The following is a 105,792-nucleotide window of genomic DNA, read 5'->3' as shown; positions in this document are numbered from 1 at the left end:
AGTCTTTTTTCTTTTTATCCCGTCCGAAACAAGATGTTTCTTCCGGGCTTAAAAGAAAAAAGCCTTCAAAGAAAACTTTGAAGGCTTTATCGGGTGGAAGACCGGGTTCGAACCGGCGACCTCTGGAACCACAATCCAGCGCTCTAACCAGCTGAGCTACAACCACCGTCTTTATTGCGGATGCAAATGTATAATATTATCCGATTTTACAAAAGGTTTTTTTATAAAAATTTACACTAAATCACTTAAACTATTGACTGCCAAATATCTCTCAACAGTAAAACCTTCGGCATGTTCAACGCCAATGAGCCTTCCCAGGTCTCTTGCGCGGTAATTAACGCTATCAAAAAAGTTTGAACTACTTATTGGCGTTTGCGGCTCATCACTCTCCGGGTCGAAAAATTGAGAGGCATAAGCTTCTATAGCGGCTATTTTTGTACCGATAAAACCTGAAACATCAACCACAAAATCGGGCTTTAAATTTTTCCATTGGATATAGTGATAAACATGTTTTGGTCGCCATGCGTCCTGCCATTCATCATCACCATCAAATTTAGTATCAATTTTTCTTAGACCACTTAAAAAGCAAGCGTCACTTACAAGCTTACTCCCTTTACCATGATCAATATGCCTGTCATCCACAGCATTACACAAAACGATTTCCGGACGGTATTTTCGAATCATTTTAATGATTTCTAATTGATGATCTTTGTCGTTTACAAAGAATCCATCAGCAAATTCCATATTCTCTCTAACTACAGCTCCTAATATTCTGGCGGAAGCAGCAGCTTCTTTATCCCTGATCTCGGCGGTACCCCGTGTTCCTAATTCTCCTCTGGTTAAATCAACGATACCCACTTTTTTCCCTGAGGCTATTTCTTTTGCAATGGTTGCTCCACACCCTAATTCAACATCATCAGGATGGCTACCGAATGCCAGTATGTCTAATTTCATTATTGTTTATAATTAAGTAGTAACTGTTTGTTTTTTCACCTTAGCAATGGCGTTTTCTATATCTGCTATAATATCATCCCGATGCTCTATCCCTACGGAAAATCGCAACAGGCGATCAGAAACACCTTGAGCCATGCGCTCTTCAGCACTTAATAACGCATGAGACGTTTTTGTAGGCGACACAATAGTACTTTCAACACCCGCAAGGCTCATGGAAGGCTTAATCAGCTTTAACTTTTTAACAAAAGCAACCGGATCTATATCTTGAGACAATTCAAAAGACATCATTCCACCGAAACCTTTCATCTGTTCTTTAGCTAATTCATACCCCGGATGTGACTTGAGCCCCGGGTAATATACCTTCGTAATATCAGGTAACTTTTTAAGATGTTTTGCAATCTGCTTGGCATTTCTGTTTTGAGCTTTTACACGAATCCCTAAGGTTTTGATACTTCGTTCCAAAAGCCAAACAGTAAAATCGCTAAGTGTTCCTCCGAAATTAATAGCAACCCCATGAATCTGTGCTATATGTTCCGAAGAGGCACAAACTGCTCCTGCAAGAATATCACTATGCCCCCCTAAATACTTCGTGGCACTATGTATAACAATATCAATACCAAAGTCAATTGGATTTTGATTCACCGGACTCGCAAATGTATTATCGATCATAGAAATCAAATTGTATTTTTTAGCCAATGAGGCGACCATTTTGATATCTACTACAGAAAGTAACGGGTTGGAAGGCGTTTCTATATAAATCACCTTAGTATTGGGCTGAATGGCATTCTTAAAATCCTGCTCCTCCGAGCCTGAAGTAAAAGAATACTCAATACCAAACTTATCAAATTCCTTAACAATAAGATTATGGGTACCTCCATATAATTGCTTTTGCATTACAATGTGATCTCCTTTTTTAAGGAATGCAAACAGCGAGGTGCTGATAGCTGCCATTCCACTACTAAAAATTATAGCATCCTCAGCATGTTCTAAAGCCGCTATTTTCTTTGACAGTGCCCTTTGGTTAGGAGTATTAAAATTACGAGGGTATTGCTTTATATCCATATTCTCATATGCATATGACGTACTCATATATAAAGGGGAAATAGCTCCTTTGAACTGTTCATCCTTTATTTCTCCTGTATGGACACATATCGTGTTTAGCTTTAAGTTTTTTGATTTCATGTAGTTTATATTATCCTGTGATCAAGTAATCTTGTTGTACAGTAGAGGGCTTCAATGATTTTATTCTGTTATTAACCTATTACCCTTTGATCCAATCTGTGATCTTTTCATCGATAGGGAGTGTTTTCGGTTCAATCACCTCTACCAGATGTCCTTCTTCATCAATCAGATATTTTTGGAAGTTCCACTGCACTTCTGAATCTTTTAAACCATTTTTAGATTTCTGGGTTAAGAACTGATATATAGGATGCATATCTTCACCTTTAACCGATATTTTAGTCATCATTGGAAAGGTTACACCATAATTCTCCTTACAAAAGGATGCAATTTCTTCGTTAGATCCTGGTTCTTGTCCTCCGAAGTTATTTGCCGGAAAACCTACGATAACAAAATTGTTGTTTTTATAGGTGTCATACAACTCCTGAAGGTTTTCATATTGTGGGGTCAGACCACATTCACTAGCAGTGTTCACTACCATTATTTTTTTTCCTTTTAGAGAAGCAAAATCAAAGGGCTCCCCATATAAATCTTCTACTTTAAACTGATAAATATCTTGTTTTTGCATCGTTTGTTCTTTAGTATCTGTTGCCTCCGCAACGTTTTCTTTTTGTTTATCATTTGATTTACAACTTACTATAGCTATCATAGCTATGATCAAAACTAATCTTTTCATACCTTTTATATTTTTCCTTAAAGTTAAGAAATATGGCAGAAGGTTCAAGTAGTTTAAAAAAAGTTTGTGATTTACTTTTTCACCCCTAAAGAATCCATAATTTATTAAAACAATCTTTTATGTTTTGTTTAAATATTTCAGCATTTTTGTGCCAATTAAAGGTTATTTATTAATCCATCGGATTTATCTACGACCTCACAAATTAAAAGTTCGTATATGCAGTTATTATCATATGTTTTAAAACACTCACAATTACCGGAAAGAGGGGTTGCCAACACACTAAAACTTCTTGACGAAGACAGCACCATTCCGTTTATTTCTCGCTACAGAAAAGAAATGACGGGAAATCTCGACGAGGTACAGATTACTACCATTGCGAAGCTAAGGCAAGGTTTTGAAGAGCTTGAAAAACGCAAACTTACTATTTTAAAAGCCATTGAGGAGCAGGAAGCTTTGACTCCTGCCCTTAAAGAAAAAATAGAACAAGCTGAAAACATTACTTTATTAGAGGATCTTTACCTGCCTTATAAAAAGAAACGGAAGACGAAGGCATCTATTGCCAAGGAAAAAGGACTGGAGCCTTTGGCTAAGATCATCATGAAACAACACGATGACGATGTTCCCGGAACTGCTGAACGCTTTATCAATGATCAAGTAAAAAACAGCAATGAAGCCTTACAAGGTGCCAGAGATATTATTGCGGAATGGATTAATGAGAATGAATGGGTGCGCAACAAGCTACGTCGCCTTTATTCCAGAAAAGCTATTATAGAGACCAAAGTAGTAAAGGATAAAAAAGAAGATGAAGATGCTCAAAAGTACCAACAATACTTTGAATGGAGCGAACCGCTAAACAGAGCTCCCTCACATCGAATACTGGCTATGCTTCGTGCAGAAAACGAAGGTATTGTACGGGTTAAAATTCAGGTAGATAAGGAAGAGGCCTTAGACCTCATCGATGGTGTTATTATTAAAACCGATGTTGATAGTTGTACTGATCAGGTTTTCATTGCCATTGAAGATGCCTATAAACGTTTACTCGATCCTGCGATTTCCAATGAAGTTCTTAAAGAAGCTAAGCTCAAAGCTGATGAAGCAGCAATTAAAGTCTTTTCAAGTAACTTACGTCAATTGTTACTCGGTGCCCCATTGGGTGAAAAACGTATTCTGGCCATTGACCCCGGTTTTAAAAGTGGTTGTAAAGTGGTTTGCCTGGATGAAAATGGCGATTTAAAACATAATGAAAATATCTATCCACATCCACCTCAGCGGGAAACTACCCAAGCCATGAAAAAAATAAGATCGCTGGTGAATGCATATAACATTGAAGCCATCGCTATAGGTAATGGTACAGCTTCAAGAGAAACTGAGGCCTTTGTAAAAAAAATCGGCTTTGACAGAGATTTACAGGTATTTGTAGTTAACGAAGCGGGAGCTTCGGTATATTCGGCTTCAAAAATCGCTCGTCAGGAATTCCCGTCATACGACGTTACCGTAAGAGGTGCGGTATCCATAGGTCGGAGATTGGCTGACCCCCTTGCTGAACTGGTTAAAATTGATCCAAAATCAATTGGAGTTGGGCAATACCAACACGATGTAGATCAAACCAAACTCAAAGAAGAGCTTGACCTGGTAGTAATGAGCTGTGTAAACAGTGTAGGGGTTAATGTAAATACAGCTTCTGCTCCTCTCCTAAGTTATGTTTCCGGTATTGGCATTGGTTTAGCGGAAAATATTGTTAAGTATCGCTCCGAAACAGGTGGTATAAGCACGCGTAGAGAACTTTTAAAAGTTCCAAGACTTGGAAATAAAGCTTTTGAGCAAAGTGCTGCTTTCTTGAGAATTTCAAACGCTCAATATCCGTTAGATAATTCAGCTGTCCACCCTGAAAGCTATAATATTGTCGAGCAGATGGCCAAAGATCAAAAAGTTTCTTTGGACGATCTTATTGGGAATAAAGAGCTTATTCAAAAAATAGAACTTGAAAATTACACCAGTGATACGGTTGGACTACCTACACTTACTGACATCATTAAGGAATTGGAAAAACCGGGACGTGATCCGCGTAAAAAAGCCAAAGTCTTTGAATTTGACCCAGGATTAAAAACTATTGATGATGTTAAGGTTGGCATGAAGGTACCGGGTATTGTCAACAATATAACCAACTTCGGATGTTTTGTAGATATTGGTATAAAGGAAAGCGGACTAGTTCATATCTCTAAGCTTGCCAACGAATTTATCAGTGATGTAAACAGTGTTGTACAACTTCATCAGCATGTAGAGGTTAAAGTAATTGAAGTTGATGCGAACCGTAAACGTATACAACTATCTATGATAGATTAACAATGAGATCTTTTTATAAACAGTTATAGTCGATTCCAGCGCAGTTGAAATTAAATAAATTCTAACTGCGCTTAACCGACTCATTTATCAGTATTATACTTTCACTAATTTCCACTTACCCTTCTTAAACCAATAGATCGCTACCAGCGCGATCAGTGATTCTGCAAGCATTATTCCCCAAAATACTCCTTTTGGACCCCACTCCATGGTAAGCGCAGCAAAATACGCAAAAGGCAACTGGAACATCCAAAAGCAAAAGAAATTTATAATCGTTGGTGTTTTGGTATCTCCTGCTCCATTAAAAGCATTTGTTAAGGTCATCCCATAGGCATATAACACATAACCTGCTGCTACGATCTGTAAACTCATGGCTCCATACTTAACTACCTCGGGCACCTCACTAAACCAGCCTATAATCGATCGGGCAAAAAAGAGATATAATACAGAAACAATAATCATGAAGTAGGCATTATACTTACTGGTTTTCCATACTGAAATTTCTGCCCTTTCGGGTTGATTTGCTCCCAGGTTCTGACCAACCAGGGTTGCAGCAGCATTACTCATTCCCCATGAAGGCATTAGGGTAAACATCATGATTCGAATAGAAATGGTATATCCGGCCAGGACCTCACTACCAAATTCACTCATGATTCGCATTAAAAATATCCAACTCGAGGTACCGATCAGGAACTGCCCTATTCCTCCGAGAGAGACTTTTATTAAACGGAGCATAATCTGCGTACGTATAACCAGATCTTTAAATGCCAGCTTTATACGTGTAGCTCCATAAAATAATACGAAGAGCTGAAAAACTACAGCTGTTCCACGTCCTATAGTAGTTGCTATGGCAGCGCCTGCCACTCCATATTCGGGTATTGGACCAAGCCCGAAAATGAAAATAGGATCGAGAATAATATTTAATCCATTAGACAATACCAGAGCCCACATGGCCATGGAGGCATTTCCAGCACCCCGGAAAATAGCATTGATAAGAAATAATAAGACTATTGTTATATTACCTCCAAATAGAATTTGAGTATACCTATACCCCTCCTCTACAAGATCGGATTCTCCACCCATGAGTGATAAGATCTCTTTAGGAAATACAATTCCGATGGTACTAACTACGATAGCTACGAGAACACCGAGAATGATAACCTGCACAGCAGCCTGATTCGCTCCAACATGGTCTTTCTCACCTATCCTTCGGGCTACTATAGCCGTAGCAGCCATACTGAGTCCGACTGCAACTGCATAGACCAGGGTGATTACCGATTCTGTAAGTCCGACCGTTGCCACAGCATTGGTACTTACCTGGGAGACATATGCTATATCGACCAAAGCGAAAACAGATTCCATACACATTTCAAGTATCATGGGTATGGACAGCATAAATATAGCTTTTCGGATACTTCCTTTAGTGAAATCCATTTCCTTACCGGAGATGGCATCTTTTAATAGCTTTAAAAAAGAAACTAAATTAAACTTGTTTGATGTCATTAGAATGAGCGATTGATAAATTAAAAATAATAAATTCTTTAACGTTGGTCTGGGAGTTATTGTGCCAATAAAAGGGTATAAAAAGAAAATCTTAACCCATTTCTGGCAACCTTTAGCATTGAAAATCCATCAACACTATTAACCTATTATTTTCGCTCTGGAAATCATAATGAAACAAAGGTGCTGCTTTTTTTAAAAAAAACAACACCTTTGACAAAAAAAATTAAATGAGCCTTTTAAAAGGTTCGTGTTAAATTAAATCCGAAGAAAAAATCACCATCCCCCCAATCTCCTGAGGCATGGGATAAAAATCCACGTTCCATCATTCCTTCAGCATTGGTAAAGTGCATTTGAAAAACATGCCCTCCAGTTTCAAGATCAACTCCTATTGACAAAGGATTATGAAAAGGAGAAGAAGGGGTTCTGTTCGTATGGATTCCGTAATCCATATTAATACTCCAACGATTGGCTATTTTATATCTTCCGCCCATACCCATAACAAATTGGTTTTCATGTTGTACCAAGGGCGACGGGTATGCCTCATACAGGTATGAAGGTGCTAACTCTAAAGACAAGCGATCGTTGAATTTTCGGGAAATCAAAATTTGCTGAACGTAAGACAACTTATCCCCAAATGAAATAGCAGGGTCTAAATCTTCGTCATAAGACGTATTAATTCCTCCAACTGAGTATCCGCTAACAGTAACAGGGAAACCACCTTCCCTCTGAGTTAACAACCTGTACTTAAACTGAATATCATAAACTTTTTGAAATGAACTTCTCGAAATTCCGATGTTAAATTTATCCGATATACCATAAATAAACTGTATTCTGGTTACCGCATTATCAAGTCCGAAAAAATCATCTATGCCATTCTTAACACTGCCGAATCTATGAGAGACTACAAAACGAAACTCTTTGGCTGCTGCCAACTTGGTTGATTCAAAATTTACGATCTTGAGCGATTTAAATGCCGCCTCAGCATCATTTAAAGTGTCAGTTTTATCTATTTCTTTCCAAATATCATCTTGTGCACTAAGTGATTGAAAGGTTAATACCAGAACACAAAAAATTGAAAGTGTCGAATGAAGTTGTTTTGTTCCTCTTTTTAACAAAAAAGTTAACTGGTTCTTCGGTTGGGGTCTACTCATATTTATTCAATTTTAAAAACCAAATCTAATAAACTTCCGTATATGAATACAAACACTGTTTAACATTTTTTTAATATTTTTATACAACAAATTAATTAATTAACCCCTGAACTATGAAAAAATTAACTTTTTTATCAAAAACTACCACTTTATTACTTCTTAGTATTTGCCTATCAAGTTGTTCCAGTACAGATGATTCTGCTATGGAAAACACCCCTGATGAAATTGATGGTAGCAGCATTACCTATGAAAATACCATTAAAGGTATTATGACCAGCGAATGCACATCGTGTCATGGCAGCACAACGAGTCAAGGGGCTCCTATGTCATTGGTTACTTATGCGCAGGTAGTTGATGCGGTAGATAACAGAAATCTTGTTGGCCGTATTGAAAGTAATACCAACCCAATGCCACAGGGTGGAAAAATGTCCCAAACTAAAATTGATCAGATCAAGGCTTGGGTCGCTAACGGAACCCCAGAAAAGTAATGAAGTCAACTAAACTAACATACAGGCTTTTAATAACGGTCCTATTTGTGTCTATGACTACTATAGCTCAAAGCACCTACAAAACCACTAAAGGTATTATCACCTTTAATGCTTCAACTCCTTTGGAAAACATTAATCCGACCAATTCAAAAGTAAATGGAATTTTAAAAGATGATGGTGCCTTTGGAGTTGTAATGCTCATTAAAGAATTTGAGTTTTCAAATAAGCTAATGCAAGAGCATTTTAATGAAAACTATATGGAATCTGAAAAATATCCAAAGGCGTATTTTAGTGGTAAAATTAAAAACCTAAACTTAGAGGAACTGGATAAAAGTACAAAGGAATATCAGGTTGAAGGAAAAATAACGATTCACAACGTTACAAGACCACTTTCGGCTGTTATAAAATTAAGTCGGGAGCAAGGAGGTATTAAAGCCTCTTCAGCCTTTACCCTCCTTACCAAAGATTTCGACATCAAAATCCCTAAGATCGTATTTACAAAAATTGCAGAAGAAGTAGCGGTTCAAATAAACTTGATACTGGAAGAATAATTGTCGAAGAAGATATTTCAAATTCACAATATTCCTGTGGTATATTTTGAAATTATAAAAAAAGGAAAGCATTTTTTAGGCTTTCCTTTTTTATTTTAAAGGATATTGATTCACCCGATCTTTTTATTAACCTTTGTGTTTAATACTGAAAAAAAAGAGCATGAACTCGAATTTAAAGAAAAGGGTTGCCGTTAGCGCTGTATTTTTTTTAAGCGGACTTTGTTTTGCCAGCTGGGCAAGTAGGATTCCGGATATTAAAAATACCCTTGGACTCAATGAAGGGCAATTGGGAGGTGTATTATTAGGGCTTCCTGCCGGATCTTTGGTTGCTCTTCCTTTGGCTGGCTGGATGGTACATCGTTACGGAAGCAAAAAGGTCGTAATTCTTTCTGCAATATTATATGCCCTTTTCCTTCCGTTACTTGGTCTTGCCGATGCAGTAATTGAATTGATCGGGGCTGTAATTCTCTTCGGTCTAGTTGGGAACTTAACAAATATAGCGGTTAACACTCAGGCCGTAGGTGTAGAATTTCACTATGGAAAAACAATCATGGCTTCCTTTCATGGCTTATGGAGCCTGGCCGGATTTGTAGGAGGTGCAGTTGGAGCAGCAATGATCGATCTTAAAGTCACGCCATTTTATCATTTTTCTATCGTTGGGGCGTTATGTTTACTTATTATCTTTATGGCATACCGGAATATGTTATCAGAAGATATTAATAAATCGTCTGAGCAAGGATTGGTTTTTAAAAAACCTGATAAACTATTATTAAGAATAGGTATTATAGCTTTTTGTGGAATGATGTGTGAAGGATGTATGTTTGACTGGAGTGGTGTTTATTTTGATAAAATTGTTAATGTGGATGCAAGTCTTACCACCCTGGGGTATATTGCTTTTATGAGTACTATGGCTTCCGGAAGATTTGTAGCCGATTATTTCACTCAACGTTTTGGAGCTGTTGCTTTATTACAATTTAGTGGGATTTTAATATTCTCTGGTTTATTAATATCGGTATTGTTTCCATCTTTAATATATGCCACAATTGGATTTTTATTAGTAGGTGCCGGCACCTCTTCCGTAATTCCTTTATCTTTTTCGATCGCTGGGAGATCCAAAACCTATAGTCCGGGAATTGCTTTAGCCATGGTATCTACTATTGCCTATTTTGGATTTTTATTTGGGCCTCCTATTATTGGATTTATTGCCGAAGAATTTAATTTGAGATTCTCTTTCTCACTCATCGCTGTAGTAGGTGCGTTAATTGCTGTTTTAAGCTGGACAGGAAAGCCTATTTTAAAACCAGCTTCAAATACTACTAAAATGTAGGTTGTGAAAGATTTTTATCATTTTTTAAAACAAAACACTCGTAATGTAAGCTTTGGATGGGTAATGACTTTTTTATCCAGTTTTGGGCAAACATTTCTAATTTCGCTGTATGTACCGGAAATCATTAGGTCCTTTTCACTATCTGAAGGGTCCTTTGGAGGTATTTATGCCCTGTGCACCATGACCTCCTCTGTTATAATGCTTACGGTAGGGCATACCATTGATCATAAGCCTGTAAAAAAGGTAACTGCGCTTACCATCACCGGTGCAGCTGTTTCTTGTTTTATTCTTGGCGTTTCACAAAACCATATCGCCCTTCTTTTTCTGGCTTTAATAGGATTGCGACTTACAGGTCAAGGATTAATGACACATATAAGCATGACCGTAATGTCTCGATACTATACTGCCGACCGAGGTAAGGCCTTAAGTGTCTCGGCATTAGGTTTTTCTGTGGGAGAAGCTATTTTCCCCATCATAATCTCCACGCTCATCTTATGGTATGATTACCAAATAGCAGCCCTTGTATCCGGTGGTATCCTATTGTTGTACCTAATAAGACTGAAATTTATAAAACTCTCACATTTTGATGTGACCTTAGATGACCACAAGCCTTCAACCCTGTCATTGATCAAAGATTATAAGAATCTTATTGGAGAAAAGAAGTTCTTGATTATGATGCCGGCAAGCATATCTGTTGCCTTTGTTTCAACCTCCATTTTTTTCTATCAATATGTCTTTGTTGAACACAAAGGCTGGTCAGTATCATTATATGCTTCATTTTTCACCGCTTATGCCATTACCCGTTTTGCCATGTCAATACTTGGTGGTTATTGGGTAGATAAATTTACGGCCCGTAAAATGTTCCGTATCTACTTATTGCCTATGACCCTCGGTATGCTTCCTTTAGCCTTTATGAATAGTATTTTAGGAGCACTTATATTTTTAATTTTAGCCGGATGCTCGGTGGGTATGTCTGGTGCTGTTACCACTGCCGTTATTGCTGAGATTTATGGTGTTAGAAAAATTGGCGCCATTAGAAGTTTATTTACCATGTTTATGGTATTAAGTACTGCTCTGGGACCATTTTTAGTGGGACTTATGATTGATGCTAAGGTCGAATTTTCCCGGATTATACTAAGCATGTTCGCCATCATGTTATTTTCACTTATCAATGTACAACGTATCAAAAAGGTTCCTTAACACCTTAAAATCATAGGATTTTCCCCCTTTTTAACGATCTTTGCTTGTCTTTTTAAAAATATATTATGATTTTTAGATAATCAAACAGACAAAGTGCTTTTAATCAACATTGTAACTTATTCCAGATTGCAAACAAAACAGCTATCATCTAAAAGAATTCTTATTGCATTTATTGCAATCATTTATTCTTTTTCTTTAACTGCACAGGAAAGAACTTTTGAAGAGGATCTTAATTATGTTTTGAATAAAAAGTTTACTTCGGCGGATTCCCTTGCTAAATATGTAATGAAGTATAGAAGGGACACTTTAAAAATGCAAACCTTATTAAAGGAATCGAATCAAAAAAAATATTTTGAGGGAGCATCATTCGCCAATAATGTCTTAGGAATTTACTTTAGAGATAAATCGAAATATGAAAAAGCAATTGACTATCACAAGACAAGTCTGAACATTGCAAAAAATATTGGTAATGATGAGCTTACAACCTCTGCATTGAATATGCTTGGGGTTGTTTACAGAAGAATGGATCAGGTTCGTATGGCATTAGATCGACATCAAATGGCCTTGAGCATAGCGGAAAATAGTGATGTTAAAAGTGAACACATAACCAAGTCAATTACCATCTCCTACAACAGCATCGGTAATATCTACCTAACATTAAAACAATATGAAAGTGCTGAAGAATATTTCAGGAAAGCTTTATCCCTGGAAGAATTTATTCATAGCAAGTTAGGCTTAGCTATTAATTACCATAATATTGGGTACACCTATGAAGCACGAGAAGTTTTTGACCAGGCTCTAACCTACTACAAAAAATCACTAGCCTATAACAACGAGATCGATTCAGATTTAGGAAGGGTTATTTGCAACAACAGTATTGCACAGGTCTATCTCAAACAAGGGAGTTTTCAAAAAGCGCTGGAACTTATAAGGACTACCCTAACAACATCTGTGGAAATCGGAGATCCCTATTATATAGCTATGGCCAATATAAGTACTGGTTGGGCGAATCAGGAGCTGGGTTATTATAGCAGGGCCTTGCACCACCTAAATAAGGGATTGAAAATTGCCAAAGAAAATAAATTACAATCTTTTGAAGCAGAGGCCTATAAACATCTTTCCAATTTGTATGCTTCCCGAAACAACTATAAAGAAGCACTTGGGTACAATCGATTATATCAGGAAAAAGAGGAACAATTTCTCAATGAAAGCAATCAACGCTATATGTTCGATTTGCTTACCAAATATGATGTAGAGAAAAAGAAAGCGCAAATTGAACTTCTTGAAAAAGAAAACGAAATTGTAAATATTCAACTAGAGCAACGGAACAAGATTTTTATGTTTATTTTCATGTTCTCGTTGTTGACCATTGCATTTTTGGTTATTCTATTCCGCCAAAAAAAGCTGGCTGGTGAAAAACGTTTTTTAAGTTTGGAACAGAAGCTTTTACGACTTCAGATGAATCCACATTTTATTTTTAACTCCCTGCTCTCTATAAAGCTTTATATGCTTAATAATGATAAAAAAAGTGCAGTTGCCTATCTCGATCAGTTTTCTAAATTGATCCGCACCATTTTATCAACATCAATGGAAAAGGAAATTTCCCTGGCTGATGAGTTAAAAACAATGCAATTATATGTAAATATCGAGAATATTCGCTTGTGTAATGAAATTGACTATAAGGTATCCATAGATGAGAGTCTGGATCTCGATAGTATCAAAATTCCTTCATTAACTCTCCAACCTTTTATCGAAAATGCTTTATGGCATGGATTGTCTGCCAAAGATGGCTATAAGTCTTTAAACCTTACGGTTCGAAAGGATTCTAATGATTATGTAGAAATTAGCATCCTCGATAATGGAATCGGGCGCGAACGTACCATGAAGATTGAAACTGAGAAAAAGAAGAACAATACAAAGTCTATTGGCATTGCCCTAACAAGGGAACGACTGGCTAACTTTTCTAAAAATTTTGCCAATATGCACAGCCTGAATATCATTGATTTATATAACAATAATAACCCTTCAGGTACACAGGTTATTTTAAAGATACCGGTGCGTTAGGAAAATCCATTCTATATTCTTCCATACTGCCATAAACCTTAACTTCTATTAATCGATTAATTAGGTAATAGTTTTTTTCCCTATAAACATTTCTGATTAAATAAGTGCCCCGCTAATTGTAAAACTTACACTTTATTACTTAAGTCAGCCCTCCAATATTTCTCTAAATTCTTTTCATGTTCAAAAGTAAATCCAAGCTTTCTTTTTTGTGACTTTTAAGTTAACACATAACCACAAAGTCAAGAAAAGGTTAAAAGCTAATTAAACAGTCTAATTGAACTAGGTAGTTTATGCGTTTGATGTGACTTATTGCATGAAACACCGAAATATATGTCATTAAAAAAAGAATACTTTTTACACCTGCTTAAAAAATATAATGATGGGTCCTGTTCATACGATGAAAAAGTAATCATTGAATCATATTTTGATAAATGTCAAGATCATAACATTCTTCTTAATGATTCAGAAGTCTTTATTAAGAAAAAAATCTACAAAGGCATCAAAAAGGAAATTTCCAGGAAGAGACTTCGTACATCTCTTTTACTCCCCAGGAATATTTTAAAATATACAGCAAGTCTTTTATTCCTTCTAAGTTTAGGGTATTTCATAAACGAAAACCAAGAGCTCAAAACTCATATAGTATACACGAAGTTAGGTGAGAAAAAAGAGGTCTCATTACCTGACGGCACATTGGTATTTCTAAACTCAGGGAGCCAACTTTCTTATCGAAATAATTATAATCAAACAGAAAGGAATGTTAAACTACAAGGGGAAGCCTATTTTGATGTTCATAGAGATATAAACAAACCTTTCACGGTAGAGACGAATGAATTTACAACCAAGGTTCTTGGTACTTCTTTTAACATAAAAACTCCAGATAAAAATAACAAAGCTACAATTGTAAGTGTCACCTCGGGAAAGGTTAATGTGTACAACCTTAAGCACAGAATTGATGAAAAACTAATTAAAAATGATCAATTATTATATGATCATTCGAGGCAACAATTAGAAGTAAATCATCAACATGACTCAAAATTAGATGCGGCTTGGAAAGAAAATATAATTGCTTTAAACGGAAACAATCTGGAAGCTACAGCTCATGTATTAGAGAAATGGTTTGACATCAATATCATCATATCCGATCCGGCTCTAAAGGAAATAAAAGTAAATGGTAAATACATTAACCCAAGTTTGGAAGAGGTTTTAGAGAGTTTAAAATTTTCAACTGGAATCACTTATTCCTTTTCAGACGAAAAAACAATTTATTTAAAAAAAGACACCATGAACAAAATTAGAAGTGAATAATAAAAAGAAAGCCTTTCCTGCTCCAACAAGAAAGGCTCATGAACATCTAAAAAGTCAGTGAAAAACTTAATAGAATACATTTTTAAAAATAATGAAAACAAAAATACAAAAAATACAAATCAGGAATTTAAACCCTATATTCTTGATCATATTTCTTTTTCTGATACCAATCTCAATTCCTGCTTACGCATATCCCAGTGCTGAGAATGGGATTTCCATCTCCATAGAAGAAAAACATTTATGCGACATTTTAAGTACTATTGAGAGTCAATCAGAAGTAACTTTCATTTACAATGAAAAAATAAAAAAACTAGCTAAACGTAAAACCCTCAATTATCAAAATGAAAAACTCGATGTAATTCTCGAAGATCTTAGTAAAATTTTTCAAATAGAATTCAAGCGAATTAATAATACAATTGCCGTAAACATCAAAAAAGTATCTGAAAATGAAGTAGTCGTTAACGGAACCATTACCGATAAAGATGGTATTCCTCTGATGGGAGTTAATGTAATGATAAAGGGAACTTCTAATGGGGTTACAACAGATTTTGATGGTAATTTTAAATTAGCAGCGCCTGCAGGAAGCGTCCTTGAAATTACGTATATCGGGATGAAAACGATATCAGTTAATGTTTCAGCCAGCGATAACACATTTAATTTAATTATGGAAGCTGAACAAGAAATGTTGGATGAAGTTGTAGTAATAGGTTACGGTGAAAAAAGTAAAGAAACACTGATCGACGCGGTTAATAAAATAGATCCCAAATCGATTGAAGAAAGGCCATTATCAAATGCTGCAAATGCACTTCAAGGAGTTAGCCCCGGTTTAAACATAACACAATCAAGCGGAAAACCGGGAACCTCTCCACGAATAAACATTAGAGGATTTACATCTATAAATGGTGGATCGCCACTCATAATCGTAGATGGTGTTGAAGGGGATATTAATAAACTAAACCCTAACGATATTGCTTCCATAAGTGTCTTGAAAGATGCCGGAGCCTCTGCAATCTATGGTGCACGTGGAGCTTTTGGAGTTGTATTAGTAACGACCAAAAAAGCTAAAAAGGGTAATCTTACAGTCAATATAGGAAATACGACAGCGTTTAGCTCCCCAACCATTAACACTAATTTCGTGACGGACCCATACAGGGCCGTAACACTTGTTGATGAAGCATTTAGAACTGCAGTTGGGAGGTCGTATACTGGATATTCTGAGCAAGATTATCAAGCTTTACTCGAGGTCTCTAAAGACCCTTCAAAGGCCAGGGTTATACAAGACATTCGTAATGGTAAAGAACAGTATATTCATTATGGAGCTACTGATTGGTGGGATTCTTTCTTCAGAAAATCTTATCCCTCTTATATTACCGATGTATCTGTTTCTGGAGGGTCTGAAAAGGTAAAAGGTTATTTTTCTTACCGAAACTATCAAGCTACTGGAATATTAAAAGTTCAGGACGATATATTCAAACAATACAACCTCAGAGGTAAAATTGATATGGAAGTTAATGATTGGCTTAGCTTTACTAATAACATGCAGTTTAACAACACTGATGATGTAGAGCATGGTGGTAGTCAATATGGATATCGGAGTATTTGGGGAAGTCTAATTTGGGTACATGCTTTGCCTTCTTATGTCCCAGTAAATCCAGATGGTTCATCTCTATGGAGAACAGAATTGAATAACTATACTGTAGGTGATGGTGTTTACGCTTCTCTATTACACGGTAAATCTAAACAAGTTACTGATCAATCAGAATTTTCAAATATTGTTTCTGCTCATATTAAACCTATGAACGGCTTGGAAATTACGACCAGCTATGCTATTAGAAAAGTTAACTTTAATCGTTTTCAAAGGTCAACACGAATTCCATATTCCATTTTTGTGAACAACCTGGCTACATTTGGTAATGACAAGATTACCGAGTACAACAATCAATCGAGTTATAATGCTTTTAATATATACGGAGAATACAAAAAGCAATTGGGAAATCATTCATTGAGTGGTATGGCCGGATTTAACCAAGAATCTTATTTTATAAAAAGTATTCAAGCCAGTAAACAAAATAGTATCTCAGATGATCTTAATTCACTTGGATTAGCAACTTCGAACCCGGAAACCATGGGAAGTGCTTCTGAATGGGCACTCCAAGGGGTCTTTTATCGATTATCATACGACTACAAGAAAAAATATTTAGTTGAAGTGAATGGTAGATATGATGGATCTTCCAGATTTCCGGAAGCTCATAGATGGGGATTCTTTCCTTCTGTTTCAACGGGATGGATTGTAAATAGAGAAAACTTCTTTAAAAATATAAATACCCTAAGCTTATTGAAATTGAGAGCATCTTATGGATCACTCGGAAATCAAAACGTCGGAAACTATGCATATATACCTACCCTGAACAAAGGTATAAACTCAAGCTATGCCCTGGATGGTACATCCTTAGGTTACATAGAATCTCCAAGCCTTAACCCTAACCAAATTACCTGGGAGAAGGTAAAAACAAAAAATCTTGGTATTGACCTGGGCTTTTTTAACAATGCTCTGACCACAAGTCTGGATCTGTTTCAAAGGGATACAGAAGGCATGTTAACTGCGGGAGCTACTCTGCCAAGTGTTTTAGGGACTCCTTCTCCTCAAGAAAATGCAGCTGATCTCCGCACTAAAGGCTTTGAACTTTCTTTAGGATATACGAACAATTTCATGTTAGGAAATGCACCATTCGAATTTTCAGTAACCGGTTCATTATCCGACTCCAAAACAGAAATAACCAGGTTCGACAATCCAAAAAACAGCCTGCTAGATTTTTATGAAGGCATGACGATTGGTGAATTATGGGGGTATCACATTGACGGTTTATTTCAGTCAGAAGATGAAATTCAAGGGCATGCAGATCAAACGCGTGTTTCGAACCGTATTATGGCCGCTGGAGGATTACAGCCAGGAGATGTGAAATATATTGACCTTAATGGCGATGGCGTAATTAATGAGGGGGAAAATACTCTAGACAACCCAGGTGATCGTAGTATAATTGGAAATACGGCTCCTCATTATTTATACAGCTTTAAAGTAAGTGGTTCCTGGAAAGGATTCGATCTTTCAGCTTTCTTCCAAGGGGTGGGCAAACAAGATTGGTACCCACATAGAGACTCCAGGGCATTTTGGGCTATGTATAACAGACCTTATGATTCTTTTATAAGAAAAGATTTAGCAAACAATATTTGGACACCAGAAAATACAGATGCGTATTTCCCACGTCTTTTCGGATATATTGCATTATCAGATAACGATGCCCTTGGAGCTGTTAACAATAGATACCTTCAAGATATATCCTATTTAAGGTTAAAAAACTTAAGTCTGGGATATACCCTTTCGGATCAAGTAATGGAAAAACTACCGATATCAAAATTAAGGATCTACTTTAGCGGTGAAAACCTATTTACTTTTACAAAATTAACGGATTATATAGACCCGGAAGCTGCGAGTAATTCCGTTAATCTTAATAGCCCATCAACTTCGACGAACAGAAGTACCGCGCAAACAGTTCCTTTCTCTAAGATATATTCAATAGGGATGTCACTTCAATTCTAATCATAATACCATGAAATACAAAACAGATAATATGAATTATATGAAAATTAATAATTGTTGGTCAATACTTATGGTCTTTTTTGGGCTTATTAGTATTGGATGTAGCGATGAGTATTTGAATAAAGAACCACTATCTGATGTTACTGCTGAAAACTTTTTTCTAAAGGCTAGTGATCTAGAATTATATACTAATGGATTTTACAGAATGTTTCCGGAAAGTTCCATTTACAGTGGTGATGCTAAGGCGGACAATATAATAACCACAACCTTAAGTGATGAAATGAGAGGTACACGACTTATTCCAACCACAGGTGGAGGATGGAATTGGGAATACCTGAGAGACATTAATTTTTTTCTGGAAAACTACCAAAAATGCGATGATGAAAATGCTAAAAAGCATTATGGAGGTATAGCCCGTTTCTTTAGAGCTTACTTCTATTTCGATAAAATAAAACGCTTTGGAGATGTTCCTTGGTACGATTATACAATCGATCCGTCAGACGTTGAGAGTTTACAAAAACCCAGAGATAATAGACAATTTGTGATGGATCGAATTTTAGAAGATCTTGATTATGCAATAGAAAATCTAAATGAGGAGGTTCAGGCTTATCGAATTACCAAATACAGTGCTTTAGCCCTTAAGTCGAGAATAAGTCTATACGAGGGTACATTTGAAAAGTATAGGGGAATTACTGGTTATGAAAAATATTTACAATCATGCATAGATGCTTCTGAAGAATTAATGAATAATGCTCCCTATGGCGTTTATACTACAGGTAATCATTCAAGTGACTATATGGACTTATTCAATTCCCTTGAAACAGAAACTAGTGAAGTTATCTTAAGCAGACAGTTTACACAGAGTTTAGCCATTGACCACAATGTAAATTATTACACCACAACCTCATCGTACGGAAGACCTGGCATGCCTAAAGACATGGTTAATAGTTACTTAATGAAAGATGGTTCAAGGTTCACTGATAAAGCTAACTTCAACCAACTTTCCTTTATCGAAGAGGTTTCTGACAGAGATCCTCGCTTATCACAGACAATAAGAACACCGGGGTATCGTAGAAAGGGCGAATCCTTAAACATTGCACCTAATTTAGGTGCAACAATGACAGGTTATCAATTAACCAAATTTGTTACTGAACCTATGTATGATACCTACGATGAATCCGTAAACGATTTACCAATCTTACGGTTCGGTGAAGTTGTTTTAAATTTTGCTGAAGCCAAGGCTGAGCTTGGGACTATTACTCAAAGTGACCTTGATAATTCAATACAGATGCTTAGAAACAGGGTTGGAATGCCACCCTTAATATTAGCTGAGGCAAATTCAATTCCTGATCCATATCTTGAAAATCAATACCCTAATGTTAATGGAACCAACAAAGGATTAATCCTAGAAATAAGGAGAGAACGACGCATTGAACTTTATATGGAAAATCATAGATGGGATGATATCGTAAGGTGGAAGTCCGGTCAGACTATAACCCAACCATTACGTGGATTGTACTTTCCGGGGACAGGGTCATACGATCTCGATAATGATGGTCAGATAGATGTTGTTTTATTTGAAGGAGATACTCCTGGAAACCAAACTGCAGGTATACAATATATTAAATTGGGAGCAGATATATTTCTGGACGAAAACAATTTAGTAGACCCTCAACCTGACTTCAATAATCGAACCTTTGATGAAAAAAGAGATTACCTATATCCTATTCCAAGGGTTGAACTTCAATTAAATCCAAGTCTAACACAAAATCCTGGATGGGAATAAAAACTAAAACGATCATGACAAAATTCGTCACAAAATCAGTCATACTGCTAACGTTTGTAGGTAGTATACTTGCTACAAAAACACAAGCACAAGAGAAAAATTTATTAAAAATTATGTCCACAAATATACGATATGCCAGTCCGAATGACGGTATCAATATTTGGGATCATCGTAAAGACTGGCTCTGTAACAGTATTAATTTTATGGACATTGACGTATTGGGAGCTCAAGAAGTTATTGATCGACAGTTGAACGATATTAGTAATCGTTTACCCAAATATAAATTTGTTGGAATTGGAAGGAATGGAGGTAAAGAAGGTGAATACTGCCCAATTTTTTATAAGAAAGAAAAATATATACTTTTAGAAAGCAATACATTCTGGTTATCAAAAACACCAGAAAAAGTTAATTCCAAAGGATGGGATGCCGCCTTACCCCGAATTGTTACGTATGTTAAACTAAGGGACAAACAGTCCGGAAGCGTCTTTTATTTTTTTAATACGCATTTTGATCATAAAGGTAAAATGGCCAGATTAAAAAGTGCTGAGCTATTAACTAAAAAAGCTAAACAAATAGCGGGCAAGCATCCTTACTTCATTACTGGGGACTTTAACCTTACTCCTTCCTCTCAACCTTATAAAATACTTACAACATCAAACACTGATGGATATTTCTATGACACTTATATGAATACCGATCAGCTATATGGACCTGATTATACATTTAACGGATTCAAAATTGAGCCTGATAGTAACAAAGAGCGCATAGATTATATTTTTTATCGAGGTAATATTACGATTTTAAAACATCATGTACTTGATGGTCAAAGAGGTTCGAAATTTATCTCAGACCACTTCCCTATTATCGTTAATGCGGTCATTAACTAATAACTTCACTCCCCTGCATTTAAATGCAGGGGAGTATTAACATTAAACTAATCATTTTCATAACGCAAGGATAAAGCATAGATAGCTTTTCATTAAAAGCATGAGTATAAATTTATACTCTAGATAATTATTAAGTCCATGGGTCAGTCTTACGAGGATACACTTTTAATTAATTTACTACAACAACAAAGTCCCAAAGCTCTGAAGTATTTTTATGAGAAATATTGGAAAAGAATGTTTGTTTATGCCCATAAAATAATTGATAATCAACAGACATGTGAAGATATTGTGCAAGAAATTTTTATCAGTCTTTGGAAAAAAGCCCCTGAAACAGACATCAGAAACATTGAGGCTTATTTATTTCAAGCCTTACGTTATAAAATTTCGAATGCAATTAGAAATTCAAAATATATTGAACTTCGAGATGACATCCTGGAAGATTTACCTACGTCCAACAATATTAAAGATCATGTGTATTATTTAGATCTTGAAAACCAAGTCTTAAAAACAATGGAATCCTTACCCCAAAAATGTCGAAATGTGTTCTATTTAAGCAGAATTAAAAATTATAATAACCAAGAAATAGCACAACAACTAAATATATCAGTTAGAACGGTAGAAAACCATATTAATAAAGCACTTAAACATTTTAAATTCCATCTTCAGGAATATTCAATCTACGGCGGGATTATCCTATTAGTTTACTATATACTTCAACCCTCATTTTTATAAATAAAGATAAAACACCTTTAGCAACAGGTATTTCCTTATTACATCTACCATAAAAAAAGCCGCTAAAAAGCGGCTTTTATATCTTTATAATCTATTTATTTCTTCACCTTAACGCCATTCCCATTTTTATAGTACTTCTTACCTTTCCAGTAGCTAATAGCACCTATCACAGCTACCACAGCCACACTATAGTAAACAAAGTTAGGTGTAATCACTTTATCTCCACTTGCATAACTATGGAGTCCTGATAAATAGAAGTTCACTCCAAAGTATGTCATCATGATACTTGCATAAGCTAAAACACTTGCAAAATTAAAGGCCCAACGTCCTCTTAATCCAGGTACTAATCGCATATGAATCACGAATGCATAGACCATAATACTTATAAGTGCCCAGGTTTCTTTAGGATCCCATCCCCAGTATCTACCCCAGCTTTCGTTAGCCCACTGACCACCCAGGAAGTTTCCGATGGTGAGCATCACTAAACCTACCGTAAGCGCAAGTTCATTGATAATTGTTATTTCTTGTAAGGCCAACTGCATCTTTTTCTTGTTCTTTTTACTGGTAAAAATTATAAGTAACAAAGCAACCAACCCTAATATCATTCCTAAAGTAAAAGGACCATAACTACCTACTATAACAGCAACATGAATCATTAACCAATAACTATTCAGTACAGGTTGAAGATTTGCAATAGAAGGATCAAGCCAATTCATGTGAGCCCCCCACAGAATTATTGCGGTAACAAAAGCAGTGGCAGCAACTGTCATATCACTTTTTCGTGCAAATAACAGTCCCATACCCATGGTTGCCCATCCTACATAAATAACACTTTCATAGGCATCACTCCAGGGAGCATGACCACTTATATACCATCTAAAAGCCAGGCCTGCTGTTTGCAATACAAACAGGGCAAACAACACATACTTTCCTCCGGTAATGAACTTTTGAGTCCATTTGGCATCTTTAAAAATCTGTGTGATAATCAAAACAAACATCAACAATCCTACTAATAAATAGTACATCATCAATTTCTGAAAGATGTTGATCTTGTTATAGAGAATTTCCGCTTTGATTTTATTTTCAGATGGTAAAACCTCTCCTCCGTAATTTTTTTGATTTTGCTTAAAAGCCTCGAGCATTTTATCTGCTTCAGCATAATCGCCAGTTGTTTGAGCCTGACGTAACATCATCAAGTAATATGGTATCGAGTTATTAATGAAATTAGCATAAAGGGAATCCTGTACCTTGAATTGACCTGTATTGAATTCAGTTCTCGAGATCCATTTATTATTTTCATTATCAGTCAATGGGAATATTTTTAAAATCTCCCCACTTAAGGCCCTGTTTAATAACCCAAGTTTCAAATCAAATTCTTTAAAAGCTTTTTGAAACTGGTTTGGTGTATTTGTAGCATAGGCCTCCTGTAAATAAGGAGCTAACTTATAAGTCCCTTTCTGATCAAAAAAATCTGTGGCTCTCACAAATTCCTGTTCAGAAGGCACCCCAATGATCTGACGTATACTATCATTCTTTTTGGTTACGTAAATAAAATCTACATGATACCACAGCGACGGGTTCTTCATCATGGATAGCATCACTTGATCCTGATCCATACCTTTAAAAGTATTACTCTTGTGCAACTTTCTGAACATCTCAGCAGCAAAAGTATTGATAGGCTTCATCCGGCCTCCATCATCCTGAATCACCAAACGACCAAACTTATCAGCATGTTCTTTGGATACAATACTTGAATTCAGCACCGAGTCTACCTGTGTACTTGATGGTGTTAAATTATGTGCATGCTGGTCTTCGGCGGTCGTATGCACATGTTCTTCTGTATGTTGATGAGATTCCTGAGCAAACCCATTAAGCATGAACATAAATGCTAACATTCCCGTTAGTGCTGCTTTTTTGCTTTTGACCTTCTCCAGTTTTTTTCCGAGTTCTCTGAAGCGGGTTTTACCGAAAAACATGATTCCCATTAATCCTGCATATAACAAGAAATAGCCAATATAGGTTATCCAGGTTCCCCAATAGTCATGATTCACAGAGAAAACCGAACCTTTTTCATCAGGATCAAAATTTGCCTGGAAAAATCTATAACCTTTGTGATCCAATACATGGTTCATATATATATGGTAATCGAATGGACGTTCATCCTGAACCGTTACCTTACTTTCAAATGATGCATATCCTTTTTCGGTACCTGGGTATTTTTGAGCAATAAAATCGTTTAATTTAATACTGAACGGTAATTGATGACGTATTGAGCCATATGACAAATGAAAATCGAGTCCACCCAATTGTATCGTTTTAGGATCATTAATAAACCCTCTCCCTCCTAACAATTTCACTTGTTTGGTTTCATTACCAACGGTTACATCTACAATGACTGCATCTTGCATATTTTCATGCTTCTCTTTGGCCTCTACAACGCCATAATGCCCTTTAACCGGAGGTTCTGGAAAAACGAACTGCATACCTGCAGTAGAATAGAGCGATCTCATTTGAAGTGTTTGTAAGCTATCTTTTACCAGTTTTCCCTGGGCCTGATCTGCCATACGCATATACTCTCCTTCAAAAGGCGATTTAATAGTACTTAAGGTATCAGTAATATTTATGTTAATAGCACCATCTGTAGGTTTGTTGAATGCAAAAAGAACATTATGTATACTTGAAATCTCTCCCTCTTTCAAATAGTGATCATGACGCTCACCTCCACCTGCTTCAACAATCTTTAAATAAGTATCGCCATTTTCATCTTCGATCAAACCTTCTTCAGCTCCTTTAATAAAACCTGCATAAGATATTTTAAAAGGCTGCCCGTTGAAATCCGATCTCCAAGGTAAACTTGATTTTTCCGCTTCTGGAGTTAGTAACACCTCTTCTTGCAGCATTTTTCTTCGCATTTCTCCATTCATTTCACCATCTACCATGGCTGACAAATAGGTTTTGTGCGTTAAAATATAATCAACCGACTGACCTTCTCTTACCGGCATCATCCCCTCAAAACTAATATAGCGGGTAACAAATGCTCCTGAAATGATTAATATAAAAGACAAATGAAGTAATAAAACCGGCCATTGTTCCCATTTAAGAAGTTTGTACTTCTTAATATTTCCGATAAAATTTATTACAAAAAGTACCATAATGACTTCAAACCACCAAGCATTATAAATCCAGATGCGGGCAGTATCTGTACTATACCAACTCTCGATAAATGTTCCGAATGCCATGGCTACGGCAAAAACAAAAAATAAAACAGCCATTAATCGTGTAGAGAAGAGTGTTTTTTTAAGAAGGTCTACCATTGAAGTAAAAATAAGTTTCTGATTCGAATTTCAGTGTGCAAAAATAGGGTATATATATGGATTCTCATAGATATTAACAATACTTAAAGAATCATTTCTTCCTAAGTGACAAAAGATTAAAATGTAAAGTTCTGTAAGGTTTTTTGTATCTTTAATACTAAAGCTGTAACTACTTCCTTTTCTTTAGAACCTATAATCAACATTTATAAACTTTAAAAATGGACAGGAAGTCTTTTATTCAAAAATCATTGGCGGCAATGTTTATTGCATTACCGGCCTATGCCTATCTGAGCTGTTCATCCGGCTCTGATGATAGTGGAAGCCCTTCCCCAAATCCTGATCCTACGCCTGACCCAACAGCCAATTGTCTTCAAAATGGCACCAATTCGTCCATCGGTGGAAATCATGGACATACTTTAACCGTGTCTAAAGAAGATGTTGAAGCTGGTACAGAAAAAACCTATAACATTGAAGGTAGTGCCGATCATAATCACACGGTAATCATCACGGCATCAAACTTTAGTTCGTTAAAAGGTAATGATTCTATAACAGTTACATCTTCTAGCGATGATGCCCACACACACTCTATTACTGTATCTTGTGCGTAAAATTTAAATTGGCTCCCTATCGCTATGGAAGCTGTTAGTGCGAGCGCAGTCGAGAATTATTTTTAATATCGTATGAATACGTTTCGACCGCGCTCGTATTAATAATTAATTTTCTTAAACTCATGCGTGAAGTTCCTTTCAGATTCTTTATTATTTATACCTATACATAAAATAAATTAGTATGCTTAATTTAGCAGCATGACAACAGTTGCACTCATTGGGGCTGGCAATTTAGCCACGCACCTGTATAAAGCATTTCGCAATACGGAAGACATCGAGGTTGTTCAGGTTTACAGCCGGAGTGAATTAGGGTCGGTTTCAGATGAAATGAACAACCGATGTATCCACGATTTACAAAGTTTGACTACAGCCGATATTTACATTATAGCTGTTTCAGATGATGCTATTGCCGAGGTTTCTAAGCAATTACCCTTTACAGACCGTCTGGTTGTACACACTTCAGGCAGCATGCCCATAGAGGTTATTGAAAGAACAAACAAAGCAGGAGTTTTTTACCCTCTTCAGAGTTTTTCAAAAGAAAAGGAAGTAGACTTTCAACAAATTCCATTGTGTATAGAAGCTGAAAATGAAGAAGATTTGAAGGTTTTAGAAAAACTTGGACGTGCTATATCACCCAAAGTGTTTCATATCAACTCTGCACAACGAAAGGCAATTCACCTGTCTGCCGTATTTGTCAATAATTTCACCAATCACCTGTATCATATTGGAAGTGAGATTTGTAAAGAAAATAATATCCCATTTGAAATTTTACATCCGCTTATTGAAGAAACGGCAAAAAAGATTCAGACAATGAATCCAAAAGAAGCGCAAACTGGTCCTGCAAGAAGATCTGATCAAAAAACCATAAATTCGCAACTTCAACAATTATCAAATAAATCTCAAAAAGAAATATACGAGTTAATGACTCGTTCTATAATAGCATTGTATGGAAGAGAAAAGTTATAAAGAGTATCTGGAGCATATTACTACTTTTATTTTTGATGTAGACGGTGTTTTAACAGATGGCACCGTATTAATTATGACCGATGGACAAATGTTACGAAAAATGACTACCCGTGATGGGTATGCATTGAAAACAGCTGTTCAAAAAGGTTATAATGTTTGTATCATTTCAGGAGGTAGCAACGAAGGAGTTCGTAAACGTCTGCAAGGTCTTGGAGTAACAGACATTTATCTGGGAACTCACCATAAAACTGAACAAATGGATGAATACATGGACATTTATGGAATCAAAGCTGAAAATGTCATGTATATGGGAGATGATATTCCTGATTTGGAGGTGATGAAATTGGTTGGGCTTCCTTGTTGTCCTAATGATGCAGCTTCTGAAATTAAAGAAATTTCAAAATACATCTCTCACAAAAAAGGAGGTAAAGGCTGTGTAAGAGATATTATTGAACAAGTTTTAAAAGTTCAGGGCAAATGGAATGGTGAGGATGAAAAAGATGCTCAATATGATTAATTAATAAATTTTTTATGCTAAACGACCTCTTAAAAAACCATCACCTGATTCTAGCTTCCGGCTCACCAAGGCGTCATAAATTTTTTAAAGATTTAGGACTTGATTTTGAAATTCGATTAAAACCTGTCGAAGAGATTTGCCCGGAGAGGCTTCGTTATAGCGATATTCCTGATTTTTTAGCGCAACTTAAAGCCCTGCCTTTAAAAGACACTCTTAAAGAACGGGATATATTAATCACCTCAGATACTATCGTCTGGCATCAAGGTAAGGCTTTAGGAAAGCCCGGGACTGAAAAAGAAGCCTTCGAAATGCTCCGTTCACTATCGGGTGAAGTTCACGAGGTGATAACCTCTATCTGTTTTACAACGCAACAATTGCAAAAAACGGTTAACGCCATAACGAAGGTTTATTTTAATGCACTTACTGACGAAGAAATATACTATTATATAAAAAACTATCAGCCTTTTGATAAAGCAGGAGCTTATGGAATACAAGAGTGGATCGGTCTCGTAGGAATAAAAAAAATCGAGGGTTCTTATTTTAATGTCGTAGGTTTACCTGTACATTTGTTGTATAAAACTTTAAAAACCATCGTCGAATAACTCATATGGACGTATTCTTAACCACCTATCGTGAAGAAATTTTACAAACACTGATTACCATCGTAATTTTAGTGATTGTGCGTTTTATATTTCATAAAGCAGCGAAAAAGGTTGGTGAGCTTAGTGACTTTAACACCGCACGAACTACTCTGATAATTAAATACATCAATGTTTCCCTGTCTATAATGCTCGCGGCCATCTTGAGTTTGATATGGGGGGTTAACTTTAATGACCTTGGTCTTATTCTATCTTCCGTTTTTGCGGTAATCGGTGTTGCTCTTTTTGCACAATGGTCGATTCTTAGTAATATAACTGCGGGGGTCATTCTGTTTTTTTCATTTCCGTATAAAATAGGAGATCGTATTAAAATACTTAATAAAGATTTTCCAACAGAGGGAATTATAGAAGACATCAAAGCATTCCATATGCACTTGCGTACTGATGAAGGGGAACTTATTACCTATCCCAACAACCTTTTTCTTCAAATTGGCGTTACGAAAATTGAAAAAGACAGCCAGGATGATGCTATTGACAGCATTTAGTTAAAGAATTTCTAAAACAATAGGTTTAGGTATCATAATTCCTATATTTGGAAGAGTTACACAAACCAACTTTTATGCGAAAAACTATACTTTTTCTTTTTGCTGGTCTATTATTTGCATCCAATTTAATTGCTCAACAACCAAAAAAATATAACGCCACAGAAATTTTTGAAGCCATTCAAAAACTTAACTTTTTAGGTTCCGCCCTGTATATTGCAGCTCATCCTGATGACGAAAACACACGACTGATATCTTATTTATCAAACGATTTAAAAGCTCGTACCGCTTACCTTTCCTTAACTCGTGGAGATGGTGGGCAAAATCTCATTGGCCCTGAGTTAAGAGAACTCCTTGGCGTACTTCGGTCTGAAGAGTTATTGGCCGCAAGAAGAATTGATGGTGGTGAACAGTTTTTTTCGCGTGCGAATGATTTTGGCTACTCAAAACATCCGGATGAAACACTGGCCATTTGGAATAAAGAGGCGGTTTTATCAGATGTGGTGTGGACGATACGTAATTTCAGACCCGATATTATTATCAACCGATTTGATCATCGATCACCCGGTACCACCCATGGCCATCATACCTCCTCAGCAATGTTAAGTTTTGAAGCTTATGACTTAGCAGCGAACCCGGATAAATTTTCAGATCAACTTAACTATACCGCTCCCTGGCAACCCAAGCGTTTGTTTTTTAACACCTCATGGTGGTTTTATGGAAGTCAGGAGAACTTTGAAAAGGCAGATAAAACCAATTTATTAGAATTTGAAATTGGTAATTATTACCCACTACGCGGAGTTTCCAATAATGAAATAGCCGCCTTAAGTAGAAGTCAACACCGCTCTCAAGGTTTTGGCAGTATGGGTTCAAGAGGAAGTCAAACTGAATACCTGGAATTCCTCAAAGGCGATATGCCTAAAGACAAAACCAATTTATTTGAGGGTATTAATACCACTTGGAGCAGGGTTAAAAATGGTGAAGCTATTGGGAAAATATTAGGTAAGATTGAGGAGAACTTTAATTTTAAAGATCCATCCTCTCATCTACCCCATCTTTTAAATGCCTATGGACATATCAATAAAATTGAAGATGACTACTGGAGAGCTCTCAAATTAAAAGAGATCAAACAAATCATTACCGCTTGTGCAGGACTATACCTGGAAGCGGTTGCAAATGATGTTTCTGCCAACCCGGGAGATCAAATCACCCTTTCAATCGAAGCCATAAACAGAAGTGATTCCGCTATAATTTTAAAAAGTATCAGCACCAATCTGAACAATTCTCAACAAGGGCTTAACACCCCGCTCAACAACAATGAGAAACAAGACATCGAATTGGAAGTTGTCTTACCTGATACCTTATCGTATACAGCTCCTTATTGGCTTACAAAAAAAGCTGAGTTAGGCATGTATATGGTAAAAGACCAAAACTTAATAGGGAAGCCTGAAACACCAAGAGCCCTATCCGTAACCTTTAATTTAGTATTTGATAATTCTATTACCCTCCCAATTGTAAAAGATGTTATTTATAAATATTCTGATCCGGCCAAGGGAGAAGTTTATCAACCATTTGAAATTTTACCCCCTGTAGCCGCAGCATTTGAAAACAAAGTCAATATCTTTTCAGATGCACAACCGAAAGACATTTCCTTAAAGGTGAGAGCAGTTAAGGATAATATTACAGGTATAATTTCTCTAGACCTGCCGGAAGGATGGGAAGTACATCCGGCAGTTATTAATTTCAATATCAAGAATAAAGGTGAAGAAAAAGCAGTAACCTTTAATGTTACTCCGCCTTCAAATGAAAATGTCGCAACCATTAAACCTCTCGTGCGGATTAATGGAGATGCTTATTCAGGAGCTTTAACCGAGATTGCTTATGATCATATCCCTACGCAAACCGTCCTCATGCCATCGGAGGCGAAGGTAGTTCGTATAAACATTGAAAAAGCCGGGGAAAATATTGGATACATTGTTGGTGCAGGTGATGCTGTGCCTGAAAGCTTACAGCAAATTGGTTATAATGTAATGACTATTGCACCAGAAGACATAAATGCTGAAAATTTAAAACGATTTGATGCTGTAGTGGTTGGAATCAGAGCCTATAATATCGTGGATGAATTAAAATTCAAACAGTCATTTTTATTGGAGTATGTTAAGCAAGGAGGTACTGTTATTGTTCAATACAATACCACCTGGAGGGGCGGTGACTTTCCTGTTAAAAACCTAGCTCCTTACGAACTAAAACTTTCGCGAGACAGGGTAACTGACGAAAATTCAGAGGTAAACATTATAGCAAAAAACCATTCTTTAATAAATTTCCCTAATAAAATTACCCAAAATGACTTCAATGGATGGGTACAGGAAAGAGGATTGTATTTCCCTAATCAATGGGGAGCAGAATTTTCTCCAATTTTATCCATGAACGACAAAGGTGAATCTGCTAAAAAAGGAAGTTTGTTAGTCGCTCCTTACGGAAAAGGTTATTATATTTATACGGGACTTAGCTTCTTTAGAGAGCTGCCGGCAGGTGTTCCTGGTGCATACAAATTATTCACCAATATGTTATCAATTGGTAAGGAACAGGTTAAAACAGACGATAAAAAAATTAAAGGTTAATAGATGCTAGATAAATTTGAATGGAAAAAATGGTACACCTTAGTATTGGTTGCCAACGCTATTTATATTATTGTTTTTTACCTAATAATGACCGGGAATCGCTAGTTTATGGAAGAAATAGATTGGATTGTATTATCGGGGACATTATTATTTATTGTTGGGTATGGTTATTGGAAAACCCGCGGGAGTAAGAATGTAAATGATTATATTCTTGGTGGTAATGAAGCCAAATGGTGGACTGTAGGACTATCCGTAATGGCGACTCAGGCTAGTGCTATCACCTTCCTCTCTACTCCGGGTCAGGCATTTCATGATGGTATGGGGTTTGTTCAGTTTTATTTTGGACTTCCTCTGGCCATGATCATCATATGCATGGTGTTCGTTCCTATTTACCACAAACTAAAAGTATATACAGCCTACGAATTTCTGGAAAACCGATTCGATTTAAAAACCCGATCCCTGGCCGCAATTCTCTTCTTGATTCAACGCGGACTGGCTGCCGGTATTACCATTTTTGCTCCATCTATAATTCTTTCTGCTGTTTTGGGCTGGGACTTGAAAACACTCAACCTGATTATTGGGGTATTGGTTATTATTTATACTGTTTCAGGAGGAACAAAGGCTGTTAGTGTTACCCAGAAACAACAAATGTTTGTAATCATGACCGGAATGTTCGTGGCTTTCTTTTTGATTTTAAGCTACCTTCCAAATGATATTACTTTCTATAAAGCCTTAAAAATTGCAGGAGCCAACGATAAACTTAATATTGTCGACTTTTCATTCGACACCTCGAGCAGGTACACCTTCTGGAGTGGAATTACAGGAGGATTGTTTCTTGCTTTAGCATATTTTGGAACAGATCAAAGTCAGGTTCAACGATATCTTTCGGGAAAATCAGTTCGGGAAAGTCAACTTGGACTTATATTCAATGGACTTTTCAAAGTTCCTATGCAGTTTTTTATACTGTTGGTAGGGGCTATGGTATTTGTTTTCTATCAATTTAATCATGCGCCTTTAAATTTCAACCCTGCTGCCACGGAAGCCGTATTGAAATCAGAAAAAGCTGAGGAATACAGATTGCTGGAAAAAGATTATCAAAAGCTTGAACGAGAAAAAAAGATCGCTCAAGATCATTTCGCATCCGTTTTGGATGTAAAAGATTTTGATATGACCATGAAGGCCAAAGAACATATTCAAGAAATTAATAAAAAAGAAAAAGACTATCGCAATTCAGCAAAAGAAATTATAAATACCGTAGATAAAGATCTTGAAACCAATGACAAGGATTATGTATTTATCCATTTCATTCTGAATAATATCCCTAAAGGACTGATTGGTTTATTACTTGCCGTAATTTTATCTGCTGCCATGTCCTCAACTGCATCTGAATTAAATGCATTAGGAACCATAACTACTATTGATTTATACCAACGGTACCAGAAAAAGGAACAGACTGAGAAACACTACCTGAATGCTTCGAAGTGGTTTACTTTGTTATGGGGTTTTATAGCTATTATGTTTGCTAACTTCGGATCGCTATTTGAAAACCTGATTCAATTGGTCAATATTATAGGGTCTATATTTTATGGAAATATATTGGGCATATTTTTAATTGCCTTCTTTATTAAGTTTATTCGGGGAAACGCTACTTTTATTTCAGCCATTATCACTCAAATAGTAGTTATTGTTACGTATTATTTCGCCATTGGCATTCAGCCTGAAGGTGAAGAAATGCTAAGCTATTTATGGTTGAACTTCATAGGTTGCATCCTGGTTATTCTTATGGCTCTTATTTTTCAGCTCATATCACCAAAGCGTCGTAATGCCTGATACAGATCATAAAATACGATGGGGTATCATCGGGTTGGGGAATATAGCCCAATCCTTTGCAACGGATTTACTTACCGTTAGCAATGGATGTCTTCATGGTGTAGCCTCCCGGGATCTAAATAAGGCCCAGGAATTTGCTAAAATGCATCATGCTCAACACGCATATGGCTCTTATGAATCATTAATTGCCGATGAGCAAATTGATGCGGTATACATCGCTACCCCGCATACGCATCATAAAGAATATACCATTGCCTGTCTAAAACATAAAAAAGCCGTGTTATGTGAAAAACCCTTCGCGATGAACAAAGATCAGGTACTGGAAATGATCGCAACTGCCAGGGAGCACGATGTTCTTTTAATGGAAGCACTATGGACCTATTTCCTACCTCATTATCGCTATGTTTTAGATCTTATTAACCGCAAAGAGTTTGGAACGGTTCAAAAACTGGAAGCCGATTTTGGATTTAGTAGTGAATTTGATGCTGACTCCAGATTGTATAATAAAGATCTCGGAGGTGGAAGCTTGTTAGATATTGGTATTTATCCTGTATTCATAGCCTTATCTGCCTTAGGAATTCCTAAAGAAGTAAATGCATCGGCTAAATTTTATAAAAATGGAATTGACACTGAATGCAGTGTTAAGTTTACTTATAATAATCGGTCTGAAGCATATTTACATAGCACCATTATTAAAGATACACCTACAACCGCAACATTCTATTGTGAACATGGTATAATCAAAATAAATGAAGGCTTTTATGGCCCTACCACCGTAACAATCGAGGCAAACAACGAACAAAAGACGCTCGATTTTGGATACACCACCAAAGGCTTCAGTTATGAGATAGCTCATTTCAACCAACTCCTTTTAAAAAATAAAAAGGAAAGTCCAATTATGACCTACGATTTTAGCATACAATTAATTAGTCTTTTGGACGAGATCAGAAAGCTCATAGGACTTGAGTACCCTGTATAAAATTATACTATAAAAAAAAGCATCCGTGGAATCCACTGATGCTTTTTTTTATTTACAGAACATTTTATTTAAGCATCCTCTAAAATTTGGGCTGCATGATCCTTTGTTTTTACTTTGTCGATCACCCTTTCCACTACCCCATTTTCATCTAAAATAAAGGTCTTTCTGTGGATTCCATCGTATTCTTTCCCCATGAACTTCTTAAGCCCCCAAACTCCAAAAATATTAATGACTTCCTTTTCTTCATCTGCGAGTAAAGGGAAAGGAAATTCATATTTGTTTTTAAAATTAGATTGACGCTTTTCAGAATCGGCACTTACTCCTAACAATTCGTATCCCTTATCTTGTAATTCTTTATAATGATCTCTTAGATTACAAGCTTCTGCCGTACAGCCTGGTGTACTTGCTTTTGGATAAAAGAAAACAATCAGTTTTTTACCTTTAAAATCAGATAAAGACACCTTATTTCCATCTTGATCGTTTACGGTAAAGTCTGCAACTTTATCTCCTGGCTTTAATGTGTTCATAAGCTATTTTTTTTAAGTTTTTTCAAAATTAAAGAGAACTAATTTCTATAAAAATTGCAAATTTGTTCTTCAGCATTTCCAGCAAATTTATATAAAACATGACGAAAGCAGAAAAAGTTGACTTTGTAATTGAAAAACTGGAGGAATTATATCCGAAAATTCCAATTCCTTTAGATCATAAAGATCCCTATACCCTCTTAATTGCTGTATTGTTATCAGCTCAGAGCACCGATGTAAGAGTCAATCAAATTACTCCTATCCTTTTTGACCGAGCCGACAATCCTTATCAAATGGCTAAGGTTCCTGTAGAAGAAATCAGGGATATCATTAAACCTGTCGGACTTTCACCTAAAAAATCTAAAGCCATTTCTGAATTATCACAAATACTCATAGATAAGTATAATGGTGAGGTACCACAAGATATAGATACTTTGGAAACCCTTCCTGGAGTCGGACACAAAACAGCGAGTGTAGTGGTAAGTCAGGCTTTTGGTATACCTGCGTTTCCTGTAGATACCCATATACATAGATTAATGTACCGCTGGGGGCTAACCAATGGTAAAAATGTCGTACAGACCGAAAAAGATGCCAAAAGGCTTTTTCCTGAAGAAAAATGGAATTCTTTACATCTGCAGATAATATGGTACGGCCGACAATATTCGCCAGCAAGAGGATGGGATTTGGATAAGGATATTATCACGAATACAATTGGCAGAAAGACCGTTATACAAGACTATTATAAAACAAAAAAGGCCCGCTAATAATAACGGGCCTTTTTTGCTACACAGTCATTTAGTTTAAAATATTTTCAAACTGAATATCTTTGTAGTTAATAACACTTAAAGCTCTAGAGTAATTCAACAGAAAATCTATTGTCTCTCTATTAGGTTTTAATTCTGTGGTGTTTGAAAATTCTTTTGAGTAAAAATTTGCCATATTGATCTTTTAAATATTATACCTTATCAACGTGGCTACTAATGCTTTATTGTTTTAATTCGTTAAAATAATTTTATTTTTCTCAATTATCTTTCGCATATTGATTATTGCATAACGCATTCTTCCAAGTGCCGTATTAATACTCACTCCTGTGGTTTCTGCAATTTCTTTAAAACTCATATCCTTGTACATACGCATAATAAGCACCTGCCTTTGATCGTCGGGTAGTTCTTCGATTAATGCACGAACATCCTGCTCAACCTGATCTTTTATAATTTGCCTTTCTGCATTCAAGGAAGAATCTCCCAAAACGGAAAAAATATTAAAATCGTCTGTTCCCTCAAACTTAGGCATACGTCCATTCTTTCTAAAATGGTCAATTACCAAATTCTGAGCAATACGCATTACCCAGGGGACAAACTTACCTTCTTCGTTATATTTTCCTTTTCTTAAAGTTCGAATAACCTTTATAAAAGTTTCCTGAAAAATATCTTCAGTGATGTCTCGATCGCATACCTTTGAAAAAATGAAGCTATAAATTCGTTGAGAATGTCTGTTAATTAGAAGTTCTAATGCTTGTTCTTCTCCTTGTAGGTATCGTCTAATAAGGGTAGAGTCTTTGGGTAATTGTTCCATACAAAATTACTTTTTTTTAAGATTAGGGCTTATACTACGTACTTTAACGTATATGTAATAAAAAAGTAATTTTGTTAAATAGGCGTGTTTGTTTAGACGGTTAACTACTCAAATATAAAAACATATTCTTAAAAAACACAAATTTCACAGCTACTTTTTAACATTTTTTTGTTTAGCCCAGCTGCTTTTAAAGCAGGAAATAGATCATTATCTTTGTGGTTTTCATCTATTTTCAATTTTAAATCCATGAAAATGGTATTTACTTTTTTTTGAAAACTATTATGACCGATATACTTACGTTAGACCCGAAGCAGAATATAATTATTAAAGGTGCCAAACTACACAACCTTAAAAATATAAATGTTGCTATTCCCCGTAATAAACTTGTGGTTATCACAGGCCTGTCGGGATCGGGTAAATCGAGCTTGGCATTTGACACACTTTATGCCGAAGGACAAAGAAGATATGTAGAGAGTCTTTCGTCATATGCAAGACAATTTTTGGGTCGTCTGGATAAACCAAAAGTTGATTATATAAAAGGGATCGCTCCGGCTATTGCCATTGAACAAAAAGTAAATTCAACAAACCCAAGATCGACTGTAGGGACTACTACAGAGATCTACGACTACCTGAAACTCTTATACGCACGTATTGGAAGAACCCATTCCCCTGTATCAGGCAAAGAAGTAAAAAAGCATACTGTAACTGATGTCGTAGATTATGTAAAACGCTATAATGATGGTAGTAAGTTACTTTTAATGGCTCCGGTACATATACCTGAGGATAGAAGTATGCTTCAGATGCTCAAGATATTATCCCAGCAGGGTTATGCAAGAATAAAGTATAAAGGTGAAGTCGTACGGATCGATACTATTGAAGAAGAAATTGACCATGACTTTCTTTTGGTGGTGGATCGTGTAGTGGTTCGAAAAGATGAAGATTTCTTCAACCGACTTGCAGATGCTGCCAGTACCGCATTTTTTGAAGGGAAAGGCGAATGTATCATTGAAGAACTACCATCTGGAAAGCAAACTCATTTTACAAATAAGTTTGAACTGGATGGTATGCAGTTTCTGGAACCAAATATTCATTTGTTTAGCTTTAACAACCCATATGGTGCCTGTCCAACCTGTGAAGGTTATGGTGATATCATAGGGATTGATCAGGATTTGGTTATTCCAAACTCAGGACTTTCCGTATATGAAAATTGTGTATTCCCCTGGCGAGGAGAAAGCATGAGCTGGTATAGAGATCAATTGGTTAATAATGCTTATAAATTTGATTTCCCTATTCATAAACCATGGTTTGAACTTTCTGAAGAACAAAAAGAACTGGTTTGGAAAGGAAATAAATACTTTGTTGGACTCAATGAGTTTTTCTCTGAGCTGGAAGAAAAGAGTTATAAGATCCAGAATCGGGTAATGCTTTCACGATATCGTGGTAAAACCAAATGTACGACGTGTCAGGGTAAAAGACTCAGACCAGAAGCAAATTATGTAAAGATTGGCAATAAAACCATTACCGACCTAGTAGAAATGCCTCTACATACCTTAGCTGCCTTCTTTTCGAATTTAAAATTAAATAAATACGACTTACAAGTGGCGTCACGCCTATTAAAAGAAATCAACAATCGCCTGCTGTTTTTATCGAATGTTGGTTTGGATTACTTAACGCTTAACCGTAAATCTAACACGCTTTCAGGAGGTGAATCACAGCGAATTAATTTAGCTACATCCCTAGGAAGCAGCCTGGTAGGATCGATGTATATCCTTGACGAACCTAGTATAGGATTACATCCAAAGGATACTGAAAAACTCATTAAAGTTTTAAAATCTCTTCGAGATCTGGGGAACACCGTTATTGTAGTCGAGCATGATGAAGACATCATGAAGGCCGCTGATGAAATTATTGATATTGGTCCTGAGGCAGGGACGCACGGAGGTAATGTAGTTGCTTCAGGGGTATACAATGAAATTTTAAAAAGCGACTCATTAACCGCCCAATATCTCAATGGACAATTAGAGATAAAAGTTCCTCAAAAAAGACGTTCTTCTAAAGAATATATTGAGATTATAGGAGCAAGAGAGAACAACTTAAAGAATATAGATGTTACATTTCCATTACAAATGTTAACCATGGTGACAGGCGTTTCGGGTAGTGGAAAAAGTACTTTAGTCAAAAAGATTTTATACCCGACAATTCTAAAAGAAACAGGTGGCTATGGTGAAAAGGCAGGACACTTCTCTAAAATTGGCGGAAAATACAGTTCAATTTCTTCAGTAGAGTTTGTGGATCAAAATCCAATCGGAAGATCCTCGCGAAGTAATCCGGTTACCTACATAAAAGCATACGATGATATTCGCGGTCTTTTTACAGATCAGAAGTTGGCTCAATTAAGAGGTTATAAACCCAAACATTTTTCATTTAATGTTGATGGTGGTCGCTGTGAAACCTGTAAAGGTGAAGGTGAGGTAACCATCGAAATGCAATTTATGGCAGATGTACACCTGGAGTGTGAAACTTGTAAGGGCAAGCGATTCAAAAAGGAAATTCTCGAAGTTAAATTTGAGGATAAAAACATCGATGATGTATTAAACATGACTATAGATGATGCCATTACCTTCTTCCATAAGTTTGATCAATCGAAGATTGTTAATAAACTTCAACCACTTCAGGATGTTGGATTAGGCTATGTAACACTTGGACAAAGTTCATCAACGCTTTCAGGAGGAGAAGCTCAAAGAATTAAGTTAGCCTCATTTTTGGTGAAAGGAAATTCGAAGGAAAAAACATTATTTATTTTTGACGAGCCAACTACGGGATTACATTTTCATGATATACAAAAGCTTTTAACATCCTTTGAAGCCTTAATTGAAAAGGGGCACTCTATCATAGTTATTGAACATAATCTCGAACTCATAAAATGTGCAGATCACATTATCGATCTTGGTCCTGAGGGAGGTGAAAAAGGAGGCGAATTAGTTGCCTGTGGCACCCCTGAGGAGGTTAGTTTAAATAAAAACAGCTATACAGCAACCTACTTAAAAGAAAAATTAAATTCATAATTCATACATGATTTAAATGAAACCGATTCCATTTAAAATACCCAAATCTGAGAATTCTTCCTTAAGAGTTCAAATCGATGAAGGATTACACTTTTATGATCGGCTTCATTATCATTCGGAGTTTCAAATTACCACTATTGAAAAAGGTGAGGGTATTTTGTACAGTGGTAATAATATGACCCAGTTTAAACCTGGTGATACTTTTATATTAGGCAGCAATATTCCGCATTTAATGAAAAGCGCAAAGCCCTATTTTTCTGAAGCTTCAACAGGTGTTTATTCAGTATCTCTCTTTTTTAACCTTAACTCTTTTGGTCAAAATTTTTTTAATATTCCTGAATTAAAAAACATCCACACGCTGCTACAAGAAAGCAAAAGAGGTATTTTAATTGAAGGCCCATTAAAAAAAGCTATTCATCAGCAGATTTTAAAAATGCCTTTACAAAAAGAAGAAGAATTAATAATTCAATTACTCCAAATATTATCAGTACTTAACAAAGCTTCCAAAAGCTTCATTAACTCTGATGTTTATCGCTTTTCAATTCAGGAAAAAGACGGGCTTCGATTAAATGACATCATAAACTACACCTTTAATCATCTGGAAGATGATATTAAAATAGATGATATTGCCGAAGTAGCCAATTTAAGTCGATCCCAATTCAGCCGATATTTTAAACTTCACACCAGAAAAACTTATGTGGAATTTTTAAATGAGTTGCGAATAGAATCTGCGTGTAATCTACTCCTAAATGAGAATAACACTATTGAAAATATTTGCTATGATGTAGGTTTTAAAAATCTTTCAAATTTCAATCGTCAATTCAAAAAGGTAAAAAGCGTAACGCCTTCTCAATATCGCTCTATTCAACTCAAATAAGAAGAAGCCAGTGCCAGTTTAAAAACTAACAAAGGCTTCTTATCTAACCAACCTAAAATTCAATTAAAATCTGTTAAGACGAAACATACTGGTATCCATAGATTGCTTGGTATCAGAGATAATTTCTGCTATTAGCTTACCAGTTGCCGGTCCCATACTAACTCCCATCATGGCGTGGCCTGTAGCCACATAGAGATTATTACAAGTATCTGCTTTTCCAATATAGGGCATACCATCAGGAGTACAAGGTCTGTAACCATACCACACCTTCTTCTTCTGTTCAGTATCGATATCAATTTCCTGATAATACTTTGGCAGGCATTCAAATATTCCGTCAAGTCTATTTTGATTAATATTTGTAGACATTCCTCCAAGTTCTAGAGTTCCTCCTATTCTTAGTTCATCCCCTATGGGAGATACAGCTACTTTACCCTCGGTCAAAATCGCCGGAATTTTCGGTTTATTAGCCAAGGAGTTAAAAGTTACGCTATATCCTTTTCCGTCCTGTAAATATATCTTTAGGCCTGATTTTTTTAGAATCTGAGCAGACCAGGCTCCTCCGGCTACAAGCAGGTTCTCTACCGCAACTTTTTGTCCTCCTTCAAGTACAATGGAATGTACCTTACCTCTATGCTCCTCCAGGCCTACCACTTCTGTATTAGTTTGAATTACGACCCCATTTTTCTTTAAAACAGTGGTTAACTGCTTTACAAATTTGTTAGGATGCAAATTGGCATCTCCAGGAAAATAGACCCCACCTTTTACTTCTGAATTAATATGAGGATCTAATTCTTTTAACTGGGAATTATTCAATACCTGAGTATCTAAACCAATATGATGTGCCTTCTCAGCCAATTCTTTCTCTTCTTCTTCCTGATGCGCCGTTCTATAAAGCATGAGCAGACCATCTTTCTGAAAATTGAAATTAAATTCAGGATGTGCTACAAATTCCTGATATAGCTCTTTACTCCATTCATTCAGGTGAAATAAAAAAGGCATGGCCTTTTTTACATGACCTTCATTACAAGACTTATAAAACTTATAGGTCCATTGCAGCAGAGATAAATCTAAGCGAGGTTTAACATAAAAAGGACTCTTACTGTTAAACATCCACTTGATACCCTGTGAGATCATACCCGGTGATGCCAGGGGAATCACATGACTAGGTACAACCATGCCCGCATTTCCATGGGAAGCTCCATCGGTAAGGTCACCTTTATCAATAATAGTTACCTCAAAACCCTGTTGATTAAGATACCATGCAGAACATAAACCAATAATTCCGCCACCTACAATATGTACTGATTTTCTCCCCATATTAAATTACTTGAAATCCGTGAGCATAAGGATCATCTTCCTCATCTATAACTATGGTATTGTAACCAAATACTTTAGCCCATCCTGAAATACTCGGAATAATGGCCTGGTATTCACCACACGAGGTTACCTCTTCAACACATCCAATAAATTTAGAACCTATGTAGCTCTCATGGATAAATTTATTTCCTGCTTTTAATTTTCCTTTCGCAAACCACTGTGCCATTCTTGCCGATGTTCCTGTACCACATGGCGATCGGTCTATGGCGCGGTCTCCGTAAAAAACTGCATTCCGTGCATCTGCATCATCAGATAACGTATCACCCGTCCAAAGTACATGACTAAGACCATTGATGTTTTTATCTACAGGGTGTTGAAATTCATATTTTTCATTCAACAGGTGCCTGATTACAGGACTCCAGGTTACGAGTTGTGAAACATTGTAATGTTGTATCCCTTTAAAGTTCTTTTGAGGATCGACAATAGCGTAGAAATTCCCTCCGTAAGCCACATCGACAACCAACTCCCCTAAATCAGGACATTCCACTGTTAATTCTTCTTTATAAAGAAATGATGGTACGTTAGTAAGTTTAACGGACTTCACCTTTCCGTTTTCCTCTAGGTATTCCACATTAACAAGCCCTGCAGGAGTTTCCAATCTTAATTTCCCAGGCACCAATGGATCCACCAACCCCTCTTCGATCATTATTGTAACCGTTCCAATGGTACCATGTCCGCACATGGGTAAACATCCACTGGTTTCAATAAATAATACTCCAACATCATTGGTTGGATCGGCAGGTGGATATAAAATACTACCGGACATCATATCGTGTCCCCGGGGTTCAAACATAAGTCCTTTGCGTATCCAGTCGAATGAATTTAAAAAGTGTAACCTTTTCTCCATCATATTCGCTCCTTCTAGCTTCGGTCCCCCACCAGCAACAAGACGTACCGGATTCCCACAAGTATGGGCATCGATACAAAAAAAACGTTTTTTCACTTATATTACATTATTCTTTAGTTGTTAAACCATTTACCTTACGCCATATGTTTAATGGATTCCCATCTTTCAAGGCATCAGGTAATATACTTTGCGGTGCATTTTGAAAAGAAAGGGGACGTACAAATCGTTTAATTGCATCTGTTCCTACTGAGGTATACATACCATTGGAAGTAGATGGAAATGGTCCGCCATGATGCATGGCATGGCATACCTCAACACCTGTCGGAACCCCATTAAATATTAAACGGCCAACACGTTGAGATAAATTTTCAATTAGCGTAGGATTGTTGTTAAGATCATCTTCGGTGCCTAATATTGATCCTGTTAACTGACCTTCCAGAGCCCGGGTTACCTCGTTTAACTCTTCTTTATTTTCACAAACCACCAGCAGGGTGAATGGACCAAAAACCTCTTGATGTAATGTATTGTTCTTGATAAAATCTTTTGCCGAAACTTGCGCTATACCTGGTCGGCCTTTCCAAGAATCATCATTACTTTCTGCATCAAACAGCAAGGACACTTCCGCTTGATCAACACATTCCTTTTTCCCATTTACATAAGCTGAATGAATGGTTTCGTTTAGCATCGTTGCTGCATCGAGTTTGGCGAATTCTTCTGTAAGAGCCTCCATAAATTCCTTTAGTCCTTCTCCTTTTTCAACAATGGTTAAACCTGGATTTGTACAAAATTGTCCTGCCCCAAGATTAACAGACCCTGCTATTTGAGCGGCTATAGCTTTTCCTTCGGTTTTAATCTTTTGGTTTAAAACAAATACCGGATTAATACTCCCCATTTCGGCATAAACCGGAATTGGTTCTTTTCTTTCATTAGCTGCTTTTACCAATGCCATCCCACCAGTATATGAACCTGTAAAGCCTACTGCTTTTATCAATGGATGCTGTACAAGCTTTTTACCTACCGTTCTTCCAGAGCCTTGTACCGAAGAAAAAACACCTCCTGGCAATCCACATTTTTTAACCGCTTTGGTAATGGCTTCTGCCACCAGGGCATTCGTTCCCAGATGAGAAGAATGTGCCTTAACGATCACAGGAGAACCAGCAGCTAAAGCTGAGGCCGTATCCCCCCCTGCCGTTGAAAAAGCTAAAGGAAAATTACTAGCTGCAAAAACTGCTACAGGTCCTGTTGACTGTAGCATTTTTCGTATATCGACACGTGGTAATGGAGTTCTATCAGGCATTGCCTCATCTATCCTGGCCTCTACCCAACTTCCTTCTTCCAAAAGTTCAGCAAAGAGTCTCAATTGTCCACAAGTTCGTCCGCGTTCGCCGACAACTCTTCCCTCTGGTAAACCAGATTCTATCATTACACGCTGAACAAGTGTATCACCCAAAGCTTCTATTTCGTCTGCAATAGTCCTTAAAAACTGAGCTTTTTTACTCCCACTTAGGTTTTTATACGTCAGCCAGGCATTATATGCTTCCTGAACCGCCGTGTTTAACTCATCCTCTGTTGCACATTTAAACAATTCTGAGGTTTGAGTTCTTTTAGCCGGGTCGACAGCTTTAATCGTTTCTGCACCTATTCCGCTAGGATTTCCGGCAATTAAATTATCGGTAATCATAGTATATTTTTTTATAAGTTTTTATAATCAGGTAATATAGGTCTAGAAGCAATACCATCTTCTAAAATCTTGATTACCCTTTTTCTTTCATCTCCAACCAAGATATGACGTGGAGCTCTAACCGGTTCTGTACCAATTCCCGTCATTACTTCCGCAAGTTTGATATTCTGAACCAGTTGAGGATTGATATCCAACTCTAAGATAGGCAAAAACCATCGGTAAATTTCCAATGCCTCGTCTATCTTACCTGCTTTTACTAATTCATAAATAGCTACCGTCTCCTTTGGGAAGGCACATACCAATCCTGCAACCCATCCGTCAGCTCCCATCAGAAGTTCTTCCATTGCCAGGGTATCCACTCCACAAAGAATTTTAAAACGATCACCAAACTTGTTTTTCATTCGCGTCACATTTGAAATATCACGTGTACTTTCTTTTACCGCCTGAATATTGGCTTCAGATGCCAATTGCTCAAATATAGGTAGTGTGATCTCTATCTTATAATCAACAGGATTATTATAAAGTAAAATTGGTAATTTGGTACTTCTGGCAACGGTCTTAAAATAGTCTGCTACCTCCTGATCGGTTGGTTTATACATCATTGGAGGCAATAACATAAACCCATGGGCTCCCGCTTTTTCAGCTCTTTGCACTAACTCTATAGCAGCTGTAGTAGCTCCTTCTGCAACATTTAATAACACATCCGTTTGATCCCCGAAAGCCGCTACGGTTGCCTCTAATAAAGCTAACCTATCATCGTGAGTTAAGGTACTGCTCTCCCCTAAAGAGCCCCCGATAATAATACCATTTACTCCAGCATCAATTTGATGCTCAATATTCTTTAAAAAAGCTGGAATATCTAAATCTCCATTCTCTTTGAACTTTGTTGTAACTGCTGGGTAAACCCCATTCCACTTTACTGTCCTCATAATATTTATGTTATTTGAATATTGCAAATGTATAGAGTGAAATGGAGAGTTATTTATCATATAAATGCATTAACTAATACTATTGTGCTGTTTTAAGTTATTGCCGGGATCAGCTTTATTCTGATTATATCACTTTGGCATAACCTTTGAACTAAAGATGGTGGAACTAATCCGTAATAACAGATTAGTTTTTTGGTTGGTTAGTTGGAAACCTCTCATTTATTAGTATTTGAGAGGTTTCTTTATCTAAAAAAATAAACACCTGGATAACAGCAGGTTAAATACTTAAAAACATTTTAATAATATTTTGGCACGGTGCTTGTAACGTTTGACAATGACTAGCCAGTCGAAAAATAAATGTTTAACAAAAAATCTTTAGTCATGAAAAAATTAGCAATATTACTAGTTATGGTTTTAGCCAGTCCCCTTGCTATAAACGCAAAAACTAATTCGACGGCTATTAACGGATATGGATACGGTGATCAATTTATATTTGTAGAAGATGGAATTACCTTCTCTGTGTATCCGAATGGTGAATTTGATTTCTTTATTGACAACCCTAATTATATTGGAGTGAATGTTAATACACGAAATGTAAACATCAGTTTTAATTCTGGATATGGATATGATCGTTATGTACAATACGATGATTATGGCGCTGTAATACAAGTACTTAACACACCCGTTTACTATGATTTCTATGGGCGTGTATCAAGAATAGGAAATATCGATGTGTTTTATCGAAATAATCGTATCTACAGAATTGGTGGACTATACGCATACTATAATCCTCATGGTGTTTTTATCAGATATAGTGGTTATATCAATGTTTATAACAGAAGATATATTTACAGACCGTATCACCGATATTTTGTGAGACCAAGACCTTCATATTGCTATGTAAGCTATAAGCCTTACAGAAGATACTATGAACCTGTAAGATATACGTATTACAGACCTTATAGAAACAATTACAGAAGATCTTATGCTACAGTAGGAAGAACCTATCACTATAAGAATAACAATGGTAGAAACAAAGTTTACAGGAATGACAGACGTGTAAAGACAAGAAGAGATGATGCAACGGTTAGAAATGTTAGAAATCGTAGTTTAAATACAGAAACCCGAAGAAGCAATACGCGTTCGGTTAACCGAAATGCTCCTGATAGAAATAGAGACTACAGCAGGGCTTCTAACAACCGTAGCAAATCTGATGTTGCTACCAACAGAAGATATAACAACACGAGAAAAGTGAGTCCTAACAAAACCTCAAATACCCGTGTATATAATTCAAATAGAAATAGTACCCCAAAGAAAAAGTCTTATTCAAGATCATCAGATAAAAAGCGAAGTAGCAATGTCGCAAAAAGGCCATATGAACAAAGAAAATCAAATACGGCTTCAAGATCAGTAAAACGTTCTAAACCGACTCAAAAGTATAGCACAAACAGGTCTTCCAGAACTTATAACAAAAAAGCTTCCGGTAGTACCAGAAAAGCCAGCTCTTCAAGAAATACACGAGGAAATTCAAGAGGGAGAGGAAATAATATTTAAGGATTAAGTATAATAATGGTTTGGTTAGATTACGAGAGGGCTCGCAGTTATTCATTTAGCTGCGGGCCTTTGATTTTAGCACCCTCTCAACCATAGCAATAATATCATCAGATAACTTTAATTTTAAAACTACCAATAGATAACCAACCGTAACGATTGCCCCTTTTAAAACAATATTAATGATGGGGTGAAACGAAAAATCCCAAAAATAAAATACTAATATAAATACTAGCAGCACGATCGCTGTCTCTGCAGTTTTTAGCGTAAATGGATGTATATGAAGTTTCGCATACACAAACCAAAATTTTACGATACTATATAGCAAAAAGGCCAACAATGTAGCCAATGCCGCTCCGTTAATTCCTAGCATCGGAATAAATATTATATTTAGAATAACGGTAAGAATCGCCAAAAACACCCCAAAAAACAACACCATTCTGTAATAATCACTATTGAACAGAATAGAATTATTATTTCCTAATAAACACTCAAACAACTTGGCCGCGGCTATAAAAAAGACCACCGATATACCCCCACTGTACTGATCCGGAATAATTTGATATAATTGATTTACATTTAAAACAATTAACAATAAGATTAATCCACCGATAATAAAGAGGTTCAACGAACTTCTTTTATACAAATCTTTTAAAGCAGTCATGTCCCTTTCATTTAACAAACGTGCTGTGAGTGGATAGGTGATTTGATGCATGGCACGAGCAGGAACTACGATAACCGCTGCTATATAAACAGCTACGTTATAGAAAGCAATATTCTCAATAGCTTCATATTGTCCGATCATGAATTTATCTACATCCAGCAAAACCATCGCTATGGATCCGGCTAGAATAATTAAAGACGTATACCTGATTACCTTATTAGAGTTTTGAGGTAATGCCAGGACAAATTTGGGTTTACTTACCTTAAATGCACTCAGCATCATCAATAACATTCTTAGGATATAGGCAAGCATCACACCTATGATGAATTCATCTGGTGTTAACCAACTCATAAAAACCGCCATTAGCAATGCCATTACAACCACTCTTAAAAATACTTCTTTTAAAAAGTTTCCATATACAGATTTCATATGAACTTTAGTCCAGGCAAAGAAGACTTCAAAATAAGCCATGGCAATAGCCGTAATATAGATTACCCATACATAACCACCAACAATGGCATTTTTCCTCGCTAAAAACGAAACTATAGATTCGTAAGCAATCGTTCCTAGTATACCAACTGGAACGATCAAGAGTAAAGGAAGGATAAACATCATAAAAGTAAACTTGCCTTGCTCGGTGTCTTCCTTATAGGAGCTGTAAAATTTCACCAAGGTATTTTGAACACCAAAAGTTAGCAGTGGCATCAGTATGTTTGAAGCAGAAAGAATGTAACCTACCAATCCATAATACTCATCAGACAAAAAATTAGTATAAAGAAAAAGGGTATTCACAGCACCTATACCAAATCCCATATAGGTATAAATGGTATTTTTAACTGACTGTTTAACTACAACTCCCATTGTTATATTTTCTTTACAACTGTTTAATTACATTACTTAAATGTTCCGTTAAAGCCTTCCTGCTATACTTTTGAAGGCCAATAGGGTGAACTTTAAGAGATGCTTTTTTATAGGCCTGATAATATTCCAGAATTGCCGTTTTCAATCTTGTTTTATCATCATACACAAAGGTTTTTCCTGTATTAGTTTCACGAACAATTTTAGCAGCGTCCCATTGATCCGGGCCAATGGCCAATATCGGACGTTCTGCAGCCATATATTCAAATAACTTACCCGGTATTATACACTGAGTTTCCTTTGCATCTATTTCAATTAACAATAACAGCTGTGAAGCTCTTTGCATCTTCAAAGCCTCATCATGAGTCACATACGCCTGTAAGCTTAATGAAGCCTCCAAACCATAATCTTTTAAACTTTGAACAACAACATCACTCACCACCCCTACTAAATTAATTTTTAAATCTTTAGCAAACGACTCACTTTCTTTTTTTAATTCCGATAGTACTTCCCATAGAACTAAGGGGTTTCTTCCGGACAACAAGGATCCGATGTGTGCTAAGGTAAACCCCTCATCTGGTGTAACACTTTCAAAATAACTAACATCATATCCGTTGGTTATAACTTCTATAGGTTGTGCTGTGAGTTCCTCAAACTCCTTTTTGGTTGTATAACTCGTAACCGTTATTTGATCGGCAGTATTAAGCACTTGATGCTCCAGCTCTTTATGCCTCTCCGCAGCATTTTTTGTTAATTTTAGTTCTTTGTGATACCCAATGGTAGTCCATGGATCCCGAAAGTCAGCGATCCACTTAATACCTGATTGCCGCTTTAACTTCAAACCTATAAGGTGCAAGCTATGCGGCGGACCCGTGGTAATAATAGTATCGATATTATTCTCTTCAAGGTATCGAGACAAATAGGTAACCGAAGGATTAATCCAGAATTTGCGAGCATCCGGTATAAAGAGGTTACCCCTTATCCACAACATCATTTTCTCAATAAATGATTGACTTCCCGAAGAGATTACGCCTTTACTGATTTGATTGGTTTTCTTTTTAGAGAATACCGAAGCCACCCCATAAGGCTCAAAAATCGGTTGCTTGATGATCGTAATATCTTCAGGCACTTCTTTTAAAAAAGCAGGGTCTTTCACAGGATAGTTTGGATTCTCTGGAATGTATACTATCGGATCAATATCAAAACTCCTTAAATACTTAACAAACTTCAGCCATCGCTGAACTCCGGGTCCACCTGCAGGTGGCCAGTAATATGTTATGATAAGGACTTTTTTCATTCGGGTTTCATACTTCGTTTCTCTTTGATCGTATAGCCAATACCCCCGAACAGGATTAAAACCAGAATCAAAGAACCCGTTAATGCAATAGCACTACCTGTTTGTATTACTTCTGGCTGAAACTTAAACTCAATTGTATGTTTTCCAGCTGGAATATTTAATGCTCTCAGCACATAATTGACTCTAAAACTTTCCGCTTTTTTTCCATCGATACTAACTTGCCATCCGTGTGGATAGTACATTTCTGAGAAAACGGCCAGGCCGTCATTATTATTATTTGAGCGATACACCAAATGATTTGGCTCGTACTTTTTCAAGGATATGTTTGCCAAAGAATCAACTTCGAAGGTTTTTCCACTAATTAAATTTCCAAACTTTGAAACGTCTACTACTGCCTCCGATTTGAAATTCAGACTATCAAGAGCTTGCATTTCCTGGTCTGCATTTTGAACCGTTTTAAGTGTTTCTACAAACCATGCATTACCATTTGCATATGGATTACGTGCCGGATATAAACCTTTATCATTTTGTTGAATAATATACTTGACATTCAACATATTCAAAGCCCCTATATTATTCTTGGAAATCTGATATTCAAAAAGCTCCTGAAGACGGCCGGGTTTAGCTGCATGATAGCCCCCAACAGAATTATGAAAATAAGATGTTCTAGCCCCATTTAATCCTTCACTTGGATCAAACACCCTAAAATGAGTCGTATCTTTTAATATCTCTACATCCGCTCCATTTGGCTGAAATGGCTTTTCTAATTTTCTTGCTGAAACAAAATCATCCTTATTTACATAGCGCTTATCAACCCCTACCAAATCGAAAATCAACAACAATCCAATTGCGACATAAGCATAGGTTACCTTAAGCTTATTCTTTAAATAAGCATACAATACAATTGCTATGACTAGTACAAATCCGAAACTACGCAATAAATCGCTCGAATACATTGCTTTTCTGTCCTCCTTTAGAAAGTCCATTAATTCCGGAAGACCCATTTGTGAAAACTGTTGCGAATAATATGCATCGTTCAACGCATCAAAACTAAAGAACCCTTTACCAATAAACAGTACGACAATCAAACCTCCGATAATTGCTCCCGCCTTTTTTAAGGCATCTAACTTTTGTTTATGGTCTACCTCCGGTGAGAACATACGACTCAATCCGACGATCCCCAATACAGGAATACATAGTTCGAGAATTACCTGAATGGAAGATACAGCTCTAAACTTATCATACATTGGCATATAATCAATCATCAAATCGGTAAGAATGCTAAAGTTCTTACCCCAGGAAAGTAATAAGGAAAGTATGGTTCCTCCAACCAGCCACCATTTAAGACGACCTTGTACCAAAAACAGTGCTAAAACAAATAAGAATACCACCACGGCCCCAATGTAAGCGGGTGCTGCTACTATGGGTTGATCTCCCCAATAGGTAGGAAGGCCGGAAGTAAAACTTTTAGCCTGATCTCGCGGCACTCCCTTGTTTACAAGGTATTGGTACGTATTGGAATCCTCACCAAGCGCTTCACTGTTACCGCCACCAAAAAGCCTGGAAGCGAACAAATTTAAGGATTCCGCTTTTCCATAACTGTATTCGGTTATATAATCGTAACTTAAACCATCTGAATTTTCTTTTGGACTACCGTCTGGATTTATTGTCAATTCACTTGTCCCACGGGTACTCCAATCTGCATATTGTTTGGTGGCCATTATATTGGTGGCATTGGTTACTACCCCAAGAATAACAGCACAGAACAACAATCCTACAGTTTTAAAAAAATGTGGTAACTCCTTCTTTTTATAAGCATCTAATAAATATACGACTCCTAGAACCACAACCAGCAACATCAAATAATAGGTCATCTGAAAGTGGTTGGCATTAATTTCCAGCGCCATTGCTATGGCAGTTAATAAGAAACCCCAAATATATTGCCGCCTGAAACTTAATACGATTCCGGCAAGAACCAAAGGAAAATATCCAATGGCATGAGCCTTAGCATTATGTCCTACCCCCAGAATAATTATAAGATATGTTGAAAAGCCAAAAGCCAAGGAACCTATAAATGCTAATTTCCAATCAATCCTGAGCACCAAAAGCAGTATATAAAACCCAATAAAATACAGAAATAAATAATCTGCCGGTCGTGGTAAAAAGCGAATGGTTTTATCTAATTTTTTCACATAGTTATGCGGATAATTAGCTCCTAATTGATACGTAGGCATTCCTCCGAATGCACTGTTGGTCCAATAAGGTTCTTCGCCCTTTACTTTTCGGAAGTCATTTTGCTCTTTGGCCATTCCAGTATACTGGACAATATCACTTTGAAAAATCTTTTTCCCTTGAAGTACCGGGGAGAAGTATGCCAAAGAAGCTGCAATAAATAAAACAAATACTACAATGTGAGGTACTAACTTTTTAAAGCTAAAGTTCATATAATTGATTTGGTTAGTCTAATTCTTCGAAATCTATATATTCTCCAACTTTTTTAGAAGATTTCGAGGTATTTTTTTTATTTCTGGTTGGCTTTTTATCGATTACAGTCTCACCTTCTTTCGTCTGATACTGTTCATTTTTATATGTTGCCTGCTGTTGATATTGACCAAATCCCTCCCTAAACTTCTTCTCCATCTTTTTTGATATGTATTTCAGCAAGAATGGGGCTAATACTCTGCCCAATACTTTTAAACCGAAGTATATCAATAGTATAGTTAATAAAACAATTAAAACATCCATTTATTATTTCTTTTTAACCATCAAAAATACAATCTAATAACCGTAAAAACAGAAATAGTAACTTAAAAAAATAATAAAATCGTATATATTTGGGTTAACAGAATAGGAAATTCTAAAGATCAAAAACCCAAAAAATGAAAAATTTAACCTACCTGACATGTTTTTTTCTGTTATTCACTATAAGTGCTAAAGCCCAATATACCGAAGTAATAAATTCCAACAGACCGGGTAATTCCGTAAGTGCATTTTCGGTTGGTAAAAATGTAATTCAGGGAGAAGCCGGATTTTTATTTGAAAAAAGAGAACACGACCTGTTGAGAACCAGTTCAAATTTAAAAAGTGGCGAATTTGCTGTTCGCTATGGATTTCTTTTCGAACAACTCGAAATAATTTGGAATGGTACTTTCACCAATCAAAATATCACTGACAACTCTACGAGTCCTGCGTATAAATACAGTAGGACGGATTTTACACAAAACACAGTCGGCCTTAAATTCCTGGTTTTTGACCCCTTTAAAAATCCGGAAACAAACAAACCTAACTTATACAGTTGGCGAGCTAATAACAGACCTCAGTGGAGTGACTTAATTCCTGCAGTGGCCTTATATGCCGGTATGAACATGAATTTTGGGGATAACCCATATTACCCTGCTGAATCTACGGTAAGCCCTAAGGTAATGCTCGCTACCCAAAATCATATAAGCTGGAACTGGGTATTGGTTTCAAACCTAATCTACGACAAGTTCACCGAAGATGATCCGATGTTTAGTTACATTATTACCTTAACTCATACCTTAAAAAACCCTAAATATTCTATTTTTGCAGAACATCAAGGCTTTAAAAGTGATGCTTATGGAGATGGCCTTTTCAGGTTGGGGGGAGCCACGCTAATTAACAAGGATCTTCAACTTGATTTTTCTATAGGGCTGAACACGAAAGACACACCTTCCAGATTTTTGGCAGGAATGGGAATTTCTTATCGTCTGGACTATCATGAAGATGAATTTAAAAAAGTCGATAACGTTTCCAAACAAGAAAAAAAGGCTTTGAGAAAACAAAAAAAACGACAAAGAAAGAATAATTCTTTCAAAGGTTTAGACAATTAAACTACGCAATGATTGAAGTAAGAGAAGCTATTACAAAAAAGGAACTCACCGAGTTCGTAAAATTTCCTTTTCAACTATATAAAGACTCTAAAAACTGGGTCCCACCTATTATCACCGACGAGGTGGAAAGCTTTAATAAAAAAACAAATCCCGTTTTTGAAACGGCAGATGCCCACTTCTATATAGCTTATAAAAACAATAAAGCTGTTGGCCGGATGGCTGCAATTATAAACTGGACCGAAGTTGAAAAGCAACGAATTAAAAAGGTCCGTTTTGGATGGTGGGATGTAATTGATGATGTAGAAGTAACCAAAGCACTTCTTAAAAAGGTGGAGGCATTCGGAGAAAAAAACCACCTGGATTATATCGAAGGTCCTATGGGCTTTTCCAATATGGACAAAGTAGGTGTCATGACCGAAGGTTTTGACCATTTAGGAACCATGGTAACCTGGTACAATTTCCCGTATTATAAAGATCATCTCGAGCAATTAGGATATGTTATAGAAAAAGAATATAACGAGAGTGAATTTTATCTTGATGATGTGAACCCGAAGTACTTCACCAAAGGCAGTGAGTTAGTTAAAAAACGTTATGGTGTAAAAGGTTTGAACTTTACCAAAACCAAGGATTTAATGCCTTATGTAGATCAAATGTTCGCCCTTTTCAATGAGGCCTATGCTAATTTATCTTCCTTTGTATCCATTACAGATGCACAAATAGCCTTTTACAAAAAGAAGTACATTAGTTTTATCAACCCTGAATACATAAAGTTTGTTGTTGACAAAGACGACAACGTAATAGCCTTTGGAATTGTAATGCCTGGTTTTGCTGAAGCTTTACAAAAAACTAAAGGTAAATTGTTCCCTTTTGGGTTCATTCACTTGCTAAAAGCGAAAAAGCAAAGTAAAAGCGCTGTCTTTTATCTGGTTGGTATTCACCCTGAATATCAAAACAAAGGCATTACTGCTGTATTATTTAATGAATTCTATAAAGTATTCTCAGAAAAAGGAGTTAATCATTTTATACGAACTCCGGAATTAAGTGATAATGCGGCAGCCAGAAACATGTGGAAACATTTCAATCCTCAAGTTTTTGTCATGCGGAGAACGTATCGAAAAAATCTATAAAAAAAAGGTTGCCTCTAAAGCAACCTTTTTTAGTTTTCGAACGCTTTGCCCCCCATAGTTTTAATTCTCCATACTATCATCCTTAGCAACAGCCATATTTACAAGGGTTAAATTCTCGTTTCCCAATACACTTTATAACGGTCTTTTAATTTGTAATTTCTTAAGATCACAATCCTTCAATATGCTTATTTTCTTCAGGTAGCATAGGTACTAATCTTTATGTTATCCCCATGTTATCCCCAAATTATCCCTATAATATCCTAAAACAATCCCCTTAATACAGTAAAATATGTTCTGCCTGAAGCAGCATTATATGCTATAAAAGAACAACCTTAAGATTCCGAAGATTGACCGTTCTCTGGAAGATTACCTACCAAGTATACCCTGTAACTGCTGGTAAATTCACGTAAAAAGAGATCAAAAAAAAAGAGATCAACTGTATTTAACCCAGTTGATCTCTAAATAAAATATTATAAGAAAGCTCTTATTACATAGCTCCCCATTCTTTCAGAGAATCTTTATTCAATTTAACATAATCAGCATTACCTGCTTTTTCCGCGGCTGCCAAAGAAGCCTTAGCTGCACTAATTGCTCCCTTCTTATCTCCTTTTTTAGCTAAAATAAGAGACTTCTGTCTTAACATCCAGAATGGTGGCTCATCACCCGACATTGAAATTGCCTTATCAATCCACATACTTGCCTGATCAAGATCTTTTCCTTCTTGAAGGTAATATACCGCAGCTTGAAAATAATCTCCCGCAACCGGACCTGCCATGGTTTTTTCTATACTGGCTATCGCTTTCTTGGTTGTTGGTACTTCGAAAGGCACACCCACATAGGTATTTTCCCAATAAATACCCATTGAGGCGCCATTATTAGAGAGGTTATTTAAATCGATAGTAAATGATTCCACCTCAAACGGTAGTGAAATTACTTCTACAGTTGCTTTAGCCGCCACTTTACTTTCATCCCAGTTCTCCGGAGTACCCCAATTATTGGTGTCAGCATAAAAAATAACATCCCATGAAGACTTACCCGGCTTGGTAAAAATGGCATAAGAACCTGCTTTAAGTGTCTGGCCATTAACAGTAACATCATCAGAGAAAGTTATGACAGAGTTTGCATTGGCTCCAGTTCTCCACAATTTATCGTAAGGCACCAAATTACCAAATATGGTACGGCCTCGCATTGAAGGACGTGAATAGGTTAAAGAAACATCGGTAAGACCTACCTTTTGCTCAAAATTAGCAGTAGGGCTTGGTGCCGGCGTTTGTACTTGCGCTTCTAATAAAGAGGTTGACATAAAAGCACATAATAAAATTAAAGCTAGTTTTTTCATTTTTAATAATAGTTGATTTATACAATAGCAATTTACATATTTAACATGTTTTGCCTTATTAAATTATATTAAAATTACGATAATTTAAGCTATAGAAACTATATTTGTTTAACTTTGTTTAAAATTGCTTAAACAAAGTATGATTCATCGCATCCATAAACAACAAGGATTACCTATAAGTATTGACGAAGGTTGGGCATTTTTATCAGACCCGAACAATCTGAGTGTCATCACTCCAGACCATATGCAGTTTAAAATTTTAAGCGGAGCGGAAAGCAATATGTATCCTGGTCAAATCATTGAATATACCGTTTGTCCATTCCCAAAAGTTAAAATGAAGTGGGTAACAGAAATAACACATGTTAAAGATCGGGAGTATTTTGTAGACGAACAACGATTTGGACCTTATGCTTTATGGCACCATAAACACTTTTTGAAACCCACTCGTGGAGGCATTATTATGGAGGACCTGATCCATTACAAACTTCCTTATGGATTTCTTGGAAACATCATCCAACCCATGGTAGCGAGACAACTTAAGGATATCTTCAACTACAGGGAAAATAAATTAAAATCTCTGTTTGGAGAATTAAAATATTAGTACACATATATGAAGTCGGAAAAAGTAACCCTTTTTTGGTTTAGAAGAGATTTAAGAATTGAAGATAACCGTGGTCTTTATGAAGCACTGTCTAATAATGAGCGTGTACTTCCTATATTTATTTTTGATGAAGAAATTTTAGTTAAACTACCTGATCAAGACGCTCGCGTTAGTTTCATTCATGAAAAACTTCTGGTACTGAACGATGAGTTATCAAAAAAATATAATACGGGTATAGCTCTTTATCATGGTAATCCTCAAGAAATATTTCAATCACTTCTAATGAGCCAGGATATTAAAAATGTATACACGAATCACGACTACGAACCCTACGCCATTAAAAGAGACCAGGAAATTTCTAATATACTCTCTAAAAGTGGTGTCGAATTTTTAACCTTTAAGGATCAGGTGATCTTCGAAAAAAATGAGGTTTTAAAAAACGACGGCGATCCTTATGTAGTGTATACCCCTTACATGAGGAAATGGAAAGAAACTTTTAATTCAAATACCGATATCCCTAATTACCAGATTGGAAACGTAACAAAGCATTTTTATAAAGGAGACTTTAATAAATTAAGTTTATCTGATATTGGCTTCAAAAAAAGCAACATTGAAGTACATCCATACAATATTAGCTCCTCACTGATAGGCAACTATCATCAAACGAGAGACTTTCCTGCCCAGGACGGTACATCTCTTCTAGGTCCACATTTACGTTTTGGAACTGTTAGTATTCGCAGATTAGTAGAAAAGGCCTTAAATGAAAAGGACACTACTTTTCTAAATGAATTGATTTGGCGTGAATTTTTCATGCAGATCCTTTATCATTTCCCACATACAACCACAAAGAGCTTTAAACCTAAATATGATCGAATCAATTGGCGAAATGATGAAAATGAATTTATGGCCTGGTGCGAAGGGAAAACTGGTTATCCGATTGTTGATGCAGGTATGCGTCAGCTGAACAACACCGGATATATGCACAATAGAATCCGAATGATCACAGCGAGTTTTCTTTGTAAACATTTATTGATTGACTGGCGCTGGGGTGAGGCATACTTCGCACAAAAGTTACTGGATTATGAAATGTCCAGCAATGTTGGGAATTGGCAATGGGTTGCCGGTACAGGGGTGGATGCCGCGCCATATTTCAGAATATTCAACCCCATTACACAAATTAAAAAATTTGATAAAGATCTCAAATATATAAATACCTGGGTAAAAGACCTCAATGAGTTTAGCTATCCTCAGCCTATTGTTGAACATAAGGCTGCCAGAGAACGATGCCTGGAGGTTTATAAGAATGCCCTTAATTAAAAAAGCCTGATGAATTTGAAATCATCAGGCCTAAAAGTTTTTATTAATCTACTCTTAATATCTTAGCTCCTATAGCTCGTAGACGATCATCGATATATTCATAACCACGATCGATCTGTTCTATATTATGGATGGTTGAAGTTCCTTTAGCAGAAAGCGCTGCTATTAATAAGGAAATTCCAGCCCTAATATCGGGAGATGTCATTGTCGTTGCTTTCAATTGAGATTTAAAGTCATGACCAATTACTGTAGCTCTGTGCGGATCGCATAATATAATTTTTGCTCCCATATCGATTAATTTATCGACAAAGAATAAACGGCTTTCAAACATTTTCTGATGAATCAATACCTCTCCCCTTGCCTGGGTAGCGATCGTAAGTACTATACTCAACAAATCGGGTGTAAATCCAGGCCACGGAGCATCTGCTATGGTTAAAATTGAACCATCGATATAATTTTGGATTTCATATCCTTTTTTATGTTCTGGAATAAAAATATCATCACCTTTTTTCTCAACTGTAATACCGAGTTTAGCAAAAACGCCAGGAATAACTCCTAAACTATCCCAATTTACATTCTTAATAGTGATCTCACTTTTGGTCATTGCCGCCAATCCGATCCAACTACCAATTTCAATCATATCCGGTAACATAGTATGATCGGTACCTCCCAAACTATCAACTCCTTCAATGGTTAATAGATTTGAGGCAATACCAGATATTTTCGCTCCCATGCGATTGAGCATTTTGCAAAGTTGTTGCAAATATGGTTCACAAGCAGCGTTATAGATGGTAGTGGTCCCTTTGGCCAATACAGCTGCCATTACGATATTTGCAGTACCGGTTACCGAGGCTTCGTCTAGCAACATATCAGTTCCGGATAAGGTCTCAGCTTCTACACCATAAAAATACTCTTCCCGGTTATATCTAAAATTAGCGCCAAGTTTGATAAAACCCTGAAAGTGAGTATCCAGGCGTCTTCTTCCTATCTTATCTCCACCGGGCTTAGGTATATACCCCTTACCGAAACGAGCCAATAAAGGTCCGACAATCATAATAGATCCTCGCAATCCTCTTCCGTCTTTTTTAAATTGCTCAGACTCCAGATATTCAAGATTAATATCATCAGCCTGGAAGGAATATGAACCCTTTCCAAGTTTTTGAATTTTAACCCCTAAATTCTCAAGTAAATCGATTAATTTATTTACATCAACTATATTGGGTATGTTGTGAATCGTAACTCGTTCTGGCGTTAGTAGTACGGCACATAAGATTTGTAAGGCTTCATTTTTGGCACCTTGAGGAGTTATTTCCCCTTTTAACTGATGCCCGCCTTCAATTTTAAATGTTCCCATAGAAAGTCGGTAAAGATTTTTTAATAACGTTTTTTATTGCGGCCTCCTTTATGATGCTTTTTACCGTTAGACCGGTGCTGTTTGTTAGGTTTGGAACGGATAAGATTTGAGCTGTCTGAAAGATCCTCATCCCATTTGGCCAAGTTAATCTTCCCTCCACTCAACTCATATAAATGTTCAAAGATTACATCATCCTCAACGGTGTCCTTATTCCAGTTTAAGAAACATTTCTTCATATGGTTTGCAATAGTATACTTCAAGGCCTGCTTTAACTCGCCTTCTTCCCAACCGTTACAAACATCAATCATACGTTTTATATTGTTCCCGTAAAACCTGTATTTAGGATGGTTTTGAGGGTATTCCAGCCCTTCCGGACGCTCTGCCAGCATCTCCTTGGTAGGTATTGGAAAAGGTGAATCGACATCTAATTTGAAGTCCGACATGATGAAAAGCTGATCCCATAACTTATGCTGAAAGTCGGCCACATCTCTTAAATGAGGGTTTAGGTTCCCCATAACTCCAATAATAGCCTTGGCTACTTTATTCCTCTCTTCCTTATCTTCGATAGAAATGGCGAAATCCACCAGTTTCTGAATATGACGTCCGTACTCTGGAATAATTAACCTTGGTCGTTCACTATTATATTCTAAATTTTCAATCAAAACTATTGTTGGTTTTTAATGCATTAAATGTAATGAAGTTACGCAGTATTTCACTTGCAGGAAAGTAACATACGTTGCACTGCAAAATACTAATTTTTATACAATCAACAAATCAATTTATTAAAGAGAGATAATTCCTTCTACTTTTTCTGCTTCCTGATATTTTTCAATTACAGCTTCAGGGGATTCCATTTTTAAAGAAATTGAAATACTAGTATAAGTTCCTTTGGTAGATTTTTTAGTATTTATTACCGCTCCCATATTATCAAACATGGTTTCTACTTCCTTGATTTTATCTTCATCAGTAGGCACTATGAACTTATATAAATACAGGGACGGCCATTTAGTAGTCTCTTCTAAACGACTTTTTAATTTATCGTAAAAAGCTTTTCGATTCTCTTGATTTTCCATTACGCTTAACTAATCGATATTATTTCTTGCAAAGATAGTCTTTAGAATTCAATTTTTAGGTTATCCTCAGATTTCACTATTTTTGAGCCCTGAATAAATGAAACGTGAGTCATAAAAAAATTGTCATTACCGGAGGACCTGGAACAGGCAAAACATCTGTGGTAGATATCTTGAAAGATCGAGGTTATATTTGCTTACCTGAAATATCCAGACAGGTTACGATAGAGGCACAAAAACAAGGAATCGATCAACTTTTTCTAAAGGACCCCCTTCTATTTAGTAAAAAGCTGCTTGAAGGGAGGATATCGCAATTTAATCAAGCTACTAATCATCCTGAAAACCGAGTTTTTTTAGATAGAGGTATTCCCGATGTGGTTGCCTATTTGGATTATGCCAATCAGGATTACCCTGCTTACTTCTCCGATGCATGTACTGAACACTGCTATGACCAGGTGTTTCTATTACCTCCTTGGGAAGAGATTTACATTTCTGACAATGAACGTTATGAAAACTTTGAACAGGCTATACTAATTCATGATTACCTGGAAGCTGCGTATAAAAAATTTGGCTATCAACTTTTAGAAGTGCCAACGGGCACCGTTACAGCAAGGGCTGATTTTATTGAGAAATTTATTTAAGCTCTGGAAATTATTACATTAAATTTCGATGAAAAATATGGGAGGCTTGCCCCCTAATTAGTAACTTTCCCTCATAAACAACAACTTGTATTAATGCTAGACCCTTTAACGGTTTTAAAACAATACTGGGGCTTTGATTCATTTAGAGCCGCACAGGAACAGGTCATCAAAAACCTTTTAGATAAACACGACACGCTTGCCCTATTGCCTACCGGTGGTGGAAAGTCTGTTTGTTTTCAGGTTCCTGCTTTAGTACAGGAAGGGATTTGCATTGTAGTATCTCCTTTGGTCGCCTTGATACAAGATCAGGTCAATCAATTAAAAAACAAAAACATAAAATCCATCGGCTTAACCGGTGGATTATCATATAAGGAGGTTGATGCTCTACTGGATAATTGCATCTATGGCAATTACAAATTCCTTTATCTCTCGCCTGAACGTTTACAGCAGGAGTTAGTTCAGGAACGTATAAGACAAATGCCTGTGAATCTTATCGCAATTGATGAGGCTCATTGTATATCAGAATGGGGACATGATTTCAGACCTGCATATAGAAACTGTGTGTGGCTTCGAGAAACGTTCCCTCATATTCCAATCGCCGCTTTAACTGCATCGGCTACCGCAGAGGTACAAGAAGACATTGTCCAGAACCTGAACCTGAGAGCGGTTCAAAGAGTAAAGAGTTCTTTTTCTCGTCAGAATATTGCTTATATGGTTTTTGAGGAAGAAGATAAAAGACATAAACTCAGCCTTATCCTTAAGAAGAACAAAGGATCATCAATTGTATATGTAACCAGTAGAAAAGCAACTATCAATTTTGCTGATTATTTAAACAATCAAGGTATCAAAGCTACTTATTATCATGGTGGTATTTCTTCGGACGAAAAACAAAACAAACTGAAGTTATGGCTCGACAATCAAATTCAGGTAATGGTAGCCACCAATGCTTTTGGCATGGGGATAGATAAACCGGATGTCCGTACAGTAATTCACTTAAACCTACCTGACAGCATTGAAAATTATTATCAGGAATCCGGGCGAGCAGGAAGGGATGGCAACAAATCATTTGCAGTAATTCTAAAAAATAAGGCTGACGAACTTCAGGCTGAAGAGCAATTCGTTAAAGTATTTCCGGACAGCAATTTTTTAAAGCTATTATATAAGAAACTGAATAATTATTTTCAAATAGGATACGGGGAAGACAGAGAGGAAAGTTTCGCATTTAATTTTAATGAGTTTTGTCATATCTATCAATTGAATGGTTTATTGACCTATAACGGCCTAAAAACGCTCGACAGACAATCTATTATCAACTTCACAGAATCGTACAGGAATAAAGTTATTTTACAGTTCGAGGTAAGCTCTAACAGGTTATTTTCATATTTAGATAAGTATCCTAAAATTGAAACTATTGTTCAGGCCATATTAAGAACATATGGAGGAATTTTTGATCTGCCAACAAAAATCAACACAATTCTCATTGCTCAAAAAACAGCTTCTTCTGAAGCAGATTTGATGCAAGTATTACAGCAGTTACATAAAGATGAAATTATCAACCTTGAAGCTAAAAATACTGATGCTGAAATAACCTTCTTAGTTCCCCGTGAAGACGACCGGGTCATTAATGTCATTGCCAAGGATGTTAAAAGTCAGAACAAGTTAAAAGCAACGAAACTAAAAGCTGTATTTGATTATTGTAACACTAGTGATCAATGTAAAAGTATTCAGTTACTAACTTATTTTGGAGAAACTAATTTACAACCTTGTGGTATATGTTCCTATTGCATTACTAAAAAACACAAGAGAGCCTCGAATGAAGTTTTGGATATTGTGGCAGAACAAATCATTAAATTACTAAAAGAAAAGCCGTTATCCTCCAGAGCTATTAATAGCCAATTAACCTTTCGGGAAGAATATATCCTTAGTGCCATACAGCTACTTTTAGAAGATGAAAAAATAATTGTAAACGAAAGGAATGAATATCAGTTCAAATAAATAATTTTGAACAAGAAACTATTTAAAATGGAAAGAGATTTAAAAATCGTTTTTATGGGGACTCCCGATTTTGCGGTAGAAACCCTGAAAACTTTAGTAGAAAATAATTATAATATCGTTGGGGTAATTACGGCCCCTGACAAGCCTGCTGGAAGGGGAAGAAAGTTACATCAATCTGCGGTTAAAGAGTATGCCGTTGAGCAGGGTCTTCACGTAATGCAACCAACAAACCTGAAGAGCGAAGAGTTTCTGAACGAGTTAAGGTCTCTAGAGGCCAATTTACAAGTGGTGGTAGCTTTTAGAATGTTACCAAAAGCTGTTTGGCAAATGCCAGCTTACGGTACTTTCAACTTACATGCTTCTTTATTACCTCAATACCGGGGGGCGGCCCCAATTAACTGGGCTATTATAAATGGTGAAACTAAAACCGGGGTGACCACCTTTTTTATAGATGAGAAGATAGATACAGGTGCCATGATTTTTCAGGAAGAGGTAGCCATTGGTTCTGAGGAAACTGCAGGTATGCTTCATGATAAACTTATGCTTACAGGTGCACAATTGGTTTTAAAAACCGTTAACTGTATTAAAGAAGACAAAATAACCACCAGGATCCAAAATGAAGATGAGCCTTTGAAGGTGGCTTATAAAATTCATAAAGAGACCTGTAAAATAGACTGGGAAGCTTCTATTGACTCCATCTATAATCTTATCAGAGGCTTAAGTCCATATCCGGCTGCATGGACAACGCTTTACAATGGTGAAGAAGAAGTATTCATTAAAATTTATAATGCTACTAAAGAAATCATAGATCACGAAGATAAAACAGGAACGCTATCTCTTACAAAGAATAGTATTAAAGTTGCAGTCCGTAATGGATATATTATTTTAAATGAGGTTCAACTACCCGGGAAACGGAAAATGAATGTGAGAGATGTTTTAAATGGTTATGAAATAAAAAGCGATGCTTACGTTCGCTAAAGCCTTATACAGTGCGAGATAAGCAAAATTTGTCGAAAAAAGCTTACTTTATTAACAATAGAGCCGAAGTTATTAACAAAATACCCGATTTCCCTTGATATTACTTGCATGATTGCATAATCCGTATAAATTTGTATAGGCTAATTAAAATTAATGTTTAACCAACAAGTAAGTTTTAAATTCGTTGAATTATGAACAAAACAGAATTAATCGATGCTATGGCAGCTGATGCCGGTATCACGAAAGCAGCAGCTAAAAAAGCATTAGAATCATTTTTAGGTAATGTAGAAGGTACTTTAAAAAAAGGAGGTAGAGTTTCATTAGTAGGCTTTGGTTCTTGGTCAGTATCTAAAAGATCAGCAAGAGAAGGTAGAAATCCACAAACTGGTAAAACAATCAAGATTGCTGCTAAAAATGTAGTTAAGTTTAAAGCTGGTGCAGATTTATCTAGCGCTGTAAACTAACGAACATCAGAATACAGAACATTTGAAGCGCCATTTCGGCGCTTTTTTTTGTGTTTTGAATTATTTTTCATTCCCAAATTTTGATACTTGGCTATTTTTTAATTAAATTTAAGAGTAAATAAACTAGCCAATGGTAGCCTTAAAGCCAAAAAAAGGACATTTACTCATCGCCGAGCCATCTATAATTGGAGACGCTTCTTTCAATCGATCTGTGGTGCTTTTGGCTGAACATAATGAAGAAGGTTCTATTGGTTTTATCCTAAACAAACCCCTCGAGTTCAGGTTAAATGAACTGATTCCCGATATTAAGAAAAATTTCATGGTATACAACGGAGGTCCTGTCGAACAGGATAACCTATATTTTATACACAAGGTACCGGATTTAATTCCGGGAAGTGTAGAAATATCCAGTGGAATCTATTGGGGTGGAGACTTTGAAAAGATCATTGATCTTATCAATGATGGTCGTATTAAAGAATCTGAAATACGTTTTTTCCTTGGATATTCAGGCTGGGCAATTTTTCAATTAGAAAAAGAACTTACCGGTAATTCCTGGATTGTTACAGAAAACAAATACAAAAGTAATGTCATCAATAAATCGGCCAGTTATTTCTGGAAAGAAAAAATGGTTGAACTTGGCGGGGATTATCTTATATGGTCAAATGCTCCTGAGAATCCAAACTTGAATTAGGAAAGTCTCACCTTCACATTTAACTTCCCTATTATTTTCTTAGCTACATTAATTTCAAACTGCTTCTTACGGTATTTTGTAATCGGTCTGATACCAGTAATTACGTTCGTAATGAATAGCTCATCGGCTTTTTGAAGTTCGAATGGTGAAATGGATTCTTCTTTTAGTTCGTACTCCTCCACCGACTCCAAGACATTCATAAGCTGTTTTCTCATTATTCCGTTCAAGCATCCATCAGTTATCGGAGGGGTTTTTATCACATTCCCCTTTACTAAGAAAACATTTCCATTTAATGCCTCTACCACGTTCTTGTTATTATTAACCAGCAAGCAATTATCATATTCATTTTCACTGGCATAAATACTTCCCACAACATTTATAATTCTATTGTTACTTTTCAGAGTTGATAATAAGCCAGGTTCTACATAATAATCTTTGAACAACTCTACTTCGTAAGGCGACTCATCAATCACATAAAATGGATTTTCAATTTCGACTGCCTCAATAACATAACTTACATCATTGTTCTCCGGAAGGTAATATCCGGCAGCATCTCTGAAGACATTCAATCGCACTCTTGCCGTCGTACTCTCCAGTTGATTTGTTTTAATCAAACTGATAATTTCCTTTTCAAGAAATTCTAAAGTAAATTCCATCGGGATATCCATTCTCAAAATACGCATTGAGGACATGAGTCTAAAGTAGTGATCTTCCCAAAAAAGGATTTTAGCATTTACTACTTTTAAAGTTTCGAATAAACCATCACCATAGCGTAATCCCCTATTGTTATGGTTTAAAAATTTACTCTCGTTTGCTAATATATCTCCGTTAAAATTAATCATAAAAAAATGCCTTGAATGAATCAAGGCACAAATATAGTTTATAGTTTATGAATCTTTAAATTAAACTGAACCGATTACATGTTTCAAATCTGAAATCTGGTTTTCCCATAACATTTTAGCTTCATCCACTTCATCTTCCTCAGTAAAGTCCGTCACAATTAGTGAGACATCTTTGGTTATTTCGTCAACTACTATTTTCATCTCAAAATAACTATCATCTTCATTCTGCAACCACTGAAACTTAACCAACACTCCATTCTTCTTTTTCAAGAGCTTAGCCTGCTCTTCAGAGCCATCCCAAATAAAGGTAAACATCTCTCCTCTGGAGTTAACATTATCAGCAAACCATTCAGACAAACCTGAAGGTGTAGAAATATATTGATACAGTAATTGCGGTGACGAGTGTATGGGGAATTCAAGTTCGTATTTTACTTTATCTTGCATGAATTATTACATTTAAATTTAAAAAGACAATATACTTATTTCTTTGAAATGGCAATACTTTTTCCGAAAAAATATTTTTTTTCAATTTTTGATTTGTGGTAGTAAAATTAGTTTCTATATTTGCACCCGCTAAGCACAAAAAAGTCTATCAGACTTTGCTTGGCAAGGATCAGGCGAGGTAGCTCAGTTGGTTAGAGCGTCGGATTCATAACCCGGAGGCCACGGGTTCAAATCCCGTCCTCGCTACGTAAATACTTATTATAAAGCCGGAACAATTTGTTCTGGCTTTTTTTGTGTTAAATCATTTAGACTTTCGCTTTTTCATTGATCAAATATTTCGGTAAACCAGACGATCATAACAAGAGGATTTTACGTGAACATACCTGAAAGGGATCATACCTAATAGTTGTTTTTATCCAAAAATTGTGATTGATTATTGAAAGAATGAGGGATTAAGCATAGCATCCAGAGATTCCGCAACAAGTGCGGAATGACAGGTGGGAGTGAAAAGTAGATTCTGCAATGAATGCGGAATGACATTGGGTGCGGCTGGACATTCGGACAGAATGGTCCGGCTTCAGTTACTATATTAATGGACTCTTAAACAGGAACGGAATGACAAGTACGATGGATGCTAAATCATTTTTCTTCCAAATACGAAAAAGTGTTCCCTGATCGGTTTGGGGCGAAACCAGAATGAAGCAGGTAGTTAATACTTCGGGTAATATCAGGCTTAAGCAGTCTATAAATCCTGTACTATTATTTATTCTACAAAGATCTTAATCTATTTTTCAATCCAGACACAACTTTTGAGATTGATCTATTTTATTGCATCTCACCTACCCTAAAATTGTTTTTACAGGAAACCTTAGCACATACTAACAAGCTCTAATTACAAACAGTTATATCCATAACCAAAGTTTTTAAGCCCTCCATATCTTTTCATTACTCTAGCGCTACTTTAACCATACCTTATCTATACTTTATCCAGGGCTTATCTATGCCTTTGCACCGGGCCTAGAGTATCTTAACCATATAATGGGGTTACTTAAAACACCAATAAACCTATTTAAAAAATCCTAACACAACTTTAGGGGTTCTTCAATTCAGATCACCTAAGCTTTACCCGGTCTCTGGGCATAAAAAAAAGGCCGTTTTTTAAAAAACGGCCTTCTCGGTATGATCACAAGATTGAAATTTTATCTGGACGCTAAAAAGTCATTCACACTCTTCGTTATGCGCTCTTCTATATCAGATACATCAGCCTTCGCAAAATCTTCGCCCATTATATTTTCATATAGTTCGATATATCGTTCAGATACTGTTTGCACATAGGCATCGCTCATTTCAGGCACTTGCTGTCCTTCTTTACCCTGAAAGCCATTTTCTATTAGCCATTGTCTTACAAACTCCTTAGAGAGCTGTTTTTGAGGCTCATTTTTGTCCTGGCGCTCCTGATAACCGTCTGCATAAAAATACCTGGAAGAATCCGGGGTATGAATTTCATCGATTAAAACGATTTTACCATCCTTGGTTTTACCAAATTCGTATTTGGTATCAACCAAAATCAGTCCTCGCTCAGCAGCTATCTCTGTGCCTCTTTGAAACAACTCACGCGTATATTTTTCGAGGATTTCGTAATCTTCTTTAGCCACAATTCCTTTGCTCAAAATTTCTTCACGAGAGATATCTTCATCATGTTCTCCCTGTTCAGCTTTTGTTGCAGGCGTGATTATAGGCTGAGGAAACTTATCATTTTCTTTCATCCCTTCCGGCATTGCCACCCCGCATAAGGTTCTTTTTCCTGCTTTGTATTCACGGGCAGCATGTCCTGACAGGTATCCACGGATTACCATTTCTACCTTGAAAGGTTCACATAAATGACCTACAGCTACATTAGGATCTGGTGTTGCCACCAACCAATTCGGAACAATATCCTGGGTTTGCTCCATAAACTTTGTAGCTATTTGATTCAAGATCTGACCTTTATAAGGAATTCCTTTAGGCATCACTACATCGAAGGCAGAGATTCGGTCGGTAGCTATCATGACTAACAGATCGTCATTGATGTTGTACACTTCTCTTACCTTTCCTCGATATACACTTTTTTGGCCAGGGAATTGAAAATTAGTTTTTGTAATTGTATTATTCATTAAAGTTGTGTTGAATTTTGATTGCAAAGATACAAGGGATTTACGAAAAACAATCTACGAAATCGCGCTTTATATCTCTTATTTAAAATTCATTATCGTGTTCAATTTTTTTATAAGCTTCAATAATATTTTTCACCAATCGGTGACGAATAACATCCTTATCATCGAGGTATATTACCCCTATACCCTTCACATTCCCCAGCACTAATAACGCTTCTTTCAGTCCTGAAATAACTCTTCTGGGAAGATCTATTTGTCCAGGATCGCCGGTTATCATAAACTTGGCATTTTTACCCATTCTGGTAAGAAACATTTTCATTTGCGAATGGGAAGTATTCTGCGCTTCATCTAAGATCACAAAAGCATTATCGAGGGTTCGTCCTCTCATAAAAGCTAAAGGAGCTATTTGAATGATCCCTTTTTCGATATAGTTTTCTAATTTTTCAGCTGGAATCATATCGCGTAAGGCATCATACAGCGGCTGCATATAGGGATCTAATTTTTCCTTTAGATCACCAGGCAAAAAACCTAAGTTCTCTCCGGCCTCTACGGCAGGTCTTGTTAATATAATTCGTCTTACCTGTTTTTCTTTCAAGGCTTTAACAGCTAACGCTACTCCGGTATATGTCTTCCCGGTACCCGCCGGACCTATAGCAAAAACCATATCGTTTTTACTCATAAGATCCACCAACTTTTTTTGATTTGGAGTTCTGGCTCGTATTAATTTCCCACCTACGCCATGAACCAACACCTTGCCTTCGCTCTCTGCCTCTTCCACACCATTTAAATCTGTACTGGATAAAATACGTTCAATGGTATCTTCATCGAGCTTGTTATATTTACCGAAATGCGTGACCAGCATATCCATTCGTTTATCAAACTCTTCCAGCATTTCTTCATCACCATAGGTTATGATTTTATTTCCTCTGGCAACGATCTTGAGTTTTGGAAAATATTTCTTTAGAAGTTCAATGTTGGCATTTTGTGTTCCAAAAAAGCCTTTTGGGCTTATCTCTGTTAATTCGATTATAAGTTCGTTCAAAAGCTACTGAATTGTGGTTAATAATTGGTTTATCAATTTTAAGGTAAAAAAGTGAATCATCAAATATGGGTAATGAGTTTCTTTTTTAGTAGGTTTGTGGTTCAGATATTATCGTATTAGATAAATGTACAAATCAATATGATATGTTTGGGTCTCTAAGCTTTTTAAATTTAACAAAATATCAACAGTTATTCAATGCCCATTATTACTTTAACAACCGATTTTGGTGAGAAGGATCACTTTGTTGGAGCGATTAAGGGAGCTATTTATAGCGAATCTGAAGATTTAAAAATTGTTGACATCACCCATCACATCAATCCATTTAATATCCAGGAAGCGGCCTATGTACTTCAAAATGCGTATAAAAGCTTTCCGAAAGGCAGCATCCATATTATAGGGGTTGATGCTGAACTAAACCCGGAGAACAAACATATTGCGGTGAAGCTTAACGAACATTATTTTATTGGTGCTGACAACGGAATCATAACACTTTTGTCTTCGGAATTTAATCCTGAAAAGATTGTAGAGATCAATATCCATGATCGTGTTGAGAGTGTTTTTCCGGTACTTGATGTATTTGTTAAGGTTGCTGCTCATATAGCCAGGGGAGGTACTTTGGAAGTGATAGGCAAACTAACTACGAGTTTAAAACCTATCAAGCAATTAATGCCGATAGTTAGCGCTGATGAAACCCAGATATCCGGTAATGTTATTTATATAGACAATTACGGTAATATCGTTACCAACATTTCTAAAAAGCTATTTAATTCCATTCGTCAAAACAGAAAGTTCGAACTATCTGCCCGTAATCATAAGTTCAACACTATTTATGACAAGTACAGCGATTTGGTGAATTTTGATCTTGACGATAATAAACGGGATTACGATGGAAAAAAATTAGCTATATTCAACTCCCAAAATAATATAGAAATAGCTATATACCGAAGTAATCTTAATACCGTTGGTGGCGCCTCTTCCCTATTAGGTCTTGACTATCGCGATACCGTGAGTATTAAATTTATTGAAGGTTAGTTAACTGAAATTATATGCTGGTAAGAATTGTAAAAATGCACTTTGAAGAAGATAAGATTAATGAATTCTTGTCTTTCTTTGATAAAAACAAAGAACTTATACGAAATTTTGAAGGCTGTCGTTTTTTAGAGTTGTACCAAGACCTCGACCAGGCGAATGTTTTCTTTACCTATAGTTATTGGGATCAAGAAAGTGATTTAGAAAATTACCGTAACTCTTCGCTTTTTAAAGGAGTTTGGGCAACCACCAAAAAGTGGTTTAATGCAAAACCAGCAGCGTGGAGTGTTCATAAAATTGTAAGTTTACCATAATATGACAGCTATTTTAAAACGTGAAATAAAAAGTTTTTTTGCCTCACCTATTGCTTATTTGGTTATTGGTGTTTTCTTGTTACTCAATGCACTATTCTTATGGGTTTTTAAAGGTAATTTCAATATTTTCGATAATGGTTTTGCAGACCTGAACAGTTTCTTTCAATTGGCTCCGTGGATCCTTATCTTTCTCATTCCAGCCATTACCATGAAAAGTTTTGCTGATGAAAAGAAATTAGGAACCTTAGAGTTATTGCTAACAAAACCGTTAAGCTCTTTAGAAATTGTTCTGGGTAAATATTTTGCTGCCTTATTACTGGCGGTTATTGCCTTAATTCCAACTATTCTTTACGTAATCACCATATGGCAACTAGGTAATCCAGTTGGGAACCTAGATATGGGTAGTACCCTGGGTTCATATTTCGGTCTGCTATTTTTAATAGCCTCATACACGGCTGTGGGCACCTTTGCCTCTACGCTTTCAAGCAATCAAATTGTTGCATTTATTGTAGCGGTTTTTATTTCTTTCTTCCTGTATTACGGTTTTGAAGGAATTTCGAATTTGTTTGGAAGTATTGCTTATTTCATTTCGGGTTTTGGAATGAAGGCCCACTTCGACAGTATATCCAGAGGAGTCATTGATTTGAGAGATATTATATACTTTTTGAGTGTTTGCACACTTTTTATTGTTTTAACCTCGCTAAGAATAACCAATAAATAATGTGAATTTTGAGCTTTTATAAAAAACATAACAAAACCATTTTTCTAACAGTTATCATTCTTGTAATTGTTCATTTAATTTCGGGTCGCTTTTACAGTAGATTCGATCTCACCCAAGACCATAGATATACTATTTCTGAAGCTTCAAAAAAGATTATAAACACTTTAAATGAACCGGTGATTATAGATATTCTATTAGCCGGTGATCTGCAGCCAGAATTTAAAAAACTACAAACAGAAACAAGGCAACTATTAGAGGAGTTTGCTGCTATTAACCCAAACATAAAGTTTAGTTTTGTCGACCCGTTGGAAGGGGAGTCTAATCAGAACGAAACAATTTCCAATTTACAACAACTGGGTCTTACTCCATTAAATGTAACGGTTAGTGAAGGCAGCAAAGTATCTCAGGAATTCATTTTTCCCTGGGCTGTTGCCAATTTGGGAAACAAATCAGTTAAAGTTTCTTTATTAAAAAGCAAACTGGGGGCTTCCTCAGAAGAGCGGGTTAATAACTCGGTTCAACATTTGGAATATGGTTTTTCAGATGCCTTCAAGAAACTGACCATTCAGGAAAAGAAAAAGATTGCCGTGTTAAAGGGCAATGGAGAGTTAGATGATATTTACCTGGCAGATTTTTTAACTACGTTAAGAGATTATTACAGGATTGCACCAATTACCTTAGATTCTATAGTTGACAGTCCGCAGAAAACATTTAATCAACTCCAGCAGTTTGATCTTACACTTATAGCCAAGCCTACAAAAAAATTCAGTGAAGAAGAGAAATACGTACTTGATCAATACATGATGCATGGAGGTAAATCTATCTGGCTTATCGATCAAACAGCGGCAGAGTTGGATAGTTTATTCAATGATCAGGGCAAGACTATTGCATTTCCGAGGGATCTTAATTTAAATGACCTGTTTTTCAACTATGGGGTACGTATCAATCCGGTACTGGTCAATGATCTGTATTTTACTCAAATTGTATTAGCTACCGGAGCCGGCAATGATTCACAATACAATCCTTTACCATGGTTTTATTCACCAATGGTTTTCTCTAAAAACAATCATCCCATCAACAATAACATTGAAGCTTTACGTTTCCAGTTTGCCAATAACATAGATACTTTAAAAAGCAGTACGAAGAAAACAATACTCCTGAGCAGTTCTCCACTTTCAAAAACTGACGGCACACCGCGTGAAATTAGTTTAGACATCATTGGAAAACAACCCGATAAAAACACTTATAATGACGGAGACCAGACTTTAGCAGTATTGTTAGAAGGTACATTTAGTTCTGCTTATCAAAATCGTGTAAAGCCTCTTAAAATTACCGATGCGAAAGATCAGAGTACAGATACGAAAATGTTAGTCGTGGCTGATGGGGACCTCATCAAGAACCAGACAAGTAATGGGCGACCTTTAGAGCTCGGGTATGATAAATGGACCAATAACTTCTACGGGAACAAAGAATTTCTACTAAATAGCGTTAATTACATGCTGGATGACAGCGGACTTATAAACATTCGATCAAAGAAAGTAGCCTTAGCATTTTTAGACACTGAGAAAGTTGTTGAACAAAAAAAGCTGTGGCAAGTAGTAAACATAGGGGCTCCCATTGTTTTACTCCTACTGTTCGGGTGGATTTTCAACCTGGTAAGGCGTAAAAAATATACCACATAAATGTTAATAAGTTATTTTCGGTAAAAAATACAATTCAAATATATTTGTAATACGAGTGAAGGCTATGCTTATTTACCATTAGCTTGTTCACATTTGTACCAAATGAAGAAAATTGTAAACCGATGAAATTTATAGTATCAAGTTCGTACCTTTTAAAACAATTACAAGTTTTGGGTGGTGTTATTAATAACAGTAACACACTCCCTATTTTAGATAATTTCCTTTTTGAATTAGATCAAAATAAATTGACGGTATCTGCCTCCGATCTGGAAACTACCATGAGTTCCGTTTTAGAAGTTGAATCTGATGCTACAGGAAGTATTGCAGTACCAGCTCGTTTACTTTTAGATACGCTAAAAACTTTTCCTGAGCAACCGCTTACGTTTGTAACGGAAGACAATAATACCATTGAAATTAGTTCTAATCATGGTAAATACGCTTTAGCCTATGCTGATGGAGAAGAGTTTCCGAAGGCCGTTGAGTTAACAGACCCCAGCGCTACTACGATGTTAGGTGATGTGCTTGCAACGGCGATCAGCAAAACCATATTTGCTACTGGTAATGATGACCTAAGACCTGTGATGAGCGGGGTATTTTTTCAGTTTTCTCCTGAAAATATCCGCTTTGTTTCTACCGATGCTCATAAATTGGTAAAGTACGAACGATCAGACATCAAAGCTTCTGAGGTAGCTGAATTCATTATGCCTAAAAAGCCGTTGAACCTATTGAAGGGTATCTTAGGAGGCAGTGAAAGTGATGTAAATATTGAATATAACGAAAGTAACGCTAAGTTTACTTTTGATAACTTTGAATTGGTTTGTCGTCTTATCGATGGGAAATACCCTAACTACGAGGCTGTAATTCCTAAAGAAAACCCGAACAAGCTTACCATTGACAGAACGCAGTTCTTAAATTCAGTAAAGCGTGTTTCGATTTTCTCAAATAAAACTACGCACCAAATACGTTTAAAGATAGCCGGAGCTGAATTGAATATTTCTGCAGAAGATATTGACTACAGTAACAAGGCTGAAGAACGTCTAACATGTGACTATCAGGGTGACGATATGCAAATAGGCTTTAACTCTCGTTTCTTGAATGAAATGTTGAACAACCTGGCTTCTGATGAGGTACAGTTGGAAATGAGTTTACCTAACAGAGCTGGAATCTTAACTCCTATTGATGGGCTTGACGAAGGAGAACACATAACAATGTTGGTAATGCCGGTGATGTTGAATAACTAAGTGCCTAACCAACCCTTATATATTAATGGCCTGCGGAGCTTTGCTTTACAGGCCATTATTTTATACGGCGATGTCTGAATGTCATCTTATTTCTGTGGTCTTGACCTAACAGCTTTTTTGCACGGGCATGTTGTCCTTCGAACAACTCCATATCTGTTCCTTTACCAATACCGTATGAATAATGATATTTAAAAAATAGGAAGGCTTAACGGGTAATAAGGTTTTTCTCCATTGGAGGCCTTAATAGCATTAATAATTGGGAAAATAAAAGCCATAATTCCAACCGCTATTAAAACTAAAATTCCAAATCCGAGTAGAAATATAAGAGGTATACTAAGCAATGCATACACCAGGATGCTAATCTGGAAGTTAATAATCGATTTCCCGTGTTCGTCCATTTGTTCAATTTTATCACGCTGGGTAAGCCAGAGGACAAGGGGTACTATAAACCCGCCTACCCCGGTCACATAGTCTAAAAGCTGACTTAAATGGGTCAAAACGATTAATTGATTGTCTTTTCTCATGGTTACTGTTTTTTGATTGATTTATCTATAAGACGCATTTTCATACAGATTGTTACAAAAAGTTTGCTGATTGAACATGAATAAGATTGTTTGGTAAATTGTATTTTTGCACAAATTAAGTATAGGTATGCAAGCTCAAGACAACATTATAGCCTTAGCAACTCCCAGTGGTGCTGGTGCGATTGCCGTTATTCGTATTTCGGGTAACGACGCCATCGAATTGGTAGCTCCTTTCTTTAGATCCAAAAGAAATAAAGATCTTACCAAACAAAAGTCACACACCTTACACCTGGGACAAATTGCAGAGGATCAGCGTGTGGTCGATGAAGTTCTGGTATCTATCTTTAAGGGACCTCATTCTTACACGGGGGAAAATACCGTTGAAATATCTTGTCATGGTTCGCCTTATATTCAACAGGAGATCATTCAATTATTTTTACGCAATGGTTGTCGTATGGCAGATGCAGGTGAGTTTACCCTAAGAGCATTTTTAAATGGCAAAATGGATTTAAGCCAGGCGGAAGCTGTGGCTGATCTGATTGCATCTGACAATGCTGCTTCGCATCAAATAGCGATGCAACAAATGCGAGGTGGTTTCAGTAATGAAATTCAAAAGTTGCGTGAAGAACTCCTGAACTTCGCTTCTTTAATTGAACTGGAGCTGGATTTTGCTGAAGAGGATGTGGAGTTTGCGGATCGCACACAGTTTAAAGAGCTCGTAGAAAGAATAGAAAATGTTTTAAAACGACTGATCGATAGTTTTGCCGTTGGAAACGTTATTAAAAATGGAATTCCTGTGGCGATCGTAGGAGAACCAAATGTTGGAAAATCTACACTATTGAATGCTATCTTGAATGAGGAGCGCGCTATTGTTAGTGATATAGCCGGGACCACCCGCGATACGATCGAAGATGAAATTGCCATTGGCGGTGTTGGTTTCCGATTTATCGATACGGCTGGTATCAGGGAAACCAAAGACGTTGTAGAAAGTATTGGTATCAAAAAGACTTTTGAAAAGATTGAACAATCGCAGGTGGTGGTTTATTTGTTTGATAGCGCTGCCTTATTTAACGATAAGGTAGATCTAAAACAGGTTCAGGTAGAAATAGAGAAGATCAAAAATAAGTTTCCTCAGAAGCCATTGGTGATTATTGCCAATAAGGTCGATCTATTGTCAGAAGCGCAGGTTAAGACCTTAACTGCTGAAATTGAAGACATATATCTCTTATCTGCAAAATCGGGACAAGGGGTTGAAGAACTTACTAATAAACTCCTGGAATTTGTTAATACCGGTGCTTTACGTAATAACGAAACGATTGTTACCAATACGCGTCATTACGATGCACTGTTAAAATCATTAGAGGAAATTGAAAAAGTGAAGTTTGGTTTACAGGATGAATTATCGGGAGATCTGCTCGCTATCGATATTCGTCAGGCCTTGTACCATTTAGGGGAGATTACAGGTCAGATCTCATCGGACGATCTACTGGGCAATATCTTTGCTAATTTTTGTATTGGGAAGTAAACTCCACAAACTACTGATTAATAAAACTATAAGACAAATAAAGCGGAAAATCCTTCCTGGAAATCCCGCTTTTTAATTGTTTATCAGCCCCTTAAATAAGAGCCTGCTTAATCTAGTTGAATAGTGAAATTATTGAAACTGTCTTTACTATAAGAAAGCTCTTGGGTGCTGGGTGAGAGGGCAAAATGGGGTGAAAATGTACGCATAATTACTGTTTTTCCATCGGGTAAAAATTCCATGATCCGTAACCATCCGTCTCCTCCGTTACCATGCCATCCACCTCCCATGGCTTGAGCATTAAACGTTATTTGGTTCACTTTTTTTCCAGCGGCATTCTTATCTTCCCTATAGGCAGTATGAGCCTTAAAGTTATCTGCAGCTCCAATATGTCCGGAAAATACCATTTGTACATTTCTGGACGGGGCTATTAATTTATCCCAAATAGCTTTTCCATAATTTCCGTTCTCTATGGGGTAATTTTCTTTTTCAATATGCTGGTTTTCCGCATTTAAATACGAATGGGTCAGCACCACTGCGGTATGCTGCTGAAAACGATCTTGAGCCAGCACCTCTTTAGCCCATTCCAAGGTTGTATCACGTGGAGCAAATTCCAGATTTACAAACAAAAATTTACGGTCATGTGGAGAAACAAACTCGTATGCGGCATTCTCTATAGAAGGCATTTCGTCTGCATTTTTACCTACTGCTCTTAAGGCTCTGGCATTCATCAAATTTCTATGCGCAGGAAAATATTTAATATAATTGGTCTTCCTGTTTTCTACATTCTTATAACCAAAATCGTGATTACCTGCGGCCAGAATATATGGAACCTTACCATCTAAGGTTTCAAAGGCATGGGAAATAGCCCTCCATTGATCCCTACTGGGAAGGTTCCCATTTTTATCATCAGGTACCAATAGTTCATTTTGCTCTACGAGGTCGCCCGTGCACAAAACCATCTTAATATTTAAATCATCTATATTTTCACTGATCCAGCCGGTCATGGTTTCCAAAATCCCATGATTTCTTTCAAACTTCACATAGCTCTGGGTATCCGGGAGTAAAATAATGGACCAGGAATCGGGATCTGATAATTTTGGTGATGTAAATGATTCTTGACCAAAAGAGACTTGAAAAACAAATAGTCCAGCCAAAAGTAGGTTGGAAACGTTAAGGAACAATTTCATTCTTTATTTTAATTAGGTAAGATTAATAATAGTATTTAAATATACATTTTTTTGATTGTTTACCAGTGCCATTCATTAAAATACAACGTAAAAATAACCTTCGTTATCGCCACATTTTACAAACTCAATTAACTGATATTCAAATAACATCCTTGAGTGGTATTACCCGCTAGTTTAAACATCGTGTTTTTCATAAAAAGCAGTTTAGGTAATTTATAACGATACAGAAGTGGTTGAACCTTCTATTCATCTCCAAATACATTTTGTTTAATTTTATCATAAATAAGTTAAACAAAATAAATTAATTTCTTATCTTTGAATAGCTATGAAGAAATCAGATAAAATAACCCGAGACAAAATCATTTCCTTGTATATGGATTATGTGTTAATTCATAATTCAAACCCGTCTTCCGTATACCATTTTGCCTCTAAGAATGGATTTGAGGAGGCAACGTTCTATGCTTATTTTGCTTCTTTTGAAGCTTTAGAGCAAGATTTATTTAAGAACTTTTTTGATCACACCTATACTGTACTCCAAAAAAGTGATGAGTATCAGGAGTTTGATTCACGTAACAAGCTTCTGAGTTTTTATTTTACTTTTTTTGAAATATTAACGGCGAATCGAAGTTATGTTGTCTATGCCCTAAAATCGGATAAACATCGATTGAAGAGTCTGAAGAAACTATCTCAACTGAAGATTGCTTTTTTAGAGTTTATCGAACATCTGGATCTTGAGGTAAAGCCTATGAAACAAAAGGCAATTAATGATTTTCAAAAGAAAACATTAAAAGAAACTGCGTGGATTCAATTGTTACTAACACTAGAGTTTTGGTTAAAAGACACCTCCGTCTCCTTTGAAAAAACAGATGTTTTTATTGAAAAGTCAGTTAATACCAGTATGAATTTACTAGACGCTCAAACCCTTAATAGTTTAATGGATTTGGGTCAATTTCTATTTAAAGAAAGAACGACGATATTCTTATGAAGACTATAGATAAAATTCCCACCGGAAAAATACAGCGGGCCTCTAAACTTTTTAAAACCGGGGCCAAAGTAGGAACCAATTATTTAAAATACTATGGTTCTAAGTTGATCAATGATGAAGTCGCCGCTAAAGAACGATTAAATCATGATAACGCAGAAGACATATACAACAGTCTTAAAGAGCTTAAAGGAAGTGCCTTAAAGGTTGCTCAAATGTTAAGCATGGAAAAAAGCATTTTACCCAGAGCTTATGTGGAAAAATTTTCTCTTGCTCAATTTTCGGTTCCTCCCCTTTCTCCCCCTTTAGTAATTAAGACGTTTAAGAAATACTTCGGGGAATCTCCGGGCGAATTATTCGACAGTTTTAATCCAGTTTCTATTAATGCCGCAAGTATTGGGCAGGTACATCTTGCTGAAAAAGACGGTAAAAAGTTAGCGGTTAAAATTCAGTATCCCGGTGTAGCCGAAAGTATTTCATCTGATCTTGCCCTGGTGAAACCTGTGGCGATTAAAATGTTTAATCTAAAAGGAAAAGACTCTGATAAATACTTCAGGGAAGTAGAACAAAAGTTATTGGAGGAAACTGATTATATTCTGGAAATTGAACAGAGTATTGCGGTAGCTGAAGGTTGTAATCATATAGACAACCTTAATTTCCCTAACTATTACCAATCGCTATCTTCTGAACGCATCATTACTATGGACTATATGGATGGTGAACACATTTCTGAATTCGTAGCCAATAATCCCTCGAATGAAGCTTCAAATAAGGTTGGACAGGCTTTATGGGATTTTTATATGTATCAGATGCATGTCTTAAAAAAAGTCCATGCCGATCCACATCCAGGGAACTTTTTAGTATCTGATGACCACGAACTACTGGTGCTTGACTTTGGCTGTATGAAGACGATTCCTGACGAATTCTATTATCCGTATTTTGAATTAGCAAAAAAAGAGAATATTGATAACGCATCGCTATTTAGAGAAAAATTATTTGAATTGGAGATTCTCAGACCTGATGATTCTGATGAGGAGATTGCTTTTTTTTCAGCCATGTTTCACGAGATGTTAAGCTTGTTTACTCAACCTTTCCATGTTCCTTATTTTGATTTCTCGAATCCGGACTTTTTTAATGCTATTGCTGCATTGAGTGACAAGTACAGTAAAAATACAGAACTGAAAAAGTTTAACGGAAACAGAGGTTCTAAACATTTTATCTACATCAATCGAACATTTTTCGGACTCTATAATCTCATGTTTGATCTGAAAGCGAATCAAATCGATATTAATCATTTTAAAAAATACGTGGATGCAGTTTAAGGATACTGATATAGCCCAGTTAGATCACTTATATAAGATTAATTTAATTAATAGCTGCTCAGGGTATAAGTCCGCTAATCTAATAGGTACGAAAAGCACCTCTGAAATAAGTAATGTTGCTGTATTCAGTTCCATTACTCATTATGGATCTGCACCTCCATTACTCGGTTTTGTCTTGCGACCGACTACGGTTCCGAGAAATACGTATGCGAACATCAAAGAAACGGGTTCTTATACCATCAATCATATTCACGAAGGGATTTTAGAGCAAGCCCATCATACCTCTGCCAAATATCCAAATACCACTTCCGAATTTGAGATGACTACATTGGAGGAAGAATATAAGGCCGGTTGTTTTGCTCCTTTTGTGAGAGGATGCCCGGTACAAATGGAAATGCAGTTTGTTGAGGCGCATCATATTAAGGCCAATGACACCCTTCTAGTGTTAGGTAAGATCAAGAACTTATTCGTTGATGACGAACTATTATCCCCGGATGGTTTCATCGATCTTTCAAAGGGTCATATTGCGGCTATTAATGGTTTAGATGGCTATACAGTACCTAAGGTACATCTTCGTCAGTCATATCAGCGTCCAAATATATAAGGTTCGCCACTGATGCCCCTTCTTGATATAGCAGAAGACAAATACTAAAATTGAATAAGATGAATACGAAAGGAAATGCATTAGTTTGGTTTACCAATAATCTACGTGTAGGTGATAATAATGCACTTTTTGAAGCTTGTTCAAACCATAAGAAGGTAGTTGGACTCTACTGCTTTGATCCCAAACACTTTATCACTACACGATTCGGTTTTAAGAAAACCGGTAAATATCGGGCTCAATTTTTGATTGAAACTGTTTACGACCTATACGAGCAACTTGAAGCTCTCAATATTCCATTGATCATTCGCTACGAGCATCCAGAAAATTGCATTCCTGAGCTATGTTCTGAACATGCTGTTTCTGCTATTTATAAACTTCATGAATGGATGTTCGAGGAGACTCAAACAGAGCAAGCAGTAATAGATCGTTTAGATTCTTCTATTGAAATCATTAAAAGTTCAGATCAATTCTTATATCATCCAGATGATATTCCCTTGGCATTAACTGACATTCCAGAAGTATTTACGGACTTTAGAAAATACATCGAAAAGGACGTGATGGTTCGTCCGATTGCCTTACCAAAGAGAATGCCTGTTGGAAACAATTTTAAAGTAGCGCGCCCTACTATAACACCAGATACTCTTGGGCTACCGGACTTTATCCCTCATCCAAATAGTGCTTTTCCTTTCAAAGGGGGAGAAAACGCTGCGCTAGACAGGTTGCACTATTATATATTCAAGTCTGAAAAACTGAAATCTTATAAAACCACCCGTAATGGGTTAATAGGTATTGATTATAGTACTAAATTTTCTCCTTGGCTCGCTAACGGTAGTTTATCTCCCAGAACCCTTTATCATCGCATTAAGTTATTTGAAAAACACGTTGTCAAAAATCAATCTACATACTGGTTAATTTTCGAACTTTTGTGGAGAGATTATTTTAAATACATCAGTCTGAAACACGGAAATAAAATTTTCCACGGCAATGGTATTTCGGCCTCCAACAAACAATGGGATACTGATTCTAATCTTGTTAAGGCCTGGATTGATGGAGCGACCTCCTCAAATTTTGTCAATGCCAATATGAAAGAATTAAAACAAACAGGCTGGATGAGTAATCGTGGACGACAAAATGTTGCTTCTTATTTTAGTAAAGAATTGAATCTCGATTGGCGTATTGGTGCAGCTTATTTTGAAAGTCTTTTGATTGATTATGATGTACATAGCAACTATGGAAACTGGCTTTATGTAGCAGGTATAGGCAATGATCCGAGAGATAGAAAGTTCAATGTTGAACTTCAAGCCAATCGGTATGACCCATCAGGTACTTATCGAAAGTTATGGCTATAAATCTAAGCATCTCATGAAAGAAGTTGCCATCATATTTCCGCATCAACTCATTGAGGATTCTCCTTTTCTGGAGCTATCATGCCCAATTTATTTGATCGAAGAGTTTTTATTCTTTCGTCTTTATAAGTTCCATAAACAAAAACTGGTTTTTCATAGAGCAAGTATGAAAGCCTACGAGCAACTTTTAAAAGATCGGGGCAAAAATGTTTCCTACATTTCCGCTATGAATAAGCATGCTGATATCAGAGAGTTCATCCCATTTTTAAAGGAAAAAGGAGTCACTATCCTTCATTGCATTGACCCTTCTGACAATTGGCTTGAAAAAAGAATTAAAAGCGCAATTGGTGATCTTACCATCAACTGGTATGATTCTCCGCTTTTTATTAATTCTAAATCGGAACTTGAATTCTTTTTCAAAAAGGGTAAAAAGAAATTCTTTCAAACCTCTTTCTACAAAGAGCAAAGGCGAAAACGCGATATCCTTATGGAAGGTGATCAACCTATAGGGGGCAAATGGACCTATGACACCGAAAACAGAAAAAAATATCCAAAAAACAAACAACCCACAGCCATTTACTTTCCTGAATTAACTGAAGGCTACAAAGACGCTGTACACTATGTTGAAACCAATTTCAAGGAGCATTACGGGACCATTTCAAAAGCTATAAATTACCCTATCAATCATCAACAAGCCAAAGAATGGTTTGATCAGTTTCTCTCCTTTCGGTTCTATGAGTTTGGAATTTACGAGGATGCCATTGTTGCTCATGCACACTTTTTAAATCATAGCGTACTCTCTCCCCTGATCAATGTGGGGCTACTGGACCCCAAGGAGGTCATTAATAAGGCTATCTCATATGCTGATGCTAACGATATCCCCATTAATTCTACCGAAGGTTTTGTTCGACAAATTCTTGGATGGAGAGAGTTTATCAGGGGGGTATATGAAGTAAAAGGATCGCAGGAACGAACTACCAATTTTTGGAATTTCAACCGAGCCATTCCTGATTCATTTTACGATGGAACGACCGAAATTAAACCCGTCGATGATGTTATAAAAAAAGTTCTGAAGACTGGATATGCACATCATATTGAACGGCTGATGGTGCTTTCAAATTTTATGGTGCTTTGTGAATTTGATCCTGATAAAGTTTACCAGTGGTTTATGGAATTATTCATCGATGCTTATGATTGGGTTATGGTACCCAATGTATACGGAATGAGTCTTTTTGCGGATGGAGGTATCATGAGCACCAAACCGTACATTAGCGGCAGTAATTATATTATGAAAATGAGTGATTATGAGGATGGAGACTGGCAAATTATTTGGGATTCATTATTCTGGAGATTCGTAAATGAACATCGCGGGTTTTTCCTTAACAATCCACGTACAAGACTGTTAGTTCGAAACTACGACAAAATGGATGATAAAAAGCAAGAATCCTTAAAAACCACCGCAAGAGTATTTTTAAAACAACTGGATACTAAAAGTTAACTTTTGGTTGGTTATTTTTTATCTGTATTTATTCAACTTTCAATCGAAAAGTCGAAGCTGGGAGACCTTCTTCATTAAATAAATTTCCTTTACTAAAAGGTTGCCATCCATAATAAACATAGGTTGGCTTCTCCTTAACTTCAATCACAACCTTATTTCCTTTAATCTTTGCATCTACCGATGATTGGCTATCAATACTAAAACCAGTTAATTCGTTCCCGTATGCTGTTAGACCCTCTCCAACATAATCAAAATACAGATGCAATGCCCCGGATTTATATTTTACACTTTTTACCATCGGACCTGATGGAATTATATTCATCTTATACACGTCCTTCAGTACCCACTTTGCCAATCTTTCCCCGACATTCTTCTTATCGCGAGGATGAACATCATTCTTCGATCCAATATCAGAACAAACGGCCATACCTGTGTTTGAAGTCTCCCGAAAGAACTTTCTTTGTTCATTTCTGAATTCAGGCCATAACTGACCTTTATAGTGTAAGGTATCTATGGAAGATAACTGAACATAATAAAAAGGCAAATCCGGTGAATTCCAATGCATTCTAAAATCAGACAACATCAGTCTTTGCAAGTCTTTATATTCTTCTACCCTTTCAGGTTCCTGAGCATTGCTTTCTCCCTGATACCAAAGTATTCCCTTAATTGGAAATTTGGTTAATGATTTAATGCCCGAATCAAAAGCAAATCCGGGTTTATATGCGTGGTTCGGCCCTAATGAGTCCTTATATATCACTTCAATTTTGCCCACATTTTGATCTCCCCTTTCTCTTATCCATTTTGGCAAGGCTTCATTATTCAACCAATTTCCTTCAACCTTAGCAGAAAATTGATCGGACTTCAACAAAGCATTTTTGTCTATAAATGTTTCAATTGGAGCACCTCCAATCGCCAAATTAATTAAGCCTATTGGTATCTTTTGTTCTTTAATGATCTTACTACCAAAATAATATCCCACCGCACTCATTTTAGCGGCGGATTTCAAATTACTCTGCTCCCATTCCGTTCTATGATAAAATTGATCTTGGCTTAATCTGTTAAGAAGTGAATCACTATAATGAACTCCATATACGCTTTTACCAGTAAAGTTCGGGTTGTAAAATCGCAACAAGGGTTGCTTGACTTTTTTTTGTTCTTGTTTAAAATGATTCTCCTGGCTTAATGGCCATTCCATATTAGATTGTCCCAGACACAACCATACATCACCTACTAAAATATTCTCAAGCAAGATTTCTTCATTTCCCGAATACACTCTTAATTGCTGCCCTGTAAGGTTTGTATGTTGGGCAGGCAGCTTTAGACTCCAGGTAGCATCAGCAGCTACTTGAGTTTTCACCATCGTTTTTGCGAAGACCACTTCAACCTCTGATCCGGGTTTTCCTTCACCCCATATCGTTACGGGTTCATTTCTTTGTAAAACCATGTAATCTGTAAAAATTCTATTCAGTGAAAGCTGACTATACAGCTCAACGCTACCTAACACTACAATGTAGAGTACTATGAGTCTTTTATTCATTATTGGTGGAATTGTCTTTAAAGATTAAACTAAAAATATAGCCAAGCACAAAACATGAAACTACTCCTAACAAGGAATACATTAAAAAGTTAATTTCAGTATATACACTTATGTACCATATGAGGATAGCGCTAAGTGCCAAGCCAATTAAGGTTCCGGTGGCATTGGCTTTTTTGGTAAGCATTCCCAACAGGAACATTCCTCCCAATCCTCCGGTAAATAGTCCGAGGAAAGTATAAAACTGATCCCATAAAGATTTAATACCTGAATTAGCCATCCACAATGCTAAGACCACTCCGATCACCCCGGTAATTACAGTAACCAACCGAGCGACCTTCAGCAATTTCATATCGCCTTTAGCAGGGTTATAACGCTTGTAAAAGTCATTACAAAAAGCTGTTGAAACGGAGTTCAGGCTACTACTGATACTTGACATGGCAGCGGAAAAAATACCGGCAATTAACAATCCGGATATCCCTACAGGAAGTTCATTGACAATATACCACGGAAATATGGAATCATTGTTGGATATTACAGGAGACAGTTTTTCAGGCATTTCTGTGTAAAATATAAATAACAAGGTTCCGATGCTAAAGAAAATAATCGTTGCAGGAAGTGTTAATACAGCATTGGTATATAAGGTCTTTTGTGAATCTTTTACGTCCGAACTGGTTAAATAACGTTGTACAATGGTTTGGTCTGTTCCCTGGGTAACCATGGCCGATGCTAACCCTCCAATGAATACAACCCAAAAGGTAGTGTCAGTAAAATTAAAATCCATATTCGCCGGATTAAACTTGCGCTTGCTCTCCGCATAAGAAATCATTTCCGAAACGGGTATATCGGTGTGTTGCAAAATCCATATTACTGCCACCACACTACCTCCAAGAAGTACGATCACTTGCAGCACATCGGTCCATATTACAGCTTCTATACCTCCGAATGTGGTGTAGACAATACAGATAATTCCCATTATTAAAATACTTACCTCAACCGAAATACCTGTCACAATTGAAATGGCCAGAGAAGGCAATAGTAAGACAATTCCAATCCTCCCAAGCTGAAAAAGGATAAAAGACAAACTTCCAAATGCTCTTGCCAGATAATTAAATCGATCTTCTAAAAATTCGTATGCCGTAGCTATTTTTAATCGATTGAAATAAGGGATGAACAGGAATGCTATAAGCGGTGTTATTGCTATGGCAGCCATATTTAAGAAAAAATAGGACCAGTCCGTTATAAAAGCTTTTGCTGGTATTGCCATAAAGGTTATGGCGCTTAGTAAGGTACCAAACACACTTAAGCCCGAAGCCCACCATGGAATTCTACCACCACCAACAAAATAATCGTCAGTAGACTTTTGTTTATTAGAAAAGTAAAAGCCAATAACCAGGGAAATCATTAAGTATAATGCCAGCACGGTATAATTTAACCAGCCAAACCTGTTGATATCCGTCTGATCGCCAAATTTATAAACTTTAGGTGTCCGTACCCCGGGCGCAACTTCCCCTGAAACGATCATAAAATCATCGTTCATTTTAAAACTCAAGGCAGTTACGGGGATTTGAACCTGCAGGCTATCGTATATAAACCATTTGCCTGTTATGGTATTGAAGGCCAGAATTTCTTTTTGGAACCCCGGATGATTTCTTAAGATTTCCTTCCTCCGGTTGCTTAAATCTAATTTGACAGTATCCTGGTCGGCTGCGATTTCATCCAGATACAGCCGTTCTAATTGATCGAAGAGCCTTTCATCGGAGCCACCATAAACCAATACATGCATAGATCCTTTGGCTTCTGCTGCAGCCCCCATCAATACTTTTTTATCTCCATCTATAGCTACATCTCCTTCCTCCTTCCAGACCTCATCTTTTAAATCGTAGCTAAGGAAGCTGGACAACCCTTTAGACTTTTTACCCTTGCGTTCATTTCTACCGCCAATTACATATATTTTTTTTGAAAAAGAACTTTCCTGAACTACAGCTGAATGGACGGCACGTGGAGGTCCTGGAAAATCTTTTAATTTTTCCCACTCTCCCTCCAGCCTATCATCAATTCTATAAAAAATATTGGTACTACCTGAGGGGTTCTTACCTCCAATAAGGTATATATATCCCTCCGCATGTACAGCTGTCGCATAGGCTAGTGGCTCTGGTAATTGTTGAATTTCTTCAACGGTAATTTCTTCCAGAACATTATTGTATTTTAAAAGAAGTACCTGACTTACAATTCCTTTGCTATTATCTCCTCCAATGCATACAACACCTTTTTCGGTAGATACGCAACCTGCATAAGCCAATGGCACAGGTAGTTTTACTTTAGATAAATTCCACTGTTGGTCTTTATAATAATAAATATGATCGTACCATTTTTTATCACCACCTTCCCATGGCATTCCATCGGGAAAATTAGCGCCTCCTGCTGCGATGTAAATATCATTATACACTCCACCTAGCATTCCTGCATATCCCAAAGAGGAATGCTTCGTTTTCAGTTTAGAAAAACCCTGAAGTTCTTCTACCTGTAATTTTTTGGCTCCCTGACCAAAGGTGAAGGATATGGATAATATACAGATTAGAAGACATATACTATTTTTCATTTTCATACTTTTTAACATGAATATTTACATCATCAATTCAACAATATATGGGATCATTACAGCTGATATCACTCCGTTAACACACATTGCGAGTCCGCCATATACTCCTGAAACATTACTTAATTCATATGCTTTGGCTGTACCAATGCCATGTGCAGTTGTCCCTAAAGCGACTCCCATTGCGCTATTATTTTTGTTTCCAATGATTTTCAAAAAAACCGGACCAAAAACACTGCCTAAAATACCCGTGAAAATTACAATTCCAGCAGTGACCTCTGGAATCCCCTTTATGGATTGAGCGACCTCTATGGCAATTGGACTTGTTATTGATTTGGGTGCAATGGACTTAATGATTTCCGGTTGGACTTTAAATTGCAACAACAACAGAACTACAGAAACAATCCCTATAATTCCACCGGTGACTACGCTTATCAGAAACGGTTTTAATTGTTTCCACAATTTATTCGAATGTTCATATAATGAAACTCCCAATGCAATAACCGACGGCCCCAACAGCATACTCACCCAGGAGCCTCCATTCCAATAAGCATCAAAATTGATGTCAAGAACATAAAGCGTACCCAAGATGAAAAGCACGGTCCATAGTACTAATCCTGAGGACAAAAAGGAATACTTTTTAATCAACTGCCTGGATGCATAAAAACCCATGAGTGTAATAAAAATTCCTACTATTGGAAGCTCAACATAGTTACTCATTCTTTTCAAATACTTTAAAAAGTTTCATAGTAATGTACATAGCGAGAAAAGTGCTAAGGACTAATGCAATGATAATTTCTGTTAATTTCCCATTTAAAAACTTGTATTGTGTAACTAAACCAACCCCATATGGAACATAGAACAACGACAAATATTTAAGTAAAAAATCTGAGGTAGGTTTTACCTGTTCTAATCTGATCCATTTTAATTTTAAAACCATAAAGATTAACACCATACCTATAATACTGCCGGGAATCGGTAGGTTGAATACCATTTTAACCAATTCTCCTAATAGGAGAAATAAAATGATCAGGATTACAGATATTAACTTGTTTTTATTTTCCATTAATCGCTTTAAATGGATTTACTACGATATTTTCTTCTAACGGCGCAAAGGTGAACATCCAGTTCTGATATGCATTAGTTCCCGGAACCTTTATCAGAATTTCATTCCAGCCTTTCTTTAAAGGAACCATAACAGGTTCCCTTGTCCAATACAACTCTTCGTCTTTCCAGGTAATTTCCTGATCGTCTGCATTCCCCCATCCTGATGTTTTGGACGGTTTCCAACCAGGGTTCTTCCACTCAGGAGCCGGAAGGTTTTCTCCATTAATCCATACATCCCCTCCATGAGCATCCCATGCCCCCTGATCGGGCATACCTCCATAAACTCTATTGGCTCTAAAAGGAGTTTCAAAACCTACCCAAACCGAGATTTCTTTCTCTCCTTCTGCGTAGATGTAGGATAATGCAAAACAGGTTTCTCCGGGTTGAGCATCGGGATAATAACCTCCAAGCTTAAATCTATCTTTAACATAAATGGTATTACCATTAGCTAGTTTATAACGATCCTTTTGATCAAATTTTTCACGAATGGAATTCATAGTCATTTCTATTGCAAGGGAATCCGCAAACTTCATCAATTTCCATTGGTTTTGAGATTGCTCCACATATTGAAAAGGTTTATTTGCAAAATATTTTTCTTTGTGTTGTATAAGATATTTTTCAAAAGCTTGAAAATAGGTATGTTCTGAGGTTCCTGAAAGGGGTATTTTGGTTAAGTATTCTTTAGAAGCCGTTTTGACATCATGGGTCCATGTTTTCCATGCATAGGTTAACATTGATGGATACAGCGGATTAAATCTAATAAAATCATCCTCTTTATCAAGATTAACATCATGCCACATACATAAAATTCCCCCTTGTACCTTATTCGTTGAACCTTTTCCTATAGGTTTGAAAAATAGTTTTGATATGTGAACAAATGGGTCTCCATTATTAATGTAGTTATTCCATGAATCTATTTCTTTATAGGTCTTTTCTTCTATGTGATCTGGCTTCCAGGTTTGTCTTATTACATTATCATTGGCCGGAAGTCCGGGATTCCAGATGATCACTTCACGCTCATTAGCCTCACAGATCGCTACCATTTTGGTGATAAACACTTCAGGATTCTCTATTCTCACCTCATCTGAACCGATATGAATAACAGGGCAAAGTTCTTTAGGAACTTCATCAAAAAACTCATTCAACACCTTTTCGAGAATTTTCATGCCTTCAGGAGATTCCATTTTGTGACCCGTAGCTGTAACAAAAGAATCGCTATGCCCTGGCATATCAATTTCCGGTATTACCTGTATGTGCTTATCTTTTGCATATAAAATTAGCGCTCTGATTTCCTCATAGGTATAAAATGCTCCAGGGTCTCTGGTAGGGCGATGATTTTCGGCTCCGGTTAATTCGGGATAAGCTTTACTTTCAATTCTCCAGGCAGGTCGGTCTGTTAAGTGCCAGTGAAAGGTATTGAGTTTATAATTTGCCATCACATCAAGCTGTGTTTTAAGCAATTCTATACTTTGGAAGTTTCTCCCAACATCAACCATATAACCCCTGATGGGAAATGCGGGTTGATCTTTAATGTTACAAAGCTGAATTCTCGATTTTCCTTTATCATTGGAAATAAGCTGACGCAAGGTTTGCAATGCATAAAATGCACCTGCATCGCCAGATGTTTTAATGGTTATTTTATTTTTTTCTACGTTTAATTCATAACCTTCCAGGGGTACCTCCTCATCTGAAATAAATTTGATTGTTACTTTAGAATGTTTAGAATTTTCAATACCATACTCACTGCAGATGCGTTCAAGCTCAGAAGTAATATTTTTGTTTAATGTGTTTTCTGAAGTTACTTTGAAGCTCAAAAAATTAACCATCTCCAGTCCCCAGACAACTTCTTGAGGGTATGGTATTAATTTAACCGGAGCTGCATGAAGTTCTTCTGCCGAGTAGTTTGTTTCAAAATTTATGTTTTGTCCTTTTAGTTCTGTTGAAAGACTAAAAGTAAGAAGGGAGGCAAATAAAGTGAGAAATAGTTTTTTCATATTATTTGTAAAGGTTATTTAGGGCTGTATCATTTAGGTCTATAAGAAATTCAGCGATAGCATCACTCGTTGCCTTAAAATAAGCAGCTCCTTTTGCTGCAGTCGCTTTTTCAGGGTTCCCTACCCCGGTATCTTTGGTTACGGAAGTCCATTTGCGTTGCGTAGTTACCCAACCTTCTCTCAGGGCCTTAATGGTAAATTGTTTTGCTTCACCCTTACCCGCTTCTTCAAGGGGCAATACTAACTCAGGAAATAAATGCAATATCATTGCGGTTTCCAGTTCTCCTGCATGATCACCCGGGTCATCAAAATAAGCCTTCGCATTGCCCGCATGCCACCAGTTTAATGCACATACAAAAACATCGGGAAATTCAACACTTAATTCCCGAATCATTTGTTTAAAATTATTACCTCCATGAGCATTAACGATGACAAGTTTTTGAATCTTTTGCAAATGCAACACCTGTACGATATCTCTTAAAACTGCATATTGAGTGCTAGGATTCATATTAATGCAAAGGGAAACATCGAGCTGTCCTGTATTGACTCCGAAAGGAACTACTGGGAGCACTATAGGTTTTGCTCCCTGATTCCAGGCTTTTGAAGCTGCTTCTATTGTTACAGATTCCGCCAACATATTATCGGTTCCATAAGGCAAATGATAGTTATGTGCCTCTGTAGCTCCCCATGGTAAAATGGCAACTTCAAAATTCTGGTCTTTTACTTGTTTCCAATTCGTTTCGGCTAATACAAAAGGTCTCATTTTCGTTTATTTTATAAGTTCTTCTATGGCTATTTTTTGAAAATATAAATCTCCGCTGCCCTCATACAAGATTCCTAAATAGTCTTCATCAATTTTGGTTAGGCATGAATAACCATAATTTGATTCTTCATACAATTCAATCTGATATTCTTCCGGCCATGTCATACCATCATCAAAACTTGTTTTTATTGTGATATGGTCTCTCTTCGTTTTTGAATCAGGATTTGAAAAGAATAAAACATGTCCTTTATCCTTCACTTCTGTAGTAATAATGCTGGCCATACAATTAGGTTCTATCAACGCTTTTCGCGAGGTGCTATGTTCGGTCCAGGTAGCACCTAAATCGGTTGTAATTGCCACAGAGCGTCCGTTCTGAGGATCTTTTCTATTCGCTCTGTTTCTATCATCTCTCATATTCAACATCAAACTTCCATCGGTAAGCTGAACCACCTGGGCTTCTGTAGTCTCAGATTTTGCGCCTGTACCCACTTTCCAGGTTTCACCCCTATCTTTACTGTAAATAATCGTAGAATGAGGAATGGCCTCTTTATCTTTAAATTGGGCAGGGAAAACCAATGTTCCATCTTTCATGGTAATTCCCATTCCAGGACCATTAAAGAACAGTTTCCAATCAGGGTTTTTAATTTGTTGTGTTATGTTTATAGGTTCTGACCAGGTTAGCCCGTCATCTTCACTTTTTACTAACATAAACTGGCCGGTTTCTTCCGGAGTCATTCCCTGATCCGATGCCCACCAGGCTCTTTTATCTTTATTTCCATGCAACCATAAGGCCGCAACCCATATAGTGCCTGTATTTTCATCCACCAATACCGCAGGATCTCCAATTCCGTTTTCATCTTGGGGCAAACCACCATATTCTCCCATATCCATAATCACCTTCATCGGTTCCCATGTTTGTCCGCCGTCGGTGCTTCTGCTCATTCCCACATCCACATCTTCCTGAAGATCGACGGCACTGTTATATCTAATATCATATACAGCTATCAATGTTCCGTCTTTAGTAGTAGCTAACCCTGGAATCCTATACGTATCAACATCATCATCGAATTTATTTCTTATCGCTACTCCCAAACGCTGGGCTGGAGCAGGTTCATTTAAAAGATTAAGAACACCACCATTGTTAAATACCATGGTTTCCGGAATAGCTTTAATTTTATTACTTAGTTCGGGAGTTCCATTTAATTTCACAGACAACCAGAAATAATTATTTCCCGGTTCCAGATCTAAGACTCCCTGAAAACTAACTTCTTTAGATATTTCAGATACTGAAGAAAGTAAAGTAGCTTCTTTAAAACTCTCCGTATTAGCATGATAGACAGAAGCTTCACCAATATTCTTTAAGTCTGTTGTTCCTTCAAAGTTTACCAATATCGATTTAACCGGAGCTAGTTCATCCGTTATTTTTTGTTCGTCAACAGTTAAACTGAATTTGAATATTTTGTTTTTCTCTTTATTAACCAAGACCGGTAAAACAAATTGACTTACTTCTGAGGGCTTTACCGCTTCCGCTATTTCCTTTGATTTTTGATTGCTATCACAAGAGGTAAAGGCAATTAATACTGCCGTTAATAAAATATATGTAAACTTCATTATTTAATTAGAATTTAAAGTTAGTTGATTGTTCTATTTTTTCGAAAGTTTTCCAGCATTGAAACATAGCCCTGGGAACGTGGAAACATCCTTTCCATTTCCCTCCTTTAAGGGTTAGTAATGGTTTTCCTGCTCTATTAAGATAACCAAACCACTCACCATTATCGGGATCCGCAAAATGGGACCAGGCATAGTTATGTACCTTTTCATACCAATCTAAAACTCTTTGGTCTCCTGTATGCTCATATGCTTTTGCCAGTGCCACTAAAGTTTCCAAATGGACCCACCATAATTTCTGATCCCATTCCAGTTGTTGTGGCGGGTTTCCTTTTACATCCATAAAGTAATAAATTCCACCAAACACTTTATCCCAACTATACTCCAATATGGTTATAATGGTTTGTACTGCTTTATTAATTAATTGAGTATCACCATTTCTACTTCCGATATCAATCATGAACCACATGGCTTCAATTCCATGTCCGGGGTTAAGCAATCTTCCCTCAAAATTATCAGAAAAAGAACCATCTGGATTTACGTTTTCATGAATCAGGCCGGAATCCTTTTGGAGGAATACATTCATGACTTCATTTACACTAAAATCAATGGTCTCCTCCACCTCTTTTTGACTTAACACATCTTCCAACTCCAACACTAAATTAGATAAAATCATGGGTAAGGAAAACCCTTTAAGGGGCCTTACACCTGTCCTTTTTTCGTACTTTCCTTTCGGATCATCTTTCTTTTTTAAAATATTAAGATACGTGTTTCTGGCTAACTCTTTATAGCCTTCATCTTTTGAAGCTTTGGCATACTGAGCAAAAGCCATGGCTGCAAAACAATCCGAAAAAATATTGTAGGGTTGCACTAGTGGTCTACCGTCCTGGGTAGTTGCAAAATAGAAGTTCCCATCTGTATCCATTGCTTTCTCTTTAAGAAAAGAAACACCAGATTCAGCTACTTTCAACCAATCTTCTTTAGCTTCCACATTATTGAATAACATAGAAAACATCCAGGCCTGCCGACCTTGCAACCAAATAAATTTATCGGTATCGTAAACCTTTCCATTCTGATCAAGACAGGTAAAATAACCTCCAAATTTATGATCGACAGAATGTCGTTCCCAAAAAGGTATTACGTCATTTAAAAGTGTATTTTTATAATGTTCAGAATATTTCATATCTTTATTATGTATGACATAAAACAAAAATAATATATTCTTTTAATAATCAAGCATTAAATTTGTTAAATACATAAAAGTTTAGTGAATCTTATTGTACTTATAGTAACAATACTATTTTTGCTATGTTTCCCTAAACAAAACAGTACAATTTTAATGTGATAAGGTTTGAATCATGAAAAAATCAGATAAAATACAGCCCATTGACACCCTTTCTCTTGTTGACAAAGTTGAGCTTCGTTTGATGCAGTACTTTAAGGAGAATAACCTTAAACCTGGAGACCCCATTACGAAGGAACTTGATCTGGCAGCATCATTAGGCGTTAGTCGCACTGTGGTTAGAGAAGCCTTACTTCGCTTACGAACCCTGGGATTTATTGAATCCAAGAAACACAAGGGAATGACTTTCAAAGAACCTGATATCATCAATAATTTTGAAAGAATCCTGGATCCGAATTTACTTGGAAATAAGACCTTAAAAAGTCTTTTTGAACTTCGGTTAATTTTAGAAATGGGCATGGCTGATTTTCTTTTTCAATATAAAACGGAAGAAGATCTTGAAGAGTTAGAGCGTATTGTTGAAGAAGAGGAAGCAACCAGTTATGACAAGACTGTTTTTTCACTTGATAAAGAAATAGCATTTCATGCCAAACTTTATCAAATATCAAAAAACACCACTTTACAACGATTTCAGGATCTATTACTACCTGTTTTTGAATACCTATACCAGCAAGATGAGTTTATGAATAACGGGCGTTATGAATATTCTTCCGGACAATTTGTTACGCATCGTATGTTGCTAGACAATTTAAAAGTTGGTACTCCTGAGACTTTCAGAAATGCTATGCGACGTCACCTTGAACCTCATTTTGACAGGGTGTTTCACGATAAGCATATGTAACTAATAAAAGCTTAAATATTTCCAATAAAAAAGGAGACTGATAAAATATCAGCCTCCTTCTCAACCAAATTAATAAAAAACTAAACTAACTCTGTGTAAATAAACTTCGCATGTTATTCATATCCAGGGGTTTGTTCTAAAGCAGGGTTTCTTCCGATCATATCAGGTGTTATCGGCAGTAAAAGTTTATAAGCTTCTGAAGCCGGCAAAGTTTCTACCTCATCAAAAATATAACTACCACCGGCCCTTCTTAGGTCCCACCATCTCTTTCCTTCTCCCACAAACTCTTTTAATCGCTCATCGAGGATGGCTTTTGTATTATCATCTTGAGAACCATTAACGTAAGCGTGAGTTAATGCATCGTAATTTTCACCATATGCACGTTGTCTTACGGCATTAATTTCTGCAGATGGATCTTCACCCAGGCGGTTTTTAGCCTCGGCCAGCAACAACAAAACATCAGCATATCTGTATACAGGAACATTATTCGTTGAAATTCGAACTCCTGCTACTACCTCTCCTAAAAATTTAGATAAAATAGAGGCACTGTATTCGTCTACCAACTGATATGGATAATAATTTCCTGCATCATTTGAGTAAAGTCTTGTAAAAGTGGCGTCTCTACGCGTATCCAAAGTATCATCTAAGGCCAGCAATAACTTTTCTGAAGGTCCATAACGGTTCCCTCCATTGGCTACAAAATCAGCATATGAATTCCCGCGATCATCCCAGGTTTGATTAATTTCGGTGGAACGTCCGGTAAACAAGCCAGTGTAAAAATTCCCAGCCTGATCCTGCTGGTAATCGATAGCAAAGATAAATTCGTCGTTAGCTTCATTAGCTACACTGAACATATCTTCAAAGCCAGATTCAAGAGCAAAGCCCATACTCCCAATTTGTTGGAGTGCATTTTTTGCTTCAGTGTAATCCGTACTTCCTCCATTAAGAAGGGTTCCAGACCAAATGTATACATCACCTTTCAATGCTAAGGTGGCTGCTTTAGACCAATAGACATTACTTCCCTGCCAGAAGGAATTATCAGAACCAAATGCATCTAAAGAACTTTGAATATCTGCTTTAATCTGAGCCATTAACTCTTCCTGAGAAGCTCTTGGCTTGCTTAACTCATCGGGATTAACAGAAAGTAATGGTTCTGTAGTAATAGGTACACCTCCCCATGTTTTCAACATGGTGTAGTAATAAAAAGCCCGAATACCGTATACCTGACCTTTCAAATGTCTTTTATCGATTTCACTGGCGAATGGAACATTCTCAATATTATACAGAAAATCATTTATCCTGTGAATATGACTATAAAACCCAGCCCAATTAGCAAAAGGTACCTGGGTGGTATTTATAATCTGATTGATCAAATTTAAATTACTGGGTGACTCAAAAGTTCGCCCCCCATAAAAGTCGCTACGAACTTCTCCCATTACCCAAAAAGTAGAAGCCCCTCCTCTGAACGTTGAATAAATTCCTGATTGTGCAGCTCTAGCGGCTTCTTCAGTATCCCAAAATCCATTGTAGGTAAGATCACTTATTGGCTCTAATTCAATTTCTTTTTCACAAGAAGTGAAAAGCATTACAGCCGTTATTATGAATATATACTTTTTCATGGTTAATTATTTTTAAAATGTTACGTTTAATCCCAAGGTAAAAGTTCTTGGTAATGGAAATCTACCGGTGTCAAAACCTCCACTTTCAGGTGCTGCTCCGGAATAACCACTGATATAGGCCAAATTGGATCCGGTTGCATACAGTCTTAAGTTTTTAATAAAATTGTCAAAAACTGTAGTTGGAACGTTGTAGCTTAAAGTTACTTCACGAAGAGCGAAGTAATCTCCTTTTTCCCAATACCTGCTTGAGCCTCTTTTATGATTAGCCTGGGGATCCGTAAAATCATATCTAGGTACGTTGGTTTGTGTATTTTCCGGAGTCCATGAGTTTAAAACTTCCACTGGTGAATTCTGGTTACCCTGTACCTGCGACATTCCTCTAACACGTAAGTCATTCTGAATGATATGACCGGTTGCAAAATCTGTCTTTACGAATAAGTTAAAATTCTTATAAGACAGGTCTGAAGTAAATCCTCCAATAAAATCAGGTGTTGTTCTTCCCAATACCTCTCTATCGTATGAATTAATTACATTATCACCATTGACATCCTTCCAGGCCACATCGCCGGGATAACGCTGTGTAGGGTTTCGCAGGAATGCATCTTCCCTGGTGGCATGCTCATCAACCTCTTCCTGATTGGCATATACATATTCTTGTACATACCCAACAACTACATCGTATCCTACGCGCTCGCCTTCCTGAAGACCACCAACCCATACAAGCTCTCCTTTGTTCGGATCCCAGATCTGTGTTCCGCCTTGTCTGTTCTTCTCATTATCATTCTCAGGTAACTTATGAGCAAAACTCTTTTGTGTAAAAAAGGTTGCACCCAGGTTCCACTTTAGATCCTGACCATCTAACACTCTGGCATTAAGTTCAAGCTCTAAACCTTTATTCCTCAAGGTACCGTTGTTTGTAGTTATACTGCTAAAGCCAGTCCATAGCGGCAGGGTTAATCCGGCTAACTTATCCTTTACATCTTTTATGTAATAATCTGCCAATAGACTGATTCGATTATTGAAAAACCCTAAATCGAATCCCATATTAAGGGTTGTAGAACGCTCCCATCTCAAGTCCAGAAGTGGCAGTGATGTATTTGCATATCCGGTCTGCCCGTTATAAGTTCCGGTATCACTATAAGTTCCGAAAACTGAGAAGTTTCCAAAATTATCTACATTACCATTCACCCCATAACTTACTCTTGGTTTTAAGGTACTCACCACTTCACCTATTTTGGAATCTTTAAGGAAGGGCTCATTATGTAAATTCCATCCTAAGGATGCACCCGGGAAGAAACCGTATTTATCATTCCCTAATCTGGAAGCACCATCTCGTCTGAAGGTCAACCCGAGAAGTAATCGGTTATCGTAGTCATAATTTACCTGACCGAAGGTTGATACAATTGAATAATAGGTTTTATAAGAAGAAGGAACACCCGCCGCCTCGGCTCCGGCATTCATCGTGACAATTAAATCGGTGGGAGATAAACGGTTCCTTGCATTAAAATTAAAGAAATTTTCTTTAAAATATTCAGCACCCAGAATCGCGTCTACATTATGATTTTCGCCAAAGGTCTTTTTATAGTTGAACATTGCCGTTAGTTGATTTCTCATGGTACGACTATGACTGGCTGAAGCTTCTCTCACCGTATTCAGAGAACCTGCATTAAGATAGGCCTTATTGAATGATTCGTTTGAATTATTTATCGTAAAATGACTTCCTCTCAAGGTAAACCTTAAATCTTCATATATATCCCAATCCAGGTTAACTGAAGCCGTTAAGCGTTGCTCTAAATTTTCTCTAATGAACTTATCCTTATAATATAATGGGTTTCCGAAACTAACATTAGTTCCCGGATTATATTCATTGCTTAAACTACCATCAGGATTATTATTATAAATTCTTGATGTAGGTGGCTGTCCTGCCGCTCTCTGAAATACCCAATTATCATTGTTAAGGTATGTGCCATTATATTTAGAATGTGCATAAAGAACGTTTGAAGATACCTTAACATTATCCAATACCTTATATGAGCCATTAAAAGTACCTGAATACCTTTCGAATCCGGAACCAAAAACAAGTCCTTCATTATCCAAATATCCTAAACTCAAATAATAAGTTCCTTTATCGTTTCCTCCATCAAATGAAAGGGTATGGTCGCTTATAGAACTATCCTGGAAAAACAACTCAGACATATCATTAGCCTGAAACAATAAAGTACGTGTAGGATCTACCGGATCGGCTACTGTTTGCCACCCCGGATAATTTAAAAGATACCTGTTACTATCCGTTAAAATTTGAGTTGTGAACGGTGAATCTGTAGTATTATTACCGATCCCCATTCCCTGGGCTCCATCTAAAAACTGCTGAAAACCCCCAGGATAAATTCGCTGGTAATTTAAAATAGCCTGTCTGTTGTAAGTAATATAATCTTTAGCACTCAAATAATCGAAACCTGTTCTCAGTTTATTAATTGAGTATTTATGTCTATAAGTAATACTCGATCTACCTTCTTTACCCTTCTTGGTTGTAACCAGGATTACTCCGTTTGCAGCTCTAGCACCATAAATAGCAGTTGAAGCAGCATCTTTTAATACTTCGATAGACTCAATATCATCAGCGTTAAGAGCGAAAAATGAGCCCGGTACTCCATCGATTAAAATCAACGGATTACCCCCGCCTCCAAAAGCGGTACCTCCTCTCAACTGAATGGCAGGAGTTGCACCTGGCTGACCCGTGGTCTGTGTTACCCTTAATCCAGCAACCGTACCTTGTAATGCGGTAGCTGCGTTAGAAACTGACGCACTTTCTAACACCTGGGTATCTAATTTAGAAACCGAGGTTGCCATGGTATTCCTTTTTTGGGTAGAATACCCTGTAACCACCACTTCGTCTAAAGTAGAGGTGTCTGCCGCCAGGGTTACGTTAAATTCGGTTTTAACTCCTACTTTAATTGATTGTGTGGTGTACCCCACATAGCTTATGACTAAAATGTCATCCTGGCTTGCCTGAATAATAAAATTTCCGTCAAAATCTGTTTGAGTTCCATTCGTCGTTCCCTTAATAAGGATGGTTGCTCCAGGAAGCGGCGTACCATTCTCATCTACTACAGATCCTTTCAATTCTTTTTGTTGTGCATAAATTCCTGTCACCAACAACATTGCGAAACAGAAAATCCCGCGCCCCTTAGTCCGAAAGACTTTTTCTAAGGACAGAATCTTTACCTTAATTTGTCTCAAAAAATAATTCATAAAAAATTGTTTGGTTAATAAATAATTAATGATGGTTAGCAATTAAATTGTATTATGTACTACATATATTTATAAAAATTTTTAGTTATACTTAGAGAAGTTTGGAGCTGTCAATCCATATTCCTCCATTTTAAGCTGTGCATTTTTTAAATCCTTTTCAGACAGTGTTGCATGCGGAAATCTGCTTGGGCCACAATCTACCCCCAAAAGCTTCATAAAGCTTTTACCCGCACCATTGAATCCTCCGTATCCATCCAAGATCTGAACGAATTGAACAGCCATGTTCTGCAGCTCATTAGCTCGTTGATAGTCTTTTAATTCAAACACTCTATATATATCGGTATACAAAGGTGCCAAATGATTATATGTGCTTCCCACCCAGCCTTGCCCTCCCAGACTCAGGCTATTTACAAACATCTCATCTATACCGAAAAAAAGTTCCAGGTCCTTGCCCTCTTTACGCTTATACTGTAAGCACTGCTGAAAATCAACAAAGTCATTATGCGTAAACTTGACCCCTCTGAAATTTGGAATTTCCTCATAAGCCAGTTGAACAAAATCGTGCATTTTAAAATAAGTTCCGGATAATACCGGAATATGATAGTAGTAAAATGGAAGTTGAGGAGCTGCTGCAGCTACTTCTTTACAATATTGAACCAATTGATCTAAAGTACGTACCTTAAAATAATAAGGCGCAATTACTGCTATACCGTCAGCAAGACCGGCTGAATGTCGGGCTAGTTCAACAGCTTCAAGAAGTGAAGTATGACCAACGTGATTAATCACCTGAAAGCCTTCACTCCTATGGGCACTCCATGCCTTCATGATATTCTTACGTTCATTGGTGCTCAACGAAACAAAGTCTCCAGTAGAGCCATTAATAAAGGCTCCCTTTATATTATTAAATTTTAAAAAGTCTCCATATCCCTCAATAACCTCAAGGTTTAAACTTAAATCGCTATGCATCGGAGCATAGGTAGCAGCTATCAAATTCATTTTAATGTATTATGTATTACATATACAAAAGTATTAAAATTTATTATTTATCATAATTTTTCATAAAAAATTTAAAGATTCGTGTTTAATGAAGTCATTTGAAGATAAAGTAAAAAATGCTCGTAATAGTGGACTATACCCATGTATAGTCCTGATGAAGTATTAAAACGATAGTTTTGAATCAGGTCAATGGATGCTTTCAAAAAGCTGCAAGCCTGAGCAATAAAAATAATCTAATGATACGAAAACATCATGACCTCCTTTTATGTATAACTATTAAATCATAATCAAGCTAAATCAGTATTCTATTTACGTAGTTGACTATTGGCTATTTTATAATGATATAGCTATAATCATTTGCCGGAACCTGAACTGAAATATCCATGCTATAGTCTCTGTTTAATTTAACTTTGGTTTTATAGCCTCCTTTCATTTCGATAGCAGCTCTATCTTTAATTCCGGTATAATACAATGGTACATTTATATGCTTTGTAATAACCTTATTCGTAGGATTAAATACCATAAGAAGTCCTTTCTCTTCACCTTCGGGATTCACATTCAACCAATAATCAAGATCATAGCCATTGGCTCTTTTTAAATGAATTAAATCTCCTTCCAAAACTTCTCTATGCTTTTTATACCAGTTAACCATTTTTTTTACCATTTGTTCAGTAGCCGGAGTGTCGTATAATCGAGGTCCTCTGTAACACGCCTGTACTCCTGCTCCCAGGTTATTTGCCATCATCATTTCATAGTGATCCAAATGCTCATTTAAAGGTTCTATCGTTGCTGCAGCTCCTCCACCGTGATATTCGGTTAATGGCACAAACATCCACCCCATAGAGGAGGTTTTCTCCCAGGTGCCATCAAAGATGTTCTGACGTGCATGAATTAGCTGTTGTTCTCTTGGCAAGCTCCAATTTACTTCGCGGTATCCCATTGCACATTTATTTCCACCAGCCATATAATAAAAATCCGGGATATTCAGGTAAATCCCTTTAGAACGGCACCATTGATAGAACTCAGCTATCCTCCGATATTGGTTCCATCGTGAGTCCTCCAAACCCTTGTGACCTGGATGTTGATGAGAAGTACAGATATCACCCGGGTAAGACCCATCATGTTCTAACAATGCAAACCCTGAAGATTCATAAAACTTATATAATTTTTCAAAATACGTCTGTCCCCATGTACTCTCAAGGCAAGGAGAGTTTCCGAAGGTAGGTCGTTCCCCCGGTGGCATAACCACGTCATTTCCACCCCCAACACGTCTTGAAGCGAGCAGTGAATATCCGCCAATTTCAATGCCTTTACTTTTCGCATAATCGGCATATTTCTTCATTTTATTTAAATACTCTTCACTGTCGTCTTCAATATTGAATCCACTTCCAAAGGTTAATATCACCATCTCAAAACCGACTTCTGCAGCCTGATCTATGGCCTTTTTAACCCTGTCCCAATCGGCAAATCTAGCATGCATCATTAATGGATTTTCAGTCGTCCACGGTGCTAAAGTTCGATACATCTTTCTTAATGCCAAACCTTGTCGTTCTCTATCGTAAGAGTCATGAAGAAGTACAAACGTACGGAAAGAAGTAAAGGTTTCTCCTTTCTTTACTAATTGATCAGGACCTAATTCAGGACCAACATCCAGTAAACAAGGGGTTTTCCTTAAATAGTTCACCTGGGTTTCATAATCCGGATCCGTGGTCCATCTTACGGCATGATGATTGGCATCCTTTACAGACATACTTGCAAAAGCATAATCGGTTTCTACATGAATATTCGGTTCTGGAATTTCATATTCCCTGTCCTCTACTTGTGAAGCGTATTCAACTGCCGCTATAATCTCACTGGTAAATTTATTAACTGTAATATCTTTATCTCCCAGGTTTTCGATACTAATCCATTTAGCGATTACCGGAAGGCCATCATAAACCTCATAATGAACAGAAAGCTTCAAATCTTCTTTACTAAGGTCATTATTTACAACCTCTGAAACTTCCCCATAAGCTGCATAATCCATCACTTGTAAACGCACCAATTCACCTTCATTATTTTCAGCGTCGAGATCTTCTCCCTTTCCATTCGTCTTTCCAATTCGAACTTTTTGAGGCATACTTTCAAACACATCAAGTTCCGCAACTGAAATCCACGATCCCCCTTTTCGCTTAGCTTCACAATAAATCTTGTCATCAGTAATACGATATCTCAGACTCCACGGCATACTAATATCCAATGACTGACGACCACCGGCAGCCTTATGTGACTTTTCACCATCCCATAAGCCAAACATAGCAATTCCATCATCATAGGTATTACCGCCTGGACGTATATAAAATTTTACCGTTTTATCAGGCCATACCAGGGTAATACCCGGACCAAACTCCATCGATTTATCGGTACCTAAATTAAAAGTAGCCTCAATAATTCTTGTAGATGGATCAACCGCTCTTTCTGCATAAACAGCCGTATTAGCCGGGGTGTAAATTTCTCCAATTTTACCTTCATTTTGAAAAGATGACCGCTCATGAGAATTGGAGTAAAAAACACTCCATGAGTCATCTAATGTTCTAAAATCCGTCTGATACTTTAAGGGTCTGGAAAAATCACTCGGAAGAAGCCCATTCCCTTTTATCAAACCTTCATAACCGGGTAATTCATAATCCATCCTCAAATGAATGCCTTTAGGTGGCCATGGGGTATTACTATTTCTTGCATACCGTACTTGTCTCCACTCAAATGGAGCTTTTGGTTCACTGATTTCGTATCCAACAAATTGCATGGAGGAAGGATCTGATGTCATATCATTGAGCCATTCCGGATTTAAAAAAGCATAATTAGGCTGTCCTTTCAAGCCTCCAACATCATATTTAATTCCATTAATAGTTACTCTTGCCTCTGGTTTCACTCCTCTCAAAAATGATTCTCCACTACTAACATTTTCTAATTTTATAGTAGCAGCATTGGGTTGTAATCTAAACACACGCTTTACCAGGCCGTTAGATATTTCAAGCTCATTCACCTGTTTATTCTCATAAACTTGTGTCCTGTATGAGTTGTTGTTGATTAACCAGTCAGTCTGCGCTAATATTGATAATGGTAATAAAAGAAAAGCAACTATTCCAATAAAAAGTCTTCGTGTAAGCATTTCAAAATTTGAGTTGGTGTTAATTTTAAATTATCTGTGTAATGCTATAAAAATATTATTTTTATTATGAGGAAAAAAAATTCAACCTATAGTATTTTAAGTTTTTAAAACATCAGAGTCTATATCGCTATCCTAAATAAAAACAACAAACTGAATAACAAAATATTACAAATAGATAAATCAATTTAAAATATTCTGTAAACCTTTCGATTTCTGAATTAAGAGTCAACCCAATTTTTACTTAAACGAAAGTTTTAAAATAAAATTAGTCAGTATTTGACTGGTTTTACTGCATTAACCTTGTTTCAAAAGGGTGGTACTTTTCATTCCTTAATCGCTCAATTAACTAATAATTTGATTCCTCCATATGTCAATATCAAATTTAAAAGTTAAACCTGGATGATTATAAATTGAAATTATACTACCTTTAAAGTAAAGCGATTAAAAATCACAGTTGTTTCCTTTACCAAAATATAAATTATCTAAAGTGACTAAGCTATTTAGTTTGCTGGCTGTGCTAATTCCTTATTTTTTATATTCGCAAGCCTTTAAAAATTCTCTTGATTTAGCATCGCCAGAGAAAGTATACCTTCAACTGTCCTCAAAAGTCTATGCGATAGATGAAGAAATATGGTTTAAAGCTATTGTTACAGATGCCAAACATCACACGAATGAAATATATAGTAGTTTACTTTATGTAGAATTAATTGATGCTGAGGGTCAGATCATCGATCAAAAAAAATTAAAATTATCAATGGGAATAGGATACGGATCCTTCCTATTAAATGAGAACCTCTCAGATGGTCGTTATCTTATTAGAGCTTATACCCGGTGGAATAGAAATTTTGGTAAAGACTTTATTTACGAATCTTATATCAACCTGATTTCTAACACAAAAGATAATACAAACAAACTCATAGACTCCCTTTTAATCGTAGAAGACAATTCAAACAATTATCTATTGAAAGGCAGGCTACTTCCGGAAAGTACCTCCAAATCAAAATCAGAAAATCTAATGGTTCATTTAAAGTGGGAAAATGGACAGGATTCATTCAAAATAAAAGCAAAAAAGGAACCGTATTATCAATTTGAGCATGAGATTAACAGTCGTCCCGATTGGATAAGCGTCTCTATCAATGAAATGGGAATAAGACAAAAAGAATCGATCGTTCTTAAAAACTCAATTGATCTACAGTTTTTTCCGGAGGGTGGCCGTCTTATTCACGGCGTCCATAATAAAGTAGGCTTCAAAGCCATAGATGTTAGCGGAAAAGGAATCTTTGTAAAGGGGGGGATTTATGATCAAAGTGAACAATTAATTTGCAGTTTTGACAGTAATCACCTAGGTATGGGGGTCGTTTCTTTTCAACCGGATTCTAACAGAACTTATCATGCCAAAATACTATCTAAAGATATTCAAAACGACAGAATCTATGCACTACCTCCTGTCATGGCAAAAGGTTCAATATTATCAATATCCAGAATTAATAAGCATATAAGACTGAATGTATTTTCGAGCCTGAAGACCACCGATTATATTCATATTAAAATCTCCTGTCGGGGAGTCGATTACTATTTAATCGAAGGTCCTTTAAAAAATGGTTATTTGACGAAGGATTTCTTAGCTGAAAAACTCCCGGAAGGCATTCTTGTGTTTACCTTAATGGATAAGTCAATGCGGCCTGTTTCTGAACGATTATTTTTCAACAGCACAAGTAAGCATCGATTAAATTTTAGTCTGAAGTCTGATAAAAGTTTATATACACAAAGAGAACCATTAAATATAAAGGTTAAACGTTCTCAAAACGAAACCATAGCTTCAAAAGCTGATATGTCTGTATTGGTCATTAATAAAAAGCTCTGGAATATTACAAAATTCGAGAGCATCCGATCTTATTTTTTATTAAGTTCAGAACTTCGAGGAGCCATTGAAGAACCTGATTTTTATTTTAGAGGAAATGAATCTAATCGAATTGAGGATCTTGATGCCTTATTGTTAACTCAGGGATGGCGTAATTATAAATATCCTGTACAGAAAACTACACAGCGGTTCTTCCGGCCGGAAAATAATATTTCGGTTAACGGGCACGTAATTTCTAATAACCATAAATCATCTCCTAAAAACATAAACGTTAGTCTCATAACTTTTGGGAAGAACCCTTCCTTTTATAACGCTGTAACTGATAGTATCGGAAGGTTCGAATTCCCTCTTTACAACACCTCCAATCGTGAAATGAGA

General features: G+C 36.6%; 83 protein-coding genes and 2 tRNA genes (1 of these 85 only partly in view). 46 read left to right on the top strand and 39 right to left on the bottom strand.

Going from position 1 to position 105,792, the window contains the following annotated elements; all coding sequences use genetic code 11:
- Nucleotides 1-91: 91 nt before the first annotated feature.
- The 4 genes from BM361_RS10075 to BM361_RS10060 all read right to left on the bottom strand — a co-directional run bounded on the left by BM361_RS10075 (nt 92) and on the right by BM361_RS10060 (nt 2,809).
- Nucleotides 92-167: transfer RNA gene (locus tag BM361_RS10075), tRNA-His, on the bottom strand.
- Between the two features lie 64 nt (nt 168-231).
- On the bottom strand, nt 232-954 hold the full coding sequence (gene bshB1, locus BM361_RS10070; RefSeq protein WP_074978598.1) for a bacillithiol biosynthesis deacetylase BshB1: 723 nt from the start codon (nt 952-954) through the stop codon (nt 232-234).
- A gap of 12 nt (nt 955-966) precedes the next feature.
- Nucleotides 967-2,136, bottom strand: coding sequence for a trans-sulfuration enzyme family protein (locus BM361_RS10065; protein ID WP_074978596.1), 1,170 nt, complete (start codon nt 2,134-2,136; stop codon nt 967-969).
- Nucleotides 2,137-2,215: 79 nt separating this feature from the next.
- A complete protein-coding gene (locus tag BM361_RS10060; protein ID WP_074978594.1) occupies nt 2,216-2,809 on the bottom strand; it encodes a glutathione peroxidase in 594 nt (197 codons plus the stop codon).
- Nucleotides 2,810-3,025: 216 nt separating this feature from the next.
- On the opposite strand from BM361_RS10060, the gene BM361_RS10055 reads away from it, so the two are divergent.
- On the top strand, nt 3,026-5,152 hold the full coding sequence (locus BM361_RS10055; RefSeq protein WP_074978593.1) for a Tex family protein: 2,127 nt from the start codon (nt 3,026-3,028) through the stop codon (nt 5,150-5,152).
- Nucleotides 5,153-5,245: 93 nt separating this feature from the next.
- Here BM361_RS10055 and BM361_RS10050 read toward each other — a convergent pair whose 3' ends face one another.
- Complete coding sequence (locus tag BM361_RS10050) at nt 5,246-6,652, bottom strand: MATE family efflux transporter (RefSeq protein WP_074978591.1); 1,407 nt, start codon at nt 6,650-6,652, stop codon at nt 5,246-5,248.
- 236 nt (nt 6,653-6,888) lie between these two features.
- A complete protein-coding gene (locus BM361_RS10045; protein WP_254785798.1) occupies nt 6,889-7,803 on the bottom strand; it encodes a DUF5777 family beta-barrel protein in 915 nt (304 codons plus the stop codon).
- Nucleotides 7,804-7,916: 113 nt separating this feature from the next.
- Between BM361_RS10045 and BM361_RS10040 the strand changes: the two genes are divergently transcribed.
- From BM361_RS10040 to BM361_RS09995, 10 genes are all read left to right on the top strand, one after another.
- Nucleotides 7,917-8,291, top strand: coding sequence for a hypothetical protein (locus BM361_RS10040; RefSeq protein WP_074978589.1), 375 nt, complete (start codon nt 7,917-7,919; stop codon nt 8,289-8,291).
- A 53-nt stretch (nt 8,292-8,344) separates the two neighbouring features.
- Complete coding sequence (locus BM361_RS10035; RefSeq protein WP_217643769.1) at nt 8,345-8,842, top strand: YceI family protein; 498 nt, start codon at nt 8,345-8,347, stop codon at nt 8,840-8,842.
- Nucleotides 8,843-9,002: 160 nt separating this feature from the next.
- A complete protein-coding gene (locus tag BM361_RS10030) occupies nt 9,003-10,169 on the top strand; it encodes an MFS transporter (protein ID WP_074978586.1) in 1,167 nt (388 codons plus the stop codon).
- 3 nt (nt 10,170-10,172) lie between these two features.
- Nucleotides 10,173-11,369, top strand: a complete 1,197-nt coding sequence (locus BM361_RS10025) for an MFS transporter (RefSeq protein ID WP_074978585.1) — start codon at nt 10,173-10,175, stop codon at nt 11,367-11,369.
- 93 nt (nt 11,370-11,462) lie between these two features.
- Complete coding sequence (locus tag BM361_RS10020) at nt 11,463-13,433, top strand: tetratricopeptide repeat-containing sensor histidine kinase (protein WP_139226692.1); 1,971 nt, start codon at nt 11,463-11,465, stop codon at nt 13,431-13,433.
- Nucleotides 13,434-13,763: 330 nt separating this feature from the next.
- Nucleotides 13,764-14,738, top strand: coding sequence for a FecR family protein (locus BM361_RS10015; RefSeq protein ID WP_074978583.1), 975 nt, complete (start codon nt 13,764-13,766; stop codon nt 14,736-14,738).
- A gap of 91 nt (nt 14,739-14,829) precedes the next feature.
- Nucleotides 14,830-18,336, top strand: a complete 3,507-nt coding sequence (locus tag BM361_RS10010) for a SusC/RagA family TonB-linked outer membrane protein (RefSeq protein WP_074978582.1) — start codon at nt 14,830-14,832, stop codon at nt 18,334-18,336.
- 10 nt (nt 18,337-18,346) lie between these two features.
- Nucleotides 18,347-20,122 (top strand): RagB/SusD family nutrient uptake outer membrane protein, encoded by a 1,776-nt coding sequence (locus BM361_RS10005; RefSeq protein WP_254785796.1) that lies wholly within the window; start codon nt 18,347-18,349, stop codon nt 20,120-20,122.
- A 113-nt stretch (nt 20,123-20,235) separates the two neighbouring features.
- Nucleotides 20,236-21,009 carry an endonuclease/exonuclease/phosphatase family protein gene (locus BM361_RS10000; protein ID WP_175496571.1) on the top strand — a complete coding sequence of 258 codons (774 nt, stop codon included), beginning with the start codon at nt 20,236-20,238 and terminating at the stop codon, nt 21,007-21,009.
- A gap of 138 nt (nt 21,010-21,147) precedes the next feature.
- Nucleotides 21,148-21,741, top strand: coding sequence for an RNA polymerase sigma factor (locus tag BM361_RS09995; RefSeq protein ID WP_083425915.1), 594 nt, complete (start codon nt 21,148-21,150; stop codon nt 21,739-21,741).
- Nucleotides 21,742-21,836: 95 nt separating this feature from the next.
- Here the strand turns inward: BM361_RS09995 and ccsA are convergent, their stop codons facing one another.
- Nucleotides 21,837-25,055: a cytochrome c biogenesis protein gene (gene ccsA / locus BM361_RS09990; RefSeq protein WP_074978577.1), complete on the bottom strand. Its 3,219-nt coding sequence runs from the start codon at nt 25,053-25,055 to the stop codon at nt 21,837-21,839.
- A 218-nt stretch (nt 25,056-25,273) separates the two neighbouring features.
- Here ccsA and BM361_RS09985 point away from each other — a divergent pair, with 218 nt between their 5' ends.
- The 8 genes from BM361_RS09985 to BM361_RS09950 all read left to right on the top strand — a co-directional run bounded on the left by BM361_RS09985 (nt 25,274) and on the right by BM361_RS09950 (nt 33,717).
- Entirely contained in the window at nt 25,274-25,663 is a 390-nt protein-coding gene (locus BM361_RS09985; RefSeq protein WP_074978575.1) for a hypothetical protein, read from the top strand.
- A 198-nt stretch (nt 25,664-25,861) separates the two neighbouring features.
- A complete protein-coding gene (locus BM361_RS09980) occupies nt 25,862-26,629 on the top strand; it encodes a Rossmann-like and DUF2520 domain-containing protein (RefSeq protein ID WP_074978574.1) in 768 nt (255 codons plus the stop codon).
- Nucleotides 26,610-27,146, top strand: coding sequence for a KdsC family phosphatase (locus BM361_RS09975; protein ID WP_038262811.1), 537 nt, complete (start codon nt 26,610-26,612; stop codon nt 27,144-27,146). Before BM361_RS09980 ends, BM361_RS09975 begins: the two co-directional genes overlap by 20 nt.
- Before the next feature lie 14 nt (nt 27,147-27,160).
- Nucleotides 27,161-27,748 carry a Maf-like protein gene (locus tag BM361_RS09970; protein ID WP_074978573.1) on the top strand — a complete coding sequence of 196 codons (588 nt, stop codon included), beginning with the start codon at nt 27,161-27,163 and terminating at the stop codon, nt 27,746-27,748.
- A 5-nt stretch (nt 27,749-27,753) separates the two neighbouring features.
- On the top strand, nt 27,754-28,290 hold the full coding sequence (locus tag BM361_RS09965; RefSeq protein ID WP_074978572.1) for a mechanosensitive ion channel domain-containing protein: 537 nt from the start codon (nt 27,754-27,756) through the stop codon (nt 28,288-28,290).
- Nucleotides 28,291-28,364: 74 nt separating this feature from the next.
- Nucleotides 28,365-30,908 carry a PIG-L family deacetylase gene (locus BM361_RS09960; RefSeq protein WP_074978571.1) on the top strand — a complete coding sequence of 848 codons (2,544 nt, stop codon included), beginning with the start codon at nt 28,365-28,367 and terminating at the stop codon, nt 30,906-30,908.
- A 108-nt stretch (nt 30,909-31,016) separates the two neighbouring features.
- Entirely contained in the window at nt 31,017-32,738 is a 1,722-nt protein-coding gene (locus BM361_RS09955; protein WP_074978570.1) for a sodium:solute symporter family protein, read from the top strand.
- Nucleotides 32,731-33,717: a Gfo/Idh/MocA family protein gene (locus tag BM361_RS09950; protein WP_074978569.1), complete on the top strand. Its 987-nt coding sequence runs from the start codon at nt 32,731-32,733 to the stop codon at nt 33,715-33,717. The genes BM361_RS09955 and BM361_RS09950 overlap by 8 nt, the downstream gene beginning before the upstream one ends.
- Nucleotides 33,718-33,785: 68 nt before the next feature.
- On the opposite strand, the gene bcp is transcribed toward BM361_RS09950, so the two are convergent.
- Entirely contained in the window at nt 33,786-34,244 is a 459-nt protein-coding gene (bcp, locus tag BM361_RS09945) for a thioredoxin-dependent thiol peroxidase (protein WP_074978568.1), read from the bottom strand.
- A gap of 98 nt (nt 34,245-34,342) precedes the next feature.
- On the opposite strand from bcp, the gene nth reads away from it, so the two are divergent.
- On the top strand, nt 34,343-35,005 hold the full coding sequence (gene nth / locus BM361_RS09940) for an endonuclease III (protein WP_074978567.1): 663 nt from the start codon (nt 34,343-34,345) through the stop codon (nt 35,003-35,005).
- A gap of 229 nt (nt 35,006-35,234) precedes the next feature.
- On the opposite strand, the gene BM361_RS09935 is transcribed toward nth, so the two are convergent.
- The gene (locus BM361_RS09935; RefSeq protein WP_038262787.1) at nt 35,235-35,816 is read right to left on the bottom strand and encodes an RNA polymerase sigma factor; all 582 of its coding nucleotides are present in this window, start codon (nt 35,814-35,816) and stop codon (nt 35,235-35,237) included.
- A gap of 281 nt (nt 35,817-36,097) precedes the next feature.
- Between BM361_RS09935 and uvrA the strand changes: the two genes are divergently transcribed.
- Both uvrA and BM361_RS09925 read left to right on the top strand, forming a co-directional pair.
- A complete protein-coding gene (gene uvrA, locus BM361_RS09930) occupies nt 36,098-38,881 on the top strand; it encodes an excinuclease ABC subunit UvrA (RefSeq protein WP_074978566.1) in 2,784 nt (927 codons plus the stop codon).
- A gap of 16 nt (nt 38,882-38,897) precedes the next feature.
- Nucleotides 38,898-39,758 (top strand): AraC family transcriptional regulator, encoded by an 861-nt coding sequence (locus BM361_RS09925; RefSeq protein WP_038262781.1) that lies wholly within the window; start codon nt 38,898-38,900, stop codon nt 39,756-39,758.
- 63 nt (nt 39,759-39,821) lie between these two features.
- Here BM361_RS09925 and BM361_RS09920 read toward each other — a convergent pair whose 3' ends face one another.
- Genes BM361_RS09920 through BM361_RS09905 form a run of 4 tightly spaced genes read right to left on the bottom strand, consistent with a single transcriptional unit; the run spans nt 39,822 to nt 44,592 of the window.
- Entirely contained in the window at nt 39,822-41,075 is a 1,254-nt protein-coding gene (locus tag BM361_RS09920; RefSeq protein WP_074978564.1) for an NAD(P)/FAD-dependent oxidoreductase, read from the bottom strand.
- A 1-nt stretch (nt 41,076) separates the two neighbouring features.
- Nucleotides 41,077-42,078 (bottom strand): 4-hydroxyproline epimerase, encoded by a 1,002-nt coding sequence (locus BM361_RS09915; RefSeq protein ID WP_074978562.1) that lies wholly within the window; start codon nt 42,076-42,078, stop codon nt 41,077-41,079.
- Nucleotides 42,079-42,088: 10 nt separating this feature from the next.
- Nucleotides 42,089-43,663 carry an aldehyde dehydrogenase (NADP(+)) gene (locus BM361_RS09910; RefSeq protein WP_074978560.1) on the bottom strand — a complete coding sequence of 525 codons (1,575 nt, stop codon included), beginning with the start codon at nt 43,661-43,663 and terminating at the stop codon, nt 42,089-42,091.
- Between the two features lie 11 nt (nt 43,664-43,674).
- A complete protein-coding gene (locus tag BM361_RS09905) occupies nt 43,675-44,592 on the bottom strand; it encodes a dihydrodipicolinate synthase family protein (protein ID WP_038262771.1) in 918 nt (305 codons plus the stop codon).
- 381 nt (nt 44,593-44,973) lie between these two features.
- On the opposite strand from BM361_RS09905, the gene BM361_RS09900 reads away from it, so the two are divergent.
- Nucleotides 44,974-46,146: a hypothetical protein gene (locus BM361_RS09900; protein WP_074978643.1), complete on the top strand. Its 1,173-nt coding sequence runs from the start codon at nt 44,974-44,976 to the stop codon at nt 46,144-46,146.
- A 55-nt stretch (nt 46,147-46,201) separates the two neighbouring features.
- Here the strand turns inward: BM361_RS09900 and BM361_RS09895 are convergent, their stop codons facing one another.
- From BM361_RS09895 to BM361_RS09880, 4 genes are read right to left on the bottom strand one after another with little or no spacing between them, the layout of a single operon-like run.
- Complete coding sequence (locus tag BM361_RS09895; protein ID WP_074978558.1) at nt 46,202-47,668, bottom strand: lipopolysaccharide biosynthesis protein; 1,467 nt, start codon at nt 47,666-47,668, stop codon at nt 46,202-46,204.
- 13 nt (nt 47,669-47,681) lie between these two features.
- Entirely contained in the window at nt 47,682-48,962 is a 1,281-nt protein-coding gene (locus tag BM361_RS09890; protein WP_074978556.1) for a glycosyltransferase family 4 protein, read from the bottom strand.
- The gene (locus tag BM361_RS09885) at nt 48,959-51,406 is read right to left on the bottom strand and encodes a YfhO family protein (protein ID WP_074978555.1); all 2,448 of its coding nucleotides are present in this window, start codon (nt 51,404-51,406) and stop codon (nt 48,959-48,961) included. Before BM361_RS09885 ends, BM361_RS09890 begins: the two co-directional genes overlap by 4 nt.
- A gap of 13 nt (nt 51,407-51,419) precedes the next feature.
- The gene (locus BM361_RS09880) at nt 51,420-51,707 is read right to left on the bottom strand and encodes a DUF4834 family protein (RefSeq protein WP_038262755.1); all 288 of its coding nucleotides are present in this window, start codon (nt 51,705-51,707) and stop codon (nt 51,420-51,422) included.
- 134 nt (nt 51,708-51,841) lie between these two features.
- Between BM361_RS09880 and BM361_RS09875 the strand changes: the two genes are divergently transcribed.
- Nucleotides 51,842-52,813, top strand: a complete 972-nt coding sequence (locus BM361_RS09875; RefSeq protein WP_074978553.1) for a transporter — start codon at nt 51,842-51,844, stop codon at nt 52,811-52,813.
- 8 nt (nt 52,814-52,821) lie between these two features.
- A complete protein-coding gene (locus BM361_RS09870; RefSeq protein ID WP_074978552.1) occupies nt 52,822-53,940 on the top strand; it encodes a GNAT family N-acetyltransferase in 1,119 nt (372 codons plus the stop codon).
- Nucleotides 53,941-54,427: 487 nt separating this feature from the next.
- Here the strand turns inward: BM361_RS09870 and BM361_RS09865 are convergent, their stop codons facing one another.
- On the bottom strand, nt 54,428-55,279 hold the full coding sequence (locus tag BM361_RS09865) for a DUF2911 domain-containing protein (RefSeq protein ID WP_074978550.1): 852 nt from the start codon (nt 55,277-55,279) through the stop codon (nt 54,428-54,430).
- Nucleotides 55,280-55,418: 139 nt separating this feature from the next.
- Here BM361_RS09865 and BM361_RS09860 point away from each other — a divergent pair, with 139 nt between their 5' ends.
- A complete protein-coding gene (locus BM361_RS09860; RefSeq protein WP_074978549.1) occupies nt 55,419-55,880 on the top strand; it encodes an SRPBCC family protein in 462 nt (153 codons plus the stop codon).
- A 9-nt stretch (nt 55,881-55,889) separates the two neighbouring features.
- A complete protein-coding gene (locus tag BM361_RS09855) occupies nt 55,890-57,197 on the top strand; it encodes a cryptochrome/photolyase family protein (protein WP_074978547.1) in 1,308 nt (435 codons plus the stop codon).
- Nucleotides 57,198-57,240: 43 nt separating this feature from the next.
- Here BM361_RS09855 and murA read toward each other — a convergent pair whose 3' ends face one another.
- From murA to BM361_RS09840, 3 genes are all read right to left on the bottom strand, one after another.
- Nucleotides 57,241-58,551: a UDP-N-acetylglucosamine 1-carboxyvinyltransferase gene (gene murA / locus BM361_RS09850; RefSeq protein ID WP_074978546.1), complete on the bottom strand. Its 1,311-nt coding sequence runs from the start codon at nt 58,549-58,551 to the stop codon at nt 57,241-57,243.
- Nucleotides 58,552-58,571: 20 nt separating this feature from the next.
- A complete protein-coding gene (locus BM361_RS09845) occupies nt 58,572-59,213 on the bottom strand; it encodes a DUF4290 domain-containing protein (protein WP_038262732.1) in 642 nt (213 codons plus the stop codon).
- A gap of 120 nt (nt 59,214-59,333) precedes the next feature.
- Nucleotides 59,334-59,624, bottom strand: coding sequence for a DUF493 family protein (locus tag BM361_RS09840; protein WP_038262730.1), 291 nt, complete (start codon nt 59,622-59,624; stop codon nt 59,334-59,336).
- 104 nt (nt 59,625-59,728) lie between these two features.
- Between BM361_RS09840 and BM361_RS09835 the strand changes: the two genes are divergently transcribed.
- The 5 genes from BM361_RS09835 (at nt 59,729) to BM361_RS09815 (ending at nt 64,390) form a co-directional block, all read left to right on the top strand.
- The gene (locus tag BM361_RS09835) at nt 59,729-60,262 is read left to right on the top strand and encodes an AAA family ATPase (protein WP_074978544.1); all 534 of its coding nucleotides are present in this window, start codon (nt 59,729-59,731) and stop codon (nt 60,260-60,262) included.
- 93 nt (nt 60,263-60,355) lie between these two features.
- Nucleotides 60,356-62,257 (top strand): RecQ family ATP-dependent DNA helicase, encoded by a 1,902-nt coding sequence (locus BM361_RS09830; RefSeq protein ID WP_074978543.1) that lies wholly within the window; start codon nt 60,356-60,358, stop codon nt 62,255-62,257.
- Between the two features lie 27 nt (nt 62,258-62,284).
- Nucleotides 62,285-63,235, top strand: a complete 951-nt coding sequence (fmt, locus tag BM361_RS09825; protein ID WP_074978541.1) for a methionyl-tRNA formyltransferase — start codon at nt 62,285-62,287, stop codon at nt 63,233-63,235.
- Nucleotides 63,236-63,426: 191 nt separating this feature from the next.
- Nucleotides 63,427-63,699, top strand: coding sequence for an HU family DNA-binding protein (locus BM361_RS09820; RefSeq protein ID WP_038262720.1), 273 nt, complete (start codon nt 63,427-63,429; stop codon nt 63,697-63,699).
- 130 nt (nt 63,700-63,829) lie between these two features.
- Nucleotides 63,830-64,390: a YqgE/AlgH family protein gene (locus BM361_RS09815; RefSeq protein ID WP_038262717.1), complete on the top strand. Its 561-nt coding sequence runs from the start codon at nt 63,830-63,832 to the stop codon at nt 64,388-64,390.
- On the opposite strand, the gene BM361_RS09810 is transcribed toward BM361_RS09815, so the two are convergent.
- Together BM361_RS09810 and BM361_RS09805 are read right to left on the bottom strand one after the other, a co-directional pair.
- Entirely contained in the window at nt 64,387-65,232 is an 846-nt protein-coding gene (locus BM361_RS09810; protein WP_074978540.1) for an aminotransferase class IV, read from the bottom strand. The two genes, BM361_RS09815 and BM361_RS09810, sit on opposite strands and share 4 nt — an antisense overlap.
- 60 nt (nt 65,233-65,292) lie before the next feature.
- Complete coding sequence (locus BM361_RS09805; protein ID WP_038262713.1) at nt 65,293-65,676, bottom strand: START-like domain-containing protein; 384 nt, start codon at nt 65,674-65,676, stop codon at nt 65,293-65,295.
- A 172-nt stretch (nt 65,677-65,848) separates the two neighbouring features.
- On the opposite strand from BM361_RS09805, the gene BM361_RS09800 reads away from it, so the two are divergent.
- A tRNA-Met gene (locus BM361_RS09800) sits at nt 65,849-65,922 on the top strand.
- Nucleotides 65,923-66,875: 953 nt separating this feature from the next.
- On the opposite strand, the gene BM361_RS09795 is transcribed toward BM361_RS09800, so the two are convergent.
- Nucleotides 66,876-67,829, bottom strand: a complete 954-nt coding sequence (locus tag BM361_RS09795; protein WP_074978538.1) for a phosphoribosylaminoimidazolesuccinocarboxamide synthase — start codon at nt 67,827-67,829, stop codon at nt 66,876-66,878.
- Between the two features lie 82 nt (nt 67,830-67,911).
- Nucleotides 67,912-68,871, bottom strand: coding sequence for a PhoH family protein (locus tag BM361_RS09790; protein ID WP_038262707.1), 960 nt, complete (start codon nt 68,869-68,871; stop codon nt 67,912-67,914).
- A 195-nt stretch (nt 68,872-69,066) separates the two neighbouring features.
- Between BM361_RS09790 and BM361_RS09785 the strand changes: the two genes are divergently transcribed.
- The 5 genes from BM361_RS09785 (at nt 69,067) to dnaN (ending at nt 73,858) form a co-directional block, all read left to right on the top strand.
- Nucleotides 69,067-69,903 (top strand): SAM hydrolase/SAM-dependent halogenase family protein, encoded by an 837-nt coding sequence (locus tag BM361_RS09785; RefSeq protein ID WP_038262704.1) that lies wholly within the window; start codon nt 69,067-69,069, stop codon nt 69,901-69,903.
- A gap of 14 nt (nt 69,904-69,917) precedes the next feature.
- A complete protein-coding gene (locus BM361_RS09780) occupies nt 69,918-70,214 on the top strand; it encodes a putative quinol monooxygenase (RefSeq protein ID WP_074978537.1) in 297 nt (98 codons plus the stop codon).
- A 1-nt stretch (nt 70,215) separates the two neighbouring features.
- Entirely contained in the window at nt 70,216-70,935 is a 720-nt protein-coding gene (gene gldF, locus BM361_RS09775; RefSeq protein WP_074978535.1) for a gliding motility-associated ABC transporter permease subunit GldF, read from the top strand.
- A gap of 8 nt (nt 70,936-70,943) precedes the next feature.
- Nucleotides 70,944-72,617, top strand: a complete 1,674-nt coding sequence (gldG, locus tag BM361_RS09770) for a gliding motility-associated ABC transporter substrate-binding protein GldG (RefSeq protein ID WP_074978534.1) — start codon at nt 70,944-70,946, stop codon at nt 72,615-72,617.
- Between the two features lie 122 nt (nt 72,618-72,739).
- Complete coding sequence (dnaN, locus tag BM361_RS09765; RefSeq protein WP_038262692.1) at nt 72,740-73,858, top strand: DNA polymerase III subunit beta; 1,119 nt, start codon at nt 72,740-72,742, stop codon at nt 73,856-73,858.
- A 188-nt stretch (nt 73,859-74,046) separates the two neighbouring features.
- Here dnaN and BM361_RS09760 read toward each other — a convergent pair whose 3' ends face one another.
- Nucleotides 74,047-74,382, bottom strand: coding sequence for a DUF4870 domain-containing protein (locus BM361_RS09760; protein WP_038262689.1), 336 nt, complete (start codon nt 74,380-74,382; stop codon nt 74,047-74,049).
- 127 nt (nt 74,383-74,509) lie between these two features.
- Here BM361_RS09760 and mnmE point away from each other — a divergent pair, with 127 nt between their 5' ends.
- On the top strand, nt 74,510-75,907 hold the full coding sequence (gene mnmE, locus BM361_RS09755; protein WP_074978532.1) for a tRNA uridine-5-carboxymethylaminomethyl(34) synthesis GTPase MnmE: 1,398 nt from the start codon (nt 74,510-74,512) through the stop codon (nt 75,905-75,907).
- Nucleotides 75,908-76,014: 107 nt separating this feature from the next.
- On the opposite strand, the gene BM361_RS09750 is transcribed toward mnmE, so the two are convergent.
- Nucleotides 76,015-77,094 (bottom strand): metallophosphoesterase, encoded by a 1,080-nt coding sequence (locus BM361_RS09750; protein ID WP_074978531.1) that lies wholly within the window; start codon nt 77,092-77,094, stop codon nt 76,015-76,017.
- Between the two features lie 325 nt (nt 77,095-77,419).
- Here BM361_RS09750 and BM361_RS09745 point away from each other — a divergent pair, with 325 nt between their 5' ends.
- From BM361_RS09745 to BM361_RS09725, 5 genes are read left to right on the top strand one after another with little or no spacing between them, the layout of a single operon-like run.
- Nucleotides 77,420-78,079 carry a TetR family transcriptional regulator C-terminal domain-containing protein gene (locus tag BM361_RS09745; RefSeq protein WP_074978529.1) on the top strand — a complete coding sequence of 220 codons (660 nt, stop codon included), beginning with the start codon at nt 77,420-77,422 and terminating at the stop codon, nt 78,077-78,079.
- Nucleotides 78,076-79,398 (top strand): ABC1 kinase family protein, encoded by a 1,323-nt coding sequence (locus BM361_RS09740; RefSeq protein WP_074978527.1) that lies wholly within the window; start codon nt 78,076-78,078, stop codon nt 79,396-79,398. The genes BM361_RS09745 and BM361_RS09740 overlap by 4 nt, the downstream gene beginning before the upstream one ends.
- Complete coding sequence (locus BM361_RS09735; RefSeq protein ID WP_074978526.1) at nt 79,388-80,002, top strand: flavin reductase family protein; 615 nt, start codon at nt 79,388-79,390, stop codon at nt 80,000-80,002. The genes BM361_RS09740 and BM361_RS09735 overlap by 11 nt, the downstream gene beginning before the upstream one ends.
- Before the next feature lie 59 nt (nt 80,003-80,061).
- Complete coding sequence (locus tag BM361_RS09730) at nt 80,062-81,351, top strand: DASH family cryptochrome (RefSeq protein WP_074978524.1); 1,290 nt, start codon at nt 80,062-80,064, stop codon at nt 81,349-81,351.
- Complete coding sequence (locus tag BM361_RS09725; protein ID WP_317039397.1) at nt 81,266-82,846, top strand: cryptochrome/photolyase family protein; 1,581 nt, start codon at nt 81,266-81,268, stop codon at nt 82,844-82,846. Before BM361_RS09730 ends, BM361_RS09725 begins: the two co-directional genes overlap by 86 nt.
- A gap of 28 nt (nt 82,847-82,874) precedes the next feature.
- Here BM361_RS09725 and BM361_RS09720 read toward each other — a convergent pair whose 3' ends face one another.
- Genes BM361_RS09720 through BM361_RS09685 form a run of 8 tightly spaced genes read right to left on the bottom strand, consistent with a single transcriptional unit; the run spans nt 82,875 to nt 93,634 of the window.
- On the bottom strand, nt 82,875-84,383 hold the full coding sequence (locus BM361_RS09720; RefSeq protein ID WP_074978523.1) for a sialate O-acetylesterase: 1,509 nt from the start codon (nt 84,381-84,383) through the stop codon (nt 82,875-82,877).
- Entirely contained in the window at nt 84,376-86,982 is a 2,607-nt protein-coding gene (locus BM361_RS09715; protein ID WP_254785793.1) for a sodium:solute symporter family protein, read from the bottom strand. Before BM361_RS09715 ends, BM361_RS09720 begins: the two co-directional genes overlap by 8 nt.
- A gap of 24 nt (nt 86,983-87,006) precedes the next feature.
- Entirely contained in the window at nt 87,007-87,699 is a 693-nt protein-coding gene (locus BM361_RS09710; protein WP_074978521.1) for an LrgB family protein, read from the bottom strand.
- Nucleotides 87,692-88,045 carry a CidA/LrgA family protein gene (locus tag BM361_RS09705; protein WP_038262659.1) on the bottom strand — a complete coding sequence of 118 codons (354 nt, stop codon included), beginning with the start codon at nt 88,043-88,045 and terminating at the stop codon, nt 87,692-87,694. Before BM361_RS09705 ends, BM361_RS09710 begins: the two co-directional genes overlap by 8 nt.
- Complete coding sequence (locus BM361_RS09700) at nt 88,035-90,080, bottom strand: family 20 glycosylhydrolase (protein WP_074978520.1); 2,046 nt, start codon at nt 90,078-90,080, stop codon at nt 88,035-88,037. Before BM361_RS09700 ends, BM361_RS09705 begins: the two co-directional genes overlap by 11 nt.
- Before the next feature lies 1 nt (nt 90,081).
- Nucleotides 90,082-90,843: a creatininase family protein gene (locus tag BM361_RS09695; RefSeq protein ID WP_074978518.1), complete on the bottom strand. Its 762-nt coding sequence runs from the start codon at nt 90,841-90,843 to the stop codon at nt 90,082-90,084.
- A 6-nt stretch (nt 90,844-90,849) separates the two neighbouring features.
- Complete coding sequence (locus tag BM361_RS09690; protein ID WP_074978517.1) at nt 90,850-92,454, bottom strand: sialidase family protein; 1,605 nt, start codon at nt 92,452-92,454, stop codon at nt 90,850-90,852.
- A 7-nt stretch (nt 92,455-92,461) separates the two neighbouring features.
- Nucleotides 92,462-93,634, bottom strand: a complete 1,173-nt coding sequence (locus BM361_RS09685) for a n-acyl-d-glucosamine 2-epimerase (RefSeq protein ID WP_074978516.1) — start codon at nt 93,632-93,634, stop codon at nt 92,462-92,464.
- A 175-nt stretch (nt 93,635-93,809) separates the two neighbouring features.
- On the opposite strand from BM361_RS09685, the gene BM361_RS09680 reads away from it, so the two are divergent.
- Complete coding sequence (locus BM361_RS09680; protein WP_038262648.1) at nt 93,810-94,535, top strand: FadR/GntR family transcriptional regulator; 726 nt, start codon at nt 93,810-93,812, stop codon at nt 94,533-94,535.
- Between the two features lie 113 nt (nt 94,536-94,648).
- Here the strand turns inward: BM361_RS09680 and BM361_RS09675 are convergent, their stop codons facing one another.
- The 4 genes from BM361_RS09675 to BM361_RS09660 form a co-directional block, all read right to left on the bottom strand.
- Complete coding sequence (locus tag BM361_RS09675) at nt 94,649-96,154, bottom strand: RagB/SusD family nutrient uptake outer membrane protein (RefSeq protein WP_074978514.1); 1,506 nt, start codon at nt 96,152-96,154, stop codon at nt 94,649-94,651.
- Nucleotides 96,155-96,166: 12 nt separating this feature from the next.
- Nucleotides 96,167-99,406 carry a SusC/RagA family TonB-linked outer membrane protein gene (locus BM361_RS09670; RefSeq protein ID WP_083425914.1) on the bottom strand — a complete coding sequence of 1,080 codons (3,240 nt, stop codon included), beginning with the start codon at nt 99,404-99,406 and terminating at the stop codon, nt 96,167-96,169.
- Between the two features lie 81 nt (nt 99,407-99,487).
- Nucleotides 99,488-100,402 (bottom strand): dihydrodipicolinate synthase family protein, encoded by a 915-nt coding sequence (locus BM361_RS09665; protein ID WP_074978512.1) that lies wholly within the window; start codon nt 100,400-100,402, stop codon nt 99,488-99,490.
- A gap of 328 nt (nt 100,403-100,730) precedes the next feature.
- The gene (locus tag BM361_RS09660) at nt 100,731-103,553 is read right to left on the bottom strand and encodes a hypothetical protein (RefSeq protein WP_074978511.1); all 2,823 of its coding nucleotides are present in this window, start codon (nt 103,551-103,553) and stop codon (nt 100,731-100,733) included.
- A gap of 487 nt (nt 103,554-104,040) precedes the next feature.
- Between BM361_RS09660 and BM361_RS09655 the strand changes: the two genes are divergently transcribed.
- A protein-coding gene (locus BM361_RS09655) for a hypothetical protein (RefSeq protein WP_139226690.1) crosses the window boundary here: on the top strand, nt 104,041-105,792 show its 5' portion. 948 nt of this gene lie beyond the right edge of the window; the window shows 1,752 of its 2,700 coding nt (coding positions 1-1,752); it begins with the start codon at nt 104,041-104,043; its stop codon lies beyond the right edge, outside the window.

This window comes from Zhouia amylolytica (assembly GCF_900116365.1).
Classification (GTDB): Bacteria; Bacteroidota; Bacteroidia; order Flavobacteriales; family Flavobacteriaceae; genus Zhouia; species Zhouia amylolytica.
Note: the sequence above shows the minus strand (reverse complement) of the source record. Positions and strands in the feature narration are given on the sequence as shown.

Excerpts from the sequence above, each read along its gene's own strand:
- BM361_RS09875 (WP_074978553.1), top strand. The coding sequence starts at position 51,842 with ATGAAAAATTTAACCTACCTGACATGTTTTTTTCTGTTATTCACTATA.
- BM361_RS09980 (WP_074978574.1), top strand. The coding sequence starts at position 25,862 with ATGACAACAGTTGCACTCATTGGGGCTGGCAATTTAGCCACGCACCTG.
- BM361_RS09855 (WP_074978547.1), top strand. The coding sequence starts at position 55,890 with ATGAAGTCGGAAAAAGTAACCCTTTTTTGGTTTAGAAGAGATTTAAGA.
- BM361_RS09740 (WP_074978527.1), top strand. The coding sequence starts at position 78,076 with ATGAAGACTATAGATAAAATTCCCACCGGAAAAATACAGCGGGCCTCT.
- BM361_RS09795 (WP_074978538.1), bottom strand. The coding sequence starts at position 67,829 with ATGAATAATACAATTACAAAAACTAATTTTCAATTCCCTGGCCAAAAA.
- BM361_RS09955 (WP_074978570.1), top strand. The coding sequence starts at position 31,017 with ATGGAAGAAATAGATTGGATTGTATTATCGGGGACATTATTATTTATT.
- BM361_RS09700 (WP_074978520.1), bottom strand. The coding sequence starts at position 90,080 with ATGAAAAAACTATTTCTCACTTTATTTGCCTCCCTTCTTACTTTTAGT.
- nth (WP_074978567.1), top strand. The coding sequence starts at position 34,343 with ATGACGAAAGCAGAAAAAGTTGACTTTGTAATTGAAAAACTGGAGGAA.
- BM361_RS09900 (WP_074978643.1), top strand. The coding sequence starts at position 44,974 with ATGAAAAAATTAGCAATATTACTAGTTATGGTTTTAGCCAGTCCCCTT.
- BM361_RS09910 (WP_074978560.1), bottom strand. The coding sequence starts at position 43,663 with ATGATTACCGATAATTTAATTGCCGGAAATCCTAGCGGAATAGGTGCA.
- murA (WP_074978546.1), bottom strand. The coding sequence starts at position 58,551 with ATGGGAACATTTAAAATTGAAGGCGGGCATCAGTTAAAAGGGGAAATA.
- gldF (WP_074978535.1), top strand. The coding sequence starts at position 70,216 with ATGACAGCTATTTTAAAACGTGAAATAAAAAGTTTTTTTGCCTCACCT.
- BM361_RS09970 (WP_074978573.1), top strand. The coding sequence starts at position 27,161 with ATGCTAAACGACCTCTTAAAAAACCATCACCTGATTCTAGCTTCCGGC.
- bcp (WP_074978568.1), bottom strand. The coding sequence starts at position 34,244 with ATGAACACATTAAAGCCAGGAGATAAAGTTGCAGACTTTACCGTAAAC.
- BM361_RS09705 (WP_038262659.1), bottom strand. The coding sequence starts at position 88,045 with ATGGAAAATAAAAACAAGTTAATATCTGTAATCCTGATCATTTTATTT.
- bshB1 (WP_074978598.1), bottom strand. The coding sequence starts at position 954 with ATGAAATTAGACATACTGGCATTCGGTAGCCATCCTGATGATGTTGAA.
- BM361_RS09860 (WP_074978549.1), top strand. The coding sequence starts at position 55,419 with ATGATTCATCGCATCCATAAACAACAAGGATTACCTATAAGTATTGAC.
- BM361_RS09780 (WP_074978537.1), top strand. The coding sequence starts at position 69,918 with ATGCTGGTAAGAATTGTAAAAATGCACTTTGAAGAAGATAAGATTAAT.
- BM361_RS09890 (WP_074978556.1), bottom strand. The coding sequence starts at position 48,962 with ATGAAAAAAGTCCTTATCATAACATATTACTGGCCACCTGCAGGTGGA.
- mnmE (WP_074978532.1), top strand. The coding sequence starts at position 74,510 with ATGCAAGCTCAAGACAACATTATAGCCTTAGCAACTCCCAGTGGTGCT.
- BM361_RS09660 (WP_074978511.1), bottom strand. The coding sequence starts at position 103,553 with ATGCTTACACGAAGACTTTTTATTGGAATAGTTGCTTTTCTTTTATTA.
- BM361_RS09675 (WP_074978514.1), bottom strand. The coding sequence starts at position 96,154 with ATGAAAAAGTATATATTCATAATAACGGCTGTAATGCTTTTCACTTCT.
- BM361_RS09975 (WP_038262811.1), top strand. The coding sequence starts at position 26,610 with ATGGAAGAGAAAAGTTATAAAGAGTATCTGGAGCATATTACTACTTTT.
- BM361_RS10015 (WP_074978583.1), top strand. The coding sequence starts at position 13,764 with ATGTCATTAAAAAAAGAATACTTTTTACACCTGCTTAAAAAATATAAT.
- BM361_RS09935 (WP_038262787.1), bottom strand. The coding sequence starts at position 35,816 with ATGGAACAATTACCCAAAGACTCTACCCTTATTAGACGATACCTACAA.
- BM361_RS09840 (WP_038262730.1), bottom strand. The coding sequence starts at position 59,624 with ATGGAAAATCAAGAGAATCGAAAAGCTTTTTACGATAAATTAAAAAGT.
- BM361_RS10005 (WP_254785796.1), top strand. The coding sequence starts at position 18,347 with ATGAAATACAAAACAGATAATATGAATTATATGAAAATTAATAATTGT.
- BM361_RS09720 (WP_074978523.1), bottom strand. The coding sequence starts at position 84,383 with ATGAATAAAAGACTCATAGTACTCTACATTGTAGTGTTAGGTAGCGTT.
- BM361_RS09880 (WP_038262755.1), bottom strand. The coding sequence starts at position 51,707 with ATGGATGTTTTAATTGTTTTATTAACTATACTATTGATATACTTCGGT.
- BM361_RS09805 (WP_038262713.1), bottom strand. The coding sequence starts at position 65,676 with ATGCAAGATAAAGTAAAATACGAACTTGAATTCCCCATACACTCGTCA.
- uvrA (WP_074978566.1), top strand. The coding sequence starts at position 36,098 with ATGACCGATATACTTACGTTAGACCCGAAGCAGAATATAATTATTAAA.
- BM361_RS09750 (WP_074978531.1), bottom strand. The coding sequence starts at position 77,094 with ATGAAATTGTTCCTTAACGTTTCCAACCTACTTTTGGCTGGACTATTT.
- BM361_RS10060 (WP_074978594.1), bottom strand. The coding sequence starts at position 2,809 with ATGAAAAGATTAGTTTTGATCATAGCTATGATAGCTATAGTAAGTTGT.
- BM361_RS09885 (WP_074978555.1), bottom strand. The coding sequence starts at position 51,406 with ATGAACTTTAGCTTTAAAAAGTTAGTACCTCACATTGTAGTATTTGTT.
- BM361_RS09715 (WP_254785793.1), bottom strand. The coding sequence starts at position 86,982 with ATGAAAAATAGTATATGTCTTCTAATCTGTATATTATCCATATCCTTC.
- BM361_RS09920 (WP_074978564.1), bottom strand. The coding sequence starts at position 41,075 with ATGGGGAGAAAATCAGTACATATTGTAGGTGGCGGAATTATTGGTTTA.
- BM361_RS09685 (WP_074978516.1), bottom strand. The coding sequence starts at position 93,634 with ATGAAATATTCTGAACATTATAAAAATACACTTTTAAATGACGTAATA.
- BM361_RS10035 (WP_217643769.1), top strand. The coding sequence starts at position 8,345 with ATGACTACTATAGCTCAAAGCACCTACAAAACCACTAAAGGTATTATC.
- BM361_RS09905 (WP_038262771.1), bottom strand. The coding sequence starts at position 44,592 with ATGAGGACAGTAAAGTGGAATGGGGTTTACCCAGCAGTTACAACAAAG.
- BM361_RS10055 (WP_074978593.1), top strand. The coding sequence starts at position 3,026 with ATGCAGTTATTATCATATGTTTTAAAACACTCACAATTACCGGAAAGA.
- BM361_RS09925 (WP_038262781.1), top strand. The coding sequence starts at position 38,898 with ATGAAACCGATTCCATTTAAAATACCCAAATCTGAGAATTCTTCCTTA.
- dnaN (WP_038262692.1), top strand. The coding sequence starts at position 72,740 with ATGAAATTTATAGTATCAAGTTCGTACCTTTTAAAACAATTACAAGTT.
- BM361_RS09680 (WP_038262648.1), top strand. The coding sequence starts at position 93,810 with ATGAAAAAATCAGATAAAATACAGCCCATTGACACCCTTTCTCTTGTT.
- BM361_RS10040 (WP_074978589.1), top strand. The coding sequence starts at position 7,917 with ATGAAAAAATTAACTTTTTTATCAAAAACTACCACTTTATTACTTCTT.
- BM361_RS09670 (WP_083425914.1), bottom strand. The coding sequence starts at position 99,406 with ATGAATTATTTTTTGAGACAAATTAAGGTAAAGATTCTGTCCTTAGAA.
- BM361_RS09745 (WP_074978529.1), top strand. The coding sequence starts at position 77,420 with ATGAAGAAATCAGATAAAATAACCCGAGACAAAATCATTTCCTTGTAT.
- BM361_RS09865 (WP_074978550.1), bottom strand. The coding sequence starts at position 55,279 with ATGAAAAAACTAGCTTTAATTTTATTATGTGCTTTTATGTCAACCTCT.
- BM361_RS09695 (WP_074978518.1), bottom strand. The coding sequence starts at position 90,843 with ATGAGACCTTTTGTATTAGCCGAAACGAATTGGAAACAAGTAAAAGAC.
- BM361_RS09690 (WP_074978517.1), bottom strand. The coding sequence starts at position 92,454 with ATGAAGTTTACATATATTTTATTAACGGCAGTATTAATTGCCTTTACC.
- BM361_RS09950 (WP_074978569.1), top strand. The coding sequence starts at position 32,731 with ATGCCTGATACAGATCATAAAATACGATGGGGTATCATCGGGTTGGGG.
- BM361_RS09760 (WP_038262689.1), bottom strand. The coding sequence starts at position 74,382 with ATGAGAAAAGACAATCAATTAATCGTTTTGACCCATTTAAGTCAGCTT.
- BM361_RS09965 (WP_074978572.1), top strand. The coding sequence starts at position 27,754 with ATGGACGTATTCTTAACCACCTATCGTGAAGAAATTTTACAAACACTG.
- BM361_RS09960 (WP_074978571.1), top strand. The coding sequence starts at position 28,365 with ATGCGAAAAACTATACTTTTTCTTTTTGCTGGTCTATTATTTGCATCC.
- BM361_RS09710 (WP_074978521.1), bottom strand. The coding sequence starts at position 87,699 with ATGAGTAACTATGTTGAGCTTCCAATAGTAGGAATTTTTATTACACTC.
- BM361_RS09830 (WP_074978543.1), top strand. The coding sequence starts at position 60,356 with ATGCTAGACCCTTTAACGGTTTTAAAACAATACTGGGGCTTTGATTCA.
- BM361_RS09985 (WP_074978575.1), top strand. The coding sequence starts at position 25,274 with ATGGACAGGAAGTCTTTTATTCAAAAATCATTGGCGGCAATGTTTATT.
- BM361_RS10000 (WP_175496571.1), top strand. The coding sequence starts at position 20,236 with ATGTCCACAAATATACGATATGCCAGTCCGAATGACGGTATCAATATT.
- BM361_RS10045 (WP_254785798.1), bottom strand. The coding sequence starts at position 7,803 with ATGAGTAGACCCCAACCGAAGAACCAGTTAACTTTTTTGTTAAAAAGA.
- BM361_RS09725 (WP_317039397.1), top strand. The coding sequence starts at position 81,266 with ATGATCCGAGAGATAGAAAGTTCAATGTTGAACTTCAAGCCAATCGGT.
- BM361_RS09820 (WP_038262720.1), top strand. The coding sequence starts at position 63,427 with ATGAACAAAACAGAATTAATCGATGCTATGGCAGCTGATGCCGGTATC.
- BM361_RS09995 (WP_083425915.1), top strand. The coding sequence starts at position 21,148 with ATGGGTCAGTCTTACGAGGATACACTTTTAATTAATTTACTACAACAA.
- BM361_RS09895 (WP_074978558.1), bottom strand. The coding sequence starts at position 47,668 with ATGGGAGTTGTAGTTAAACAGTCAGTTAAAAATACCATTTATACCTAT.
- BM361_RS10065 (WP_074978596.1), bottom strand. The coding sequence starts at position 2,136 with ATGAAATCAAAAAACTTAAAGCTAAACACGATATGTGTCCATACAGGA.
- BM361_RS10010 (WP_074978582.1), top strand. The coding sequence starts at position 14,830 with ATGAAAACAAAAATACAAAAAATACAAATCAGGAATTTAAACCCTATA.
- fmt (WP_074978541.1), top strand. The coding sequence starts at position 62,285 with ATGGAAAGAGATTTAAAAATCGTTTTTATGGGGACTCCCGATTTTGCG.
- BM361_RS09810 (WP_074978540.1), bottom strand. The coding sequence starts at position 65,232 with ATGATTAATTTTAACGGAGATATATTAGCAAACGAGAGTAAATTTTTA.
- BM361_RS09785 (WP_038262704.1), top strand. The coding sequence starts at position 69,067 with ATGCCCATTATTACTTTAACAACCGATTTTGGTGAGAAGGATCACTTT.
- BM361_RS09730 (WP_074978524.1), top strand. The coding sequence starts at position 80,062 with ATGAATACGAAAGGAAATGCATTAGTTTGGTTTACCAATAATCTACGT.
- BM361_RS09870 (WP_074978552.1), top strand. The coding sequence starts at position 52,822 with ATGATTGAAGTAAGAGAAGCTATTACAAAAAAGGAACTCACCGAGTTC.
- BM361_RS09665 (WP_074978512.1), bottom strand. The coding sequence starts at position 100,402 with ATGAATTTGATAGCTGCTACCTATGCTCCGATGCATAGCGATTTAAGT.
- ccsA (WP_074978577.1), bottom strand. The coding sequence starts at position 25,055 with ATGGTAGACCTTCTTAAAAAAACACTCTTCTCTACACGATTAATGGCT.
- BM361_RS10030 (WP_074978586.1), top strand. The coding sequence starts at position 9,003 with ATGAACTCGAATTTAAAGAAAAGGGTTGCCGTTAGCGCTGTATTTTTT.
- BM361_RS10050 (WP_074978591.1), bottom strand. The coding sequence starts at position 6,652 with ATGACATCAAACAAGTTTAATTTAGTTTCTTTTTTAAAGCTATTAAAA.
- BM361_RS09735 (WP_074978526.1), top strand. The coding sequence starts at position 79,388 with ATGCAGTTTAAGGATACTGATATAGCCCAGTTAGATCACTTATATAAG.
- BM361_RS09815 (WP_038262717.1), top strand. The coding sequence starts at position 63,830 with ATGGTAGCCTTAAAGCCAAAAAAAGGACATTTACTCATCGCCGAGCCA.